The 115,343-nt window shown below is 71.2% G+C and carries 102 protein-coding genes, 2 pseudogenes and 2 riboswitches; of the genes and pseudogenes, 77 read left to right on the top strand and 27 right to left on the bottom strand.

From position 1 onward, the window contains the following. The first annotated feature begins 28 nt into the window (after positions 1–28). The 9 genes from LMU33_RS36135 to LMU33_RS36095 all read left to right on the top strand — a co-directional run bounded on the left by LMU33_RS36135 (position 29) and on the right by LMU33_RS36095 (position 8,534). Positions 29–1,198, top strand: coding sequence for a L,D-transpeptidase (locus LMU33_RS36135; RefSeq protein WP_228625481.1), 1,170 nt, complete (start codon positions 29–31; stop codon positions 1,196–1,198). 155 nt (positions 1,199–1,353) lie between these two features. Then, on the top strand, positions 1,354–2,580 hold the full coding sequence (locus tag LMU33_RS36130; protein WP_249814717.1) for a L,D-transpeptidase: 1,227 nt from the start codon (positions 1,354–1,356) through the stop codon (positions 2,578–2,580). Positions 2,581–2,695: 115 nt separating this feature from the next. After that, the gene (locus tag LMU33_RS36125; protein ID WP_228625447.1) at positions 2,696–3,463 is read left to right on the top strand and encodes an enoyl-CoA hydratase/isomerase family protein; all 768 of its coding nucleotides are present in this window, start codon (positions 2,696–2,698) and stop codon (positions 3,461–3,463) included. A 299-nt stretch (positions 3,464–3,762) separates the two neighbouring features. After that, a complete protein-coding gene (locus tag LMU33_RS36120; RefSeq protein ID WP_228625445.1) occupies positions 3,763–4,266 on the top strand; it encodes an ATP-binding protein in 504 nt (167 codons plus the stop codon). Positions 4,267–4,351: 85 nt separating this feature from the next. Further along, positions 4,352–5,167: a polysaccharide deacetylase family protein gene (locus LMU33_RS36115; protein WP_228625443.1), complete on the top strand. Its 816-nt coding sequence runs from the start codon at positions 4,352–4,354 to the stop codon at positions 5,165–5,167. Then, the gene (locus LMU33_RS36110) at positions 5,167–6,354 is read left to right on the top strand and encodes a YVTN family beta-propeller repeat protein (protein WP_228625441.1); all 1,188 of its coding nucleotides are present in this window, start codon (positions 5,167–5,169) and stop codon (positions 6,352–6,354) included. Before LMU33_RS36115 ends, LMU33_RS36110 begins: the two co-directional genes overlap by 1 nt. A gap of 47 nt (positions 6,355–6,401) precedes the next feature. Then, positions 6,402–7,313, top strand: coding sequence for a helix-turn-helix domain-containing protein (locus tag LMU33_RS36105; protein WP_228625439.1), 912 nt, complete (start codon positions 6,402–6,404; stop codon positions 7,311–7,313). 59 nt (positions 7,314–7,372) lie between these two features. Then, a complete protein-coding gene (locus LMU33_RS36100) occupies positions 7,373–7,585 on the top strand; it encodes an EF-hand domain-containing protein (protein WP_228625437.1) in 213 nt (70 codons plus the stop codon). A gap of 286 nt (positions 7,586–7,871) precedes the next feature. Beyond that, entirely contained in the window at positions 7,872–8,534 is a 663-nt protein-coding gene (locus tag LMU33_RS36095; RefSeq protein WP_228625435.1) for an NADPH-dependent F420 reductase, read from the top strand. Positions 8,535–8,540: 6 nt separating this feature from the next. Here LMU33_RS36095 and LMU33_RS36090 read toward each other — a convergent pair whose 3' ends face one another. Together LMU33_RS36090 and LMU33_RS36085 are read right to left on the bottom strand one after the other, a co-directional pair. Further along, a complete protein-coding gene (locus LMU33_RS36090; protein ID WP_228625433.1) occupies positions 8,541–9,095 on the bottom strand; it encodes a glycoside hydrolase family 25 protein in 555 nt (184 codons plus the stop codon). Positions 9,096–9,189: 94 nt separating this feature from the next. Next, positions 9,190–10,227 carry a phosphatidylinositol-specific phospholipase C domain-containing protein gene (locus tag LMU33_RS36085; RefSeq protein WP_228625431.1) on the bottom strand — a complete coding sequence of 346 codons (1,038 nt, stop codon included), beginning with the start codon at positions 10,225–10,227 and terminating at the stop codon, positions 9,190–9,192. 154 nt (positions 10,228–10,381) lie between these two features. On the opposite strand from LMU33_RS36085, the gene LMU33_RS36080 reads away from it, so the two are divergent. From LMU33_RS36080 to LMU33_RS36060, 5 genes are all read left to right on the top strand, one after another. Further along, positions 10,382–10,561, top strand: coding sequence for a ribbon-helix-helix domain-containing protein (locus LMU33_RS36080; RefSeq protein WP_228625429.1), 180 nt, complete (start codon positions 10,382–10,384; stop codon positions 10,559–10,561). Between the two features lies 1 nt (position 10,562). Further along, entirely contained in the window at positions 10,563–10,907 is a 345-nt protein-coding gene (locus tag LMU33_RS36075) for a VOC family protein (protein ID WP_228625427.1), read from the top strand. A 20-nt stretch (positions 10,908–10,927) separates the two neighbouring features. Further along, positions 10,928–11,833, top strand: coding sequence for a class I SAM-dependent methyltransferase (locus LMU33_RS36070; protein ID WP_228625425.1), 906 nt, complete (start codon positions 10,928–10,930; stop codon positions 11,831–11,833). 281 nt (positions 11,834–12,114) lie between these two features. Beyond that, positions 12,115–13,599 carry an AbeC-like domain-containing protein gene (locus LMU33_RS36065; RefSeq protein WP_228625423.1) on the top strand — a complete coding sequence of 495 codons (1,485 nt, stop codon included), beginning with the start codon at positions 12,115–12,117 and terminating at the stop codon, positions 13,597–13,599. Positions 13,600–13,645: 46 nt separating this feature from the next. After that, positions 13,646–14,017: a hypothetical protein gene (locus LMU33_RS36060; RefSeq protein ID WP_228625421.1), complete on the top strand. Its 372-nt coding sequence runs from the start codon at positions 13,646–13,648 to the stop codon at positions 14,015–14,017. A 153-nt stretch (positions 14,018–14,170) separates the two neighbouring features. On the opposite strand, the gene LMU33_RS36055 is transcribed toward LMU33_RS36060, so the two are convergent. From LMU33_RS36055 to LMU33_RS36045, 3 genes are all read right to left on the bottom strand, one after another. Beyond that, the gene (locus LMU33_RS36055; protein WP_228625419.1) at positions 14,171–15,907 is read right to left on the bottom strand and encodes a protein kinase family protein; all 1,737 of its coding nucleotides are present in this window, start codon (positions 15,905–15,907) and stop codon (positions 14,171–14,173) included. Further along, positions 15,904–16,764 (bottom strand): protein phosphatase 2C domain-containing protein, encoded by an 861-nt coding sequence (locus LMU33_RS36050; protein WP_228625479.1) that lies wholly within the window; start codon positions 16,762–16,764, stop codon positions 15,904–15,906. The genes LMU33_RS36055 and LMU33_RS36050 overlap by 4 nt, the downstream gene beginning before the upstream one ends. An 83-nt stretch (positions 16,765–16,847) precedes the next feature. Beyond that, entirely contained in the window at positions 16,848–17,531 is a 684-nt protein-coding gene (locus LMU33_RS36045) for a vWA domain-containing protein (protein ID WP_228625417.1), read from the bottom strand. 491 nt (positions 17,532–18,022) lie between these two features. On the opposite strand from LMU33_RS36045, the gene LMU33_RS36040 reads away from it, so the two are divergent. Both LMU33_RS36040 and LMU33_RS36035 read left to right on the top strand, forming a co-directional pair. Then, complete coding sequence (locus LMU33_RS36040) at positions 18,023–19,900, top strand: DNA/RNA non-specific endonuclease (protein ID WP_228625415.1); 1,878 nt, start codon at positions 18,023–18,025, stop codon at positions 19,898–19,900. Between the two features lie 236 nt (positions 19,901–20,136). Further along, positions 20,137–20,649 (top strand): hypothetical protein, encoded by a 513-nt coding sequence (locus LMU33_RS36035; protein ID WP_228625414.1) that lies wholly within the window; start codon positions 20,137–20,139, stop codon positions 20,647–20,649. Positions 20,650–20,730: 81 nt separating this feature from the next. Here the strand turns inward: LMU33_RS36035 and LMU33_RS36030 are convergent, their stop codons facing one another. The 5 genes from LMU33_RS36030 to gcvT form a co-directional block, all read right to left on the bottom strand. After that, positions 20,731–20,871 carry a hypothetical protein gene (locus LMU33_RS36030; protein WP_228625412.1) on the bottom strand — a complete coding sequence of 47 codons (141 nt, stop codon included), beginning with the start codon at positions 20,869–20,871 and terminating at the stop codon, positions 20,731–20,733. A 98-nt stretch (positions 20,872–20,969) separates the two neighbouring features. Then, on the bottom strand, positions 20,970–22,337 hold the full coding sequence (locus tag LMU33_RS36025; protein WP_228625410.1) for an L-serine ammonia-lyase: 1,368 nt from the start codon (positions 22,335–22,337) through the stop codon (positions 20,970–20,972). A gap of 104 nt (positions 22,338–22,441) precedes the next feature. After that, positions 22,442–23,710 carry a serine hydroxymethyltransferase gene (glyA, locus tag LMU33_RS36020; protein WP_228625408.1) on the bottom strand — a complete coding sequence of 423 codons (1,269 nt, stop codon included), beginning with the start codon at positions 23,708–23,710 and terminating at the stop codon, positions 22,442–22,444. Between the two features lie 14 nt (positions 23,711–23,724). After that, complete coding sequence (gene gcvH, locus LMU33_RS36015; RefSeq protein ID WP_228625406.1) at positions 23,725–24,102, bottom strand: glycine cleavage system protein GcvH; 378 nt, start codon at positions 24,100–24,102, stop codon at positions 23,725–23,727. Positions 24,103–24,210: 108 nt separating this feature from the next. Further along, a complete protein-coding gene (gene gcvT, locus LMU33_RS36010; protein WP_228625404.1) occupies positions 24,211–25,338 on the bottom strand; it encodes a glycine cleavage system aminomethyltransferase GcvT in 1,128 nt (375 codons plus the stop codon). Between the two features lie 43 nt (positions 25,339–25,381). Beyond that, a riboswitch (glycine riboswitch) is annotated at positions 25,382–25,494 on the bottom strand. Further along, positions 25,495–25,592, bottom strand: a riboswitch (glycine riboswitch). Positions 25,593–25,770: 178 nt separating this feature from the next. Between gcvT and LMU33_RS36005 the strand changes: the two genes are divergently transcribed. The 10 genes from LMU33_RS36005 to LMU33_RS35960 all read left to right on the top strand — a co-directional run bounded on the left by LMU33_RS36005 (position 25,771) and on the right by LMU33_RS35960 (position 37,200). After that, positions 25,771–26,415 (top strand): AAA family ATPase, encoded by a 645-nt coding sequence (locus LMU33_RS36005; protein ID WP_228625402.1) that lies wholly within the window; start codon positions 25,771–25,773, stop codon positions 26,413–26,415. A 66-nt stretch (positions 26,416–26,481) separates the two neighbouring features. Continuing rightward, positions 26,482–27,273, top strand: a complete 792-nt coding sequence (locus LMU33_RS36000; RefSeq protein WP_228625400.1) for an enhanced serine sensitivity protein SseB — start codon at positions 26,482–26,484, stop codon at positions 27,271–27,273. Between the two features lie 177 nt (positions 27,274–27,450). Beyond that, positions 27,451–28,269, top strand: a complete 819-nt coding sequence (locus LMU33_RS35995; protein ID WP_228625398.1) for an enhanced serine sensitivity protein SseB C-terminal domain-containing protein — start codon at positions 27,451–27,453, stop codon at positions 28,267–28,269. A gap of 269 nt (positions 28,270–28,538) precedes the next feature. Next, positions 28,539–29,546 (top strand): ABC transporter permease, encoded by a 1,008-nt coding sequence (locus LMU33_RS35990; RefSeq protein ID WP_228625396.1) that lies wholly within the window; start codon positions 28,539–28,541, stop codon positions 29,544–29,546. Positions 29,547–29,616: 70 nt separating this feature from the next. Further along, positions 29,617–31,404, top strand: coding sequence for an ABC transporter substrate-binding protein (locus LMU33_RS35985; protein WP_228625394.1), 1,788 nt, complete (start codon positions 29,617–29,619; stop codon positions 31,402–31,404). A 111-nt stretch (positions 31,405–31,515) separates the two neighbouring features. Then, positions 31,516–32,514, top strand: a complete 999-nt coding sequence (locus LMU33_RS35980; protein ID WP_228625392.1) for an ABC transporter permease — start codon at positions 31,516–31,518, stop codon at positions 32,512–32,514. Further along, entirely contained in the window at positions 32,511–33,608 is a 1,098-nt protein-coding gene (locus LMU33_RS35975) for an ABC transporter ATP-binding protein (RefSeq protein ID WP_228625390.1), read from the top strand. Before LMU33_RS35980 ends, LMU33_RS35975 begins: the two co-directional genes overlap by 4 nt. Positions 33,609–33,631: 23 nt before the next feature. After that, positions 33,632–35,002, top strand: coding sequence for an ABC transporter ATP-binding protein (locus LMU33_RS35970; RefSeq protein ID WP_228625388.1), 1,371 nt, complete (start codon positions 33,632–33,634; stop codon positions 35,000–35,002). A gap of 100 nt (positions 35,003–35,102) precedes the next feature. Further along, a complete protein-coding gene (locus tag LMU33_RS35965) occupies positions 35,103–36,494 on the top strand; it encodes a M1 family metallopeptidase (protein WP_228625386.1) in 1,392 nt (463 codons plus the stop codon). A 46-nt stretch (positions 36,495–36,540) separates the two neighbouring features. Continuing rightward, positions 36,541–37,200, top strand: coding sequence for a trimeric intracellular cation channel family protein (locus LMU33_RS35960; RefSeq protein WP_228625384.1), 660 nt, complete (start codon positions 36,541–36,543; stop codon positions 37,198–37,200). Here the strand turns inward: LMU33_RS35960 and LMU33_RS35955 are convergent. Continuing rightward, entirely contained in the window at positions 37,109–38,443 is a 1,335-nt protein-coding gene (locus LMU33_RS35955; RefSeq protein WP_228625383.1) for an alpha/beta hydrolase, read from the bottom strand. The genes LMU33_RS35960 and LMU33_RS35955 overlap by 92 nt on opposite strands. Before the next feature lie 172 nt (positions 38,444–38,615). Between LMU33_RS35955 and LMU33_RS35950 the strand changes: the two genes are divergently transcribed. Further along, the gene (locus LMU33_RS35950) at positions 38,616–39,479 is read left to right on the top strand and encodes a thioesterase family protein (protein ID WP_228625381.1); all 864 of its coding nucleotides are present in this window, start codon (positions 38,616–38,618) and stop codon (positions 39,477–39,479) included. Between the two features lie 95 nt (positions 39,480–39,574). Here LMU33_RS35950 and LMU33_RS35945 read toward each other — a convergent pair whose 3' ends face one another. Continuing rightward, complete coding sequence (locus tag LMU33_RS35945) at positions 39,575–40,177, bottom strand: TIGR03086 family metal-binding protein (RefSeq protein WP_228625379.1); 603 nt, start codon at positions 40,175–40,177, stop codon at positions 39,575–39,577. A 152-nt stretch (positions 40,178–40,329) separates the two neighbouring features. Here LMU33_RS35945 and LMU33_RS35940 point away from each other — a divergent pair, with 152 nt between their 5' ends. Then, positions 40,330–41,295 (top strand): helix-turn-helix transcriptional regulator, encoded by a 966-nt coding sequence (locus LMU33_RS35940; protein ID WP_228625377.1) that lies wholly within the window; start codon positions 40,330–40,332, stop codon positions 41,293–41,295. A 105-nt stretch (positions 41,296–41,400) separates the two neighbouring features. Then, entirely contained in the window at positions 41,401–41,751 is a 351-nt protein-coding gene (locus tag LMU33_RS35935; RefSeq protein ID WP_228625375.1) for a hypothetical protein, read from the top strand. A gap of 37 nt (positions 41,752–41,788) precedes the next feature. Here the strand turns inward: LMU33_RS35935 and LMU33_RS35930 are convergent, their stop codons facing one another. Further along, positions 41,789–42,415, bottom strand: a complete 627-nt coding sequence (locus tag LMU33_RS35930) for a TetR family transcriptional regulator (RefSeq protein WP_228625373.1) — start codon at positions 42,413–42,415, stop codon at positions 41,789–41,791. A gap of 145 nt (positions 42,416–42,560) precedes the next feature. Here LMU33_RS35930 and LMU33_RS35925 point away from each other — a divergent pair, with 145 nt between their 5' ends. From LMU33_RS35925 to LMU33_RS35915, 3 genes are all read left to right on the top strand, one after another. Further along, the gene (locus LMU33_RS35925; protein ID WP_228625372.1) at positions 42,561–42,728 is read left to right on the top strand and encodes a hypothetical protein; all 168 of its coding nucleotides are present in this window, start codon (positions 42,561–42,563) and stop codon (positions 42,726–42,728) included. A gap of 32 nt (positions 42,729–42,760) precedes the next feature. After that, positions 42,761–43,039, top strand: coding sequence for a DUF4190 domain-containing protein (locus LMU33_RS35920; protein ID WP_228625371.1), 279 nt, complete (start codon positions 42,761–42,763; stop codon positions 43,037–43,039). A 267-nt stretch (positions 43,040–43,306) separates the two neighbouring features. Beyond that, positions 43,307–44,476 carry a cysteine desulfurase family protein gene (locus tag LMU33_RS35915; RefSeq protein ID WP_228625369.1) on the top strand — a complete coding sequence of 390 codons (1,170 nt, stop codon included), beginning with the start codon at positions 43,307–43,309 and terminating at the stop codon, positions 44,474–44,476. A 262-nt stretch (positions 44,477–44,738) separates the two neighbouring features. On the opposite strand, the gene LMU33_RS35910 is transcribed toward LMU33_RS35915, so the two are convergent. After that, entirely contained in the window at positions 44,739–45,368 is a 630-nt protein-coding gene (locus tag LMU33_RS35910; RefSeq protein WP_228625367.1) for an N-acetylmuramoyl-L-alanine amidase, read from the bottom strand. A 557-nt stretch (positions 45,369–45,925) separates the two neighbouring features. On the opposite strand from LMU33_RS35910, the gene mnmA reads away from it, so the two are divergent. Beyond that, the gene (gene mnmA, locus LMU33_RS35905; RefSeq protein WP_228625365.1) at positions 45,926–47,050 is read left to right on the top strand and encodes a tRNA 2-thiouridine(34) synthase MnmA; all 1,125 of its coding nucleotides are present in this window, start codon (positions 45,926–45,928) and stop codon (positions 47,048–47,050) included. 26 nt (positions 47,051–47,076) lie between these two features. On the opposite strand, the gene LMU33_RS35900 is transcribed toward mnmA, so the two are convergent. Next, complete coding sequence (locus LMU33_RS35900) at positions 47,077–47,859, bottom strand: alpha/beta fold hydrolase (protein ID WP_228625364.1); 783 nt, start codon at positions 47,857–47,859, stop codon at positions 47,077–47,079. A 37-nt stretch (positions 47,860–47,896) separates the two neighbouring features. After that, complete coding sequence (locus LMU33_RS35895; protein WP_228625363.1) at positions 47,897–48,220, bottom strand: DUF427 domain-containing protein; 324 nt, start codon at positions 48,218–48,220, stop codon at positions 47,897–47,899. 76 nt (positions 48,221–48,296) lie between these two features. Here LMU33_RS35895 and LMU33_RS35890 point away from each other — a divergent pair, with 76 nt between their 5' ends. From LMU33_RS35890 to LMU33_RS35870, 5 genes are all read left to right on the top strand, one after another. Further along, complete coding sequence (locus LMU33_RS35890; protein WP_228625361.1) at positions 48,297–48,836, top strand: LOG family protein; 540 nt, start codon at positions 48,297–48,299, stop codon at positions 48,834–48,836. Positions 48,837–48,843: 7 nt separating this feature from the next. Beyond that, positions 48,844–49,542, top strand: coding sequence for an SDR family oxidoreductase (locus tag LMU33_RS35885; RefSeq protein WP_228625359.1), 699 nt, complete (start codon positions 48,844–48,846; stop codon positions 49,540–49,542). A gap of 151 nt (positions 49,543–49,693) precedes the next feature. Beyond that, a complete protein-coding gene (locus LMU33_RS35880) occupies positions 49,694–50,701 on the top strand; it encodes a methionine synthase (RefSeq protein ID WP_228625357.1) in 1,008 nt (335 codons plus the stop codon). A gap of 15 nt (positions 50,702–50,716) precedes the next feature. After that, complete coding sequence (gene ligA, locus LMU33_RS35875) at positions 50,717–52,909, top strand: NAD-dependent DNA ligase LigA (protein ID WP_228625356.1); 2,193 nt, start codon at positions 50,717–50,719, stop codon at positions 52,907–52,909. A gap of 262 nt (positions 52,910–53,171) precedes the next feature. After that, positions 53,172–55,418, top strand: a complete 2,247-nt coding sequence (locus LMU33_RS35870) for a putative bifunctional diguanylate cyclase/phosphodiesterase (RefSeq protein WP_228625354.1) — start codon at positions 53,172–53,174, stop codon at positions 55,416–55,418. Positions 55,419–55,519: 101 nt separating this feature from the next. Here the strand turns inward: LMU33_RS35870 and LMU33_RS35865 are convergent. After that, positions 55,520–56,097: pseudogene (locus tag LMU33_RS35865) on the bottom strand (TetR/AcrR family transcriptional regulator). Between the two features lie 100 nt (positions 56,098–56,197). On the opposite strand from LMU33_RS35865, the pseudogene LMU33_RS35860 reads away from it, so the two are divergent. The 12 genes and pseudogenes from LMU33_RS35860 to LMU33_RS35805 form a co-directional block, all read left to right on the top strand. Continuing rightward, a pseudogene (locus LMU33_RS35860) lies at positions 56,198–56,428 on the top strand (DUF4267 domain-containing protein); the annotation flags it as partial. Positions 56,429–56,448: 20 nt separating this feature from the next. Next, positions 56,449–56,943, top strand: coding sequence for a cupin domain-containing protein (locus LMU33_RS35855; RefSeq protein WP_228625352.1), 495 nt, complete (start codon positions 56,449–56,451; stop codon positions 56,941–56,943). Positions 56,944–57,037: 94 nt separating this feature from the next. After that, a complete protein-coding gene (gatC, locus tag LMU33_RS35850; RefSeq protein ID WP_004925108.1) occupies positions 57,038–57,334 on the top strand; it encodes an Asp-tRNA(Asn)/Glu-tRNA(Gln) amidotransferase subunit GatC in 297 nt (98 codons plus the stop codon). Between the two features lie 5 nt (positions 57,335–57,339). Then, positions 57,340–58,839, top strand: coding sequence for an Asp-tRNA(Asn)/Glu-tRNA(Gln) amidotransferase subunit GatA (gatA, locus tag LMU33_RS35845; RefSeq protein WP_228625350.1), 1,500 nt, complete (start codon positions 57,340–57,342; stop codon positions 58,837–58,839). Beyond that, positions 58,836–59,075, top strand: a complete 240-nt coding sequence (locus LMU33_RS35840) for a hypothetical protein (protein WP_228625348.1) — start codon at positions 58,836–58,838, stop codon at positions 59,073–59,075. Before gatA ends, LMU33_RS35840 begins: the two co-directional genes overlap by 4 nt. A 16-nt stretch (positions 59,076–59,091) precedes the next feature. After that, complete coding sequence (gatB, locus tag LMU33_RS35835) at positions 59,092–60,606, top strand: Asp-tRNA(Asn)/Glu-tRNA(Gln) amidotransferase subunit GatB (RefSeq protein ID WP_228625347.1); 1,515 nt, start codon at positions 59,092–59,094, stop codon at positions 60,604–60,606. Positions 60,607–60,875: 269 nt separating this feature from the next. Continuing rightward, a complete protein-coding gene (locus tag LMU33_RS35830) occupies positions 60,876–63,107 on the top strand; it encodes an MMPL family transporter (RefSeq protein WP_228625345.1) in 2,232 nt (743 codons plus the stop codon). Continuing rightward, a complete protein-coding gene (locus LMU33_RS35825; RefSeq protein ID WP_228625343.1) occupies positions 63,085–63,660 on the top strand; it encodes a GNAT family N-acetyltransferase in 576 nt (191 codons plus the stop codon). The genes LMU33_RS35830 and LMU33_RS35825 overlap by 23 nt, the downstream gene beginning before the upstream one ends. A 52-nt stretch (positions 63,661–63,712) precedes the next feature. Next, positions 63,713–64,285, top strand: a complete 573-nt coding sequence (locus LMU33_RS35820; protein ID WP_228625341.1) for a hypothetical protein — start codon at positions 63,713–63,715, stop codon at positions 64,283–64,285. A 197-nt stretch (positions 64,286–64,482) separates the two neighbouring features. Further along, entirely contained in the window at positions 64,483–64,671 is a 189-nt protein-coding gene (locus LMU33_RS35815; protein ID WP_228625339.1) for a hypothetical protein, read from the top strand. Between the two features lie 203 nt (positions 64,672–64,874). Continuing rightward, the gene (locus tag LMU33_RS35810; protein ID WP_228625337.1) at positions 64,875–67,928 is read left to right on the top strand and encodes a helix-turn-helix transcriptional regulator; all 3,054 of its coding nucleotides are present in this window, start codon (positions 64,875–64,877) and stop codon (positions 67,926–67,928) included. A 37-nt stretch (positions 67,929–67,965) separates the two neighbouring features. After that, positions 67,966–68,148, top strand: a complete 183-nt coding sequence (locus LMU33_RS35805) for a DUF6191 domain-containing protein (RefSeq protein ID WP_228625335.1) — start codon at positions 67,966–67,968, stop codon at positions 68,146–68,148. Positions 68,149–68,157: 9 nt separating this feature from the next. On the opposite strand, the gene LMU33_RS35800 is transcribed toward LMU33_RS35805, so the two are convergent. Continuing rightward, positions 68,158–69,324, bottom strand: coding sequence for a PQQ-dependent sugar dehydrogenase (locus LMU33_RS35800; protein WP_228625478.1), 1,167 nt, complete (start codon positions 69,322–69,324; stop codon positions 68,158–68,160). Positions 69,325–69,446: 122 nt separating this feature from the next. Then, entirely contained in the window at positions 69,447–70,445 is a 999-nt protein-coding gene (locus tag LMU33_RS35795) for an aldo/keto reductase (RefSeq protein ID WP_228625333.1), read from the bottom strand. A 76-nt stretch (positions 70,446–70,521) separates the two neighbouring features. Here LMU33_RS35795 and LMU33_RS35790 point away from each other — a divergent pair, with 76 nt between their 5' ends. From LMU33_RS35790 to serA, 6 genes are all read left to right on the top strand, one after another. Further along, entirely contained in the window at positions 70,522–71,463 is a 942-nt protein-coding gene (locus LMU33_RS35790; protein ID WP_228625331.1) for a 2-hydroxyacid dehydrogenase, read from the top strand. Positions 71,464–71,839: 376 nt separating this feature from the next. Next, positions 71,840–74,905 carry a putative bifunctional diguanylate cyclase/phosphodiesterase gene (locus tag LMU33_RS35785; protein ID WP_228625329.1) on the top strand — a complete coding sequence of 1,022 codons (3,066 nt, stop codon included), beginning with the start codon at positions 71,840–71,842 and terminating at the stop codon, positions 74,903–74,905. Between the two features lie 243 nt (positions 74,906–75,148). Further along, positions 75,149–76,996: an acetolactate synthase large subunit gene (locus tag LMU33_RS35780; RefSeq protein ID WP_228625327.1), complete on the top strand. Its 1,848-nt coding sequence runs from the start codon at positions 75,149–75,151 to the stop codon at positions 76,994–76,996. A gap of 21 nt (positions 76,997–77,017) precedes the next feature. Then, positions 77,018–77,542, top strand: a complete 525-nt coding sequence (gene ilvN / locus LMU33_RS35775) for an acetolactate synthase small subunit (RefSeq protein ID WP_055708145.1) — start codon at positions 77,018–77,020, stop codon at positions 77,540–77,542. Between the two features lie 131 nt (positions 77,543–77,673). Next, positions 77,674–78,672 (top strand): ketol-acid reductoisomerase, encoded by a 999-nt coding sequence (gene ilvC, locus LMU33_RS35770; RefSeq protein WP_228625325.1) that lies wholly within the window; start codon positions 77,674–77,676, stop codon positions 78,670–78,672. Positions 78,673–78,915: 243 nt separating this feature from the next. After that, entirely contained in the window at positions 78,916–80,505 is a 1,590-nt protein-coding gene (gene serA, locus LMU33_RS35765) for a phosphoglycerate dehydrogenase (RefSeq protein WP_228625323.1), read from the top strand. 60 nt (positions 80,506–80,565) lie between these two features. Here serA and LMU33_RS35760 read toward each other — a convergent pair whose 3' ends face one another. Beyond that, positions 80,566–82,101 carry an MFS transporter gene (locus tag LMU33_RS35760; protein WP_228625321.1) on the bottom strand — a complete coding sequence of 512 codons (1,536 nt, stop codon included), beginning with the start codon at positions 82,099–82,101 and terminating at the stop codon, positions 80,566–80,568. A 97-nt stretch (positions 82,102–82,198) separates the two neighbouring features. Here LMU33_RS35760 and LMU33_RS35755 point away from each other — a divergent pair, with 97 nt between their 5' ends. Together LMU33_RS35755 and LMU33_RS35750 are read left to right on the top strand one after the other, a co-directional pair. Then, complete coding sequence (locus tag LMU33_RS35755; RefSeq protein ID WP_228625320.1) at positions 82,199–82,786, top strand: TetR/AcrR family transcriptional regulator; 588 nt, start codon at positions 82,199–82,201, stop codon at positions 82,784–82,786. Between the two features lie 86 nt (positions 82,787–82,872). Then, the gene (locus LMU33_RS35750) at positions 82,873–84,462 is read left to right on the top strand and encodes an FAD-dependent monooxygenase (protein WP_228625318.1); all 1,590 of its coding nucleotides are present in this window, start codon (positions 82,873–82,875) and stop codon (positions 84,460–84,462) included. Between the two features lie 21 nt (positions 84,463–84,483). Here LMU33_RS35750 and LMU33_RS35745 read toward each other — a convergent pair whose 3' ends face one another. Next, on the bottom strand, positions 84,484–86,133 hold the full coding sequence (locus tag LMU33_RS35745) for a PucR family transcriptional regulator (RefSeq protein WP_228625316.1): 1,650 nt from the start codon (positions 86,131–86,133) through the stop codon (positions 84,484–84,486). Positions 86,134–86,297: 164 nt separating this feature from the next. Here LMU33_RS35745 and LMU33_RS35740 point away from each other — a divergent pair, with 164 nt between their 5' ends. The 3 genes from LMU33_RS35740 to LMU33_RS35730 all read left to right on the top strand — a co-directional run bounded on the left by LMU33_RS35740 (position 86,298) and on the right by LMU33_RS35730 (position 89,560). Continuing rightward, a complete protein-coding gene (locus tag LMU33_RS35740; protein ID WP_228625314.1) occupies positions 86,298–87,224 on the top strand; it encodes a proline dehydrogenase family protein in 927 nt (308 codons plus the stop codon). A gap of 39 nt (positions 87,225–87,263) precedes the next feature. Next, entirely contained in the window at positions 87,264–88,895 is a 1,632-nt protein-coding gene (gene pruA, locus LMU33_RS35735; protein ID WP_228625312.1) for an L-glutamate gamma-semialdehyde dehydrogenase, read from the top strand. 125 nt (positions 88,896–89,020) lie between these two features. Continuing rightward, entirely contained in the window at positions 89,021–89,560 is a 540-nt protein-coding gene (locus LMU33_RS35730; RefSeq protein WP_228625310.1) for a GNAT family N-acetyltransferase, read from the top strand. A 7-nt stretch (positions 89,561–89,567) separates the two neighbouring features. Here the strand turns inward: LMU33_RS35730 and LMU33_RS35725 are convergent, their stop codons facing one another. Then, positions 89,568–90,563, bottom strand: a complete 996-nt coding sequence (locus LMU33_RS35725) for an MDR family NADP-dependent oxidoreductase (RefSeq protein ID WP_228625308.1) — start codon at positions 90,561–90,563, stop codon at positions 89,568–89,570. Between the two features lie 103 nt (positions 90,564–90,666). On the opposite strand from LMU33_RS35725, the gene LMU33_RS35720 reads away from it, so the two are divergent. The 7 genes from LMU33_RS35720 (at position 90,667) to LMU33_RS35695 (ending at position 97,212) form a co-directional block, all read left to right on the top strand. Then, the gene (locus LMU33_RS35720; protein ID WP_228625306.1) at positions 90,667–91,575 is read left to right on the top strand and encodes a LysR family transcriptional regulator; all 909 of its coding nucleotides are present in this window, start codon (positions 90,667–90,669) and stop codon (positions 91,573–91,575) included. Between the two features lie 226 nt (positions 91,576–91,801). Beyond that, on the top strand, positions 91,802–91,933 hold the full coding sequence (locus LMU33_RS41535) for a hypothetical protein (protein ID WP_283844273.1): 132 nt from the start codon (positions 91,802–91,804) through the stop codon (positions 91,931–91,933). 89 nt (positions 91,934–92,022) lie between these two features. Then, the gene (locus tag LMU33_RS35715) at positions 92,023–93,066 is read left to right on the top strand and encodes a 3-isopropylmalate dehydrogenase (RefSeq protein WP_228625303.1); all 1,044 of its coding nucleotides are present in this window, start codon (positions 92,023–92,025) and stop codon (positions 93,064–93,066) included. 247 nt (positions 93,067–93,313) lie between these two features. After that, complete coding sequence (locus LMU33_RS35710) at positions 93,314–94,402, top strand: branched-chain amino acid aminotransferase (RefSeq protein WP_228625301.1); 1,089 nt, start codon at positions 93,314–93,316, stop codon at positions 94,400–94,402. A gap of 170 nt (positions 94,403–94,572) precedes the next feature. Continuing rightward, the gene (locus LMU33_RS35705; protein WP_228625299.1) at positions 94,573–95,643 is read left to right on the top strand and encodes a hypothetical protein; all 1,071 of its coding nucleotides are present in this window, start codon (positions 94,573–94,575) and stop codon (positions 95,641–95,643) included. Positions 95,644–95,676: 33 nt separating this feature from the next. Continuing rightward, complete coding sequence (locus LMU33_RS35700) at positions 95,677–96,996, top strand: KamA family radical SAM protein (protein ID WP_228625297.1); 1,320 nt, start codon at positions 95,677–95,679, stop codon at positions 96,994–96,996. Continuing rightward, positions 96,997–97,212 (top strand): hypothetical protein, encoded by a 216-nt coding sequence (locus LMU33_RS35695; RefSeq protein ID WP_228625295.1) that lies wholly within the window; start codon positions 96,997–96,999, stop codon positions 97,210–97,212. It abuts the gene before it with no gap. Here LMU33_RS35695 and LMU33_RS35690 read toward each other — a convergent pair. Then, a complete protein-coding gene (locus LMU33_RS35690; RefSeq protein ID WP_228625293.1) occupies positions 97,209–98,645 on the bottom strand; it encodes a cytosine permease in 1,437 nt (478 codons plus the stop codon). The two genes, LMU33_RS35695 and LMU33_RS35690, sit on opposite strands and share 4 nt — an antisense overlap. 144 nt (positions 98,646–98,789) lie before the next feature. Here LMU33_RS35690 and ureA point away from each other — a divergent pair, with 144 nt between their 5' ends. From ureA to cimA, 6 genes are all read left to right on the top strand, one after another. Continuing rightward, positions 98,790–99,473: an urease subunit gamma gene (ureA, locus tag LMU33_RS35685; RefSeq protein ID WP_228625291.1), complete on the top strand. Its 684-nt coding sequence runs from the start codon at positions 98,790–98,792 to the stop codon at positions 99,471–99,473. Continuing rightward, entirely contained in the window at positions 99,470–101,152 is a 1,683-nt protein-coding gene (locus tag LMU33_RS35680; RefSeq protein WP_228625289.1) for an urease subunit alpha, read from the top strand. Before ureA ends, LMU33_RS35680 begins: the two co-directional genes overlap by 4 nt. A 16-nt stretch (positions 101,153–101,168) precedes the next feature. Continuing rightward, positions 101,169–102,209, top strand: coding sequence for an agmatine deiminase family protein (locus tag LMU33_RS35675; protein WP_228625288.1), 1,041 nt, complete (start codon positions 101,169–101,171; stop codon positions 102,207–102,209). A 16-nt stretch (positions 102,210–102,225) separates the two neighbouring features. Beyond that, entirely contained in the window at positions 102,226–102,837 is a 612-nt protein-coding gene (locus LMU33_RS35670) for a TetR/AcrR family transcriptional regulator (RefSeq protein WP_228625286.1), read from the top strand. Between the two features lie 38 nt (positions 102,838–102,875). Next, positions 102,876–104,177, top strand: coding sequence for an MFS transporter (locus tag LMU33_RS35665; RefSeq protein WP_228625284.1), 1,302 nt, complete (start codon positions 102,876–102,878; stop codon positions 104,175–104,177). A 288-nt stretch (positions 104,178–104,465) separates the two neighbouring features. Next, positions 104,466–106,076: a citramalate synthase gene (cimA, locus tag LMU33_RS35660; RefSeq protein ID WP_228625282.1), complete on the top strand. Its 1,611-nt coding sequence runs from the start codon at positions 104,466–104,468 to the stop codon at positions 106,074–106,076. Positions 106,077–106,128: 52 nt separating this feature from the next. Here the strand turns inward: cimA and LMU33_RS35655 are convergent, their stop codons facing one another. Beyond that, on the bottom strand, positions 106,129–106,728 hold the full coding sequence (locus tag LMU33_RS35655) for a GOLPH3/VPS74 family protein (protein WP_228625281.1): 600 nt from the start codon (positions 106,726–106,728) through the stop codon (positions 106,129–106,131). A gap of 91 nt (positions 106,729–106,819) precedes the next feature. After that, positions 106,820–108,685, bottom strand: a complete 1,866-nt coding sequence (locus LMU33_RS35650; protein ID WP_228625279.1) for a ricin-type beta-trefoil lectin domain protein — start codon at positions 108,683–108,685, stop codon at positions 106,820–106,822. Between the two features lie 108 nt (positions 108,686–108,793). On the opposite strand from LMU33_RS35650, the gene LMU33_RS35645 reads away from it, so the two are divergent. Together LMU33_RS35645 and LMU33_RS35640 are read left to right on the top strand one after the other, a co-directional pair. Then, positions 108,794–111,808 carry a glycoside hydrolase family 3 protein gene (locus LMU33_RS35645; RefSeq protein ID WP_228625277.1) on the top strand — a complete coding sequence of 1,005 codons (3,015 nt, stop codon included), beginning with the start codon at positions 108,794–108,796 and terminating at the stop codon, positions 111,806–111,808. A gap of 48 nt (positions 111,809–111,856) precedes the next feature. Next, on the top strand, positions 111,857–113,233 hold the full coding sequence (locus LMU33_RS35640; protein WP_228625275.1) for a hypothetical protein: 1,377 nt from the start codon (positions 111,857–111,859) through the stop codon (positions 113,231–113,233). On the opposite strand, the gene LMU33_RS35635 is transcribed toward LMU33_RS35640, so the two are convergent. Then, positions 113,230–113,427: a hypothetical protein gene (locus tag LMU33_RS35635; protein ID WP_228625273.1), complete on the bottom strand. Its 198-nt coding sequence runs from the start codon at positions 113,425–113,427 to the stop codon at positions 113,230–113,232. The genes LMU33_RS35640 and LMU33_RS35635 overlap by 4 nt on opposite strands. A 68-nt stretch (positions 113,428–113,495) precedes the next feature. After that, positions 113,496–114,104 carry a YceI family protein gene (locus LMU33_RS35630; protein ID WP_228625271.1) on the bottom strand — a complete coding sequence of 203 codons (609 nt, stop codon included), beginning with the start codon at positions 114,102–114,104 and terminating at the stop codon, positions 113,496–113,498. Positions 114,105–114,362: 258 nt separating this feature from the next. On the opposite strand from LMU33_RS35630, the gene LMU33_RS35625 reads away from it, so the two are divergent. Continuing rightward, the gene (locus tag LMU33_RS35625; RefSeq protein WP_228625269.1) at positions 114,363–114,878 is read left to right on the top strand and encodes a hypothetical protein; all 516 of its coding nucleotides are present in this window, start codon (positions 114,363–114,365) and stop codon (positions 114,876–114,878) included. Positions 114,879–115,343 lie beyond the last annotated feature (465 nt).

The following is a 115,343-nucleotide window of genomic DNA, read 5'->3' as shown; positions in this document are numbered from 1 at the left end:
GCGCTCGGGGGTCGCACTGGCCGCCGTAATGACCTGGGTGGCACTGCTGGGAGGGTGCTCCTCCGGGGGCTTCGGACCGCTCGGGCTGGACGGGGTGCCCGGCAGACCCCCGGCACCCGAGGACGTCATCCACGTCACCCCCGACGCCGACAGCAAGGCCGTCCGCCCCGACCGGCGGCTGCGGGTCCGGGTGCCCGACGGACGCCTGCAGCAGGTCACCGTCGTCGAGTCGCAGGACGCGCAGGACTCCCCGGTGCCCGGGCACATCAGCGCCGACGGCCGGACCTGGCGGCCGGACGAGGACCGGCTGGCGCTCGCCGCCACGTACACCGTCGACGCCGTGGCGCTCGACGCGGACGGCCGCCGCTCGGCCCGGCACACCACCTTCACCACGTTCGTCCCCGACGAGCGGTTCATCGGCTACGTCACCCCCGAGAACCGCGCCGTCGTCGGCACCGGCATGATCGTCTCCCTGAGCTTCAGCCGGGGGATCACCGACCGGGCCGCCGTGGAACGCGCCGTGCGGGTCAGCGCCCGGCCCCCCGTCGAGATCCGCCCGCACTGGTTCGGCCGCAGCCGTCTCGACTTCCGTCCCGAGCAGTACTGGAAGCCCGGCACCGAGGTCACCGTCGACCTGAACCTGCGGGACGTCCAGGGAGCGCCCGGTGTCTACGGGTTGCAGGACAAGACCTTCTCCTTCACCGTCGGCCGCAGTCAGGTCTCGCTGGTCGACGCCGTCCGGCACACCATGCAGGTACGCCGGGACGGCCGGCTGCTCGCCACCGTGCCGATCACCGCGGGCGCCCCGCAGAACCCCACGTACAACGGCAAGATGGTGGTGATGGACATGCTGGACGTCACCCGGATGGACAGCCGCACGGTCGGCTTCGGCGGCGAGTACGACATCCCGGACGTCCCGCACGCCATGAAGCTCACCGACTCCGGCACCTTCGTGCACGGCAACTACTGGTCGCCGAACGCCCCGGGGCGGGCCAACGTCAGCCATGGCTGTGTGGGGCTCAGGGACGTCAAGGGCGGCAGCTCGGCCACCCCGGCCGGCTGGTTCTTCGACCGCAGTCTCGTCGGTGACGTCATCGAGGTCGTGGGCAGCCGGGAGAGGACCGTCGCCCCGGACAACGGCCTCGGCGGGTGGAACATGACCTGGCAGGAGTGGAAAGCGGGCAGCGCGGTGAAGTAACCCGGTGAGGGCCGGGGGTCGGGCGGGGGTGCGGGCGGAAGTTGCGACGGAACGGTGACATTCGCCTGACACCCCGCTCAAAACCAGGCGGTTAATATGCGCGCACCAATGTGGTGGGGAGCGGGCCTGACCAGGCCCGGCGAGGGGAGAACAACTTGAACGTGCGGCCTATAGCGGGGGCGTCGGTGGTGGGGCGGCGAGGCCGTAAGGGGCTGGCGCTCATATCCGGCGCCCTGGTGCTCACCCTCGCGGCGTGCGGCGGGGGCGGGGGCAAGGGTGCCGGCGACGGCAAGGGCAAGGAGACCCAACAGGGCAAGCAGCAGTCCACCGCCGCCGTCACCATAGCGCCGAAGTCCGGTGCCACCGGCGTCGACACCAGCGGCGCGCTCAAGGTGGGCGTCGCCAAGGGCAAGCTGACCGAGGTCACCGTCAAGGACGCCAAGGGCGCCGCGGTCGCCGGCACCATAACCGGCGGCGGCACCTCCTGGGCGCCGTCGACCCATCTGGCCGCCTCCACCAAGTACACGGTGCACGCGGTCGCCAAGGACTCCGAGGGCCGCGAGGCGGCCGAGGACTCCACTTTCACGACCCTGACCCCGAAGAACACCTTCCTCGGCTACTTCACCCCCGAGGACGGCTCCACCGTCGGCGTCGGGATGCCGTTCTCCGTCAACTTCACCCGGGGCATCACGCACCCGCAGGCCGTCGAGAAGGCCATCAAGATCAGGACCGAGCCGGCCGTCGACGTCGAGGGCCACTGGTTCGGCAACGACCGCCTGGACTTCCGTCCCGAGCAGTACTGGAAGGAAGGCACCAAGGTCACCGTCGACCTCGACCTCGACGGGGTCGCGGGCCGCGACGGCGTCTACGGCAAGCAGCACAAGACCATCAAGTTCACCATCGGCCGCAACCAGGTCTCCGTCGTGGACGCCAAGAAGCACACGATGAAGATCACCCAGGACGGCAAGGTCATCAAGACCCTCCCGGTCACCACCGGCAAGCCCGGCTACGACACCTGGAACGGCCAGATGGTCATCAGCGAGAAGCTCGCCGTCACCCGGATGAACGGCGAGACGGTCGGCTACGGCGGCGAGTACGACATCAAGGACGTCCCGCACGCCATGCGCCTGACCACCTCCGGCACCTTCCTGCACGGCAACTACTGGGGCGGCGACGCCTTCGGCAACTACAACGCCAGCCACGGCTGCGTCGGCCTGCGCGACGTGCGCGGCGGCTACGACAGCTCCACCCCGGCAGCCTGGATGTTCAACCACTCGATCATCGGCGACGTGGTGATCGTGAAGAACTCCCACGACCGGACGGTGGACCCGGCGAACGGGTTCAACGGCTGGAACATGTCGTGGGCGGACTGGACGAAATAGGGGCGCTCCGCGCCCCGTAAGGGGCGCGGGGAACTGTGCGGGCAACCCACCCCGGCCCGGAGCCGACGACGTACCGGTGGTCCCTTCCACGTGAACGCCCGCTAACCTGCGGGGCATGACCGTGAATCTCGAAGTCGCCGAAGGCGTCGGAACCCTGCGCCTGGACCGCCCGCCGATGAACGCGCTGGACGTCGCCACCCAGGACCGGCTGAAGGAGCTCGCCGAGGAGGCCACGCGCCGCGACGACGTGCGCGCCGTGGTCATCTACGGCGGCGAGCGGGTGTTCGCGGCGGGCGCGGACATCAAGGAGATGCAGAACATGGACCACACCGCGATGGTCCTGCGCTCCCGCGCCCTGCAGGACTCCTTCACGGCCGTCGCCCGCATCCCCAAGCCCGTCGTCGCCGCCATCACCGGCTACGCCCTCGGCGGCGGCTGCGAACTGGCCCTGTGCGCCGACTACCGCATCGCCGCCGAGAACGCCAAGCTCGGCCAGCCCGAGATCCTGCTCGGCCTGATCCCGGGCGCCGGCGGCACCCAGCGGCTGTCCCGGCTGGTCGGCCCCTCCAAGGCCAAGGACCTCATCTTCACGGGCCGTCAGGTCAGGGCCGACGAGGCCCTCGCGATCGGCCTGGTGGACCGGGTCGTCCCGGCCGCCGAGGTGTACGAGCAGGCGCACGCCTGGGCCGCGAGGCTCGCCCAGGGCCCGGCCATCGCCCTGCGGGCGGCGAAGGAGTCCGTCGACACCGGCCTGGAGACCGACATCGACACCGGTCTCGCCGTCGAACGGAACTGGTTCGCGGGCCTGTTCGCCACCGAGGACCGCGAGACCGGCATGCGCAGCTTCGTGGAGGAGGGTCCGGGCAAGGCCAAGTTCCGCTGAGCGTCAGCGGTGTGAACTTCCCCGTAACTCCCGTGGAGCATCTTGCAATTGACGTCTCGTCTCCTCCGGGTCCCTCGATGGGGCGGTTTATGGGAGCCTTAAGGCAGCCTTAAGCCCGCTCGGTCGAGGGAGCCTGACGATTGCCCGACAGTGAGCCGTCTTCGCAGCTCAACCGGGCCCTACTCGCCAGTGACATGCCTTCGGCATATGCCGGTCGCTCGGCGGAGAGCGGGGGCGTGCAGGGGGCGTATTCCTCCGGAACGGCCCCCAAGACGGCTCCGGGCCGCCATCATGGGGGCATGGCGGGGCTGGAGGGCATCGAACAGCCGCGGGGACACAGCCGTGCGGCCGCGGCGCGCTGGTCGCCCGCGGTGGAGGACGAACAGGCGCTCAAGGCGCTCGAACTGTACGGTGACCCGGCGGTGACAGAGGTGCCGCTGCCGTCCCGCCCGGAGTCCGCGGCCGCCGCACGCCGGCTCGCCCAGGTCGTCGTCCTGCGCACCTGGCACCTCACCCCCAAGCTCACCGAGGACGCCGTCTTACTCGTCTCCGAACTCGTCGGCAACGCCGTACGGCACACCGGCGCCCGGGTCTTCGGCCTGCGGATGCGCCGCCGCCCCGGCTGGATCCGGGTGGAGGTCCGCGATCCCTCGCGCGGCCTGCCCTGTCTGATGCCGGTTCAGGAGATGGACGTCAGCGGCCGCGGGCTGTTCCTCGTGGACAAGCTCTCCGACCGCTGGGGCGTGGACCTCCTGCCGCGCGGCAAGACGACCTGGTTCGAGATGCGGGTGGCCGACCGGTAGCGAGGGGATGGCATCCTCCTTACGGCGACCCGAAATCGTCCCACATTCGGGCCAATCGGCGGTTTTCTTACCTATCGCCCCTTAAATGGTGCGGGTGACCACCACCAACCGACGCGGGGTGCTGCGCGCGGGCGCCGGAATCGTCGCCGGCGGCGCGCTCGCCGCCGGTTGCGACGCAGGCCGGGACACCCCGCCCAACGCCCAGGACTCCGCGCCTCCTTCCACGTCCCCGGCCGCCACCTCCTCGGGCCACCACGCGGCCGGCGCCAAGGCGGCCCCCGCTCCCCGGGCCTACCCCGGACAGCCCGCCCAGATCACCCACGGCCCGCGCACCCGCGCCCAGGTCGCTCTCACCTTCCACGGCCAGGGCGACCCCGCCATCGCCCACTCCCTGCTCGGTACGGCCGAGCAGCACGGCGCCCGGCTCACCGTGCTCGCCGTCGGCACCTGGCTGGACGAACACCCGGACATCGCCCGCCGGATCCTCGACGGCGGCCACGACCTCGGCAACCACACCCAGCACCACATCGCCGTCAACGCGCTCGCCGAGGCGGACGCCCGCAAGGAGATCGCCGACTGCGCGGGCCGGCTGAAGCGGCTCACCGGTTCCATCGGCACCTGGTTCCGCCCCTCCCGCTCGCCGACCGCCTCCCCGCTGGTGGCCCGTCTCGCCCGTACCGCCGGCTACCCGCACGTGCTGTCGTACGACGTCGACTCGCTCGACTACACCCGCCCCGGCTCCGCCGCCGTCACCCGCAAGGTTCTCGCCGACGTGCGCGGCGGGTCGGTGGTGAGCCTGCACTTCGGGTACCCGGACACGGTCGCCGCCCTGCCCGACCTCCTCCACGAACTCGAACGCCGCGGACTGCGCGCGGTCACCACCACGGAGTTGCTGAGCTGATGCGAACCAACAAAGCCGCCCGCCTGCTGGCCGTCGGTGCCGCCCTCACCGCCCTGACGCTGCTGCCCGCGTGCACTTCGGGCTCTCAGCACCACGCGAACGAGGCCTTGGCCAGCAGGGCGCCGGCCCAGCCGGGGAACGGCAAGCGGCAGGTGAACGTGCTGCCCGGGATGCCGCCCGTCCAGAACCCGAAGGACCTCTACTCCGCCGACCGCCCCAACCAGCTCTCGCCGGTCGTCAGGGACTTCCCGTCCCGGGTGTACGTCCCCAACACCAACTCGGACACGGTCACCGTCATCGACCCGGCGACCTACAAGGTCATCGACACGATCCCGGTCGGCCGCCAGCCCCAGCACGTCGTGCCGTCCTGGGACCTGAAGACCCTCTGGGTCAACAACGACCTCGGCGACAGCCTCACCCCCATCGACCCGAAGACCGGCAAGGCCGGCAAGCCGGTGGCCGTGCACGACCCGTACAACCTGTACTTCACGCCCGACGGCAAGTACGCCGTCGTCATGGCCTCCAGGGACCGCCAGCTGGTCTTCCGCGACGCGCACACCATGAAGGTCGTCAAGGCCGTGCCGGTCAGCTGCTACGGCGTCAACCACGCCGACTTCTCCCCGGACGGCCGCTACTTCATCGTCTCCTGCGAGTTCAGCGGCGAGATCCTCAAGGTCGACACCGCGAAGATGAAGGTCGTCCGCCAGGAGCGGCTGCCGTACGAGGGCGCGATGCCGCAGGACGTCAAGATCGCCCCGGACGGCAAGCTGTTCTACATCGCCGACATGGCCGCGAACGGTCTGTGGATCCTCGACGGGGACAAGTTCACCAGGCCCCGCTTCCTCTACACCGGCAAGGGCGCCCACGGCCTCTACATCAGCCGCGACTCCCGCGTGATGTACATCTCCAACCGGGGCGAGGGCACCATCTCCCTGTTCGACTTCGGCAAGAACCGGCTCACCGTGAAGTGGCACCTGCCCGGCGGCGGCAGCCCCGACATGGGCGGCGTCTCCGCCGACGGCACGGTGCTGTGGCTGTCCGGCCGCTACAACGCCGTGGTGTACGCCATCGACACACGGACCGGCAAGGAACTGGCCCGCATCAAGGTCGGCAGCGGCCCGCACGGCCTCGCCGTCTACCCGCAGCCGGGCCGCTACTCGCTCGGACACACCGGCATCTTCCGCTGAACCCGCTGTTTGAGTCTCCACCCGCTGGAAGGCCCAGACTCGCCGACATGACCGAAGACGGCACCGGACTTCTCACCATCGGCGAGCTGGCCCGGGCCACCGGGCTGAGCGTGCGCACCATCCGCTACTGGTCGGACGAGGGCGTCCTCACCCCGGTGACCCGGTCCACGGGCGGCTACCGGCTCTACGACGGTGCCGCCGTGGCCCGCCTGGAGCTGATCCGCACCCTGCGCGAGCTGGGTCTCGGCCTGGGCGACGTCCGCAGGGTGCTGGCGGGGGAGCGGACGGTCGCCGAGGTCGCGGCCACGCACGTCGCCGCCCTGGACGCACAGATCCGGTCGCTGAAGGTGACCCGTGCGGTGCTGTCGACGGTCGCCCGACGAGGCTCGACCGCCGAGGAGACGACCCTGATGAACAAACTGGCGCGACTGTCGGCCGCAGAGCGGCAGCGGATCGTGGACGACTTCGTGGAGGAGGTCTTCCACGGGCTGGACACGGCTGACCCCTGGATCCGGGAGCGGACCCGGACCCTCGGCGTGGCCCTGCCGGACGACCCCACACCGGAGCAGGTCGACGCCTGGGTGGAGCTGGCGGAACTGCTGCGGAACCCGGACTTCCGGGCCGCGATGCGCCGCATGGTCGAGTACAACGCGGCCGACCGCACCCCGGACACCCCGGCCGGCGCCTCGGCGATGTTCTTCAAGCGGCTCGTCGAGCTCGTCGGCGCCGCCCGGGAACGCGGGGTGACCCCGCAGTCGCCCGAGGCGGACACCGTCCTGACCGAACTGCTCGGCGCGGACACCGACCGCGCGGCCGTGCTCCGCCGTATCGACCTGGGCAACGAGGTCGTCCGCTACCGGGAGTTGGCCGCCGCGATCAAGGGCGAGCAGGAGCCGCCGAGGTTCCAGGAGGAGTTCGGCTGGGTGGTCGCGGCACTGAAGGCCTGGCCGGGCCGTTAATCTGACCAGCGTCAGTACGCCAGCACGGCATGAGAAACACAAACAAAAGGGGCGGATCGGTGGCGGACATCGAGGAAGCACGCAAGCAGTTCCAGCGGATCGACGCGGACGGTGACGGATTCATCACCGCCGCGGAGTTCAAGGCCGCCCTGGCTCAGGAGGGCGACTGGAACGTCACGGAGACTGTCGCCGAAGCCATCATCAAGCAGCGGGACCTCAACGGCGACAAGGTCCTGTCGTTCGACGAGTTCTGGGCCTACCTGAACAAGTGACGTGCTGAGAGGGGGCCCTCACCGCAGTGAGGGCCCCTTCGTCATGCCCGCCGGTCAGCACCTCCTCGGGCCGCCCCTGCGCGCTCCGCGAGCACGACCCCAGCACCCGGCACCGGCCCGGCGCCACGCCGCCTGATGGCGTCCAGTCGCCGCACCGGCAAGATCGTCGTACGGCTGTGAGGGCGTTCACCCGATCGCCGCAGGGACGGAATAGCACCCGGCTCCACGGGGTTGTCGCCCACGACAGACGCATGCACATGCATACAAGGATCCCGGAGGGCCTGTCATGAAGATCGGCATCATCGGCGCGGGCAACATCGGCGGCAATCTCACCCGGCGGCTCACCGCCCTCGGCCACGACGTCTCCGTGGCCAACTCCCGCGGCCCCGAGACGCTCAAGGGGCTGGCCGAGGAGACCGGAGCGACCCCGGTCCGCGCCGAGGAGGCGGCCAGGGGCGCCGAGGTGGTGGTCGTCACCGTCCCGCTGAAGGCCGTCCCGGGCCTCCCCTCGGGCCTGCTGGACGGCGCCGCCGAGGGGGTGGCGGTGATCGACACCGGCAACTACTACCCACGGGAGCGCGACGGCCGGATCGCGGCCATCGAGGACGAGGGCCTGACCGAGAGCCGCTGGACCGAGCAGCACCTCGGCCACCCGGTGATCAAGGCCTTCAACGGCACCTACGCCCAGGACATCCTGGACCGCCCCCGCCCCGCGGGCGACCCCGAGCGCATCGCCGTCCCGGTCGCCGGCGACGACGAGGCGGCCAAGGCGAAGGTCCGCGCCCTGATCGACGAACTCGGCTTCGACACGGTCGACGCGGGCGGCATCGACGACTCCTGGCGCCAGCAGCCCGCCACCCCTGTCTACGGCCTGCGCGCGGACGTGGAAGGAGTGAAGAAGGCCCTCACGGCGGCCTCCCCGGAGCGCCCGGCGGACTTCCGGGGCTGATCGGCGCTACGGCGTGGCCCACTCCTTCAGCGCGGCCTTGCTGGAGAAGTTGGCCACGTCCTTGTCGTGCGGCGTGCTGGAGTACTGGTGGAAGCGCCAGTGCGCCTTGATCCGGGGGTGGCCGGCGGTGACGTAGTCGGCGATCCACAGGCCGTCGCCGGCGTAGGACGTGGAGTCGATGTTCAGCCAGAAGTCGCGGTTGCAGTAGAGGATGACCCGGTGGGTGGGCCGCAGGGCCTTCACCTTCTTGAGGAAGGTGTCCTTCTCGGAGTTGCTCGCGTGGGTGCCGTCGCCGGTGGTCTCCCAGTCGACGGCGAGGATGTCGCCCGCCTTCGACGGGGCGGCGGTCACGAAGTGCTCCGCCTGGGCGGTGAGGTTGCCCGGCCACAGGAAGTGGTAGAAGCCCACGACCAGGCCGGCGTCGCGCGCGGTCTTCGCCTGGGCGGCGGCGTGGGGGTTGACATAGGAGCGGCCCTCCGTCGCCTTGATGAAGGCGAAGGAGAGGCCGCTCGTGTCGTACGAGGACGACTGGTACGCGCTGACGTCGATGCCGCGGAGCATGTGGGGACTCCTCGATGTGCCGGTGAGGGAAAGGAGTTGCTGGTTGAGTGATGCCCCAACATGGCACGCCCGATCCGCCGCGGGCGGGGGAACGTCAGCTCCGGGTGACCACCGAACTGAGTACCGAGGCGGGCTTGGCCGACCAGTCGGAGGTGATGACGCTGGCGTGGTCCTTGGCCAGCAGGGCCAGCCGGGCGGCGACTTCGGCGTCCGTCGGGTTGGTCGAGGAGATGGCCGGAGAGACGTTGTAGGCGTCGGTCATGATCGAGATGTAGTGGTTCGTGGAGTAGAACGACGTGTCGTAGCCGTTGTTGACGTACGTCGCCGCGTCACCGTCGAAGAACACGAACCAGGGGCGGATCGAGGTGTCGGAGGTCCAGCGGGTCGCCCGCGGGTCGCCGTTCGCCGCGCCCAGCACCGCGGGGAAGGCCTCGGCCCGTGAGATGTTCCCGGCCGCGTACAGGTCGCGCAGATGGTCGCCGTACTCCTGGTCCGTCCAGTAGTGGTCGAAGGGGTTGTTCATCTCCACGGTGCCGGGGATCACCTCGAAGACGAACTTGCCCTTGAGGGAGTCGCGCGACGGCCAGGCGTTGGCCTTGGCGGCCGCATCCAGCGTGCTGTACGTGCCGCCCAGCAGGTCGGCCGGTTTGTAGACGCTGCCGCCGAGCTTCTGGTCGACGAGGGTGTCGAACTCGTCGGGGCCGAGCCCGATGTTGTTGTTGAAACCGACCTTCATCTCGATCTTGAAGACGATCGGCGGGTGGTCGGGGTGGAGCTGGTTCCAGGCCGCGATGTTGTCCAGGCAGCTGCCGAAGTCCTGGTCGCGGTTCTTGCTGTACAGCTCGCTCGGGGTCTTCGCGGCCTCGCAGTTGTTGTTGTCGCCGAACGGGTTGCTGTGGCTCACCCGCCAGCGCCTGCTCAGGCTGTCCGCGTAGATGTCGATCTCGAGCAGCGAGGCGCCCGAGTCCAACGCCTGGGCGAAGTACGTGTACTTGGACTTGTCGTACGCGTTGTGCGTGCCGATCGCCGTCGTCTCGGAGAACTTCGGCGCCGCCGCGTGGGCGTTGCCCGGCCCCGCCATCAGCAGAGCGGCGGCCCCCGCGAGTGCCGCCAGTCGTCTCACCACACCCATTGCTCAACTCCCCTTCGCTGTCGCCGAGTTGGCGGCAGCGTAGGAGCAAGCGGTTACTGCACGGTAGCCCCTGGCGGAACATCGGCCACTTTCCGGCCGTCGCGCGGGTCGTCTTCGGTGGCGGCTAGATTGCTAGCATGCTAGCCTCGTAAGCGTGGGTGATGAGGAAGTCAAGCAGTTCAACGTGTACCTGCCGATCGGACTGATCAAGCAGGTCAAGTACCGCGCCATCGAGTCGGGCATGTCGTTGTCGGCGCTGGTCGCAGAAGCACTGCGCGCCTACCTCGACGACGCCCGTGGGCAGGAACAGCAGTCGACCCAGAAGGAGAGCTGACATGGCGACCGAAGGCATCGAGGCCGTTTTCCTGGAGACCCACAACTGGGGAAAGGCGGCGAAGTTCTTCCAGGCGCTGGGCTACGACCTGGAGTTCGCGACCGACCACAACTCCGGCCTGCTCCGCAACGGCGACGGCCCGTACGTGTTCATCGCCGAGGTCCCCGAGGACCGGGACCCGCAGACGCAGATCGTGCTGAAGGTGCCGGACGCGGACGCGTTCCGCGCCGATCCCGCCGTCGAGGTCGTCTCGCCGTTCGAGGACACCCACTTCGGCACCCGGATGATGACGGTCCGCGACCCCGACGGGCGGCTGTGGAGCCTCCAGGCCCCCGCGGCGAAGTGACGGGCACGGGAGGCGCTGCCATGACCGACAACGCTACGGGCGACAGCGCTACGGGCGACAGCGCTCCGGCCGGCGAGCGGACCGGGGCGCCGGACAACACGGCGGTGCGGTGCGCCCTGTGGCGGGCGATGCACGTCCAGGTCGACCCGCCGCCCCACGTGCTCGAGGACGAGATCGGCCTGCGGATCGCGGACCCCGGTGACGGCTGGCGCGACCGCCCGGACATGGACCAGGAGGCCACCCGCGGATTCCGGGCCGCCATGGTGGCCCGCGCCCGCTTCGTCGAGGACCTGGTCGCCGAGCAGGCGGACCGGGGCGTCGACCAGTACGTCCTCCTCGGCGCCGGCCTGGACACCTTCGCCCAGCGCGCCCCGGCCACCGCCTCCCGGCTGCGGGTCTTCGAGGTCGACCGGCCGGGCCCGCAGGCCTTCAAACGCCGCCGCCTGGCCGAGCTGGGCCTCGGCCTCCCGGACCGGCTGCACCTGGTGCCGGTGGACTTCGAAGCGGACGGCGGGTCCTGGCTGGAGCGGCTCACCGCGGCCGGGTTCGACCCCGGCCGCCCGGCGGTCGTCGCCTCCTCCGGCGTCACGATGTACCTCACCAAGGAGGCCACCGCGGCCACCCTGCGCCAGATCGCCGCGCTGGCCCCCGGCTCGACCCTCGCCATGACCTTCCTGCTGCCGGAGGACCTCGTGGCCGAGGCCGACCGCCCGGGCCTGCGCACCAGCAAGGCCGGCGCGCAGGGCGCGGGCACGCCGTTCGTCAGCTTCTACACCCCCGCCGAGATGCTGCGCCGGGCCCGTGAGGCCGGTTTCAAGGACGTACAGCACGTCCCGGGCACCTCACTCGCCGACCGCTACTTCACCGCCCGCACCGACGGCCTGCGCCCCTCGACCGGAGAGGACCTGCTGCTGGCCACCACCTGAGGTGCGGCTCGGCCGGCTTGACCTGATGCTGCCTTGCATCCTGCGGCGGTTCGGCCCAGGTCGAGCGCGAACCCAACGCACCGTCCGTGTAACGGAATTGCTCCAGGTGGCGTTGGTGACGCCTCCCTGCGGTATGTGTGGTGCACCGTAATCCTGCGGGTTCGCTTACGAACGGGGGAGCAATGACGACGGCATGCCCCGGATGTGGCCGGGGCGCGGCCACGTGGTCCACGCTGTGCGGCTCGTGCGGTACACCCCTGAACGCCCCGAAGCCGGCCGCTGTGCAGCCCACGTCCCCTGCTGCCACGCCCCTCACGGTCAACGGGCCCACCACGTGGAGCGGCGGACGACGCCAAACCTCCGCGATCCGATGGGGCGGCGGCCTTGATGTCACCAGATATCTGTGCGCGGCCGCGTACCTGGATCGTGCGTACGCCGAGTTGCTCATCAAGCAGATCGCCGCGGAACCCCACCTGGGTGTGGGGGCGGCCCCGGCATGCGATGTGCCCGTGGTGCTCCGCCACGCCTATCTGGCCAATGCGCGCCGCCACCAGCGGGACCTCCTGCTCGCCCCGCTGCTCGTGCTGTTACTGCTCTTCGTGTTATGGGCTCACGACTCCGGGGTTGCCCTGCTGGTGCTGTTCCTGGCCTGGCTGACCGTGTTGGCCTTCGAGGTCTCGACCCGGTACGGGGGGCACCTGCAGAGCCTGCGCCCGAACCAGTTCGACCCCGCGGCCGCGCCTCCTCCGCGCAACGGTGACATCGCGACGCGGCTCAGCCAGATCAGCGCCTACGCTGACGGAAACACCACCGTCTACAGCGGATACTCCCCCTTCGTCGGGTATGGAGACCCACTCGACTCATGGTCCTTGACGTTCGACGTCAGTGCCCCGGGCCCGCTCGGGGGTACTCCGCAGGACTTCGACGTGACGGAGCTCTACGACCACGTCGCCGCGCGCCTCGGCACCCTGTCTCTGCCCTGCCTGGAGATCGAGGAACGGCTGTTCGTCGAAGGAACGACCCTCCTGGGGGACGCCCGCTTCCTTGCCGACCCACTCGGCCGGCCCGTCCCCCGGATCGGCCAGGACCAGATGGACAAGCTGAAGCGTGCACCCGAAGAAGGTGCCCGCCCCTATCTTTCCGTGCACTCCACTGGCTGGGGCGGTGAACTGGTCACCTCGCTCTTCCTGCGCTTCGTCCGGTCCGACTCCAACCTGTGCGTGGAAGCGACTCAGACGGTGTTGTTCCCCCTCGCCGACCGCTACCGGGTCATCGACACTCTCATGCCCCGGCCATCTCTGCGCCAGGTGGCCGAGCTGATGTCGGAGACCTTGGCCAGCACCCCGTTCGTCCTGCTGGCCTCGCCCGTACGCGCGGTCACGGGATTCTCCCCCGACTACCGGATCACGCGGCGCGTACGGCTGCAGAACAAGCTGATCACCTCGCTGCGCCGGTTCGACTACGGCGCGCGGTGGGGCGTACGTCAGCAGGCCGCCGAGACGAGTCACCAACGCCACTTCCACAAGGCCGACAGCGGCCTTGCTCTGAAGATGATCGAAAGACGTGCCCTGGACGCGCTCATCGAATTCGCCGAGGCACGTGGCATCGACGTGAGCGAGCTGATCCAGCGCCAGCAGTTGATCGTCAACAACGGCATCATCGCGACGGGCGGGGCGCAGGTGGCGTCCAGCTCGATCGCCTCCGGAACGCAGTCACGGGTCTACATGCGCTTGCTCAACAAGATCCCCCTGGTGAACACGGATTGACGTCCAGAAGGTTCGCACGGTTCGAGGAAGAGGTAGGGAGGACAGAATGAACAGCAATCACGGGATCATCGCGACGGGCGGTTCACAGGTCGTCGGGAACGCTGTTGCCAGCGGCAGGAACGCGAAGGCCGACGTCCGGGACAGCGGTCTGGTCCAGTCCGGCGAGGTCAGGCAACGCACGCCCCAGGAGATCGGCGACCTGCTCGGCCGGCTGATCGACGAGCTGGGCCGGTCCGGGCATCCCGAGCGCGCCGACCTGATCGAGGCCGCGCAGGACGCGCGGGACGAACTCGGCTCCGTGGCACCGCGCGTGGGCAAGCTGAAGCTGTTCTCGCGAGCACTCGTGGACGCGGTGCCGGGGGTCACGGCGATGGCCTCCCTGGCTGCGACGATCGAAGAGGCGATCCACAGGCTGTAGCCGGGCCGACAGGGGACCCCGGCGCCGGCGCGGATCAGGAGGACCGGGTGAGCTCCCGTGACGGCCCGCCGGCGAGCCTGGGGCGGACCCGGCGCGTTCGCCACCATCGCGAGGCCGCTGCCGGACGGGCCGATCGTGGGTGGTCTCGGAGGGCTACATGTCGGGAAGGCCGTGACGCTTCCAGATGCCCTTCCCGCACAGGACGGCGCCGTTGCCGGGCTTCCACAGGCGGTCGCTCCCGCAGGCGTCGTCAGGAGCGCCGCCGGGGTACACCCTCGTGAGCTGGACGGTGTACTGGTAGTTGTCGGGGATGCCGGCTTCGCACGGCGTGACGGCGTTGAAGTACATCGAGAGCGTCTGTCCGCTGGCTTTGGCGAACATGCACTGGCCGCTCACGTAGTTGCGGTCCAGGCAGAGATTGGTCTCGGAGTAGTCGCTGTTGTTGTGGTACCAGGTCATGTCGTCGGAGGAGCAGGTCCCGTGCTCGACCGACGCCACACGGAAGTAGGCGTCGGTGTCGGAGCAACTGGTCGTCGTCGGCGTGGACGAGCTCCATTCCGCGTCTTTGTAGTAGTCGCTCAGGCAGTCGTCGGCGGAGACGTCGCTGAATGCCTGGTCCTCCGCGCTGGGCGCAGTGGTGCTGGGGTCGGTGGTCGTCGCTCCACCACTGTCGCTGCTGCTTCCACTGCCGCCGCTGTCGTCGGCGGAGCCGTCGCTCGCGTCCGCGGAGGTCCCGCTGGTGTAGTCCTGGGAGAAAGTGGGCTGCGGTGAGTCGTCCGACGCGGAGCTGGAACCGCTGTGCGAGTGCGTGGCCACGAACGCGACGACGATCACGATCAGGGCGACCACAGCAGCGACTCCATTGAGAACGGACCAGTTGACACCGGGTTGCGTGCCGGCCGGACCGTGCGAGACCCCCGCCGCGCTCCCTCCGCCGGGTCGGCCGGCCGATGCGGCGTTGGACCGGCGGGACGTGCGCTGCGCGGTGGGCGCTGTGGCGGGGGCGGTCGATGCGGTGGTGCTCGCCGCGCTGAGCTGCTCGGCCCACGCGGCCGGGGCCGGCCTGCGGGCAGTGTCGGGGTTGAGGCTGGCGCGGGCGAGGTCACCGAGTCCCGGGCTGAGCGCGGTGAGCGCGGTGGGGTCGGTGGCGGACTGATCGCGGGCGAAGAGCCGGATGGCGAGCAGCGCCAGCTTGTGGACATCGCTGGCGCGTGTGGCCTTCTCCTCGCCTGCGGGGACCTGCCAGTCGGGTGTCTCGGCCTGGGGCAGCACGGTGGCGCCCCGCACCCGCATGGCATCACAGTCGATGAGGAAACACTCGGGCCGCGGGGCTGTGGTGAAGAGCAGGTTCTTGGGGGAGAGGTCGCCGACCGTGATGCCGATGCGGTGCAGCCGGGCGAGGGTGGTCGCCAAGTCGGTCAGAATGTCGAGCCGGTCGCGTTCGCTGATGGTCAGACCGACCCCCGCGACGTAGGCGTCGTCGTTCAGCAGGTACTCCAGATTCGCCAGGCGCCTTGTTCCCGTGGACGTGCCGGCCAGGCTCTGGAAGCTGAAGCGGAACCGGTCGGGAACGGCACGCATGAGGAACCCGCAGGCACGGCCGTGGCGTTCGACAACGGCCGCGGGCCAGGCGGTCTTGTCGCACAGCCACCGGCCGTCCTCGGCGCTCAACTCGCCGAGCAGGCCCACCTGCGCTGCCAGTGCGGCCGCGTCGAGGTCGGGCAGCACGGCGGTGGCGTACTCCTTGTAGGCCACGTCCCAGCCGCCGCCCTCGGCCTCGTTGATCTTCTTGTTGGCGACCTGGTACACCGTGCCCTGGCCGCCTTGGCCCAGCTGGGGGCCCAGGGTGAGCGTGCTGTGTTCGACAACCGGTAATGGCCTGGGGCTCATCGTGACTCTGCCGTGGAGTGGGGCCAGACGGCCAGCAGAGTGCGGTCGTCGTCGAAGGTCTCCCGGGAGAAGTCCAGCAGATGCGCCAACCACAGCGCGGGCGGCGGGGCGGCGAGGTGGCGGGCGAACAGGGAGCCGACCTGGCCGTCGCCGTCCCCGAGCGGATCCTCGAACCCGTCGGTGCCGATCAGCAGCACCTGGCCGGAGTCCAGACGGGCGCTGGTGTGTTCCAGCGGATCGGGGACGTGGGGAAGCGGTGTCACCTCGTTCGACACCACCAGGGCCTCCGAGTCGGTCTTCGGACCGAACAGCGGCTGATACCGCCCGCTCGGCGAGTCCAGTACCCAGGCGCCGGAGTCCCCGATACGGCAGATCTCGGCCACGGGCCCCGACGGGTGGACGTGTACGGCGCCGGCGACGAGCGTCGTCGCATAGAGGCCCGCCACCTCGCTCGGCTGGGGCTCTTTGCCGTTCAAGCGCCACCGGGCCAGCTCCCGCAGTCGCTCGGCGGCATGCCGGGCCACTTCCGGAAAGACCAACTTGTCTTGATCTCCGGAGAGTTGATGCAACATCATCTCGATGGAGGCCCGGCACGCTTCGACAGCGCCCAACTCGGAATTGGCGGCGCTTGAGACACCATCGGCCACGGCGAAGACGACGCTGCCCGTGGATTCGTGTACCGCGGCACGTGCGGCGTCCTGGCGCGGCTGGCGGTAGTACCGGTGTTTGGCACCGCGTACCGAAGCGAAGCGCAGGGACAGCGAAGGTGTCGACCAGCCGTCACACTCGGTGTCGGGAAAGTCGAAGTCGTACTGGCCCGGCGGCCGGGCCTCGAACTCGGGGCCCGGAACGCCCACCGTGACCCGTTGCCAGGGCGCAGGCCCATGCGCGCCCACGGGGGCGGTCGGCGCTGCCGCGGGACCGTCGCCCCTCGGGAACTTCACTCGCCGACCTCATCGATCGCCATGGTGAACTGGTCCGGCCGGTTCACCACCAGCTGCGGGCTGGCCGAGTTCAGCGCCTGCCCCGAGGCGACCAGGCTCGCGGTGAGCGCATGGAAGAACTCGGCGACCGCCCGGCCGATGTCGGTGCCCGGCTTGGCGACGAAGGCGAACTCCTTGCGCGTGGCGACCTCGACCATCGTGTGAGCCTGGGCATCACCGATCCCGCAGGCCACGATGTTCGGGGCAGTCGGTGTCGTCGCCTTGTCGGTCAGCTTGGCATGGGGCTGACGCCAGGCCCCGCCGTCGGTGGGCTGCCCGTCGCTGAGGAAGAACACCACCGGACGGTGAACCTTGTACCCCTCACCGCGCAGCCACTGCACGTCGGAGGGAATACGGGCCAGCAGATCGTCGAACACGGCCTCGTAGTTGGTCAGGCCCCGGATGCTGACCTGGGGCAGGCTGGTCTCGGTACGCATGTCGGCCACCGCGAGACGCACCTGCACGTCGTCGGAGAAGCCGAGCACGGCCAGCCGTAGCTTGGCCGCGACCATCGGCTCGGCCCGAAGGCCCTCACACAACGACACAAGGCCATTCGACAAGTCCTGCCGGTACGGTCCCATCGACTGCGACTCGTCCGCCAGCACATAGGCCGGCAGCAGTACGCCCCTGGTCTCCGCCATTGAGTCGGTCTCCCCCGTTGTCTGGTCCGGCCTGCCGTGTCGGAAGTGTGCAGGGCTGGGTGAACTCCTATGACTGCCCTGGGAGTTGAAGTATGTTCCCCCGATGGGTGTAGAGGCTAGCGATACGGGGTGGAGCTTCGGTGGGGAATCGCTCCTGGAGTAACGAATCCGACGAGCCGAAGTTGCCGACTTGGCAGCAGACCCCCCGTGCCGTGCCACCGCCCCAGGGACAGCCCGCGCCCCTGCCACCCACCCGGTCCGGCGCGGGCGGAGCTGCCGCTCAGGGCGCATCGACCTGGACCGCCACGGGTGCGAAGCCTCCCGCAGGCACGGCTGGCTCGCCTCCCGCCGGTGCGAGGGCATCGACGTGGGCCGCTCCGGCGGCACCGCGGTCCGCACCGCCGCTGTCCCCGGGCCCCGGACCGGCTCCGGGACCGGACCCCGGGCCACCGCACCAGCCGAGGCGCCGGACCGGCGCCGCCGCAGCCGTCATGTCCACGCACCGCGCCGGCCGCTGGGTGGCGCTCGTGGCGTTCGGTGTGATCACCGCCCTCGCCGCCGTACTGCTGACCAGGCACGGCTCCACGACACCGACACCGACACCGCAAACCGATCGCCGGGCGCCGTTCGCCGCCGCCCTGGTGGATCTGGCTCTGCAGCCCGGCGTGCGGTACTCCTCGACGACGGACGGCTCCGGCTGGACACAGTCACAGGTCACCGCCACCGGTGAGGCGCTCGGCGAGGCGCCGTACGCCGGCGCGCGCGTCAAGACGCTGACCGTGGGCGGCACCACCTACGTCAAGATGCCCGACCCGCTGCCCGCCGGGCTCGGTGGCTCGGACGGCCGGACGGATCTCGCGGGCAAGTGGGTGGCCGGGGTCGCGGAGTCCGATGCGGCGAACGACGCGACACCCCGCGCCGGGCTGAGTCCCGCGGTGCTCGCGAACCTGCTGCTCAAAGCGGTCAACAGCGGAAGTACGACCCTGCCGGACTCCGACGCCGCGACCGTGAGCGCGGACGGTGTGCCCGCGCTCAGGGCGAGGACCGCCCAGGGCGACCTGTACATATCGAAGGCACGCCCGCACCGGTTCCTGGAATTCGTGCCGCGTGCCTCCTCGCGGAGCGGGCAGCGCCGTACGGGAACCGGCACGCAGCAGGCCGACGCGCGCGAGCCGGCCGTCGCGAACCGTCTCGCCGCCTTCACCACATGGGCGAGCGCGCCCGCCACCGGTGCCTTCACGACATCCGCACTGTCCGGACCGGAGAGCAGCGCTCTGCTCGGCGAGATCCACGACGACACCGCGCAGCTGTCCGGCGCGCTGGACAGCGGCGTCACGGCGCGTGCCGAGGAAAAGCCGCACATGAGCTGCTCTGCCACCGGATGCGTGGTGGGCAGTCACATCACCGGCGTCGTCCCCAGCGGTGAGGCCAGGAAGCGGATCACCAGCGGACGGGTGACGGTCGAGCTGACGGCGACCGTGACGATCGAGGGCCGGCCGGCCGGCACCTGCACCGCCACCGAGGAACTGCCGCTGGACAGCCCCGGCGACATCACGTGCAGCGACGCGGACGCCGGCCCGGTCTTCGCCGAACAGGAGGCCGACAGGAGGCAGGAGGCGGAATCCGAATCCCGGGCCCAGGGCGGGGCGTCGGTTCCCTACGGCATCCACTACGCCGCCGACATCGACGTCCGTGTCCTGGCACAGGTGGACGTGGCGGCCCTGCAGCAGGCGCTGCAGCAGGAAGAACAGCTGACCCGGGAAGCACCGGCACCGGCCGATCTGGTCGAACGGGCGGCGCCTGCCCGGGACGACGAGGCCCGGGACTGCACCCGTTCCCGCCCGGACCGAGCGGTCGACAACGGCGCCGGCTGGATGCTCAACACCCTCGGTGCCAACGGCCGCAGCGAAACCGGTCAGGCCTGCCTGAAGAACCCGCCCAACAACAGCAGCGACGAAACCAAGGCCGATCCGTTCGGCTACCAGCAGGCCCGCGCCGAGGTGCGCAGCCTCGGCCGTGACCCCAAGGACGATCTGGCGCGCTGCCACATCATCGCGGCACGCTTCGGCGGCTCCAACACACTGGCGGCCAATCTCAGCCCGTGCGGCCAGCGGATCACGAACAACGGCCCCCTGGGCATGTCGGCGTTCGAGAACGAGGTGGCCGGGGAAATCGCACTCCAGCCGTCCGGCAGCGTCCGCTACCTGGTCGAGCCGTTCTACGCATCCCCTCGGAGCAGCATCCCCAGGGGGTACGTGATGATCGCCATCGCCTACACCCCGGCCGGAGTCCCGAACGACGTCATCTCGCGGTCGGTCCTGAACGTGGTGGAGCCGGCCGGCGGCGGCCTGACGAACATCGGCAACTGAGACCGCCCGCCCCCGCGATCTTGGGACTTCTTGTCGACGGCTGCCTGGAAGGTATCCGATGCCGTGTGACAGCCCGCGAGGGCCGGCGCGCATCTCAGGCAGCGCCATCTGGCACGTGCCGGTCGTCATGCTTATCGACGCGATCATCACCTGGCCGTAAGCGTGGCGCCGACGGCCAGCGCAAGACTCTCGGCCTCATCGACACCAGGCCGGACAGCTCCGCCAGCGCGGTCTGGATGAAGGCCAATCCCGAAGAAGTGAGCAACTCCGTGCAATTCCGTATGACCGTTTCTCCGCCCACGTCCGACACCCCGGTGACACATGACCTCGACCTCGCCGAGGACTACGAATCGCTGGTCATGGATGCCTGTGAGCTCCTGGGCGAGACGGACTGCCGCTTCCATGTGGCAGGTTTCGGCCAGGATCCGTGGCCCGTGGACATCTCCTACGACCTGTCATCGGTCATCGAGCAACTCCCGCAGGCATGGACGGCCCTCCGCCGGAAGGAACGAGCGCAGATCGACTTTTACGGACAGGGAGTCGAACGTGCCATCACGTTCGCCCCGGCCGGCGAACAGATCATCATGACCTGCACGACGCAGACCAATTGGATTCCCGACCCGGCGACCGAAATAGCCTCCCTTTCGGACGTCGAGGGCAGGCTGGCGGCACTGGCCCATGACTTCCGGCGCGCACTCGACCGGGCTTGCCCGGACATCGCGGCAAGGGAGCCATTTGCGCAATGGTGAACGGGCAGCCGGTCCGAGGCCGGTGGACGTATCGACCAGCACGAGCGTGCTGCTCACGCCGCGTCCACCGAGCCTGCACTGTCACCGCCGCAAGACGGCTCTCCTCACCTCGACCGCTGCCTGGTCCACCGGGCCGTGTTCGGCTTCCGCGTCTTCGATGAGTTCGCGCAGCCGGTCGCGCTCCAGCTGGCGCCGGATGCGGGCTTCGACGTAGGCGGACATGCCTCCCCTGCGGGTGCGTCCCCGGGTCAGCGGCCGATCCTCCAGCGTTTCCCGGGGACTTTTCGGGGACTCGAACGCGCCGGCCAGGGTCAGTCCCCTCAGCACTCGATGATGTTCACCGCCAGCCCGCCCCGGGCCGTCTCCTTGTACTTCACGCTCATGTCCGCGCCGGTTTCCTTCATGGTCTTGATGACCTTGTCCAGGGACACCTTGTGGGAGCCGTCGCCGCGCATGGCCATCTTCGCCGCGGTGACCGCCTTCACCGCGGCCATGCCGTTGCGCTCGATGCACGGGATCTGGACCAGGCCGCCGACCGGGTCGCAGGTCAGGCCCAGGTTGTGCTCCATGCCGATCTCGGCGGCGTTCTCGACCTGCTCCGGGGAGCCGCCGAGGACCTCGGCGAGGGCGCCCGCGGCCATCGAGCAGGCGGAGCCGACCTCGCCCTGGCAGCCGACCTCGGCGCCGGAGATGGAGGCGTTCTCCTTGAAGAGCATGCCGATCGCGCCCGCGGCCAGCAGGAAGCGCACCACGCCGTCCTCGTCGGCGCCCGGCACGAAGTTCATGTAGTAGTGCAGAACCGCCGGGATGATGCCGGCCGCGCCGTTCGTGGGCGCGGTGACGACCCGGCCGCCCGCCGCGTTCTCCTCGTTCACGGCCATGGCGTAGAGCGTGATCCACTCCATGGCGTGGGCCGGCGCATCGCCCTCGGCGCGCAGCTGGCGGGCGGAGACGGACGCGCGGCGGCGCACCTTCAGGCCGCCGGGCAGGATGCCCTCGCGGGACATGCCGCGCTGGACGCACTCGCGCATCACCCGCCAGATCTCCAGCAGGCCCGTGCGGATCTCCTCCTCGGTGCGCCAGGCCCGCTCGTTCTCCAGCATCAGCGAGGAGATCGACAGGCCGGTCTCCTTCGTCAGGCGCAGGAGCTCGTCGCCGGTGCGGAAGGAGTACTTCAGGACCGTGTCGTCCAGCTTGATCCGGTCCGCGCCGACCGCGTCCTCGTCCACGACGAAGCCGCCGCCGACCGAGTAGTACGTCTTCGACAGCAGCTCCGCGCCGGAGGCGTCGTACGCCCACAGCGTCATGCCGTTGGCGTGGTACGGCAGGGCCTTGCGGCGGTGCAGCACGAGATCCCTGTCGAAGTCGAAGGCGATCTCGTGTTCGCCCAGGAGACGTATCCGGCCCTCGGCCTTGATCGCCTCCACGCGCGCGTCCGCCGTCTCCACGTCCACCGTGCGCGGGGAGTCGCCGGTCAGGCCGAGCAGGACGGCCTTCGGGGTGCCGTGGCCGTGCCCGGTCGCGCCCAGGGAGCCGTACAGCTCCGTCCGGACGGTCGCTGCCTTTTCCAGCAGCCCTTCGTTGCGCAGGCGGCGGGCGAACATCCGTGCCGCGCGCATCGGGCCGACCGTGTGGGAGCTGGACGGGCCGATGCCGATCGAGAACAGGTCGAAGACCGAGATGGCCACGGTCACTCCTCAAGACAGCAAAAACAGGGGGGTGGTGGGGCGCCCGCCAGGACCTTCCGGCACTGTCCTGACGAGTGCCCCACCGTGGATCTACTTGTCCGGGCCTACTTGTTCAGGCCCGGGTACAGCGGGTGCTTGTCGGCGAGCGTCTTCACGCGCGCCTTGAGCGCCTCCGCGTCGTAGGACGGCTTCAGCGCCTCGGCGATCACGTCCGCGACCTCGGCGAAGTCCTCGGCGGTGAAGCCGCGGGTCGCGAGGGCGGGCGTGCCGATCCGCAGGCCCGACGTCACCATCGGGGGACGCGGGTCGTTCGGGACCGCGTTGCGGTTGACCGTGATGCCGACCTCGTGGAGGCGGTCCTCGGCCTGCTGGCCGTCGAGCTCGGACTCGCGCAGGTCGACGAGGATCAGGTGCACGTCCGTACCGCCGGACAGGACGTTCACGCCGGCCTCGCGCGCGTCCGCCGCCGTCAGGCGCTCGGCGAGGATGCGGGCACCCTCCACGGTACGACGCTGGCGCTCCTTGAACTCCTCCGAGGCCGCGACCTTGAAGGAGACCGCCTTCGCCGCGATCACGTGCTCCAGGGGACCGCCCTGGAAGCCCGGGAAGACGGACGAGTTCAGCTTCTTCGCGAAGTCCTTGCCGCGCGCGAGGATGATGCCGCCGCGCGGACCGCCCAGCGTCTTGTGCGTGGTGGAGGTGACCACGTCGGCGTAGGGCACCGGGTTGGCGTGCAGACCGGCCGCGACCAGGCCCGCGAAGTGCGCCATGTCGACCCACAGGTACGCCTCGACCTCGTCGGCGATCCGGCGGAAGGCGGCGAAGTCCAGCTCGCGCGGGTACGCCGACCAGCCCGCGATGATCACCTTCGGGCGGTGCTCCTTGGCGAGGCGCTCGACCTCGGCCATGTCGACCAGGCCGGTCCCGGCGTCCACGTGGTAGGCGACCACGTTGAACTGCTTGCCGGAGAAGTTCAGGCGCATGCCGTGGGTCAGGTGGCCGCCGTGCGCGAGGTCCAGCCCGAGGATGGTGTCCCCGGGCTGGGCGAGGGCGAACAGGGCCGCCTGGTTGGCGGAGGCGCCGGAGTGGGGCTGGACGTTGGCGTACTCGGCGCCGAACAGCTCCTTGATCCGGTCGATGGCGATCTGCTCGGCGACGTCGACGTGCTCGCAGCCGCCGTAGTAGCGGCGGCCCGGGTAGCCCTCGGCGTACTTGTTGGTGAGTACGGAACCCTGCGCCTCCATCACCGCGAGCGGCGCGAAGTTCTCGGAGGCGATCATCTCCAGCGTGGACTGCTGGCGGCCGAGCTCGGCGTCGACCGCGGCGGCGATCTCCGGGTCCAGCTCGTGCAGGGGCGTGTTCAGGACGGTCATACGGCTACGACTCCTCAGCCGGCGTTCTGGGCGGTGTACTCGTCGGCGGAGAGCAGGTCGGCCGGCTCCTCCGCGACGCGCACCTTGAACAGCCAGCCGCCCTCGAAGGGGGCCGAGTTGACCAGCGACGGGTCGTTGACGACGTCCTCGTTGATCTCGGTGACCTCACCGGTGACCGGCGAGTACAGGTCGGAGACCGACTTGGTGGACTCCAGCTCGCCGCAGGTCTCGCCCGCGGTCACCGTGGAGCCGACCTCGGGGAGCTGGGCGTAGACGACATCGCCGAGCGCGTTGGCCGCGAACTCGGTGATGCCGACCGTCGACACGCCGTCCTCGGCGGCCGACAGCCACTCGTGCTCCTTGCTGTAGCGCAGCTGCTGGGGGTTGCTCATGGCCTGAATTCTCCTGTACGCGCGGGAGTGCTGTTGAAGGGGGGACTGCTGAGACCGCTGGTGAGCAGCGGAAAGTGCGCGGCGTCACACGGTGACCGCGTCCAGTGTCTACTTCTGGCGCTTGTAGAACGGCAGAGCCACGACCTCGTACGGCTCGTGGCTGCCCCGGATGTCCACGCCGACGCCCTCGGTTCCCGGCGCCGCGTGCGCCGCGTCGACGTAGGCCATGGCGATCGGCTTGCCCAGGGTGGGGGAGGGGGCGCCGGAGGTGACCTCGCCGATCACCTCGCCGCCGGCGACGACGGCGTACCCGGCGCGCGGCACCCGGCGGCCCTCGGCGACCAGGCCGACCAGGACCCGCGGCGGGTTCTGCTCGGCGCGGGCGGCGGCCTCGGCGAGCGCCTCGCGCCCCACGAAGTCGCCCTCCTTCTCGAACTTCACCACCCGGCCGAGACCGGCGTCGAAGGGGGTGAGCGAGGTGGTCAGCTCATGCCCGTACAGCGGCATGCCCGCCTCCAGGCGCAGGGTGTCCCGGCAGGACAGGCCGCAGGGGACCAGGCCGACGCCCTCGCCGGCCTTGGTCAGCGCCTGCCACAGCTCGACCGCGTGCTCGGGCCGCACGAACAGCTCGAAGCCGTCCTCGCCGGTGTATCCGGTGCGGGCGATCAGGGCCGGGACGCCGGCGACCGTGCCGGGCAGGCCTGCGTAGTACTTCAGGCCGTCGAGGTCGGCGTCGGTGAGGGACTTCAGGATGCCGGGGGACTCCGGCCCCTGGACGGCGATCAGCGCGTAGGCGTCCCGGTCGTCGCGCACCTCGGCGTCGAAGCCGGCGGAACGCTCGACGAGGGCGTCCAGCACCACCTGGGCGTTGGAGGCGTTGGCCACGACCATGTACTCGGTCTCGGCCAGCCGGTAGACGATCAGGTCGTCCAGGATGCCGCCGTCGGCCCGGCAGATCATGGTGTAGCGGGCGCGGCCCACGCCGACGGAGGCGATGTTGCCGACCAGGGCGTGGTTCAGGAGGGCGGCCGCCCCGGCGCCGGTGACGGTGATCTCGCCCATGTGGGAGAGGTCGAACAGGCCCGCCTTCGTCCGCACGGCGATGTGCTCGTCGCGCTCGGAGCCGTAGCGCAGCGGCATGTCCCAGCCGGCGAAGTCGGTCATCGTCGCACCGAGCGAGCGATGCAGGGCATCGAGCGCGGTGTGGCGCAGCTCGGAGGGTTCGGTACTGCTCATCGGTCGGTCGTCTCCCAGGGAAGGCAGGACGGGCGAGGATCGTTCCTCCCCATCTGTCATCGGAACCTGAGAGGTTCGCCAGGACCGCCACAGGGACGATCACGGCTTGCACCTTGGGTGGAGCCACTGTCGAAGCGGCCCGCTTTTCAGATGTGCCTCGCCCGCGCGGTAACGGGGCCTGAGAGATTCAAGGGAGGGACTTGCTCCTTCGGCGTCCCAGCGAAGACTGCTGGGAACTCTCCCGCGCGGATTCAAACGGCCGGTATGCAGTTGGCGGCCACATCATTGCACGCCGCACCCCCGCCCGTCAGGGCCGCATCCGTAACCGAGCTGTGGCAGGACGCGCACGAAACCGCCGCGCCCCGTGCATTACCTTCCCTTTAGATTTGCCGGGCATGAATATTGCCAAGCCCATGGGGGAGGACGATCACGGTGAACAGGACCCCGTTGTACGCCACCGCCGCCACCGGCATCGCGGTACCGAGGCAACGCACCGCCGCGGACCGGAGCGTCCGTGACCTGCGCGACCGCACCGGCCGCGGCCCCGGCGCCCTGGCCTTCGGCCCCCACGACCTGGTCGTGATGGCCGGCCTGCCCGGCAGCGGCAAGTCCACCCTGATGCGCCGCGCGGTCGCCGGCCGCCGCATCGACTCCCAGGACACCCGCGACCGCTTCGCGGCCCGCCTGCCCCGCGCCCTCCCGTACGCCCTCTACCGCCCCCTGGTCCGCCTCGCCCACTACGCCGGCCTGCGCCGCGCCCTGCGCACCGGCGAGGGCGTCGTCGTGCACGACTGCGGCACCCAGCCCTGGGTGCGCGCCTGGCTCGCCCGCGAGGCCCGCCGCCGTGGCGGCACCCTCCATCTGCTCCTGCTCGACGTCAGCCCCGAGACCGCGCGAGAGGGCCAGCGCGAGCGCGGCCGGGGCGTCTCCGCCTACGCCTTCCGCCGCCACCGCCGTACGACCGCCCGGCTGCTCGCCGCGGTCGAGCGCGGTGAGCTGCCCGCGGGCTGCGGCGCGGCCGTGCTGCTGGACCGCCCGGCGGCGGACGCCCTGCGGCGGATCACGTTCAGGAGGTGAGGCACTGTCACGGTCACCCGATAGCCTTCATGGTCACAGCAGTGGTTACCAGCAGGCGGTAGGCAGATGGACTTCCCGGCGGACATTCCCGCGGACTTCCCGGCACAGGCGCACCCCCAGCCGCACGGCGGCTGGCCCGGCAACGAGCTGGAGGAGGTGCTCTCGGCCTCCCTCGGCATACCCGCCGCGGCCGGCCGGATCATCGAGGTGCTGGGCCGGAGCCTGCTCTGGATCCCGCTGCCCAGCGGCGGCGGCCCGGACAGCACCGCCCTCGACCTGCCCACGCTGGACATCGGGGGCCAGGCCTACGTCCCGGTGTTCAGCTCCGAGGAGCAGCTGCGCCAGGCGGCCGGCTCCCACATGGCGTACACCATCGCCCCCGCCGTGGAGTTCGCCCGCGGCCTGCCCCCGCAGGTCGGCCTCGCGGTCAACCCCGACGCGCTGGTCGGCATCCCGCTCCCGCCCGCGGCGGTGGCCGAGCTGTGCCGAGCCGGCCGTACCCCGCTGGACGGCCCGAACACCGGCGCCCGGGTCCGCCTCTTCGAGCCCGACTGGCAGGACGACCCGGTCGACTTCCTCTCCGCCGCGTCCGCCGAGTTCGCCGGGACCGGCGTGGTCCTCACCGCCCGCCGCTGCCTGGCCGCCATAGAGACGGACGAGCCGGTGATGTTCGTGGGCGTCGAGCTGTCCCAGTGGGAGGGCGACCTGCGCACCCTGCCCCTGCAGGCCCTGGGCAGAGCCCTCGGCAAAGTCCCGGTCAAGTGGCCGGTCAACCTGGTCCTCATGGACGTGACGGACGACCCGGTGTCCGAATGGCTGAGGTCGAACGTCCGTCCCTTCTACCAGCACGGCCACTAGAAGCCGACGCAAGGGGCAGCCAACCTGAGGGGCGCGGGGCTGTGCCCGACATGCGGCTCCGCCGCGTGGGCGCGACCAGCCGCACACAACCGCACCCGTGCACGCACCCAGGGCCCCGGGCCAGTAGGCGCATAAGCTGTCTCCAGACACCGGGGCACGACAAGAAGGGCACGACAGGTGAGCGCGAGCCACAGCGGCAGCGTCGGCGTGGAACACACGCTGCGCCAGGTCACCCCCGGCCGCTACGACGCCTACGAGGCCCTGCTCCGCGCCCTCGCCACCCCGTCCTCCGGCCAGATCTGGATGCTCCTGTGGCACGGCCAGGCCGGCTCCCCGGACGCCCAGTACGGGAACATGGAGGTCGACGGCTTCCAGTACGCCCCCTGCGTCACCTCCGCCCAGGAACTCTCGGCCAGCGGCTGGAACCGGTCGTACGAGGTCGTCGAGGGACTCGACGTGGCCCGCACCCTCTACCCCGACCACTACGGCCTCTGGCTCAACCCGCACGCCCCCGGCGGCGGTGTCGGCATCCCCTGGCTGGACCTGCGCCGCATCGCCACGGGTCTGGACCGCCAGCCCGCGGGCCCCCTCCGGCTGACCGAGCCCGGCATCGAGATCGCGCAGTTCTACGCCCTCCTCGCGCAGAACGCCCACCGCACCCCGGCCCTGCGCTCCCTGCGCCGCGCCTGGGTGCAGCCGGCGCTCGGCGCGCCGTACCTCGCCATCGGCCTGGACGTGTACGACACCTCCCCGGCCGCGGTCGACTCGGTGCGCGCGATGATGCAGCAGTCCGTCGGTGCGGTCCCGGAGGGCCTGCCGGTGTCGACGGTCGCCATGACCGACGACCACGACCCGGTCGTGATGTGGATGCGGGTCAACGCCCGGCCGTTCTACGACCGCGAGGCCCACGCGGCCCCGCCCCAGCCGCAGCTCCAGGCCTCCCCCCAGGCCCCGGCCGCCGGCTACGGCTATCCACCGGTGCACGGCGGCTACTGACCTGGGCATATCGCCCGTAAAGACCTTCGCCGCACCCCTATCTCCCGCCCGGCGCCGTCCGGTCGCCGCGATTTCCTGTCCGCATAACAGGAAACGCCAGCTTGCATCACGGTTGCGCATCCATTCCCCGTCAAGGCTGGCGGCTGATCGCGCCAGCGTTGAAGACTCCCCCTTCAAGGGGTTCGCCCCTGTGTACGACGGACTGTTTGATGCCGCTACCAGCGGCAAGCGCGGGCCGGCTACCGCCGGTTGAGAGGGGTCCCAGCCTAATGACGGCACCATTGCACGAGCCGACCGCGGAAGCGGCCCCGGGTGCGGCCGAGGAAGCGGCGGTCGCGGCCGGCGACGCGAAGGCCGTCCAGGGCCGGTCCCTGGGACGGATCGCCTGGGAACGCCTCAAGCGGGACAAGCTCGCCCTCACGGGCGGCATAGTCGTGCTTCTCCTGATCGTGATCGCGCTGCTCGCACCGGTGATCACGAGCCTCGTGGGCCAGGACCCGGACCTGTACCACCAGAGCCTGATCGACCCGCTCTTCAGCACGCCCAAGGGGTCCCTGGGCGGCCTGAGCGGCGACCACCTGCTCGGTGTGGAACCGGTCAACGGCCGCGACATCTTCGCCCGCATCCTCTACGGCGCCCGGATCTCGCTGCTCGTCGGCTTCCTGTCGGCCGTGGTGGCCGTCATCCTGGGCACCGTCCTCGGTATCCTGGCGGGCTTCTTCGGCGGCTGGGTCGACTCGCTCATCAGCCGGGTCATGGACGGCCTGCTCGCCTTCCCGCAGCTGCTGTTCATCATCGCGCTGGTCTCCGTCATGCCCAACCAGATGCTGGGCCTCACCGGCACGGGTGTGCGCGTCTTCGTGATGATCCTGGTCATCGGCTTCTTCGGCTGGCCGTACATCGGACGTGTCGTGCGCGGTCAGACGCTCTCGCTGCGCGAACGCGAGTACGTCGAGGCGGCCCGCTCGCTCGGCGCCGGGCGGTTCTACATCCTCTTCAAGGAGCTGCTGCCCAACCTCGTCGCGCCCATCATCGTGTACACGACGATGATGATCCCCACCAACATCCTCACCGAGGCGGCCCTCAGCTTCCTGGGTGTGGGCGTCAAGCCGCCCACCTCCTCCTGGGGACAGATGCTCTCGAGCGCGATCGACTACTACGACTCGGACCCCATGTACATGGTCATCCCGGGCGTGGCGATCTTCATCACGGTGCTGGCGTTCAACCTGTTCGGCGACGGCGTGCGAGACGCGCTCGACCCGAAGGCCTCCCGCTGACGTGCCGTATCCCAAGCGTCCCGTGAGCTCCGCCACGGGGTCTCTCATCAAATCCGGAGGATCCGAGATCGTGAACACCCAACGCACCTCAGGGCGGCGCAAGCAGGCCCTTGCCGCTGCCGCAGTGGTCGCCGGCCTGCTGACCACGGCGGCGTGCGGCGGTGGCAACGGCGGCGGCTCGAAGAACGGCGCGGCCGGCTTCAACGCCGCGGTCAACAAGGTCGCCCAGGCCGACCAGGTCAAAAAGGGCGGCACGCTGAAGTTCGTGAGCACGCAGGACGCCGACTCGTGGGACACCACGCGCGGCTACTACGGCTTCATGTGGGACTTCTCCCGCTACTACAGCCGCCAGCTGGTCACCTACAAGACGGCGCCGGGTGCCGAGGGCGCCACGCTCACCCCGGACCTCGCCACCGACATGGGCAAGGTCTCGGACGGCGGCAAGACCTACACCTTCACGCTGCGCGACGGCGTCACGTGGGAGGACGGCAAGCCGATCACCTCCCAGGACATCAAGTACGGCATCGAGCGCGTCTGGGCGCAGGACGTCCTGTCCGGCGGTCCGATCTACCTGCAGCAGATGCTCGACCCGAAGAACACCTACAAGGGTCCGTACAAGGACTCCGCGAAGGACCACCTGGGTCTGAAGGCGATCTCGACGCCGGACGCGAAGACGGTCGTCTTCCACCTGCCGACGCCCAACTCGGACTTCCTGCAGGTGCTGGCGATGGTCACGGCCTCCCCGGTCCGCCAGGACATGGACACCAAGTCCAAGTACGGCCTGCACCCGTTCTCCTCGGGTCCGTACAAGTTCCAGTCGTACAGCCCGGGCAAGAACCTGGTCCTGGTCCGCAACTCCAACTGGAAGGCCTCCTCGGACCCGGTCCGCAAGGCCTACCCGGACAAGATCACCCTGGACATCTCCACCAACCAGGTGAACTCGGACCAGCAGCTGATCAACGGCGACTACGACGTGGACGCCTCCCAGACCGGCCTGGGCCCGCAGGGCCGCCAGATCGCCCTGAAGCAGCACAAGGACAACCTGGACAACCCGGTCTCCGGCTTCATCCGCTACGCGGTCTTCCCGCAGAGCGTCAAGCCGTTCGACAACCTCCACTGCCGCAAGGCCGTGATCTACGCCGCCGACCACGTGTCGCTGCAGACCGCCCGCGGTGGCCCGGTCGCCGGTGGTGACATCGGCACCAACATGCTTCCGCCGACTCTCGCCGGTGGCGAGGGCCAGAAGTACGACCCGTACCAGATCTCCGGTGCCAACAAGAACGGCAACGTCGACCTGGCCAAGCAGGAGCTCAAGGCCTGCGGCAAGCCGAACGGCTTCTCCACCACCATCGCCGTCCGCAACAACAAGTCGCAGGAAGTGGCCACCGCCGAGTCCCTGCAGGCCGCGCTGAAGAAGGTCGGCATCAACGCCGACATCTACCAGTACGACGGCTCGCAGAGCCCGGGCATCATCGGTTCGCCCTCGAACGTGGCGAAGAAGAAGCTCGGCATCATCATCATGGGCTGGGGTCCGGACTTCCCGACCGTCCAGGGCTACGGCATCCCGCTGTGGAGCAGCCACTACATCCTGCAGAGCGGTAACAACAACTACGCTCTGATCAAGGACAAGACGATCGACGGTCTCTTTGACCAGTACACCACCACGCTGGACGAGTCGAAGAAGACCCAGCTCTCCACCGAGATCAACCACAAGGTCATGGAGGGCGCGTACTACCTGCCCTTCACCTTCGAGCGGCTGCTCAACATCCGCTCCTCGCGTCTGGCCAACGTGTACACGACGAACGCGTACAGCGGTTACTACGACTTCGTCAACCTCGGCCTGAAGTCCACGAAGTAAACCCGGCACACCCGCCGTACGGCACGAAAGGCAGGTGAAGGCCGGCGCGGCGAGCCGCGGGCCCCTCGGACGACCTCCGAAGGGCCCGCGGTCCGCGGCGGGCCGTTAGCTGTGCTCGCTTACCTCATCAGGCGGCTGTTCGCCGCCGCAGTGATGCTGGTCGTCATCATCCTGGTGGTCTTCAGCATCTTCTTCCTCGTCCCCAAGTGGGCGGGCGTGGACATCGCCACGAGCTTCGTGGGCAAGCAGGCAGACCCGCACGCCGTCGAGGCGGTGCGCGAGAAGCTGGGTCTGAGCGACCCGATCTACGCTCAGGTCTGGCACTTCTTCAAGGGCATCTTCGTGGGCCGCACCTACGCGGCCGGCGGCGATGTCACCCACTGCGCCGCGCCGTGCTTCGGCTACTCCTTCCGCAGCGAGCAGGCCGTCTGGCCGGTGCTGACCGACCGCTTCCCGGTGACCCTGGGTCTCGCGCTCGGCGCCGCCGTGCTGTGGCTGGTCTTCGGTGTCGCGGCGGGTGTGCTCTCCGCCCTCAAGCGGGGCAGCCTCTGGGACCGCGGCGCGATGGTCGTCGCCCTCAGCGGCGTCTCCCTGCCGATCTACTTCACGGGCCTGCTCGCCTCTGCGATCTTCGTCTTCGGACTGAAGTGGGGCAGCGGCAATTACGTCGCGCTCGGCGACAGCGTCACCGGCTGGTTCGGAAGCATGATCCTGCCCTGGATCACCCTCGCCTTCCTGTACGCGGCGATGTACGCCCGGATCACCCGGGCCACGATGCTGGAGATCCTCGGCGAGGACTACATCCGCACCGCCCGCGCCAAGGGCCTCACGGAGCCTGTCGTCATCGGCAAGCACGCCATGCGCTCGACGATGACCCCGATCCTGACCATGCTCGGCATGGACCTCGGCGCCCTCATCGGCGGCGCGATCCTCACCGAGACCACGTTCAGCATCCCCGGCCTCGGCCAGGCCGTGCTGACCGCCATCAAGAACCAGGACCTGCCCATCATCCTGGGCGTGACCCTGATCACCTCCCTCGCGGTGCTCATCGCCAACCTCGCGGTGGACATCCTGTACGCCGTGATCGACCCCCGAGTGAGGCTCGCATGACCGAACTCAGCAAGACCGGAGCGGCCGTGGGCGAGCCCACGGACTCCTCGCCCGCGCCGTCCTCCTTCCTGGAAGTGCGCGACCTGAAGGTGCACTTCCCGACCGACGACGGCCTGGTGAAGTCCGTCGACGGGCTCAGCTTCCAGCTGGAGAAGGGCAAGACCCTCGGCATCGTGGGCGAGTCGGGTTCCGGCAAGTCCGTGACCTCGCTCGGCATCATGGGCCTGCACACCGCCGGCCAGTACGGCAAGCGCAAGGCGCAGATCTCCGGCGAGATCTGGCTGAACGGCACCGAGCTGCTGTCCGCCGACCCCGACCACGTGCGCAAGCTGCGCGGCCGCGACATGGCGATGATCTTCCAGGACCCGCTGTCGGCGCTGCACCCGTACTACACGATCGGCGCGCAGATCGTGGAGGCCTACCGGACCCACCACGACGTCGACAAGAAGACCGCCAAGCGCCGTGCGGTCGAGATGCTCGACCGTGTGGGCATCCCGCAGCCGGACAAGCGGGTCGACAGCTACCCGCACGAGTTCTCCGGCGGTATGCGCCAGCGCGCCATGATCGCCATGTCGCTGGTGAACAACCCCGAGCTGCTGATCGCGGACGAGCCGACCACCGCGCTCGACGTGACGGTCCAGGCGCAGATCCTCGACCTCATCCGCGACCTGCAGAAGGAGTTCGGCTCCGCGGTCATCATCATCACCCACGACCTGGGCGTCGTCGCCGAACTGGCCGACGACATCCTGGTGATGTACGGCGGCCGCTGCGTCGAGCGCGGCCCGGCCGAGAAGGTGTTCTACGAGCCCCGCCACCCCTACACCTGGGGTCTGCTCGGCTCGATGCCGCGCCTCGACCGCGACCAGCAGGAGCGCCTGATCCCGGTCAAGGGATCGCCGCCCTCGCTGATCAACATCCCGTCCGGCTGCGCCTTCAACCCGCGCTGCCCGTACGCGGACATCCCGAAGGACAACCTGACCCGCACGGTCCGCCCCGAGCTGACCGAGGTCGGGAGCAAGCACTGGGCCGCCTGCCACATGTCCCAGGAGCAGCGGGAACGGATCTGGACCGAAGAGATTGCGCCGAAGCTGTGAGTGAGAACGCAGAGGACAAGGCAGTGAGGATCCCTGCACAGAGCGACGGCACGGAAGAGAAGTCCGCCGGTACGGCCACGCTGAACAAGGACGCCGCTCCCGGCGAGGTCCTGCTGAAGGTGACGGGGCTGCAGAAGCACTTCCCCATCAAGAAGGGCCTCTTGCAGCGGCAGGTCGGCGCGGTCCGCGCGGTCGACGGGCTCGACTTCGAGGTCCGCTCCGGTGAAACCCTCGGCGTCGTGGGCGAGTCCGGCTGCGGCAAGTCGACGATGGGCCGGCTGATCACCCGGCTGCTCGAACCGACCGCCGGCACCATCGAGTTCGAGGGCAAGGACATCACGCACCTCGGCGTGGGCGGCATGCGTCCCATGCGCCGCGACGTGCAGATGATCTTCCAGGACCCGTACTCGTCGCTGAACCCGCGCCACACCATCGGCACGATCGTCGGAGCCCCCTTCCGGCTCCAGGGCGTCGAGCCGGAGGGCGGCATCAAGAAGGAAGTGCAGCGACTGCTGTCGGTGGTCGGTCTCAACCCCGAGCACTACAACCGCTATCCGCACGAGTTCTCCGGCGGTCAGCGCCAGCGCATCGGCATCGCCCGCGCGCTCGCCCTGAAGCCGAAGCTGGTCGTCGCGGACGAGCCGGTCTCCGCGCTGGACGTGTCGATCCAGGCGCAGGTCGTGAACCTCATGGACGACCTCCAGGAGGAGCTCGGCCTGACGTACGTGATCATCGCGCACGACCTCTCGGTCGTCCGGCACGTCTCGGACCGCATCGCCGTGATGTACCTCGGCAAGATCGTGGAGCTGGCGGACCGGGACTCGCTGTACAAGGCGCCGATGCACCCGTACACCAAGGCGCTGATGTCGGCGGTGCCGATCCCGGACCCGAAGCGGAAGAACGCCAAGAGCGAGCGCATCCTGCTCAAGGGCGACGTGCCCTCGCCGATCTCGCCGCCCTCGGGCTGCCGCTTCCACACCCGGTGCTGGAAGGCCACGGAGATCTGCCGGTCCACCGAGCCGCAGCTGCTGGAGCTGAAGCCCGGTCAGCGGGTCGCCTGCCACCACCCGGAGAACTTCGAGGACCAGGCCCCGCAGGACACGGTTCTGCTGACCGCCGCGAAGGAGGCGGCCGAGCTGGTCGCCGACGAGGTCCTCGCCGAGTCGGCGGAGACGTCGGCGGCGGTGGCGGCGGAGCTGGCCGAGGAGACGGCCGAGCCGGCCGCCGAGGAGGCCGCCGTAGCGTCTGCCGAGGAGGCCGGGACCGAGGCGGAGGCCGCCGAGGAGCCCGCTGAGGAGCCCTCCGTGGAGACCACCGAGGCGTCCGCCGAGGAGACCTCTGAAGCCTCCGCCGAGGCCTCCGAGACCGAGTCCCAGGAGTCAACCGACAAGTAGCACATGACAACTGGGCAAAGTCATGCACATGCCCGAACGGGAGAGCGCACAGTCGTTCGTGTCCGACCACTGATCGGTACACGCTCGAAAGGGACGACTGATGGCACTCTCCCGTTCGGCACGTCTGGGGACTCTCGCGACCGCGGCGGTCTCCTTCCTCGTCATCGCCGCCGCGCCCGCCCCCACCCACGGCGCCCCCGGCATCGACGACCCCTACTTCCCGAACCTCGGCAACGGCGGCTTCGACGCCCTCCACTACGACCTCGACGTCGCCTACGCCCCCGACACCGGCCGACTGGACGGCCGTACGACCCTCACCGCGCGCGCCACCCAGAACCTCTCCTCCTTCGACCTGGACCTGCAGCAGCTGGACGTCATCCGCGTCGAAGTCGACGGCAGACGCGCCGAGTTCACGCGCACCGGGGACGAACTCGTCGTCACCCCGCGCCACAGCCTCGCCCGGGGCCGCACCTTCCGGGTGTCCGTCACCTACGGCGGTACCCCCCAGCCCCTCGGCGGCCCCATCGTGTTCGGCTCCAAGTACGGCTGGATGAAGACGGCCGACGGGGTCTTCGTGGCCTGCGAGCCCAACGCCGCCTCCACCTGGTTCCCGTCCAGCGACCACCCCGCCGACAAGGCCACCTACGACATCCGGATCAAGGCGCCGAAGGGCCTGACCGGCGTCTCCAACGGCCGGCTGGTGTCGACGTACGACAAGGGCGGCTCGACGTACACCCACTGGCGCGAGTCGAGGCCGATGGCGACCTACCTCGCGACCGCCACCATCGGGAAGTTCGACGTGCGCACCGGGCGCACCCCCGGCGGCATCCCGGTCTACGTCGCGATCGACCCGGTGCTGAAGAACAGCAACAACGTCGACGTGTACGCCGTCACCGCCGCCGCCACCGACTACTGGTCGAAGATCTTCGGGCCGTACCCGTTCGAGGAGACCGGTGCGATCGTGGACGACATGCCCGAGGCCGGGTTCTCGCTGGAGGTGCAGAGCAAGCCCGCCTACTCGGCCGTGCGCAACGAGACGACCATCGTGCACGAACTGGCCCACCAGTGGTTCGGCGACTCGGTGAGCGTGGCCCAGTGGAAGGACATCTGGCTCAACGAGGGCTTCGCCACCTACGCCCAGTGGCTGTGGGCGGAGCACCAGGGGACCAGGTCGGCGCACGACTCCTTCCGCGCCGCCTACGACGCCCGGCCCGCCGACTCGTCGTTCTGGCAGACCGAGGTCGCCGACCCGCAGCGCGACACGATGTTCGCCTCCGCCGTCTACCAGCGCGGCGCGATGACGCTCCAGATGCTCCGGGAGCGGATCGGCGACCGGGCCTTCTTCCGGCTGCTGCCCGCCTGGACCAGGCTCCACCGGTACGGCAACGCGGACACCGCCGACTTCATCCGCCTCGCCGAGCGGGTCAGCGGGCAGCAGCTGGACGATCTCTTCCGGACCTGGCTGTTCACCACAGGGAAACCCGCCCTCTGACCTGGCTTTGTAAGGTTCACCCCCTTCGGCAGGTGAGAATGTAGGGGTGCAGCTCCAGCAGATCTTCAGTCCCTCCGTCCAGCACACGCTCGATGTCATCGGCATCTTCGTGTTCGCGATCTCCGGCGCGCTGCTGGCCGTCCGGAAGAACTTCGACATCTTCGGCATCGCCGTGCTCGCCGAGGTCACCGCGCTGGGCGGGGGACTGTTCCGCGACGTGGTCATCGGGGCCGTACCCCCGGCCGCCTTCACCGACCTCGGGTACTTCCTGACCCCGCTGCTCGCCGCGCTCGTGGTCTTCTTCCTGCACCCGCACGTGGAACGCATCCAGGCGGCGGTGCTGGTCTTCGACGCGGCCGGCCTCGGCCTGTTCTGCGTCAGCGGTACGACGAAGGCGTACAGCTACGGCCTCAACCTGACCGCGTCGGCGACGCTGGGCCTCGCCACCGCGGTCGGCGGCGGCGTACTGCGGGACGTGCTGGCCAACGAGGTGCCCTCACTGCTGCGCTGGGACCGCGATCTGTACGCGGTCCCAGCGATCGTCGGCGCCACGATGGTGGTGCTGTGCATCCACTACGACGTCCTGAGCCCCCTCACCAGTGGGCTCGCGGTCGTCACCGCCTTTGTGCTGCGCCTGCTCGCGATGCGGTTCCACTGGCGAGCTCCGCGTGCGTGGAACCGCCGGTCAACGGTGACTGAGGACTAGTCCCGGTGGTTCCGGCTCCGGTGGTTCCCGTGTTGCCGGCGGCGGTCCCGGTGCTTCCGGCGGCGGCCCCGGTAAGAGAACCGGTGGTTCCGGTAAGAGACCGGTCATGGCCCCGGGCGTGGTTCTGGCCCATCTGGAGGGTGAGCCAGCGGAACACCGTGGCGACCTGGGGCCGCCACAGCGCCATGTTGTGACCGCCCGCACTGCGCGGGAGGAACACCACATGCACGGTGGTGGGTGCCTTGGCGATGGCCTCGAGCGCCACGCCCGCCTGATAGCCGTCGCCGGACTCGCCGGAGATGTACAGCGCGATCGGCGGCGGCACCGCGGCCTTCTTCAGCAGCAGGTAGGGGTTGTTCTCGTTGCGCACGGTCGGGTTCTGCGAGGCGAGGGAGTTGCGCTCGCCGATCGGGTCGTTGTAGCCGGACAGGCTCACGGCGGCCCGGTAGCGGTCCGGGTGGGCCACGGCCAGCTTGACCGCGCAGTGCGCGCCCGCCGAGTACCCGGCCACGGCCCAGCCCTGCGGTGCCGGCTCGGCCCGGAAGTTGTCCATGACCATCTTCGGCACGTCGATGCTGAGCCAGGTGTCCGCGTTGACCTGGCCGGGGATGTTCGCGCAGCCGGTGTCGACGCCCGCCAGCAGGTTGGTGCGCGGGGCGACCAGGATGAAGGGCGCCACCTGGCCGCTCTTCATCAGCGGCAGCAGCTGCTCGTGCGCCTTCATGGAGCCGAACCAGGCCTTCGCCGACCCGGGATAGCCCGGCAGCACCTCGACCACCGGGAACTTCTTGTTGCGGTAGGCCGGGTCGTTGTACTGCGGCGGCAGCCAGACGTAGACCTCGGCGTTCACCCCGGAGACCCGGCCCTTGAGCTGGGTGACCCGCACCCCGCCGGCCGCGTGCATACCGGGCCCCTCGGCCGCCGTGAAGGTCTGCTTGACCTTGGGCAACCGTTTCACCGCTATGCCGCCGGTACCGTCGCGGCCCAGGTCCTGGGCCTGCTGGACGTGGTTGCCGGTGCCGAGCAGGTCGGCCCAGTTGTCGTAAAGGTTGTTCTGGTTGTTGACCAGGACGAAGATCAGCGTGACGGCGGTGCCCTGGGCGAACAGCAGCATCACCAGCCTGGCCGCGGTGCGCAGGGGCTTGGGCCCGCGCACCCGCGACCACAGGACGAGTGGCAGTATCAGTGCGACCACGGCCAGCACGATGGTCGTGTAGAGGAACGGAGTCCCGGTGAGGCTCATGTCCCCATAGAGGGGAAACAGGGGCTCGAGGTTGTGGACGTGTCTGGACACTTACTTAGAAATTGCCGGAACCTCACCCGGGAGGCGGATCCCGCTCGGCGGACGCCGCGGGGAACAGGCTCCGATGCCAGGAAAGCTACCGCTTAGTAGTTTGCTGTTGTACCGTTCATCCATGCCAGAAGCAGCTTCCGCACCCTCCCCGTCGCGGGCCGTGATCGGCGACAGCGAGTTCGACCGCGACACCGCGGTCACCCGGCGCGAGCCCGGCGTCTACGACATCGGCCTCTCGGCCGGCTGGACCATCTTCAACGCCGTCAACGGCGGCTATCTGCTGGCCGTGCTGGGCCGGGCCCTCGCGGACGCGCTCCCGCACCAGGACCCGTTCACCATCTCCGCGCACTACCTCACCGCGTCCCGCCCCGGCCCGGCGGTCGTCCGCACGGACATGGTCCGCACCGGCCGCACCCTCTCCACCGGCCAGGCCTCCCTCTTCCAGTACGACGACAAGGGCAACGAGGTCGAACGCATCCGCGTCCTCGCCTCCTACGGCGACCTCACCGCCCTCCCCGACGACGTCCGTACGACCGCGACGCCGCCCGCGATCCCGCCGCTGGAGGAGTGCTTCGGCCCGGAAGACGGCCCCGCCCCGGTCGAGGGCGGCTCGGCGATCGCCGACCGCCTGATGCTCAAGCTGGACCCGGCGACCCTCGGCTGGGCCCTCGGCGCGCCCTCCGGCAAGGGCGAGATGCGGGCCTGGTTCGGCCTGGCCGACGGCCGCGACGCCGACCCGCTGTCTTTGTTGCTCGCGGTGGACGCCCTGCCGCCCACGGCCTTCGAGCTCGGCCTGAAGGGCTGGGTCCCCACCGTGGAACTCACCGTCCACGTCCGCCGCCGCCCGGCCCCCGGCCCGCTGCGGGTGTCCATCACCACCCGTAACCTGGCCGGCGGCTTCCTGGAGGAGGACGCGGAGGTCTGGGACACCGGCAACCACCTGGTCGCGCAGTCGCGCCAGCTGGCCCGGGTCAGGCTGGGCTGACCCAGGTCTTTGGCGGTTCGGCCGGATCGGGCCTGGCCGGACGAGGCCCTCGGCGGCCGTTCCGGTCGCGTGCCGGCTCGGCCGGGCGGTGTGCGTCAGGCCCGGCCGAGCGGGGCGCGGCCCAGCCAGGCCGCCAGCTCCCCGTAGACGTCGGCGCCCTCGGGAGCCTCGCGACGGCCGTCGAAGGGCGTCCCGGCGTCCCGCGGCCGGGAGTCCGGCAGGACCCTGCGCGCGGTGGCGAGGGCGAACTCGGCGAGTTCCGGGTCGAGTTCGAGCGGGTGACCGACCGCCTCGGCGAGGTCCCAGGTGTGGGTCACGATCTCCATGACATAGCCGGAGAGCGCCGCGTGACCGGGCACCTCGCCCCACGGCACCCGCACCGGCGACGTCATCCGCTCGTCGCTCGCCCAGGCCTTCAGAACGCGGGCGCGCACCTCGTCGTAGGCCGCCGGCCAGCCGTCGTCCGCCACCCCGTGCGTGGTCGGCTCCACCGCCATTCCGTCCCCGCCCTCGCCGACCACCGCGATCCGCCGGGTCGCCCCGACGATGTGGCCCAGCAGGGCCCGTACGTCGAACTCGGAACAGGGGGTCGGGGCGCCGAGGTGCTCGGGGCGCACGGTCTTGACGAGGGCCGCCGCCTGCTCGGTGGCGCGGGCGTAGACGGGGCGGGGGTCGGTGAAACCGGTGGTGGTGGTCATGATGTGCCTCTCTGTTTCCCCATGAATCGGCAGGGCCGTCTCCGTGAGCCGGTGGGCCGTCTCCGTGAGCCGGTAGGACGAGCATCGCGGGATAACCTGACATCTTCCGTCAACATTTGCGGAAAGCTCGCCGAGGGCGGGATTCTGGGCGCGTGAAGTCCGACCGGCTGCTGTCGATCCTGCTGCTCCTGCAGACCCGGGGCCGCGTCCCCGCGCACGAACTCGCCGACCGGCTGGAGGTGTCGGTCCGCACCGTCTACCGGGACATCGAGGCGCTGTCGGCCTCCGGCGTCCCGGTGTACGCCGAGCGCGGCCGGCACGGCGGCATCGAACTCCTCGCCGGCTTCCGCACCGACGTCACCGGACTGACCGCCGACGAGTCCCGCGCCCTGTTCATCCTGGCCGCCCAGGGCGCCCACGCCGCGCTCGGCCTGGACGCCGCCCTCGGCTCGGCCCTGCGCAAGGTGATGGCCGCGCTGCCCGCGCCGCACCGGCCCGCCGCCGAGGTGACCAGCCGCCGCATCCTGGTGGACGCCACCCGCTGGAAGAGCGGCCCCCAGCAGGCCGTCGACCTGGAGGTGCTGCAGGACGCCGTCTTCGCCGACCTGCGCCTGCGGCTGCGCTACCGGCACAGCGGGGACCGGGAGCCGCGGACGTACACCGTGGACCCGTACGGCCTGGTCGCCAAGGCCGGGGTCTGGTACCTGGTCGCCGACCGGCGCGGAGCGCCACGACTGTTCCGGGCCGACCGGATCCGCACGGCCCGGCCGCTGGACGAACCGGTGCGCCGCCGTCCCGGCGTCGAACTCGCCGACGCCTGGGAGGTGTTGCGCCGCCAGGTGGAGGACCGGCCGGGCGGGATCGGGGTCACCGTGCGGGTACGGCGCGAGCGGCTCGACATGTTCCAGCGGATGGCCGCCGCCCAGCTGACGGCACCGCCCGACGACGACGGCGAGAGCGACTGGGTCACCGCCCGGCTCACCTACCCGGCGCTGCGTGCGGTCCGCCAACTCCTGGCGTTCTCGGACCAGGTGGAGCTGCTGGACCCGCCCGAGGCCCGCGCGGAACTGCTGGCGGCGGCCCGTTCTGTCACGGCCATGTACCAGGAGGGGCCCTGACCCCGATTGACAGCCGGCGGACAGGACGAGCTCAAGTGCCGCCAAGGCGGCGTTGGTTGAGTGCGGTTCCTCAGGACTTCCTCATCCTCACCGGAGCTGACTCTCATGAAGCGTGCTCGTCTCGTCCCCGCTGTCGCCCTGCTGGCGCTGTCCCTGCTGCTGACCGCGTGCGGCTCGGGCGACTCCTCCTCGTCCAGCGGTGACTCCGGCAGGCAGCAGGCCTGTCAGGTGCCGTCCGGCATGCCCGCGGGCGGCACCGGCCGCCGGCCGAGCGGGATGCCGAGCCGGATGCCGTCCGGCACGCCTTCGGGCGCGCCGTCGGGCGGGTCGTCCGTGAAGCCCACCGGCACACCCGGCGGTGCGCCCTCGGGCATGCCGAGCGGCGCTCCCGGCGGCCAGGGCGGTCCTGGCGGCGGCTGCGGCGGTCCGGGCGGCGGGCAGGGTCAGCAGGGCTGAGCGAGGGACGGGCCTGCGCCGCTGTCCGCGGGGCGGCTCAGTCCAGCCAGTGGCCGCGGCCGATGGAGATGAGCCGCAGCTGCCGGGTGGCGAGCTGGGTGACGCGCTCCCGTTCCTCCGGCGGCGCCTCCAGGGCCTCCAGGAACAGCGAGGCGGTGATGAGCATCTGGTCGACGTAGAGGTGCGCGAGCATCAGCAGGTCGTCGTCGCTCCAGCCAGCGGCCTCGGGGTCCTTGGCCAGCTCGGCCTTCACCTCCTCTGCGAAGCGCACCAGTTGGGCGCGGATGGCCTCCCGTACGGGCTGCACCCCGCCGTGCCGTTCCCGGGCGATGAACCGGACATGTGCGGGGTACGCGTCCACGTGGCGGGCGATCAACTCGATGGCGCGCGTGATGCGCTCCTCGCTGTCGCCCGCCGTGGACACCGTCGTCCGCACCATCGGATGAAGGCTGCCCAGCGCCTCGTCGACCAGCGCCACGCCGAGGTCGGCGGTCGACCGGAAGTGCCGGTAGAACGCGGTCGGTGCGACGCCGACGGCCCGGGTGACCTCGCGCAGACCCAGGCTGCTCAGGCTCTGCTCCTCCAGCAGCGCGAGCGCGGCGTCGAGGAGCGCCTGCCGGGTCTTCTGTTTCTGCGCCTGCCGGATGCCGAGGGTGTGACTCATGTCATCCAGTTAACAACTGTTCTCTGGAATTGGGAAGCCGGGAAGCGCGTTAGCATAGAAGTCAGTGAACAACTGTTACTACAACTGTTCACCGAAACTTCACACCGGCCCTGTACGAGGTATCCCGGAGGGGGGATCTGATCCCATGTTGTTCCTCGTCGCCGCACTCATGCTGCTCGGTGTCGTGCTGGGCACCGTCGCTCACGCGCCGCTGACCGTCACCGTCGCCGTCGCCGCAGGCATCGCCGTCTGGCTCGGCGTCTTCGCGATCCGCGAGCGCCTCGGCCGCCGGCGCCGTACGCCGGCCAACTGACCGTCCGCCACGACTTCCAGGAGCTGAGCACCATGCAACTCACCGCACCGGTCACGAGCGGCAGCGAGACCCGCCCGGCCGCACGCGACGCCGACGGCATGGCCGTCGCGTCCTTCATCCTCGGCCTTCTCGGCCTGCTCGTCCTCAACATCTTCCTCGGCCCGATCGCCATCGTCCTGGCCGCCGTCTCCCTCTGGCGCGGCACCGCCCGCCGCGGCCGAGCCCTGCTGGGTCTGGCCCTGGGCGTCGCCGACCTGGCCGTCCTCGCGATCGCGATGGAGGTCTCCCACACGCTGTCGTGGAGCCTGTGAGCCGGGACGGCACCGTCGGCCCGTGCCGGCCCCCGAGGACGACGGGGCACCGGCTCGGACCTCACCGCCGTGGGCAGTCGTTCCGCCGGGGCGGAACGGGTGGGCACGGCCGACAGTGCCGGGCGCCACGCCACCGGGTCCGGGCGCAACCCGGCGAGGCGTACGGCGGGCCAGGCCGGCCCGCGCAGGTGCGCCGTACCCCGGGCTCGGCCATCCCCGTGGCCGGAGCCAACCGCAGGGCCCCGGCGCCGTAGAATCGGCCGCACCATGGCTTACCTCGACCACGCCGCGACAACCCCGATGCTCCCGGAGGCGGCAGAGGCACTGACCGCCCGGTTGAGCATCACGGGCAACGCCTCCTCGCTCCACGCATCCGGCCGGCAGGCACGCCGCACGGTCGAGGAATCCCGCGAGACCCTCGCCGAAGCGCTCGGCGCCCGCCCCAGCGAGGTCGTCTTCACCTCCGGCGGCACCGAGGCCGACAACCTCGCGGTGAAGGGCCTGTACTGGTCCCGCCGCGCCGCCGACCCGGCCCGCACCCGCGTCCTGGCCAGCCCCGTCGAGCACCACGCCGTCCTCGACGCCGTCCACTGGCTCGGCGAGCGCGAGGGCGCGACGGTCGAGTACCTCCCCGTCGACTCCTACGGCCGCGTCCACCCCGACGCCCTGCGCGAGGCCATCGCCCGCGACCCCGACGACGTCGCCCTCGTCACCGTGATGTGGGCCAACAACGAGATCGGCACGATCCTGCCGGTCCGTGAACTCGCCGAGGTGGCCGCCGAGTTCGGCATCCCGATGCACGCCGACGCGGTCCAGGCCTTCGGTCAGCTCCCGGTCGACTTCGCCGCCTCCGGCCTCGCCGCGATGACCGTCTCGGGCCACAAGATCGGCGGCCCGTACGGCATCGGCGCGCTGCTGCTGGGCCGCGACCAGACCCCCGAGCCCGTCCTGCACGGCGGCGGCCAGGAGCGGCACGTCCGCTCCGGCACCCTCGACGTCCCCGCCATCGCGTCCTTCGCCGTCGCCGGCCGGCTCGCCGCCGAGCGGCGGGAGTGGTTCGCCCGGGAGATCGGCGCTCTGCGCGACCAGCTGATCGCGGCGGTCCGCAGCGCCGTCCCGGACGCGATCCTCGGCGGCGACCCGGCATCCGAGGGCCGCCTGCCGGCCAACGCGCACTTCACCTTCCCCGGCTGCGAGGGCGACTCCCTGCTGCTTCTGCTGGACGCCCAGGGCATCGAGTGCTCGACCGGCTCCGCCTGCACCGCCGGCGTCGCCCAGCCCAGCCACGTCCTGCTCGCCACCGGCACCGATCCGGACCTGGCCCGCGGCACCCTGCGCTTCTCCCTCGGCCACACCTCCACGCGCGCGGACGTCGAGGCGGTCGCCAAGGCGATCGGCCCGGCGGTGGAGCGCGCCCGGGCGGCAGGGCTCAGCTGAGGACACGAAAGCGACCTACGAGGCGGGTTCCCTTCGCCGGCATTGTCCGGATCAGGTTATGGGGGTCGCCTTCCGGTCCAGTCCTTGCGACCTTCCGGCCTCTCAGCCCGAGCGTCGATGTCGGCACCAGCGGAGATGGTGTACCTCTCCTTGAAGAGAACAGATATCTCGCGCTGAAGTCGGCTACTCCGCTTGGGCTCCCTCACTCGTCTCGTAGGTCTTGTAAACAGGATAGAACCACACCTACCGGACGAAAAAGGGCCTAGGCCTTGATTTTTTTCAGGTATCGCTCCCAGTCCCAGTGCGGCCCCGGATCGGTGTGGTCCGTCCCCGGCACCTCCACGTGCCCGATGATGTGCCGACGGTCCACGGGTATGCCGTACCGCACGCATATCGCCGCCGTCAGCCGGGCCGAGGACGCGTACATGGCCTCCGTGAAGGAGGAGGCGTCCGCCACGAAGCCCTCGTGCTCGATGCCGACACTGCGCTCGTTGTACTCCCGGTTGCCCGCGTGGAACGCCACGTCCAGCTCCCGTATCAGCTGGGTGATCCGGCCGTCCCTGCGCACGATGTAGTGTGCCGCCGCGCCGTGCGCCGGGTCCTGGAAGACCTTCACCGCGCTCGCGTAGCCGCCCTGCGTGACATGGATGACGACCCGGTCGATCGCGTAGTCGTCCGGCCGGTCCGCCCGCCGGTAGTTGGCCGGGGAGGCCGGCACCCAGCGCGCGCCCCGGAAGTCCACGGCCCCCGCCACCCGGGGCTTCTCCACTCCGGGCAGCCGCCACCACAGATGCGTCAGCTCCGCACGGGCCAGCGCGGCCGTACCCACGGCGGTCGCCGCACCACCGACGAGCAGCGCCCGCCGCCCCAGCCGCCGATCCCCGTCACCCATGCCCCACCACTCCGTCACGCTCACGCCCGCCCCCGCCCCCGGCCCGCCCTCGCCCCGGCCCGCCCTCGCCCCGGCCCGCCCTCGTCCGCGCCCGCCCCTGTCCGTGCGGGCGCCCCGCCCACGCCTGGCTCCGCCCACGCCCGGCTCCATGCGCGCCTGCCGGGTCCGGCCTTGCCCGTGCCCAGCCTCATCCGTGCCCGCCCCGTCCGGCCTTGTCCGCGCCCGGCCCTGCCCGTGGCTGGGGCCTTGTCGGTGTCCGCCCTCGTCCGTGCGGGCGCCCCGCCCACGCCCGGCTCCGCCCGGGCCTGCCCCGTCCGGCCTTGTCCGTCCCGGCCCTGTCCGTGCCGGGCCTCGTCCATGCCCGCCCCGGCCGGCCCTGTTGCGCCGCTGTCGTCCATGTCCGCCCCCGTCCGGTGCCGCCCCGCCTGCGCCCGGCCCCGTCCGTGCTCGGCACCACCGTCCGCGCCCTGGCCGCCCCGTCCGCCGTACTGCCCCTTGTGATCGTCAACGGATATCCGGCGGACCCGGTTCCCGCGGCCCCGTACCCTGGAAGAGTTATGACTGAGACCCCGCAGCGCCCCCTCCGCGTCCTCGCCGCCATGTCCGGTGGAGTCGACTCCGCCGTCGCCGCCGCGCGCGCCGCGGAAGCCGGCCATGACGTCACCGGCGTCCACCTCGCGCTCTCCGCGAACCCGCAGTCGTTCCGGACCGGCGCGCGGGGCTGTTGCACCATCGAGGACTCGCGTGACGCCCGCCGCGCGGCCGACGTCATCGGCATCCCCTTCTACGTCTGGGACCTCGCCGACCGCTTCCGCGAGGACGTGGTCGAGGACTTCGTCGCCGAGTACGAGGCGGGCCGCACCCCCAACCCCTGCCTGCGCTGCAACGAGAAGATCAAGTTCGCCGCGCTGCTCGACAAGGCGCTGGCGCTGGGCTTCGACGCGGTCTGCACCGGTCACTACGCCAAGGTGGTCGAGCGCGAGGACGGCTCCCGCGAGCTGCACCGCGCCTCCGACATGGCGAAGGACCAGTCGTACGTCCTCGGTGTGCTGGACGAGAAGCAGCTCGCCCACGCCATGTTCCCGCTCGGCGACACGGTCACCACCAAGGAGGAGATCCGTGCCGAGGCCGAGCGCCGCGGTCTCGCCGTCGCCAAGAAGCCCGACTCGCACGACATCTGTTTCATCGCCGACGGCGACACCCAGGGCTTCCTGGCCCAGCGGCTCGGCAAGGCAGAGGGCGACATCGTCGACGAGTCCGGCACCAGGCTGGGCACGCACGAGGGCGCGTACGGCTTCACCATCGGCCAGCGCAAGGGCCTCAGGATCGGCACCCCGGCCCCCGACGGCAAGCCCCGCTACGTCCTCGACATCTCGCCGGTCACCAACACGGTCACCGTCGGCCCCGCCGACGCCCTGGACGTCACCGCCCTCACTGCGATCAAGCCCCGCTGGTGCGGCACCGCCCCCGCCGGCCCCGGCACCTACACCGCCCAGCTGCGCGCCCACGGCGGCGAGACCGAGGTCACCGCGGAGCCGGTCGACGGCGAGCTGCGCGTGACCTTCGCCGAACCGGTCCGCGGCGTCGCCCCCGGCCAGGCGATCGTCCTGTACGACGGCACGCGCGTGGTCGGCTCGGCGACGATCGCGTCGACCACGCGCGCGACGGCCGCCGCGGTGTAGGCACCCCTAGCCGGTCACGAAATCCGCTAGCCGGTCACGAAATCCGCGAGCACCGGCCCCAGCACCTCCGGCTCCACCATGTGGGTCTGCCCCGGAAGCAGCCGGTAGGTGCCCTGGGGCACCGCTTCCGCAACGGCCTGGCCCGCCCTGTGCATCCACTCCGGGCTCGCGCCGCCCGCGACCGCCAGCACGGGCACGGAGATCGCGGCGAGCCGGTCGCGGGGGAGCAGACCGTCGCCCATGACCGTGTCGTCGTGGGCGAGACTCGGCGCGACGGCCTCCATGCCGGCCCACATCGGTGACTGGCGGGCACGCTGGATCATCACCTCGGCCAGACCCGTCAGCCGCAGGAACAGCTCGACCGCGTCCCCGCGCCGGTCCTCCGAGAGCGCCTTGTTCAGCTGTTCCTTGTACGTGGCCTCCCGCTCGGCGCCCCCCTGCAGGAAGTCGGCGTACGGCACCTCGTACACGGCGGCCCGGCCGGCCGGCAGCCCGCTCGCCACCGCCTCGAGCACCAGCGCGCCGCCCGAGGAGACCCCGAACAGCGCCGCCTCGCCTCCCACGGCGTCGATCAGCGCCGCCAGGTCCTCGACCTCGCGCTCGACCGCGTAGGGCTTCGTGTCCCCGCTCTCGCCGCGGCCCCGGCGGTCGTAGACGACGGCCGTGCAGCGGTCCGCGAGCCGCTGCGCCAGGGGCGCCAGGGTGCCACCGGTGGACATCGCGCCGCTCACCAGGACCACCGTCGGCCCCTGACCGGTCACTTGGTACGCGAGCGGGGTTCCGTCCCGCGAAGTCGTCTTCTTGTCCATGTCGGTGCAGACTGCCGTACCGGCACGGACTCATCGCTCACGACACGTCGGCGTCGTAGAAGCAGAAGTGATCCTTGATCTCCGCCACCCCCGGTTTCGGGTCCGGGTACGCCCACACCAGGTCCGGCGCGTCCGGCAGCGACCAGTAGGACGCCGTGCCCTTGAAGGGGCACACGGTGTGCGTGTCGGAGGGGGTCAGCAGATCGAGGCGCACGTCCTCGGCGGGGATGTAGTACCGCACCGGACAGCCCGTCTCGCGCAGCGCCAGCGGTCGGTCGGTCTCCGCGAGCACCTGGTCGCCGTGCACCACGCGCACGTGCCGCTCGCTCTTCTCGATGGTGATCGTGTGTCCTTCGCTCATACAGGGACAGCACCGGCGGCCGCGCGCTTCTTCCCGCCTGGTAGCGCCCGTGCGGCGGGGCCGTACGGTAGGGGTCATGAACATCTGCGTCTTCCTGTCCGCCGCCGACCTCGACGAGCGTTACACGCGCCCCGCGCGCGAGTTCGCGGAACTCATCGGCAAGGGCGGTCACACCCTGGTGTGGGGCGGTTCCAACGTCGGTCTGATGAAGGTCGTCGCGGACGGGGTGCACGAGGCGGGCGGCAGGCTGCTGGGCGTGTCCGTGGAGTTCCTCGCCAACAAGGCGTGGCCCGGCGCCGACGAGATGGTCATCGCCGCCGACCTCGCCGAACGCAAGAAGCTGCTGCTGGAAAGGGCCGACGCCGTGGTGATCATGGTGGGCGGCACCGGCACGCTGGACGAGGCCACCGAGATCCTGGAGCTGAAGAAGCACGGCCGCACCGACAAGCCGGTCGTCCTGCTGAACACCGCGGGCTTCTACGACGGCCTCAAGCAGCAGTTCCGCCGCATGGAGGACGAGGGCTTCCTGCCCCGTCCGCTGTCCGAGCTGGTGTTCTTCGCCGAGGAGCCGGTCGGCGCCCTGGCCTACCTGGAGGAGTCGCTGGGCCACCGCTGATGCGAGCATGGCGGGCATGGCTACTCATGTGATCACCGGGGCCGGCTCCGGCATCGGCGCGGCCGTCGCCCGCCGCCTGCACGCGCGCGGGGACGAACTGTGGCTGCACGCGCGCGACGCGGGCCGCGCGAAGGAACTGGCGGCCGAGTTCCCCGGCACCCGCACCCTGGTCGGCGACCTGGCCGACCCGGAGCGGCTCTCCTGGGCCTTCTCCCACCAGACCCTCCCGGACCGGGTGGACTCCTTGCTGCACATCGCGGGCGTCGTCGACCTGGGCGAGGTCGGCGACCTGACCCCCAAGTCCTGGCGCCACCAGCTCAACGTCAACCTGATCGCCCCCGCCGAGCTGACCCGGCACTTCCTGCCCCAGCTGCGTGCGGCCCGCGGCCATGTGATCTTCGTCAACTCCGGTGCCGGCCTGAGCGCACACGCCGGCTGGTCCGCGTACGCCGCCTCCAAGCACGGCCTGAAGGCCCTCGCCGACTCCCTGCGCCACGAGGAGCACGCGAACGGCGTCCGGGTCACCTCGGTCTACCCCGGCCGCACGGCCAGCCCCATGCAGGCCAAGGTCCACCAGCAGGAGGGCAAGGAGTACGACGCGTCGAAGTGGATCGACCCCGAGTCGGTCGCCACGACGATCCTCATGGCCCTGGACCTGCCCGGGGACGCGGAGGTCAACGACCTGACGGTGCGCCCGGGTCGCTGAGCGCGACAAGCGGTACGGAGATCCGGGACCGGCCGGCGAAGGCGGCGTGGTCCCGGCCCGAGGCCTTCTCGGCCGACCGGGTCGGACGGCGGGCGGGCACGGGCCGGGTGCAGGGGGCGGAGACCCTGGGTGTTCGGCATACCCTGCCGAGGTGAGTGACAACAGCGAGTTCAGGTTCCCGGGAGCCACCGGAATCGGGTCCATGCCGGGCGGCGACGCCAGGGAAGCCGCCAAGACCGTCACCGGCAGCTTCGAGGACTTCCCCTTCCTGCCCGAGCTGCCCGCGCGCGGCCCCGGCGCCGACATGATCGGCCGTACCGCCGGGATGCTCGTCGAGCTGTACGCGCGCGTGGAGCCCAGCGGCTGGCGCATCGGGGACCGGCCGGGCCGGGACACCAAGCGGGCGCGGTCCTGGCTGGGGGAGGACCTGGACGCCCTGGAGGAGTTCACCCAGGGCTACGAGGGCGATCTGAAGGTGCAGTCCGTCGGGCCGTGGACGCTCGCCGCCGCGCTGGAGCTGAAGAACGGCGAGGCCGCCCTCTCCGACCCCGGCGCCTGCCGCGACCTCGCCGCCTCCCTCGCCGAGGGGCTGCGGCTGCACCTGGCCGAGGTCCATCGCCGGATCCCGGGCGCGCGGATCGTGCTCCAGCTCGACGAGCCCTCCCTCACCGCCGTCCTGCGCGGACAGGTCCGCAGCGCCAGCGGCTACCGCACCCACCGGGCCGTGGACCGGCAGATCGTGGAGGCCACCCTGCGAGACGTGATCGGGGCCCACGCCGACGGGCCCGTGATCGTCCACTCCTGCGCCCCCGACGTGCCCTTCGCCCTGCTGCGGCGGACCGGCGCGGCCGGTGTCTCCCTCGACTTCTCGCTGCTCACCGAACGTGACGACGACGCGGTCGGCGAGGCCGTCGAGGCCGGTACGCGGCTGTTCGCCGGTGTCGTGCCGGGCACGGACGGCCCATTGTCAGACCCTGCCGGTAGCGTCATGGGTGTCAGGACGTTGTGGCGCAGGCTGGGGCTGCCACCGGGGCTGCTCGCGGAGGCGGTCACGGTCACCCCGGCGTGCGGTCTGGCGGGCGCTTCCCCCGCCTACGCACGCCAGGCGCTCGCCCACTGCGTCCAGGCGGCGAGATCCCTCGCGGACAACCCAGAGTAACGGGAGGACAACACGGTGGCCGGCGACAAGCAGCAGGCGGAGACGGCAGTGCCCGCCGAGGCACGTGACAAGCACGCGCAGCTCGCTGAGCAGATCGAGGAGCACCGCTTCCGGTACTACGTGAAGGACGCTCCCGTCATCAGCGACGCCGAGTTCGACAAGCTCCTGAAGACTCTGGAGGCGCTGGAGGAGCAGTATCCGGAGCTGCGCACGCCGGACTCGCCGACCCAGAAGGTCGCGGGGTCGTACGCGACGGAGTTCACTGCGGTCGAGCACCGCCAGCGGATGCTGTCCCTCGACAACACTTTCAACGACGAGGAGCTGGCCGCCTGGGCCGAGCGCATCGCGCGCGAACTCGGCGACCAGGACTACCACTTCCTGTGCGAGCTGAAGGTGGACGGCCTCGCGGTCAACCTCACCTACGAGAACGGCCGGCTCACCCGCGCGGCCACCCGCGGCGACGGCCGCACCGGCGAGGACATCACCCCCAACGTCCGTACGATCGCGGAGATCCCGGACCGCCTCAAGGGCGACAAGGTGCCCGACCTGGTGGAGATCCGCGGCGAGGTCTACTTCCCGATGGAGAAGTTCCTCGAACTGAACGAACGCCTGGTCGCCGCCGGTGACAAGCCCTTCGCCAACCCCCGCAACGCCGCCGCGGGTTCTCTGCGCCAGAAGGACCCGCGGGTCACCGCGACCCGCCCGCTGCACATGGTCGTCCACGGCATCGGCGCCCTGGAGGGCTTCACGGGCATGACCCGTCTCTCCCAGGCCTACGACCTGCTGAAGACCTGGGGCCTGCCCACCTCCCGGCACAACCGCGTGGTCGACGGCCTCGACGGCGTACGCGAGTTCATCGCCCACTACGGCGAGAACCGCCACTCCGTGGAGCACGAGATCGACGGTGTCGTCGTCAAGCTGGACGAGATCCGCCTCCAGGGCCGCCTCGGCTCCACCGCGCGTGCCCCGCGCTGGGCGATCGCGTACAAGTACGCGCCGGAAGAGGTCAACACCAAGCTCGTCGACATCAAGGTGGGCGTCGGCCGCACCGGCCGGGTCACGCCGTACGCCCAGGTCGAGCCGGTCACGGTCGCGGGCAGCGAGGTCGAGTTCGCCACCCTGCACAACCAGGAGGTCGTCAAGGCCAAGGGCGTCCTCATCGGCGACACGGTCGTCATCCGCAAGGCCGGTGACGTCATCCCGGAGATCCTCGGCCCGGTGGTCGACCTCAGGGACGGCAGCGAGCGGGAGTTCGTGATGCCGGGCGAGTGCCCCGAGTGCGGCACCCCGCTCAGGCCCATGAAGGAGGGCGACATCGACCTCCGCTGCCCCAACGCCCGTACGTGCCCGGCCCAGTTGCGCGAGCGTGTCTCCTATCTCGCCGGCCGCGAGTGCCTGGACATCGAGCACTTCGGCGGGGTGGCCGCCGCCGCGCTCACCCGCCCGCTGGAACCGGCCGACCCGCCACTGGTGGACGAGGGGGACCTGTTCGACCTGACGGTGGAGAAGCTGCTGCCGATCAAGGCCTATGTCCTCGACCCCGACAGCGGTCTGCCGAAGCGGGACCCCAAGACGGGCGAGGAGAAGGTCGTCACGGTCTTCGCCAACCAGAAGGGTGAGCCGAAGAAGAACACCCTCGCGCTGCTGGAGAACATCGAGGCGGCCAAGTCCCGCCCGCTCGCGCGCTTCCTGAACGGGCTGTCCATCCGGCATGTCGGACCGGTCGCCGCGCAGGCCCTCGCCCGCGAGTTCCGCTCCGTCGACCGCATCGAACAGGCCACCGAGGAAGAGCTCGCGACCACCGACGGCGTCGGCCCGATCATCGCCGCCGCGCTCAAGGAGTGGTTCGCCGAGGACTGGCACCGCGAGATCGTCCGCAAGTGGAAGGCGGCCGGAGTCCCGCTGGAGGACGCCTCGACCGGCGAGGTCGAGGGCCCGCGCCCGCTGGAGGGGCTCACGGTCGTCGTCACCGGCACGCTGGAGAACTTCACCCGCGACGGCGCGAAGGAGGCACTGCAGAGCCGGGGCGCGAAGGTGACCGGATCTGTTTCGAAGAAGACCTCGTTCGTCGTCGTGGGTGACAACCCGGGATCGAAGCACGACAAGGCCATGCAATTGAAGGTCCCGGTCCTGAACGAGGACGGTTTCGGTGTCCTCTTGGAGCAGGGCCCCGAAGCGGCGGCCGAAGTCGCGCTTACGACCGAGTAGTAGCGGTTGAAGGCCACCCGATCGGTGCATATCAGTTGCATACGGGTGGCCCGGGCGCTTTCGGGCAACCGTCGACGACCGGTGCCCGTGGAAGCCTTCCGCGGCCTACTGTTGAGATGTGCACCTGCCGTGCCCGGCTGCGGTTGGGGCATCCCCGTGCGCTCCCGGCGTGCGAGGAAGGTTTCTTCAACGCGGAGCTGCTGATGGCTGTCGGACATCGGGCCGCGTGGCGTGGGCACCGCCGGCTGTGAGAGGGACGGGAATGGAACCGACCGAGAGCGTCGCCCCGGACTCACGGCTGCGACTGCGCCGGCGCACGTGCACCTGGCGGGTGACCCGATGGACGGGGCGGGGCCACGGCCGCACGCGCGGCCGGGCCCGCGCGGCCGGACCGGGCGCCGCCGCCGACGCGCGCCCGCCCATACCCGTGGTCATCGAGCCCGTCCCCGGCCTGACCGGCGCCGGCACCGACCCCGAACGGCACCTCACCTGGCCCACCCTGCCCACGGCCGTCGTGGCCGCCGCCGCGCTCGTCCTCGGCGCAGGTTTCTACCACGCCTTCGCCGGCCGACACGCCCTCTTCCCGAGCGGCACCGTCGGCTGGTCGCTGGCCCTGCTCACCGGTGCCATCGTCGGCCACCTCGTCATGCTGGGCCGCGCCCGCTGGTGGGGCGGCACCGGTTCCGGTGCCGCGCTGACCCTCGCGGTCCTGCTGCTCTACGGCTGGGTGCCGGCCGGAATGGTCAGCCTCACCGTCGTCGTCCTGGTCGGCATCGCCCGGCGCCACCGCGGGCGGCAGGGCGTGCTGCACGGCGCGGTGGACCTCCTCGGCATCGGCGCCGGCGCGCTGGTGCTCGGCGCGTTCGGCCGCGTCCCGAGTGTCGAGACGCCCTGGCGACCCGGCAGCTGGAGCTTCGCCGCCGCACCCGAGGTGGTCCTCGCCGCCGTCGCCTACCTCGCGGTCAGCCGCGGCCTGCAGTGGTACCTGCACGCCCCGCGCAGCGGCAAGGTGCCCACCGTGGCCCGTACCGCCCTGGTGCGACAGGGGCTGCTCGCCGTCGCGCTGCTCGGCATCGCGCCGCTGCTGTGCGTCGTCGCCGACGCGGAGCCGATCCTGCTCCCGCTGTTCGCCATCCCGCTCATCGCCCTCGACTCCACCCTGTGGATGGCACGCGCGCGTGCCGAGGAGCAGCTGCGCGACCCGCTGACCGGACTGCCCAACCGGCAGTGGCTGCTGGAGCGGATCTGGACGGCCCTCGACGACGCCGAACGCATCGGCGCCCGTTCCGCCCTCATGCTGATCGACCTCGACCGTTTCCGGTCGGTGAACGACACCCTCGGTCATCTCGCCGGTGACCGGCTGCTGCTCCAGATCGCCGACCGGCTGCGGCTCGCCCTGCCGCGCGGGGCGGAGGCTGCGCGGCTCGGCGGCGACGAGTTCGCGGTGTTACTGCCCGTCGCCGACTCCACCACCTCGGCCACCCGCGTCGCCCGCGGCCTGGTCGCCGCGCTCAGCTCCCCGCTGGACCTCGACGGGCTCACCCTCGTCCTGGAGGCCAGCGCCGGCGTCGCCGTCTTCCCCGACCACGCCCTGGACGCCGAAGGGCTGCTGCGGCGCGCCGATGTGGCGATGTACCAGGCGAAAAGGGACCGTACGGGCGTCGAGGTCTACGAGTCCAAGCGCGACTCCAACACGCCCGACCGGCTCGGCCTGCTGGGCGATCTGCGCCGGGCGCTCGACGCGCACGAGGTGCAGCTGCACTACCAGCCCAAGGTCCGCTTCGACGGTCAGGTCGCCGGCCTGGAGGCGCTGGTGCGCTGGGTGCACCCCGAGCGCGGGAAGGTTCCGCCGGACGAGTTCATAGCGATCGCCGAGTCCTCCGGGCTGATGCCCCATCTGACCGAGTACGTCCTGGAGACCGCGCTCGGGCAGGTCGCCAAGTGGCGCGCGCAGGGGCTGCGGGTCCCGGTCGCGGTCAACGTCTCCCCGCGCGACGTCCACACGCCCGGGTTCGCGGGCTCGGTGGCCGCGCGGCTGGCCCGGCACGGGGTCCCTGCGGGGGCCTTGCAGCTGGAGATCACCGAGCATGTGCTGCTGGAGGACCCGCAGCGGGCCGCGGACACCCTCGCGGGCCTGACCGGGCACGGCGTGAAGATGTCGCTGGACGACTTCGGCACCGGGTATTCGTCCCTGGTGCATCTGCGGCGGCTGCCGGTCAGCGAGCTGAAGATCGACCGGTCGTTCGTGGCGCGGCTGGCCGTTGACACCGAGGACGCGGAGATCGTGCGGTGCACGGTCGATCTCGCGCATTCCCTGGGGCTGCTCGTCGTCGCCGAGGGGGTCGAGGACGACGAGACGTGGGAGCGGCTGCGGGACCTCGGCTGCGACGCCGTTCAGGGGTGGCTCGTCGCCGCGGCGATGCCGCCCGAGGAGACCACGGCGTGGCTGCGGGCGCGCGGTTCCCGGGGGTGGCAGCGGCCGCGGGCGGCTCTGCCGGCCGCCGAGTAGTCCCCCCGCAGTCCCCCCGCTCACCGGCGGGCGCGTCGCGGCTGGTCGCGCCCACGCGGCCAAGCCGCATTCCCGACGCGGCCCCGTGTCCCTTCGGGCGCTCAGGCTCCCGTGAAGTGGGCGATCAGGAGTGCGGCCGGCGCTCGTGCCCCTCCTCCGGCAGCCGCCCGCTCCTCATCGGCGTCGCCAGCCCGTGCGGCCCCGCCCAGAACGTCTCCGTCAGCAGGCCGGGCTCCTCTCCCTCGGCCGTGATCGGCTCCACGACGACCAGCAGCGCACCGAAGGCCTCCCGCAGGGGCGCCGGGGCGTCCTCCGTGGCGAACGGCAGGTCCACCAGGTGGGTGAACATCGCGTCGTAGAGGGCAGGCCGACGCCGTGCGAAGGACGTGTACGTCTGCGCCACCGCCATCAGGGCCTCCCGCGTGCCCGGTGCCGCCGTCCGCGCCCGCCGCAGCTCCGTCGTCAGGTCGGCGCAGCCCTGCACCGCGACCGCCGTCACGATCGCGTCCTTGCCCTTGAAGTGGCTGTGGAGGACCGGCCGGCTGTACTCGATCTCGGCGGCCGGCCGGCGTGTGGTCACCGCGTCCCAGCCCTCGCCCCCGGCCGGCTCCCGCGCGGCCGTCACGATCAGCCGCTCCCGCTCCGCTCGTTCGCGCTCCCGGCGTTTCTGGATCGTCACGCTCGAACTTCTAGCAGCGCTCGCCAAGCTGTCGACGCTCCTCTAGCCTCGCTCTCGTCTCTAGCATTGCTAGAAAGCGGAGGGGTCATGACCGTCACCGCTGTCGATCAAGGGCCTCAGGGACGGCGCCTTCGGGGTGCTGGGCCTGGTCCTGCTGGCCGCCGCCGGTGCCCGTGCCGAGGCGTGGTTCATGGTCTGCGTGGCACTCGTCCCACTCGTCGACACCCTGATAGTCCTGCGACACGACGGGGCGAAGGCGACCGCGTTCGGGATCCACTTCGCCACCGCGATCGTTGTACTGATCAGCGCCGGACTGCTCTTCGCGGTCTGACCACAACACGAGGGAACGCAATGTCGCTGTTCGTACCCGAGTTCGACGATTCCGTGATCGTGCGCGGCGCCGAGGCCGAGGTGGTCGGGGGTGCACCCGTCGGCGTCCAGCTGCTGGCAGACAAGAGTGCGACCGGAGGGGCGCTGTCCACCGTGCGCGTCACCCTGGCCGAGGGCGCCGACGGCGCGCGGCCCCACCTCCACCACAGCGGGGCGGAGATGTTCTACCTGCTCGACGGGTGTGCCGAGATCCTCTCCGGTGACGACATCGTGACCGCGGAGCGCGGCGACCTCGTCATCGTCCCGCCGGAGAAGCCGCACGCCTTCGCCGCCGTACCGGAGACCACGGCGGACATCCTCATCGTCTTCACCCCGGGCATCGAGCGCTTCGAGTACTTCCGCCACCTGCAGCGCATCCGCCTCGGCGAGGCCACCCCGGAGAGCATCCTCGAGGTGCAGGACCGGTACGACAACCACTTCCTCAAGAGCGAGGTCTGGGAGCGTCGCCGGGACTGACGCGCGGGGGGCCGGGAAACCGTTTCACGGCCACCCGGCCCCGCCCCATAGGATTGGCCCCAAACCACACACACTCACCCCAGAGGATCGCTGCATGCCTGGCATCACGCGCGAGGAGGTCGCCCACCTCGCCCGGCTGGCGCGTCTGGAGCTGAAGCCCGAAGAACTCGACCACTTCGCGGGACAGCTCGACGACATCATCGGCGCGGTCGCCCGCGTCAGCGAGGTCGCCGACCAAGACGTACCGCCGACCTCGCACCCGCTCCCGCTGACGAACGTCATGCGGCCGGACGAGGTCCGTCCCTCGCTCACCCCCGAGCAGGCGCTCTCCGGCGCCCCCGCCCAGGAGCAGCAGCGTTTCAAGGTGCCGCAGATCCTGGGGGAGGAGTGACCACCATGACGGACAACAACATCATCAAGCTCACCGCCGCGCAGATCGCCGGGAAGATCGCCTCCGGCGAGCTCACGGCCGTCGAGGTCACCGAAGCCCACCTGGCCCGGATCGAGGCCGTCGACGAGAAGGTGCACGCCTTCCTGTACATCGACCGCGAGGGCGCCCTCGCCCAGGCCCGTGCCGTGGACGAGAAGCGGGCCCGCGGTGAGAAGCTCGGCCCGCTGGCCGGCGTCCCGCTCGCGCTCAAGGACATCTTCACCACCGAGGGCGTGCCCACGACCGTCGGTTCGAAGATCCTCGAGGGCTGGATCCCGCCGTACGACGCGACGCTCACCAAGCGGCTGAAGGCCGCCGACGTGATCATCCTCGGCAAGACCAACATGGACGAGTTCGCCATGGGGTCCTCGACCGAGAACAGCGCCTACGGCCCGACCGGCAACCCGTGGGACCTCACCAAGATCCCCGGCGGCTCCGGCGGCGGTTCCTCCGCCGCCCTCGCCTCCTTCCAGGCGCCGCTCGCCATCGGCACCGACACCGGCGGCTCCATCCGCCAGCCGGCCGCGGTCACCGGCACGGTCGGCGTGAAGCCGACGTACGGCGCGGTGTCCCGCTTCGGCATGGTCGCCTTCTCCTCGTCCCTCGACCAGGGCGGCCCCTGCGCCCGTACGGTCCTGGACGCCGCCCTGCTGCACGAGGTCATCGCCGGGCACGACCCGATGGACTCCACCTCCATCGACGCCCCGGTCCCGCCGGTCGTCGAGGCCGCGAAGAACGGCTCCGTGCAGGGCATGCGCGTCGGCGTGGTCAAGCAGTTCCGCGGCGAGGGCTACCAGGCCGGCGTCATCCAGCGCTTCGACGAGTCGGTCGAGCTGCTGAAGGAGCTGGGCGCCGAGATCGTCGAGCTGGACTGCCCGTCCTTCGACCTCGCGCTGTCGGCGTACTACCTGATCGCGCCGTCCGAGTGCTCCTCCAACCTCGCCCGCTTCGACGGCCTGCGCTACGGCCTGCGGACCGGCGACGACGGCAGCCACTCGGCCGAGGAGGTCACCTCCCTCACCCGCGAGGCGGGCTTCGGCCCGGAGGTCAAGCGCCGCATCATGCTCGGCACGTACGCCCTGTCGAGCGGCTACTACGACGCCTACTACGGCTCCGCGCAGAAGGTCCGCACGCTCATCACGCGGGACTTCGAGAAGGCCTTCGAGCAGGTCGACGTCATCGTCTCGCCGACGACCCCGACCACCGCCTTCGCGATCGGCGAGCGCGCCGACGACCCGATGGCGATGTACCTCGCGGACCTGTGCACCATCCCGACCAACCTGGCGGGCAACGCGGCCATGTCCCTGCCCTGCGGCCTCGCCCCGGAGGACAACCTCCCGGTGGGCCTGCAGATCATCGCCCCCGCGATGAAGGACGACCGCCTGTACAAGGTGGGCGCCGCCGTCGAGGCCGCCTTCGTGGAAAAGTGGGGTCACCCGCTGCTGGAGGAGGCTCCGTCGCTGTGAGCAAGCTGTCCAAGGCCAAGGACTTCAAGAAGTCCAAGTCCGGTACGTACCTGTCGATGGCCACCACCGCGTTCGGCGCGTTCGGTGTCGCCAAGCAGATCAAGAAGGCCCGCGCCGAGCACGACACGCTGCGGCTGGTCGACGCCACGGTCTCCGCCGTGGCCATCGTGACCGGCCTCGCGATCCTCTACCGCGAGCTGAAGCGGCTGGGCGACGACGACGTCCTGCTGGGCTGAGAGGGAAGTTTTCACCGTGACCACCACGACCGACCTGGTGTCGTACGAGGACGCGCTGGCGTCGTACGACCCCGTCATGGGCCTCGAGGTCCATGTCGAACTCGGCACCAAGACCAAGATGTTCTGCGGCTGTTCGACGGCGCTCGGCGCCGACCCGAACACCCAGACCTGCCCCGTCTGCCTCGGCCTGCCCGGCGCGCTCCCGGTCGTCAACGCGACCGGAGTCGAGTCGGCGATCAGGATCGGTCTCGCGCTGAACTGCGAGATCGCCGAGTGGTGCCGCTTCGCCCGGAAGAACTACTTCTATCCGGACATGCCGAAGAACTTCCAGACCTCCCAGTACGACGAGCCGATCGCCTTCAACGGCTACCTCGACGTGCAGCTGGAGGACGGCGAGACCTTCCGCGTGGAGATCGAGCGCGCCCACATGGAGGAGGACACCGGCAAGTCCACCCACGTGGGCGGCGCGACCGGCCGGATCCACGGCGCGCAGCACTCGCTGCTGGACTACAACCGCGCCGGCATCCCGCTGATCGAGATCGTCACCAAGCCGATCGTCGGCGCCGGCGAGCGTGCCCCCGAGGTCGCGAAGGCGTATGTCCGTGAGCTGCGCGAGCTCATCCGTGCCCTCGGTGTGTCCGAGGCCCGCATGGAGATGGGCCAGATGCGCTGCGACGTCAACCTGTCGCTGATGCCCAAGGGCGCGGACAGGTTCGGTACCCGCAGCGAGACCAAGAACGTCAACTCGCTGCGTTCGGTGGAGCGCGCGGTCCGCTTCGAGGTCATGCGTCACGCCGCGGTGCTGAACGACGGCGGCAAGGTCGTCCAGGAGACCCGCCACTTCCACGAGGACACGGGCTCCACCACCTCCGGCCGTACGAAGGAGGAGGCCGAGGACTACCGGTACTTCCCGGAGCCCGACCTCGTCCCGGTCGCCCCGTCCCGCGAGTGGGTCGAGGAGATCCGTGCGGCGCTGCCCGAGCTGCCGCTGGTCCGCCGCACCCGGCTGCTCGCCGAGTGGGGCATCTCCGCCACCGACATGCAGGCGATCCTCAACGCCGGCGCGCTGGAGGCGATCGTCGCCACGATCGACGCCGGTGCCGACGCCGCCTCCGCCCGCAAGTGGTGGATGGGTGAACTGGCGCGCAGCGCCAACGAGTCCGGCAAGGCGCTGGACGAGCTGGCGATCACGCCCGCGCAGGTCGCCCGGGTCACCGAACTCGTGGCGAAGGGTGACCTGAACGACAAGCTGGCCCGTCAGGTCATCGAGGGCGTCCTCGCGGGCGAGGGCACCCCGGACGAGGTCGTCGACAAGCGCGGCCTGAAGGTCGTCTCCGACGAGGGCGCGCTGACCGCCGCCGTCGACGAGGCCATCGCCGGCAACCCGGGCGTCGCGGACAAGATCCGCGGCGGCAAGGTGGCCGCGGCCGGCGCCCTGGTCGGCGCGGTCATGAAGGCGACCCGGGGTCAGGCCGACGCGGCCCGCGTCAAGGAGCTGATCCTTCAGAAGCTGGGCGTCAGCGAGGGCTGAGAGACACCGCGAACGATTCCGAGGGGCAGTACACCGAACCTGGTGTACTGTCCCTCGCTCGCTTACAAGAACCTTATGAGGCGACAGAGTTCGCCGGAGTGTCCTGTGATGTCCCTCGCACTCCTGTGAATAAGCCCATGATCACGGCAAACGATCACTTTCGCCTGCAAGAGTGTCCTGCGATTGCTCATGCGTTCTTTGCGGGTTGTTCAGTTCATGGACCACTGTTCCCGGCCAAAGATCCACAAATAGTCCCTGGGAGCACGTCCGTGGCAGACCTCGCCCGTTGGTGCGTCCGGCATCGGCTGATCGCCGTGCTGCTGTGGCTCCTCGCCTTCGGCGGGGTCACCACGGCCGCCGCCGTGGCGGGTTCGTCGTACTCGAACTCCTACGACGTCCCCGGCACCGAGGCGGGCCGCGCCGCGCAGCTCCTCAAGGAGGGCTTCCCGGGCCTGGGCGGGGACAGTGACACCGTCGTCTGGCACACCACCACCGGCACCGTCCGCGCCGCAGGCGTCGAGCGGACCATGACCCGCACCCTGGACCGCATCGCCTCGCTGCCCGGCGTCGCCTCGGTGAGCGGCCCGTACGGCCGCCAGGGCGCGCACCGGATCAGCCCCGACGGCCGTACGGCGTACGCCACCGTCACCTTCGCGCAGGAGGCCGAGCACATCGGCAAGGCCGAGGCACAGGCCGTGGTCGGCACCGCCAAGGCCGCCGAGGGCCACGGGCTCCGGGTGGAACTGGGCGGCAGCGCCATCGGACTCACCGCGACCCCGCGCGAGCACACCGCCGAGCTGGTCGGCGTGCTCGTCGCGGCCGTCGTGCTGTTCCTCGCCTTCGGCTCGCTCGCCGCCTCGGCCCTGCCCATCGCCACCGCCCTGGTCGGCGTCGGCACCGCCTACTCCGGCATCGGCCTGCTCGGACACGCCATGACCGTCGCCGACTTCGCGCCCATGCTCGGCATGCTCATCGGCCTCGGCGTCGGCATCGACTACGCGCTGTTCATCGTCACCCGGCACCGGCGCGGACTGAAACGCGGGCTGAGCGTCACCGAGTCCGCCGTGAGCGCCGTGGCCACCACCGGACGCGCCGTCGTCTTCGCGGGTGCGACGGTGTGCATAGCCCTGCTGGGGATGCTCATACTGCGGCTGGGCTTCCTCAACGGGGTCGCCGTCGCCGCCTCGTTGACGGTCGTGCTCACCGTCGCGGCCTCCGTCACCCTGCTGCCCGCCCTGCTGTCGTACATCGGCCCCCGGGCCCTCAGCCGCCGCGAGCGGCGCCGGCTCGCCGAGCACGGGCCGCGCCCCGAGCTGCCCACCGGTCTCGCCGCCCGCTGGTCCGCGCTCGTCGAACGCCGCCCCAAGCTGCTCGGCTCGCTCGCCCTGGCCGTCGTCGCCCTGCTCGCCCTGCCGACCCTCTCCCTCCACCTCGGCACCTCCGACCAGGGCAACGACCCGCGCACCTCCACCACCCGCAAGGCCTACGACCTGCTCGCCGAGGGCTTCGGACCCGGCGTCAACGGGCCGCTCACACTGGTGACGCGCATAGACGGCGCCGCGGACGAGCTCGCCCTGGACAACCTCGACACGACCCTGCGCGCCACCCGGGGCGTCGCCTCCGTCACCCCGGCCACCTACGCCTCCGGCGGCGGCACCGCCTACCTCACGGTCGTCCCCGACTCCGCCCCGCAGTCCCAGGACACCAGCGACCTGGTGAACCGGCTGCGCACGAAGGTGCTGCCGCGCGCGGAGACCGGCACCTCCCTCGACATCCAGGTCGGCGGGGTCACCGCCGGCTACGACGACTTCGCGGATGTGATCATCGGCAAACTGCCGCTGTTCGTCGGCGCGGTCATCGGGCTCGGCTGTCTTCTGCTGCTCGTCGCGTTCCGCTCGCTCGGGATCCCGCTGAAGGCCGCGGTGATGAACATCGCCGCCGTGGCCGCCGCCTTCGGTGTCGTCGTCGTGGTCTTCCAGTGGGGCTGGGGCAGCGAACTGCTAGGCCTCGGCCGGGCCGGCCCGATCGAGCCCTTCCTCCCCGTGATCATGGTGTCCGTCCTCTTCGGCCTCTCCATGGACTACCAGGTCTTCCTGGTGGGCCGGATGTACGAGGAGTGGCTGGAGACCGGCGACAACCGGCGCGCCGTCCGCGTGGGCCTGGCCGAGACCAGCCGGGTCATCAACTCCGCCGCGGTCATCATGATCTCGGTCTTCCTCGCCTTCGTGCTCAGCGGCGACCGCGTGATCGCCATGTTCGGCATCGCCCTCGCCTCCGCTGTCGCCCTGGACGCCTTCGTCCTGCGCACCCTCCTCGTGCCTGCGCTGATGCATCTGCTCGGCGCCGCCAACTGGTGGCTTCCCGCCTGGCTGGAGCGCCGCCTGCCCCGCGTCAGCATCGAGCCGCCCGAGTGCCGCGCGGCGCATGAGAGGCTCGGCAAGGTCTCGGTGGCGGAACTGGGGAAGGAAGAGCAGCGCGATGTACGCGATATCCCTGGGTGACGACGGCGCCGAGCTGCGGCCCCTGGAGGTCTGGCACGCCGAGGAACTCCTCGCCGACATCGACCGGGGGCGGGAGTTCATCGGCCGTCACATCGGGCTGCCGGACGTCATCACCGACCTGGACTCCGCCCGCGCCTATCTGAAGGCCTACGCCGACAAGCGCGGCGCCGACGCCGGCGGCCTGCATGGCATCTGGCTGGACGGCAGGCTGGTCGGCGGCCTGCTGTTCCGGGTGTGGGACACCCCGAGCGGGGTCTGCGAGGCCGGCTGCTGGCTGGAGCCGGCGGCGGCTGGGCGCGGTCTGGTCACGCGGGGCATGCGGGTGCTGCTGGAGTGGGCCTTCGAGGAGCGCGGCATGCACCGGGTGGAGTGGCAGGTCTCCTCCGCCAACGAGCCCAGCATCAACGTGGCCCGCCGGCTCGGCATGACCCGCGAGGGCGTGCTCCGGGAGAACTACCCGCACCGGGGCGTACGCACCAGCACCGAGATCTGGTCGGTGCTCGCCCCCGAATGGCGTGCGGCACGCGCGCGTGGCACGCACGACGGTCATTGATGATCGACGATCATTAAGAGACCTCTCAGACAGGGTCCGTACGGTGCCGGGCATGGCTACGAAGACAGAGGAAGGCGCCGAGGCGCGCAACGACGAGGAGACGGCGGTGGAGGCCGCCACCACTGAGGAGGAATCCGCCCAGGCGGAGGCTCTTGAGGATGGCCCCGGGCAGGCGGACGCCGCCGACGAGGAGGCCGCCGGGGAGCGGGAACCCGCAGAGGAGAAGGTGCCCTCCGGAGTCGGTCAGGGTGCCGGTGCCGTCGTCTCGGCCGCGCTGGGCCTCGTCTCGCTCAGCGGCGGCTGGATCGGCACCGTCGCGGGCGCCCGCGAGCAGCTCGTCGGTCAGCTGCGGACCTCCTCCACCGCGAGCGTCGCCACCCAGATCAAGGCCGTCTACGGCAACGCCTGGCACAGCACCGCCCTGTGGGCCGGCCTGTTCGCGCTGGCCGCGCTGCTCACCGGCGTGGTCGTGCTCGCCCGGCCCGCCTTCGGCGCTCCCGGCCGTCCGCAGGCGCACTGGATCAAGTCGGTCGCCTGGGCGGGCGTCTCGCTCGGGGCCATCGGCCTGCTGCTGGCCGTGCTGAAGTACTCCGACGCGTTGCTCGCGCTGCCCTCGGCCGGCTGAGAACCCGCAGGTCCCAGGGGGCCTTAGGGAGTCCATAAGCACCTTAGGGACTCGCTGAGGCCCCTTACGCGCGCGTGCGGCCCGCATGCCGCCCGAAGATGCGGAACTCTCCCGATGTGGCGCACCCCCCTGGGAGACGAAGGTGGAGCCATCGCAGAAAGCGATGCACGACACCGGCTCTCCTCGAAGGACACGTCATGATCGAGATCGAGTACCACAAGATGCGCTCCGCCCAGCTGATCCACGAGGCCGAGCAGACGCGCCTGGCCCGCGAGGCCGCCCGGGCCCGCCGCGCCGCCCACCGCGACTCCGCCGGCCAGGACGGCGCGGTCGCCGAGTCCCATACCGACCGGCCCCGCCGGCACCGGATCCCGCGCACCGCGTGACCACCGGACCGACGGACGGGGCCGGAACGGAGGGTGGCCGTACGGGGGTCGGCCGCCTTCCGGACCTCCCGGACCGGGGTCGTACGACTGCCCGCCCCAGTCGTACGACCCTTCCGTCCGTTGCTACGACCCTTCCGGCCACCGGTGCGACAATCGCACCGGGCCTGTGGAAAACCGCTGCCCTGCCGTGCGGGCCTCATGCGATGCTCGGGCCCGTGGAGACCAGGTCCGTCAGTCCCGTGTTCGTCGGCCGCGCCGACGAGTTGGACACCTTGAACGACGCGCTCGCCCGCGCCCGCGCCGGCGAGCCCCAGGCGCTGCTGCTCGGCGGCGAGGCCGGGGTCGGCAAGACCCGCCTCGTCGAGGAGTTCGCCACGGCCGCCGGCCGGCACGCGGTCGTCGCCGTCGGCGGCTGTGTGGAGATCGGCGCCGACGGGCTGCCGTTCGCGCCCTTCTCCACCGCGCTGCGCGCCCTGCGCGACGCCCTGCCCGCGGAGTTCGCCGCAGCCGCCCAGGGGCAGGAGGAGGAACTGGCCCGCCTCCTGCCCGACCTGGGCGAGGCCGGCGCCGGCCGTCACGACGAGCAGGGCATGGCCCGCCTGTTCGAACTCACCGCCCGGCTGCTGGAACGCGTCGCCGCCGAACACGCGGTCGTGCTCGTCCTGGAGGACCTGCACTGGGCCGACGCCTCCACCCGCCACCTCCTCGCCTACCTCTTCCGCACCCTGCGCGCAGGCAAGCTCCTCGTCCTCGCCAGCTACCGCTCCGACGACATCCACCGCCGCCACCCGCTGCGCCCCCTGCTCGCCGAACTCGACCGGCTGCGCACCGTCCGCCGCATCGAACTCGCCCGCTTCACCCGCGAGGAGGTGGGCCGACAGATCGCCGGCATCCTCGCCGCCGAACCCGCCCCCGCACAGGTGGACGAGATCTTCGAACGCTCCGACGGCAACGCCTTCTTCGTCGAGGAACTCGCCGTCGCCACCTGCGACGGCTGCTGCACCGGCCTCACCGACTCCCTGCGCGACCTGCTCCTGGTCCGGGTCGAGACGCTGCCCGAGAGCGCCCAGCGGGTCGCCAGGGTCGTCGCCGAGGGCGGCTCCACCGTGGAGTACCGGCTGATCGCCGCCGTCGCCCAGCTCGGCGAGGACGACCTCATCGAGGCGCTGCGGGCCGCCGTCGGCGCCAACATCCTCACCGTCACCCCGGCCGGCGACGGCTACCGCTTCCGGCACTCCCTGGTCCGCGAGGCCGTCGCCGACGACCTGCTGCCAGGAGAACGCTCCCGGCTCAACCGCCGCTACGCCGAAGCCCTGGAGGCCGACCCCACGCTCGTCCCCGCCGACGCCCGCGTGATGCGCCTGGCCAGTTACTGGTACCACGCCCACGACGCCGCCAAGGCCCTGCCCGCCGTCCTGGACGCCTCCGTCGTGGCCCGCCGCCGGCACGCCTACACCGAGCAACTCGGGCTCCTGGAGCGGGCGATGGAGCTGTGGGACAGCGTCCCGGAGGAGGTGCGCTCCGCCCTGCGCCCGGTCGACTACACCGAGGTCTACCCTCCGTGCGGCTGCGACCCGGCCACCGCACCGCTGCGCTATCTCGACCTGATGGCCGAGGCGGCGGTCGCGGGCCGCTTCGGCGGGGAACGCGAACGCGCCCTGAAGATCACCAAGCGGGCGCTGCGCCTGCTGGAGGACGAGCCGGACCCCCTGCGCGCCGCCTGGTTCTGGGTGCAGCGCTCCCGGCTCGTCCAGGCCCTGGCCCGCGGCGACGGCTGGCAGGAACTGGCCACCGCCCAGGACCTGGTGCGCGGCCTGCCGCCCTCCGAGGTGCACGCCGAGGTGCTGGCCCTCGCCGCCGGCTGGTCCATGCTGCACCGGCCCGGCCGCGAGGCCTTCGCCGCCGCCGAGCGGGCCGTGGAGTACGCGCGCATGGTCGGCGCCCGCGACATCGAACTGCACGCCCGCCTCACCCTCGGCGGCCTCAGGGTGGACGCGGGCGACACCGAGACCGGCCTGGCGGAGATGCGGCAGGTGCTGCGGGACAGCCTCGCGGAGGGTGTGCACTATGTCGCCGGCCGCGCCTATGTGAACCTGCCGTCCGAGCTGCAGAGCATCGGCCGTGACCGGGAGGCCGTCCCCCTCCTGCGCGAGGGCATCGCCTTCGCCCGCGCCCACGGACAGATGGACTCCGAATCCTGGATACGGGGCAACCTGTCCGAGGCGCTCTACTCGCTCGGCGACTGGGCCGAGGCCGCCGAGACCGCCACCCACGCCACCCGGGTCGGCCACAGCGTCAAGCCCCGCGGCCAGGGCGCCCTGCGCCTGGCGCACCTCGCCCTGGCCCGCGGCGACCTCGCCGAGGCGAGCCGCCAACTCGCCGCCGCCCGCGCCCACTACGGCACCCACGACCCCATGCCCCAGCACGCCCTGCCCCTGGCCCGGGTCGCCCTCGGTGTCGCCGCCGAGGAAGGCCGTATCGCCGACGCCCGCGCCGAACTGCTCCGGGCCCTGGACGACGGGTTCCCGCCCGGCACCCACCGCTACGGCTGGCCGCTGCTGCGGGCGGCCGCCACCGCGGAGGCCGAGGCCCGCGCCCTGCCCGCCGCCGAGCCGGGCCGCGCCGGGATCCTCGACCGCCTGCGCGAAGCCGCACGCGGCCTCACCACCGGCGCCCCGCTCTGGCAGGCCTACGACCAGTGGACCCGCGCCGAGCTGCGCCGCGTGGAGGGCAAGGACACCGCCGACGACTGGTCACAGGTCGTCACCGCCTTCGAGTGCCTGGACCGCCCCTACGAACTCGCCCGGGTCCGCCACCGCCTGGCCGGAGCACTCCTGGCCGACGGCGGCGACGACGACCGCGACCGCGCGGTGGAACTGCTCCGGCTGGCCGCCGCCGTCGCCGCCCACCTCGACGCCCGCTCCCTCGCCGGCACCGTCGCCCGGCTCGCCCAGCGCGCCCGCCTCACCCTGACCCGCGCGCCCGGGCAGCCCCTCGCCTGCGCCGACCCGGCCGCGGCCCTCGGCCTCACCAGCCGGGAGCGGGACGTCCTGCGGCTGGTCTCGGCCGGCCGCACCAACCGCCAGATCGCAGAGGAGCTGTTCATCTCCCCGAAGACCGCGAGCGTCCACGTCTCCAACATCCTCAGCAAGCTCGGCGTCTCCGGCCGGGGCGAGGCGGCGGCGCTGGCGCACCGGCTGGGGCTGTTCCCGGCAGAGACGCTCACTGCCGGAACGGCGGGCTGGGACCTACGCTGAAGAAAAGCCGCAAGGGGGAGAAAGCGGGGGAGGGGCCGTGTTCAACGCCTTCGAGGAACTGTTCGCACCGGGCCGCAAACACACCCGGGACGAACAGAACCGCCTGGAGCTGACCCGCGAGGACGTCGGCGACAACGATCCGGGCCGGGGCCCGATAGACCTGACCTCAGGGAAGGCGGTCATACGCCTGCCCGAGCCACCGCCGGCCGACGACGAGTGACGGCGCCGCTCACCGCACCTCCGCCTCCAGCACCCGGTCGTCGCCCTTGCCCGGCCGGCCCCGGCCGTCCGTGTTGCTCGTCACCAGCCACACCTTGTCGCCGCCCGCCGCGACCACCGTGCGCAGCCTGCCGTACGTGCCGGTGAGGAAGGCCTGCGGCGGCGCCGAGGCCTCCGTGCCCTTGAGCGGGATGCGCCACAGGCGCTGCCCCTTCAGGCCCGCCATCCAGATCACGCCCTTCACATACGCGATGCCGCTGGGGGAGGCGTCGTCGGTGTGCCACTGGGCGATCGGGTTCTGGAAGGCGGTGTCGGAGGACCTGCCCTCGGCCTTCGGCCAGCCGTAGTTCGCGCCCGGCTTGATCGCGTTCAGCTCGTCCCAGGTGTCCTGGCCGAACTCCGAGGCGAACAGGCGCTGCCTGCCGTCCCAGGCCAGGCCCTGGACGTTGCGGTGGCCGTACGAATACACCGGGGAGCCGGGGAACGGGTTGCCCGGCGCGGGTTCCCCCTCCGGGGTCAGGCGCAGGATCTTGCCGCCCAGGGACGTCCTGTCCTGGGACAGGCCCCGCTCCCCGCTCTCACCGGTGCCCGCGTACAGCATGCCGTCCGGGCCGAACGCGATCCGGCCGCCGTTGTGGACCTGGCCCTTGGGAATGCCCTTGAACACCGTGTCCGGAGCGCCCAGTTGCTCACCGGGCGGCTTCCGCTCGTCGTACAGCACGCGGACGATGCGGTTGTCCGAGGCCGAGGTGAAGTAGGCGTAGATCATGTGGTCCGAGGCGAAGCCGGGGGACAGGGCGATGCCCAGCAGACCGCCCTCGCCGGCCGGGGACACCCCCGAGACCGTGCCCAGCACGGTCTTGCGGCCCGTCCTGTCGTCGATCCGGATGATCGTGCCGTCGTCGCGGGAGGAGACCAGCAGTCCGCCGCCGGGCAGCGGGGCCAGCCCCCACGGCGTCCGCAGGCCCTCGGCCACGGTGCGCAGCACCTTCACCGAGCCCTTGGCCGGCGGTGCCGGCTCGGTGGCGTCACCGGAGGGGGCCGTGCCCGGCGCCGTGCCCGTGGCCGTCCTGCCGAGGCCGCCAGGGGGCCCTGCGCCGTCGGAGGAGCAGCCGGCCGTCAGCAGGAGGGCGGCCGCGGCCAACACGGCCGACACAGCTCGTCGTTGCACGATCAGGGTCCCTTCGAGGCGGTCGTCCAGCGTCAGGTGCTACTTCTCATACACCGCCGAGCCCCATCCGGGTTCCCGCTCCACCGCGCCCGGTCCCGCGAACCCCTCTGCCCCGCGCCCCTCGGCGCTCAGTCCCACGACCCCTGAGCCGCCGGCAGCCGCGACACCTCCGCGAGGTCCTCCCCGGTCAGCCGCAGGTCGCCCGCCGCCGCGTTCTCCACGGCCCACCGCTCCTGCTTGGCGCCCGGAAGGGCGATCACATGGCGGCCCTGCGCCAGGACCCAGGCCAGGGCCACCTGGGCCGGGGTGACGTTCTCGCCGTGGCGGCGCGCGATGCGGCGCAGGCCCGCGACGATCGGCTGGTTGGCGGCCATCATCTCGGCCGTGAAACGGGGATGGCGGGCCCGGACGTCGTCCGGTTCGAAACCCTCGCCGGGGGTCAGCGTGCCGGTCAGGAAGCCGTTGCCCAGCGGCATCGCCGCGAGGAACCCCACGCCCCGCGCCTCGCACCACGGCAGCAGCGCCTGGAGCGCCTCCGGCGACCACACCGACAGCTCCGCCTCCACCGCGGCCACCGGGAACACCTGCTGCACCCGCTGCAACTGGCGCACCGTACCGTCGTGCAGCCCCGCCCCCGAGCGGCGGCCGCCGCGCGCGCCCACCGCGCACAGGCCCAGTGCCCGCACCTTGCCGGCCCGCACCAGCTCGGCCATCGCGCCCCACGTCTCCTCGACGGGGACCTCGGGGTCGGCTCGGTGCAGCTGGTAGAGGTCGATCACGTCCGTCTGGAGGCGGCGCAGGGAGGCGTCGCAGGCCCGCTTCACATACCCGGGGCGGCCGTTGGCCACGATGTGCTGCTCGCCCACCAGCAGCCCCACCTTCGTGGACACGAAGGCCTCCGCGCGCCGCTCCTTCAGCACCCGGCCCAGCAGCAGCTCATTGGTGAACGGGCCGTACATGTCCGCCGTGTCCAGGAGGGTCGAGCCCAGGTCCAGCGCCCGGTGCACGGTCCTGAGCGATTCGTCGCCCCGCTGCCGCGACCCGCTGTACGCCCAGCTCATCGGCATGCACCCGAGTCCGACGGCCCCCATCGCGAGCGCCCCCGCGCCGATCGTCCTGCGCTCCACCTGCTCGTGAACCTCCCTCTGCCCGGACCCCAACCTAACCTCTGCACGCGCGCGTGCCTGACATAGCCTCCATGGCATGACTGCTGAGGTGTGGCTTCCCATAGCGCCGGAGGAGATCGAGGGGCTTCCCGAGGGGCCCCGGTACCTGTTCTGGGACGGCGCAGAGGAGTTCCCGGCCGACCCGGCCGACTGCTCCTTCTACGTCGTGCCCTACATGAAGCCCGCCGGGATCGGTGTGCGCCCGCTGCCGGAGATGACCTCCGTCGAGGTCGTACAGACGCTGTCGGCCGGAACCGACCATGTGCAGCCGGGCCTGCGCCACCTGCGCCCGGGCGTGCGGCTGTGCAACGCGCGCGGGGTGCACGAGGCGAGCACCGCCGAGCTGACGCTCACCCTGGTCCTCGCCTCCCTGCGCGGCATCCCGGACTTCGTACGGGCCCAGGACCGCGGCCAGTGGCTCGGCGGGTTCCGGCCGGCCCTCGCCGACAAGTCCGTTCTCATCGTCGGCTACGGCTCCATCGGCGCCGCCATCGAAGACCGGCTCGCGCCGTTTGAGCTCGCGCGGGTGGCGCGCGTCGCGCGCTCTGAGCGCACCACGGCGCGCGGTCCGGTGCATCCGCTCACCGAATTGCCTTCTCTGCTTCCACACGCCGATGTCGTGATCCTTTCCACGCCCTTGACGCAGGAGACGCGGGGCCTGGCGGACGCCGAATTCCTGGCGCGGATGAAGGACGGGGCCCTGCTCGTGAACGTGGCCCGCGGCCCCGTCGTGGACACCAAGGCGCTGCTCGCGGAGCTGGAGAGCGGCCGCATCACCGCGGCCCTGGACGTCACCGATCCCGAGCCGCTGCCGCCCGGACACCCGCTCTGGCAGGCCCCCGGCGTGCTCATCAGCCCCCATGTGGGCGGGCCCACCTCCGCCTTCCTGCCGCGCGCCAAGAGCCTTCTCGCCGACCAGCTGACCCGTTTTGTGAACCACGAGCCCCTGCGGAACGTGGTCCTGACGACAGGGGCGTAATCCGGTTCCGGCACCCTGCGCAACCCTCCGGACGCGCCCCGTACCCGCATCGCCGCTGGTCGTCACGGAGCGTAGAGAAGCTATGTCCCTGAGTGACGATCCTGGTGTATCGTCCCGACAGGGGCTGCGCCGCCTACCGTTCGGCGCCGGGGATGGACATTTCAGATCTGTGAGGGGGGCGACGGGCGATGCACGGCCTATGGACGAACGATCCGACGCGGCGGAGCCGCCGACGGCGACCCTGGCGCACGGCCGCGCGCAGACGCGGCCACCACACCAGCCACCAGCAGCGCAGGCCCAACGGCCGCAGGAGGCATGCGCACCCGGCGCACCGGGACCGTCGGGACCCGGGAGCGGCGCTGACCGGGAGGCCCCGGTGAGCGCGCCGCCCTCGGTGAGGACCGCCCTGGACGCGGCGGTGCGCGCACCGCATCCGCAGCAGGCGGCGCCGTCCCGCCGGACGGCCGCCGCTGAACGCACCCGCACGAGGGAGCAACTCGTTCTCGCCCTGGTCTGCGCGGCCTACGCCGTCGGGGCCGCCTTCGACTGGGGCACGGACGAACTGGCGCTGATCATGGGCGACTTCGGGCTGGCCGCCGCGGCGGGCACCGCGGCCGTCTCCTGCTTCCTGTACGCCCGCAATCCGCGCGTCCGCTTCCGCTCGGCCTGGCTGCTGTTCGCCCTCTCCTCGGCGATGGCGGCCCTCGGCAACGCGGTCTGGGGGTGGTACGAGGTCGTCCTCGGCCGGCCGGTGCCCAGCCCCTCCTACGCGGACCTGTTCTTCCTGTGCTTCGCGCCGCCGGCCATCGTGGGCCTGCTGGTGCTCGCCAAGCGGCCGGTGACCAAGGCCGGCTGGATCTGCCTGGCGCTGGACGCCTGGCTGATCGGCGGCTCGCTGCTCACGCTCTCCTGGAGCCTGGCGCTCGCCCAGGCGGCCCGGTTCGACGGACCGAGCGTGGCGCACACCGCGCTGTCGCTGGCGTACCCGCTGCTCGACATCGCGCTCGTCAGCATGGTCCTCGCGCTGCACTTCCGCCGTACCCCGGGCAACCGCACAGCCGTGAACACGGCGATCGGAGCGCTCGCGCTGACCGTGATGTGCGACGCGCTGTTCACCTCGCCGCTGCTGCACAGCAGCTACCACTCCGGTCAGCTGCTGGACGCCGGCTGGTTCGCCGGTTCGCTGCTGCTCGCCTACGCCCCCTGGGCCGCGCCCCGCCGCAAGGGAGCCCGGGAGGCGCACGTACCGGACGGGCACACGCGCGTGGTCCACGAACACGTGCCCGGACAGCGCGGCACGAGCCACCACCATGTGTCCGCACCCGCCCCCGGAGGTGATCACAGCCGGTATCCGGCCGGCCGGCCGCTCACCGGCTCCCTGGCCGCCCTCACCCCGTACCTCGCCGCCGCCGTGTGCACCCTGGGCATCCTGTACAACGTCCTCAACGGGCGCCGACCCGACCATGTCGTGCTGATCACCGCGGGCGCCGTCGTGCTCGCGCTCGTCATCCGGCAGGGCATCATGCTGCTGGACAACATCACCCTGACCCAGGAACTGGCGCAGAAGGAGAACCACTTCCGCTCACTGGTGCAGGGGTCCAGCGACGTGATCATGATCGCCGCGCCCAACGGCATCCTGCGGTACGTCTCCCCGGCCGCCGCCGGGGTCTACGGCCGCCCGGCCGAGGACCTGGTGGGCACGGAACTGGCCGCCCTCATCCACCCGGAGGACCTGGGCTGCGTGGTGCACGAGGTGCGCCGCTTCCTCGCCGCCGACCCCCTGGAGGAACCCACCACCCGCATCGAGTGCCGCTTCCGGTCCGGCGGTGGGGGCACCTCCCGCTCGAGCGCAGCCGAGAGCGGGGGAGGCTGGCTCAACGTCGAGTCGACCGTCAACCGCCACCACGGCGGCCTGATCTTCAACAGCCGGGACGTGACCGAGCGCGTCCGCCTGCAGGCGCAGCTGCAGCACAACGCCGAGCACGACCCGCTGACCGACCTGCCCAACCGCGCGCTGTTCACCCGGCGCGTCCAGCAGGCCCTGTCCGGCCGCCGCGCCACCGACCGGGGCGCCGCCCTGCTGGGCACGGCCGTGCTCTTCATCGACCTGGACGGCTTCAAGGCCGTCAACGACACGATCGGGCACCAGGCCGGGGACGAACTGCTCGTCCAGGCCGCCCGCAGGCTCCAGGACGCGGTCCGGCAGGGGGACACCGCGGCCCGGCTGGGCGGCGACGAGTTCGCGGCCCTGATCGCCGGGGACGGAGCCCGTGAGCGTGCCGCCCGGGAGCGGAACATCCTGGAGCTCGCCGACCGCCTCAGGGTGACCCTCTCCCAGCCGTACGCCATCGACGGCAGCGACGTGCGGGTCAACGCCTCCATCGGCGTCGCCTTCGCCGAACAGGGCCTCGGCGCGGGTGAGTTGCTGCGCAACGCCGATCTCGCGATGTACCGCGCGAAGGCGGCCGGAAAGGGCCGGGTCGAGCTGTACAAGCCGCAGATGCAGCAGGACGTCGTACGCAAGGCGGAGCTGGCCACCCGGCTGCGTGCCGCGCTGCACGACGGCGAGTTCGCCCTGCTGCACCAGCCGGTGGTGTGCCTTTCGGGCGGCCGGATCACGGCGGTCTCGGCGCAGGCGCGCTGGCGCTCCTCCCAGGGGGTGCTGTTCACCCCGGCCGAGTTCCTGCGGGTGGCCGAGGACGGCGACAAGACCGCCGAGCTGGACCGCTGGATCCTGCAGGAGGCCGTCGAGCAGGCCGCCGAGCGGGCCGCCGCCGGCATCGTCGTCCCGGTGACCGTACGGGCGAGCGCCCGGCGACTGCTGGACCGCTCGATGCCGGTCGGTTCCGTGGAGGCGCTGCTGACCCGGCACGGGCTGCCGCCCGGCGCACTGGTTCTGGAGCTGTCCGACACCGATCCGCGGGTCTCGCTGGACGAGCTGGAGCGGCGGCTGAGCGCGCTCAGCCGGCTCGGGGTGCGGATCGCACTGGACGGCTTCGGCAGCGGCTACGCGGCCATCACCGCTCTCAGAAGGCTGCCCGTGGACATCCTGAAGCTCGACCGCAGCCTGGTCGAGGGCGTCGTGGAGTCCACGCGGCTGCACAAGATCACCAGCGGTCTGCTGCGGATCGCCGGCGATCTCGGGCTGCAGTCGGTGGCCGAGGGCGTGGACCTGCCGGAGCAGGTCGTCGCACTGCGCGCGATGGGCTGCACGCACGGGCAGGGCATGGCCTTCGCGGGGCCGCTGGACGAGTACCGGCTGCGCCGGGCACTCGGATCCGGCCACTACCCGGTGCCGCACGCACCGGCCGAACCGGCGTTCGCCGGGAGTGTGAGCGAGCCGAAGGGGCGCTCAGGGGTGTACACAGGGGGTGTTACGGCTGTCTTCGGAGGTGGCAGTGTCCATCGCTCACATTCTGAGACTCCCGTCCCACCCACTTGACACGTGGTGCGCGTCGGGGGGAGGGTCAGTGCCATGCGCACCCGAATTCTCGTACTTGGACAGCGCGTCGGCTGAGCTGGGACCCACCGGAGGACGATCCGGAAACCCCAGCGACCTCACCGGCGCGCTCCCCTCGCTTGCCTCGCGGCACGAGGGGTTTTTTGTTGCACGAGTGCCTTTCGTGCACCGCGTGAACTCCGTACAAACCTCGCAAAAACCCTCAGCATCGAGAAGAGAATGCCGATGACCGAGCAGGCCACCGGGGCCCATCCGCAGCCGCGGCCCCGATCCGGAGGACAGCAGTCCGCCCCCGTCGAGCACGTCACGGGTGCGCAGTCCCTCATCCGCTCCCTCGAGGAGGTCGGCGCTGACACGGTATTCGGCATTCCCGGCGGCGCGATCCTGCCGGCGTACGACCCCCTGATGGACTCGACGCGGGTCCGTCACGTGCTGGTCCGCCACGAGCAGGGCGCCGGCCACGCGGCCACCGGCTACGCACAGGCCACCGGCAAGGTCGGCGTCTGCATGGCCACGAGCGGCCCCGGTGCCACCAACCTGGTCACGCCGATCGCCGACGCCCACATGGACTCCGTCCCGCTCGTCGCGATCACCGGCCAGGTGGCATCCAAGGCGATCGGCACCGACGCCTTCCAGGAGGCGGACATCGTCGGCATCACCATGCCGATCACCAAGCACAACTTCCTCGTCACCAAGGCCGAGGACATCCCGCGGATCATCGCGCAGGCGTTCCACATCGCCTCCACCGGCCGCCCCGGCCCGGTCCTGGTCGACATCGCCAAGGACGCCCTCCAGGCGAAGACCACCTTCACCTGGCCCCCCACCATGGACCTGCCCGGCTACCGCCCGGTGACCAAGCCGCACGCCAAGCAGATCCGCGAGGCCGCCAAGCTGATCACCTCCGCCAGGCGGCCCGTCCTCTACGTCGGCGGCGGCGTCATCAAGGCGCACGCCACCGCCGAGCTGAAGGTTCTCGCCGAACTCACCGGAGCGCCCGTCACCACCACCCTGATGGCGCTCGGCGCGTTCCCCGACAGCCACCCGCTGCACGTGGGAATGCCGGGCATGCACGGTGCGGTCACCGCCGTCACCGCGCTGCAGAAGGCCGACCTGATCGTCGCCCTCGGTGCCCGCTTCGACGACCGGGTCACCGGCAAGCTGGACAGCTTCGCCCCGTACGCCAAGATCGTCCACGCCGACATCGACCCGGCCGAGATCGGCAAGAACCGCGCCGCGGACGTGCCGATCGTCGGTGACGCCCGCGAGGTCATCGCCGACCTGGTCCAGGCCGTGCAGAAGGAGCACAGCGAGGGCCACAAGGGCGACTACACCGCCTGGTGGAGCGACCTGAGCCGCTGGCGCGACACCTACCCGCTCGGCTACGACCAGCCCGACGACGGCTCGCTCTCCCCGCAGCAGGTCATCGAGCGCATCGGCCAACTCGCGCCCGAGGGCACGATCTTCGCCGCGGGCGTCGGCCAGCACCAGATGTGGGCCGCGCACTTCATCCAGTACGACAAGCCCGCCACCTGGCTGAACTCCGGGGGCGCCGGAACCATGGGCTACGCGGTCCCGGCCGCCATGGGCGCCAAGGCCGGGCAGCCGGACCGCGCGGTCTGGGCGATCGACGGCGACGGCTGCTTCCAGATGACCAATCAGGAACTGACCACCTGCGCCCTGAACAACATCCCGATCAAGGTCGCCATCATCAACAACGGCGCCCTCGGAATGGTCCGCCAGTGGCAGACCCTGTTCTACAACCAGCGCTACTCCAACACCGTGCTGCACAGCGGCCCCGACGACATCAACCCGGAGGCCAAGGGCACGCGCGTGCCGGACTTCGTGAAGCTGTCCGAGGCGATGGGCTGTGTGGGTCTGCGCTGTGAGCGCCCGGAGGACCTGGACAAGGTCATCGAAGAGGCGAACTCCATCAACGACCGCCCGGTCGTCATCGACTTCATCGTCCACGAGGACGCGATGGTCTGGCCGATGGTCGCCGCCGGCACCTCCAACGACGAGATCATGGCCGCCCGGGACGTCCGCCCCGACTTCGGCGACAACGAAGACGACTGAGCGAGAGAGACGAAGAAGACCATGTCCAAGCACACGCTCTCCGTCCTGGTGGAGAACACGCCGGGCATCCTCGCCCGGATCGCCGCCCTGTTCTCCCGCCGCGGCTTCAACATCGACTCGCTCGCGGTCGGCGTCACCGAACACCCCGACATCTCCCGCATCACCATCGTGGTCGGTGTCGAGGACCTGCCCCTGGAGCAGGTGACCAAGCAGCTCAACAAGCTCGTCAACGTGCTGAAGATCGTCGAGCTGGAGCCCGGTCAGGCCGTGCAGCGCGAACTCGTCCTGGTGAAGGTCCGCGCCGACAACGAGACCCGCTCCCAGATCGTCGAGATCGTCCAGCTGTTCCGCGCCAAGACCGTCGACGTCTCCCCGGAGGCCGTCACCATCGAGGCCACCGGATCCAGCGAGAAGCTGTCCGCCATGCTCAAGATGCTGGAGCCGTTCGGCATCAAGGAGCTGGTGCAGTCCGGCACGATCGCGATCGGCCGCGGCGCCCGTTCGATCACGGACCGCTCGCTGCGCGCCCTCGACCGATCCGCGTAAAGCTGAAGTACGGCTGAAACCGGGCGGTCGGCGACACGCCGTCCGCCCGGATGCCGAGACCCCGAGACTTCCCTTCCCCTCACCGTCATACGGTGGGACGCACAACCTGCACACCAAGGAGAGAACCCAAAGTGGCCGAGCTGTTCTACGACGCTGACGCCGACCTGTCCATCATCCAGGGCCGCAAGGTCGCGGTCATCGGCTACGGCAGCCAGGGCCACGCCCACGCGCTGTCGCTGCGTGACTCCGGTGTCGACGTGCGTGTCGGTCTGCACGAGGGCTCCAAGTCCAAGGCCAAGGCCGAGGAGCAGGGCCTGCGCGTGGTGACGCCGTCCGAGGCCGCCGCCGAGGCCGACGTCATCATGATCCTGGTGCCGGACCCGATCCAGGCCCAGGTCTACGAGGAGTCCATCGCCCCGAACCTGAAGGACGGCGACGCGCTGTTCTTCGGCCACGGCTTCAACATCCGCTTCGGCTTCATCAAGCCCCCGGCCGGCGTGGACGTCTGCATGGTCGCCCCGAAGGGCCCGGGCCACCTGGTGCGCCGTCAGTACGAGGAGGGCCGCGGCGTTCCGTGCATCGCCGCCGTCGAGCAGGACGCCTCCGGCAACGCCTTCTCGCTGGCCCTGTCGTACGCCAAGGGCATCGGCGGCACCCGCGCCGGCGTCATCAAGACGACCTTCACCGAGGAGACCGAGACCGACCTGTTCGGTGAGCAGGCCGTCCTCTGCGGTGGTACGGCCGCGCTGGTCAAGGCGGGCTTCGAGACCCTGACCGAGGCCGGCTACCAGCCGGAGATCGCCTACTTCGAGTGCCTGCACGAGCTGAAGCTGATCGTGGACCTCATGTACGAGGGCGGCCTGGAGAAGATGCGCTGGTCCATCTCCGAGACCGCCGAGTGGGGCGACTACGTCACCGGCCCGCGGATCATCACCGACGCCACCAAGGCCGAGATGAAGAAGGTCCTCGCCGAGATCCAGGACGGCTCCTTCGCCCAGAACTGGATGGACGAGTACCACGGCGGTCTGAAGAAGTACAACGAGTACAAGAAGCAGGACTCCGAGCACCTGCTGGAGACCACGGGCAAGCAGCTGCGCAAGCTGATGAGCTGGGTGAACGAGGAGGCGTAAGCCTCACGCCAGGGGGCCGGGGCAGACTGCTCCGGCCCCCTCTTCCCTCTGTTGTCCACCCCGTCCAGCCCCGGACGGGTGATCCTTCCGTGGAGGCGCAAGATGCCCTGCGCCACGCCACTAGACTGCTGCACAACACGCGTCAGGCCCACAGCGTCGTGCGTCTTCCGCGGCTAGCCCCCCTCCTCCGCCTGCGGCCGTCGGGACGGCCGTCCGCATGCTCTGGACTTGTGAGGACCTCACGTGAGCTCGAAACCCGTCGTACTCATCGCTGAAGAGCTGTCGCCCGCGACCGTGGACGCACTCGGCCCGGACTTCGAGATCCGGCACGCCAACGGAGCCGACCGAGCCGAACTGCTCCCGGCCATCGCCGACGTCGACGCGATCCTGATCCGTTCCGCCACCAAGGTCGACGCCGAGGCCATCGCCGCGGCGAAGAAGCTCAAGGTCGTCGCCCGCGCCGGCGTCGGCCTGGACAACGTCGACGTCTCCGCCGCCACCAAGGCCGGCGTGATGGTCGTCAACGCCCCGACCTCCAACATCGTGACCGCCGCCGAGCTGGCCTGCGGTCTGATCCTCGCCTCCGCCCGCAACATCCCGCAGGCCAACGCCGCGCTGAAGAACGGCGAGTGGAAGCGCAGCAAGTACACGGGCGTCGAGCTGGCCGAGAAGACCCTCGGTGTCGTCGGCCTCGGCCGCATCGGCGCCCTGGTCGCCCAGCGCATGTCCGCCTTCGGCATGAAGGTCGTCGCCTACGACCCCTACGTCCAGCCCGCGCGGGCCGCGCAGATGGGCGTGAAGGTCCTCTCCCTGGACGAGCTGCTGGAGGTCTCCGACTTCATCACCGTCCACCTGCCCAAGACCCCCGAGACCCTCGGCCTCATCGGCGACGAGGCGCTGCGCAAGGTCAAGCCGAGCGTGCGCATCGTCAACGCCGCGCGCGGCGGCATCGTGGACGAGACGGCCCTGTACTCGGCGCTGAAGGAGGGCCGCGTCGCCGGCGCCGGCCTCGACGTGTACGCCAAGGAGCCCTGCACCGACTCCCCGCTGTTCGAGCTGGACCAGGTCGTCTGCACCCCGCACCTCGGCGCCTCCACCGACGAGGCCCAGGAGAAGGCGGGCATCGCGGTCGCCAAGTCCGTCCGTCTCGCCCTCGCCGGCGAGCTGGTGCCGGACGCGGTGAACGTCCAGGGCGGTGTCATCGCCGAGGACGTCAAGCCGGGTCTGCCGCTCGCCGAGCGCCTCGGCCGGATCTTCACCGCGCTCGCCGGTGAGGTCGCGCACCGCCTCGACGTCGAGGTCTACGGCGAGATCACCCAGCACGACGTGAAGGTGCTGGAGCTGTCCGCGCTCAAGGGCGTCTTCGAGGACGTCGTCGACGAGACGGTGAGTTACGTCAACGCGCCGCTGTTCGCGCAGGAGCGCGGCGTCGAGGTCCGGCTGACCACCAGCTCCGAGTCGCCCGAGCACCGCAACGTCGTCACCGTGCGCGGCACGCTCGCGGACGGTGAGGAGGTGTCGGTCTCCGGCACGCTGGCCGGTCCGAAGCACGTCCAGAAGATCGTCGCGGTCGGCGACTACGACGTCGACCTCGCCCTCGCCGACCACATGCTCGTCCTGCGCTACGAGGACCGCCCCGGTGTCGTCGGCACCGTCGGCCGCATCCTCGGCGAGGCGGGCATCAACATCGCCGGCATGCAGGTCGCCCGCGCGGCCGCCGGCGGTGAGGCGCTGGCCGTGCTCACCGTCGACGACACGGTGTCCGCCGGTGTGCTGGCCGAGGTGGCCTCGGAGATCGGTGCGACGTCCGCCCGCTCGGTGAACCTCGTCTGACACATGCGCGAACGCCGGACGGGCTGACGAAGAGTCAGCCCGTCCGGCGTTTTCCTTTTCCTAGTCGTCGCCGACCTCGATCTTCCGCAGGCTCACCGCCGCCCCCACCGCCGCCAGCGCCACCAGCACCGCGCCGGCGATCGCCGCGCCCTGCATCCCGCTGGTGAAGGCCTCGCGGGCCGTGGTGAGCAGGGACTGACCGGCCGCGCCGGGCAGCCGGGCGGCCGTGGCGAGGGCGTCGCCCAGGGTCTCGCGGGCCGCGGCCGGGGCGGTGGCCGGCATCTCGTGGCGGTAGACCGCCGTACCGATCGAGCCCAGGACCGCCATGCCGAGCGCGCCGCCGAACTCCGCGCTGGTCTCCAGCAGGGAGGAGGCCGTACCCGCCCGCTCCACCGGGGCGCCGCTCATGGCCAGGTCGGTCAGCTGGGAGACGATCGCGACCATCCCGCAGGCGAGGACGCCGGCCCCGGCGAGCGCCAGCCACAGCGAGTCGGTGCCGACGAGGGCGAGCATCGAGTAACCGGCCGCCATGGCCGCGAAGCCGCCGGCGACGACGTACCCCCGGTTGACGCCCCGCTGGACGAGCTGTGCGGTGACCGGACCGGCGACGCCGATGAACACCGAGGGCAGCAGGCTCCACAGGGCCGCCGACAGCGGGCTCTTGCCGAGGACCGACTGCAGGTACTGCGTGGTGAAGATGGCCGAGCCCATCATGGCGAGGGCGGCGACGAGGTTCAGGACGAGCGCCGGGGTGAAGCCGCGGCCCTTCAGCAGGGCCGGCGGGATCAGCGGGGAGGCGCTGGTGCGCTGGCGGTGGACGAACAGGGCCGCGAAGAGCAGGCCGACGGCGATCGAGACGACGTAGAGCGGGTGCCAGCCCTCGGAGGGGATCTCCTTCAGGCCGTAGATCACGGGGAGCACGGCGGCCATCGACAGCGGCACGCTCAGCCAGTCGAAACGGCCGGGGTTCGGGTCCCTGGACTCCGGCAGCAGCACCGGGCCGAGGAGCAGGAGCAGGGCCATCGCGGGCAGGTTGACCAGGAAGACCGAGCCCCACCAGAAGTGCTCGACCAGGATGCCGCTCATCACCGAGCCCAGCGCGATGCCGCCGGTCATGACGCCGGACCACATTCCGATCGCCTTCGCGCGCTGAGCGGGGTCGGTGAACATCGTGCGCAGCAGCGCCATCGTGGACGGCATCAGGGTCGCACCGCCGAGACCGAGGACCGCGCGGGCCGCGATCAGGGTCTCGGCGCTGTCCGCGTAGGCCGCGAGCAGTGAGGCTGCGCCGAAGGCCGCGGCGCCCGTCAGGAGGAGCCTGCGGCGGCCGATGCGGTCGCCGAGGGAGCCCATGGTCATCAGCAGGCCGGCCAGGACGAAGCCGTAGACGTCGAAGATCCACAGCTGCTGGGTGCCGCTCGGGTGCAGGTCGGCGCTGATCGCGGGGGTCGCGAAGTACAGGACCGAGACGTCCATCGAGACCAGCAGCAGCGGCAGCATCAGCACGCCGAGAGCGGTCCACTCACGGCGCCCGGCGCGGGCGGGGACGGCGCTTCCGGCGCCTGCGGAGGTGGTTGTGCCCGTCGAGTTCGTCATGCCGATGACTGTACGGGCGTCTTAAACGCTTGTCTAGAACGATTGTATAAGTCATCTGTCTAGGACGTCCGTATGGACCGGCGGTAGGGTGGCGGGCATGGGACACCGTGAGGATCTGCTCGAAGGCGCCAAGCGCTGCCTGCTGGAGAAGGGGTTCCTGCGTACGACCGCGCGGGACGTCGTCAAGGAGTCGGGGACCAACCTGGCGTCCATCGGCTACCACTACGGGTCGAAGGACGCGCTGCTGGTGCAGGCGTACATCTCGCTGATCGAGGGCGTGGGGGAGCGCTTCGATCCCAGCCTCGGCGGGAAGGTGACACAGCCCCCCGGGTCCCTGGAGCGCTTCCAGGAGGTGTGGACGAGCATCATCCGTACGGTGCCCGAGTCACGGGCGATCTGGCTGCTGAGCTTCGAGCTCATGTTCCAGGACGACGACCGGATCACGGAGGTGCGCAAGCTGCTGGCCGAGGCGCAGAAGGAGGGGCGCTCGGGGCTGGTGTCCCTGTTCAGCGGCATCCCGGAGGCCGACCTCGGCGAGGAGGCCACCGAAACCGAGGGCCGCTTCTACCTGACCCTCCTCAACGGCCTCATGGTCCAGTGGCTCTTCGACCCGGACTCGGCCACCTCCGCGGAGCAGCTCACCGAGGGTCTCCGGCGGATCGTCGCGGGGACCAGGGCGGGCTGATCCGGCCCTCCCGTATGTGCGCAACCGCCGACCGCTGCGCCGGCGCGCGGATTGCGGCCGCCCGACGGGCAGGAGAGATTGGCCGCATGCGTGACGCCGAGGTGGCGGTGCTGATCGTCGGCGCCGGACCGGTGGGGCTCACCGCGCGGGCGCTGCTGGAGCGCTGGGGCGTGTCCGCCCTGCTGGTCGAGCGGCACCCCGAGCTGTCGCCGTTTCCCCGGTCCCGGCTCGTCAACGTGCGCTCGATGGAGATCTTCCGCGGGCTCGGGCTCGCCGGCCGGATCACGGCCCGCGCCTTCGCGCCGCGTTACGGGCGGGTCCGCTTCCGTGACACCCTGAGCGGCGCCGACTTCGCCTCGGCGGCGATGGCCGGGGTGCACGCGCCGGTGCCGGAGAGCCCCGCGCTCGGCGTGTGCACCTCGCAGGACCGGCTGGAACCGGTGCTGCTCGCCGCGGCGGACGCACCGGTGCGGTTCGGTGTCGAACTCGTCGGCCTGACCGAGGGGTTCGGAGGTGTCGTAGCCCGGCTCGCCGATCGCCGCACCGGAGCCGAGGAGCGGATCCGGGCCCGGTACGTGCTCGCCGCCGACGGCGCGCACTCCACCGTCCGGGACCTGCTGGGCATCGGCACCGCCGGCCCCGGTGCGCTGGGCGGCGTCACCACCGTCGTCTTCGACGCCGACCTCGACCGCTGGTGCGCCGACCGGCCCGCCGGGGTCTACTTCACCGCGCACGGGTCCTTCATGCCGCTCTATCCCGAAGAGGGCTGGGCCTGGTTCGGCACCACGCCGGAGGACGCCGACGGCACCGACTGGGGCGGCCTCGTCGCGGCGGCCTTCGGTCCCGGCACCGACGTACGGCCCGAGGTGCTGCGCGTCCAGCACTGGGTGATGGAGGCAGGCGTCGCCGAACGCCTCCGGCACGGCCGGGTCCTGCTGGCCGGCGATGCCGCGCACGCCGTCCCCGTCGTCGGTGGCCTGGGCATGAACGCCGGCGTGGCCGACGCGCACAACCTCGCCTGGAAACTGGCGGGCGTGCTCCAGGGCTGGGCCGGACCCGGCCTGCTCGACACCTACGAGGCCGAACGGCACCCCGTCGCCCGCGAGACCCTCCGCCAGGCGGTGGCCAACGCCCGGCTGCTGCGCGAGGTGCAGGACCGCCGGCGCGCACAGCTGCGGGCGGGGGACGTGGTGCCGGGCCAGGTCCAACTGCCCTGGACGGACCGGTACTTCGCACAACTGGGCCTGGTGCTCGGCGTCGCCTACCGCTCAGCCGCCGTCCTCGCGGCCCCCGACGCCCTGCCCGAGCCACCGGAGCCCGGCACGGACTACACGCCCACCGTGCGGCCGGGCCACCGCATGCCCCACCTCCGGCTCACCGGCGACCGCTCGACCCTCGACACCCTCGGCACCTGGTTCACCCTGCTCACCCCGGACCCCACGGCCTGGGCGGCCCCCACCGCCGTACCCGTGCCGCTGCACATCGAGCCCCTGGCCCGCGAGCACACCGAGTCGTACGCGCTCGGCTCGCACGGCGCGCTCCTCGTCCGCCCGGACGGCCACATCGCCGCCCACTGGCCCGACGGCCCGCACACTCCGGGCACCCTCACGGAGGCCCTCACCGCGCTCACGGGTGCGCGTGACCGTGCCGCGAGGTTCGAGACGGAGGACGAGTAAGGCGCTCGGTACGGCCCGGCGCTACAGCCGCGCCCGCTTCAGCGCCATGTGCAGCAGCAGCCGGTCCTCGCCGTCGTCCAGGTCCAGGCCGGTCAGCTGCTCGACCCGGGAGAGGCGGTAGTACAGGGTCTGCCGGTGGATGCCCAGTTCGGCGGCCGTACGGCCGGCCTGGCCCGCGCAGTCGAGGTAGACCTCGGCGGTGCGGGCCAGTTCCCGGTGGGCGGGGAAGAGGAGCGGGCCGACCACGGGATCGTGCGCGGCCTGCGGCGGCAGCGCGGTCAGCAGCCGGTACGGCCCGATCCGCGCCCACTGCGCGACCGGCCCGAACCGCGGCTCGGCCAGCGCGGCGCGCGTGGCGGCGACGGCCTCCTGCCAGACCGCGCCCAGCTCGGCGAGGCCGCTCCGTGGATCACCGACCCCGGCGGCGCATCCGGCGCCCCCGGCCGCTCCGGAGGGTCCCGCGGCCGCCGCAGCCGCCCGCGCCCCGGCCCCCCGCGCCACGCCACCCACCGCCGCCACCCCGGCTCCCGTCCCGGTCCCGGCCCCGCGTGTCCCTCGTCCCGCCGCCAGCCCCGCCTCTCTCCCCGCCCCGGACCCGGCGCCCCGCGCCGTTCCTCCCGCAGCACCGGTCCCCTGCCCTGCTCCTCCTGCTGTCCCGGACCCGCGCCCCGTTCCGGTCCCGGTGCGCTCCGCACCTCCTGCCCCGCCGGCAACACCTGCCCCGCGGCCCGTTCCTCCCGCAGCACCGGTCCCCTGCCCTGCTCCTCCTGCTGTCCCGGACCCGCGTCCCGCTCCGGTCCCGGTGCGGTCCGCACCTCCTGACCCGCGCGCCGTTCCTCCCGCGGTCCCGGCTCCCCGAGCCGCTCCCTCCGGAGCACCGCGACCGCCCTCGGCGTCCTTCAGCAACCGTGTGGCCGCCGTCAGTGCAGGGGTGGTCACCTCGGTGGTCCGCAGGCGTACCAGTAGCGCGAGGGTCTGCTGCGACGTGCCCCAGGGGAGGGTGCACAGGGCGAGGGCGTGGGGGATCGTGCGGGCGGCGGGGGCGTCGTCGGGGTCGGCCGAGGGCCAGGGGGCCACGCAGACGAGGGTGAGCGGGCCGTCGGCGCGGGGGCCGAGCGCGGTGCGCAGTTCCGCCACGGCCATGTCCTGCTGCCAGCCGCGCTCGGCGGTGAGCACCGCCCGCAGCTCCCGGCTCAGCCCGGCCCCGGCCTCCGCCTCGTCCGCGAGCAGCGCGCCGATCCGGCCCGCCACCGCCATCGCGGCGGTCAGCTGGGCGTCCGTCGGCCCGGGATCGCCGTCCAGGAGCCAGACGTAGCCGAGGACGACGCCCCGATGGCGTACCGGGAGGCAGATGCGGCCGCGGTACACGCCCGCCTCCGGACTCGGCGGGATCCGTACCGGGCCGGTCGCGCGGGTGATGCCGAAGCCCTCGAACCACGACCGGACCGTGGCCGTGGAGCGCCGGGTCAGGATCGAGCGGGTGCGCACCGGGTCGAGCGCGGAGGGATCCAGGTCGCCCTCGCTGTCGTACGCCCCGAAGGCGATCAGCTCGAAGTCGCGGTTCTCCAGGGTCGCCGGGACCCCGAGCAGCTCCGAGATCTCGTCCACCAGCTCCTGGTAGTCGCCCTTGAACGCCTTGAAATCCGCCGCCACTCGGGCATTCTCCCTCATTTTCCGGCGGCCTTCATACACTTGTCTGAGATCCCGTGCACGGATGCGTGACAGCTGTCGATGGCCCACGATCGGAGAGATCCTTAGGTTTCACGGTGGTTCTCCGTGCCGTACCCGAATCGTTGGGTCATGGCCGATTTGATGCTTGTCTGTGGAGGTGCCCCGTGCTGGGTCCCGTGATTCTCGCCGCGTCGCGCAGCGACCGGATGCGACGCCTGATCTCGGCGGCCCCGGTGACCAAGCAGGTCGTCGACCGCTTCATCCCCGGCGAGACCGTGGCCGACATCGTGCCGATCATCAAGTACCTGACGGCCAGGGGCCTGGAGCTGACGATGGACGTCGTCGGCGAGGACATCACCACCCCCGAGCAGGCCACCGCCGCCCGGGACGCCTACCTGCTGCTGATCGATCACCTCAAGGACCTGCAGCTCGGCGAGCGGGTCGAGATGTCGGTCAAGCTGTCCATGTTCGGCCAGGCGCTCCCCGGTGGCCACGAGCTGGCCCTGGCGAACGTCCGCCCGGTCGTCGAGGCCGCCGCCGCCATCGGTACGACCGTCACGCTGGACGCCGAGGACCACACCACCCTCGACTCGATGTTCGCCATCCACGAGGAGCTGCGGAAGGACTTCCCGCAGACCGGCTGTGTCATCCAGGCCTACCTCTTCCGCACCGAGGCCGACGCCCGCCGCCTCGCCGCCGCCGGCAGCCGTGTCCGCCTGGTGAAGGGCGCCTACAAGGAGCCCGCCGAGGTCGCCTACCAGCAGAAGCACGAGATCGACAAGGCGTACGTCCGCATCCTGCGGATCCTGATGGAGGGCGAGGGGTACCCGATGATCGGGTCGCACGACCCGCGCCTGATCGCCATCGCCCAGGAGCTGGCCCACAAGGCCGGCCGCAAGCTGGACGAGTACGAGTTCCAGATGCTGTACGGCATCCGCGGCGACGAGCACCTGCGCCTGGCCGCCGAGGGCCACCGCATGCGCGTCTACACCGCGTACGGCACAGACTGGTACGGCTACTTCATGCGCCGTCTGGCGGAGAAGCCCGCGAACCTGCGCTTCTTCCTCCGCTCGATGGTCAGCAAGGGCTGAGTCCGAACACCCGCTCACGTACAAGGAGTCAAGGAACCTATGGACGCTGTGACCCAGGTCCCCACCCCGGTCAACGAGCCGGTGCACGGCTACGCCCCCGGCTCGCCCGAGCGTGTCCGGCTGGAGGCCAAGCTCAAGGAGCTGGCCGAGAACCCGATCGACCTGCCCATGACCATCGGCGGCGAGAGGCGGATGGGCGGCGGCGAGCCGTTCCAGGTGGTCCAGCCGCACAACCACAAGGCCGTCATCGGCACCGGCCGCCACGCCACCCAGCAGGACGCGAAGGACGCCATCGACGCGGCCCTCGCCGCCGCGCCGGCCTGGCGCGCCATGTCCTTCGACGACCGCGCCGCGATCATCCTGCGCGCCGCCGAGCTGCTGGCCGGCCCCTGGCGCGAGACGATCGCCGCCTCCACCATGCTCGGCCAGTCGAAGACCGCGCAGCAGGCGGAGATCGACAGCCCCTGTGAGCTGGTCGACTTCTGGCGGTTCAACGTCCACTACGCCCGCCAGATCCTCGCCGAGCAGCCCCCGGCGAACTCCCCGGGCGTGTGGAACCGTCTCGACCACCGTCCGCTGGAGGGCTTCGTCTACGCGATCACGCCCTTCAACTTCAGCGCCATCGCGGGCAACCTGCCGACGGCCCCCGCCCTCATGGGCAACGTCGTCGTCTGGAAGCCGTCCCCGACGCAGACCCACGCGGCCGTGCTGCTGATGCAGCTCCTGGAGGAGGCGGGCCTTCCCAAGGGCGTCATCAACCTGGTCACGGGTGACGGCATCGAGGTCTCCAAGGTCGCCCTGGTCCACCGTGACCTGGCCGGCATCCACTTCACCGGTTCGACCAAGACCTTCCAGTACCTGTGGAAGACGGTCGGCAACAACATCGAGAAGTACCGCTCGTACCCGCGTCTGGTCGGCGAGACCGGCGGCAAGGACTTCCTGGTCGCCCACCCGAGCGCGGACCGCGCGGTGCTGAAGACCGCCCTGACCCGCGGTGCCTTCGAGTACCAGGGCCAGAAGTGCAGCGCCACCTCCCGCGCCTACATCCCGGCGTCCATCTGGAACGCGGGCTTCAAGGAGGAGTTCGCCGCCGAGGTCGACTACCTCACCATGGGTGACGTCACCGACCTGTCGAACTTCATCGGCGCGGTGATCGACGAGCGTGCCTTCGCCAAGAACAAGGCCGCGATCGACCGTGCCAAGCAGGACCCGGCCTGCACCATCGTCGCGGGCGGCAGCTACGACGACTCGGTCGGCTACTTCGTCCGCCCGACCGTCGTCGAGTGCTCCGACCCGGAGAACGAGGTCTTCCGCACCGAGTACTTCGGCCCGTTCCTCGCCGTGCACGTCTACGAGGACGACAAGTACGACGAGATGCTGACCCAGATGGAGTCGGTGTCCGACTACGCCCTCACCGGTTCGGTCATCGCGGGCGACCGTGCCGCGGCGGCGTACACGATGGAGAAGCTCCGCTACGCGGCGGGCAACTTCTACATCAACGACAAGTCGACCGGCGCCGTCGTCGGCCAGCAGCCCTTCGGCGGCGGCCGTGCCTCCGGCACCAACGACAAGGCCGGCGCCCCGCAGAACCTGCTGCGCTGGACCCTGACCCGCGCCATCAAGGAGACCCTGGTGCCGCCGACCGACTACTCCTACCCGCACATGGGCTGATCCCCAGCCCCCCCTGAACACGGGCCGGCAAGCCTGACTCTGAGCAGGCTTGCCGGCCCGTTCCCATCCACGGACGGTCCTTCTCCACGGCACCCGTTCCAGCGGTCGGGTGAGACGATGGCGCCATGGTCATCCGAGTGCGTCTCGCCCACACCGCCGACCTCGAACCCGCCGAACTCGACGCCGCCCGCACCCTGTTGGACGAGGCGTTCGACGGTGGCTTCTCCGACGAGGACTGGAATCACGGGCTCGGCGGGATGCATGTGCTCGTCCAGGACGGGAGCGGGCTCGCCGCGCACGGGTCGGTGGTGATGCGGCGGATCCGGCACCGGGGGCGCTGGCTGCGCACCGGGTACGTCGAGGCCGTCGCCGTACGGCCGGACGCGCGGCGCACCGGGCTCGGCGGGCGGGTCATGGCCGAGGTGGAGCGGGTGATCGAACGGGCCTACGACCTCGGCGCGCTCTCCGCGAGCGAGGAGGGGGCCCCGCTGTACGCCGCCCGGGGCTGGCAGCAGTGGAGGGGGCGGGTGCACGCCCTCTCGCCGGACGGGATCGTGCGGCTGCCGGAGGAGGAGGGGGGCGTCTACGTACGGCCCGCGCTCGCCGGACCGCTGGACCCCGGCCGGGAGCTGGTCTTCGACTGGCGGGACGGGGACGTCACCTGACGCTGCGTCAGCCCGCCGCGCGCACCAGGACCTTGCCCGTGTTCCCGCCGCGCAGCATCAGCAGGAACGCCTCCACGATCCGCCCGAACCCGTCGACGACCGTCTCGTCCGCCGCCAGCGTCCCGCTGCGCAGATGCGGTACGGCGAAGTCGTACAGCTCCTCCTGTGCGTCCCGGTGGTCCTTCACCAGGAAGCCCTCGATCCGCAGGCTCTTCTCCACCACGTCCGCGTGGTCGAAGAGGACGGGCGGGGTATCGGGGGTGTTGTACTGGCTGATCGTGCCGACCCGCACCACCCGGCCCCGCCGGCGCAGCGCGCCGATCGCCGCGCCGAGCTGCTCGCCGCCGACGTTGTCCACGAAGACGTCGATGCCGGTGGGGGCGGCCCGGGCCAGCAGGCCGGCGGCCGGGGCCGTGCGGTAGTCGAAGGCGGCGTCGTAACCGACCTGTTCCGTCAGGTACTTCACCTTCTCCTCGGTGCCCGCGCTGCCGATCACCCGGCCGGCGCCGAGCAGCCGGGCGAAACGGCCGGCCGCCGTGCCGACCCCGCCCGCCGCGCCGGAGACGAACACGTCCTCGCCCTCGCGCAGCCGGGCGATCCGGGTCAGGGCGACGTACGCCGTCAGGCCCGTGCCGCCCAGCACGCTCAGATACGCCGACAGCGGCACGCCCGGGTGGTGCGGGAGCCGGCGGACCTCCTCGGGGCGCACCACCGAGTGCGTGCGCCAGCCCAGGCGGTGGAAGACGATCTCGCCCTCCGGCAGCTCCGGGGTGCGGGAGGCGGTGACCCGGCCCAGCGTGCGGCCCTCCAGCGGGGCGTGCAGCGCGAAGTCCCCGTCCATCATCTCGCGGTGGTACGGGTCCACGGACCACAGCAGGTTCTCCACCAGGGCGGTGCCGGGGGCCGGCTCGGGCACCGGGGACTCGGCGAAGCGGAAGTGGTCGGCCGTGGGGAAGCCGGTGGGGCGGGCGGTCTGCTGCACGGTGAGTGCGGTCTCGGTCATGGCAGGGGACGCTAGGCAGGAATGCGGGGCGCGGGCAGGGGGTTGGGCTCATGGAATGCGCCGATCCATGAAGCGGTCTCATGAACGCAGGTGGGAGCCCCGAATGACAGCGGTCGACCTTGCTCCGCAGGAGCTGAGGATCCTGGTCGCGGTGGCCGACGAGGGCGGGTTCTCCGCCGCGGCCGCCCGGCTCGGGGCCACCCAGTCCGCCGTCTCGCATGCCATGCGCGGCATCGAGCGGAAGCTCGGGGCCGTCCTCTTCGAGCGCGGGCGGTTCGGTGCCCGGCCGACGCCCGCGGGGGAGCGGGCGGCGGCCCATGCGCGGCGGGTGCTGCGCATGCTAAAGGCGCTGGCCGCCGACGTCCGCGGGGCGGACACCGGCGAACTCTCCGGGCCGCTGCGGATCGCCGCCTTCCGCAGCGCCGCCCTGCATCTGCTGCCGTCCGCCCTGGAACGGCTCGCCGCCCGGCACCCGGGCATCGAGGTGACCGTCACCGTGGTACGGGAACTGGGCGCCGGCACCGCGGGCGAGGTCGCCGCCGGGCGGGCCGACCTCGGGATCGCCACCCTGAGCGGGCCGCCGCCCGCCGGACTGGTCGGCGGGGCGCTGCTCGAGGAGCCGTACTCCCTGGTGCATCCGGCCGGGCACCCCGACCCGCGCACCCTGCCGCTCGTCGACTGGGCCGAGAACTGCGGTTCCTACACCCGCGCCTGGTGGGCCGCCCAGGACTGGATCCCGGCGGCGAGGGTCAACGCCGAGGACGACGGGGCGGTGCTGTCGATGGTGGGCAGCGGGCTCGGCATGGCGATCATGCCCGCGCTGTCCCTCACCGGGGCGCCGCCCGCCGTCGCGATCACCGACCTCGGGCCCGAACGGCCGTACCGCTCCGTCGGTTACGTCACCACCCCGGAGCTCGCCGCCACCGCCGCCGTACGAGCCATGATCCGCAGCCTGCGCTCCCTGGACGCACCCTCACCCGAACGCACGAAAGCCCAGCTCAGAGCGGTGTGAGGCGGTCCGCCGTCTCAGATAGTAGGAAGTCCGAGTAATTGTGCAGACAGAACCGGGCCGCTCCCTTAGCTTTGTAGGAGCCGAACGTCTCGCTCGATCAAGCGAACGGCGGTCGTGAGCCGGGCCCGGTGCAGGCAACCCCTGCGGCCCTGCGGCTCCCCGCCCCTTCCGGCGTCTCGCAATCTCTCATTGCCGTGCTCCGTGTTTGCCGAAGGAGTCGATTCCCATGGCCGAGACGACCGTCCGCCGCCGCGTCCGCCACGTGACCCGCGCGAGCGAGTCCGACCGCAAGAACGCCGCCGCCGCCCTCCAGCGCGCCCTCGACCGCCGCGACAACGGCGGCGAGACCGGCCACTGAGCTCTCGTCCGACGTCGTCCGGGCCGTTTCCGCCGTCCAAATGACGGACGGGCCGTGTCATCACCTGGGACGAGGAGTAGGGTGCCCGCATGTCTCGCAGCATCGATCTCGCAGTGATCCCCGGAGACGGCATCGGACAGGAAGTCGTGTCCGAGGGTCTCAAGGTCCTCTCCGCCGTCCTGCCCGAGGACGTGAAGCTGGAGACCAAGGAGTACGACTTCGGCGCCAAGCGCTACCACGCCACCGGTGAGACCCTCACCGACGCCGACCTCGACGCGCTGAAGCAGCACGACGCCATCCTGCTCGGCGCCATCGGCGACCCGTCGGTGCCGTCCGGTGTCCTGGAGCGCGGCTTCCTCCTCAAGCTCCGCTTCGCCTTCGACCACCACGTCAACCTGCGCCCGTCGAAACTCCTCCCGGGCGTCGCCACCCCGCTCGCCGGCCAGCCGGAGATCGACTTCGTCGTCGTCCGCGAGGGCACCGAGGGCCCGTACACGGGCAACGGCGGCACCATCCGCAAGGGCACCGAGCACGAGGTCGCCACCGAGGTCTCCGTCAACACCGCCTTCGGTGTCGAGCGCGTGGTCCGCGACGCCTTCGCCCGCGCCCAGGCCCGCCCGCGCAAGAAGCTCGCGCTGATCCACAAGAACAACGTGCTGACGTTCGCGGGTCACCTGTGGACCAACGTCTTCAACAAGGTGGCCGCGGAGTTCCCCGAGGTCACCACCGAGTACATGCACGTCGACGCGGCCACCATCTACCTGGTCACCCAGCCCGAGCGGTTCGACGTGATCGTCACCGACAACCTCTTCGGCGACATCATCACCGACCTCGCCGCGGCCGTCTCCGGCGGCATCGGCGTGGCCGCGAGCGGGAACATCAACCCCTCCCGCGAGTTCCCCTCGATGTTCGAGCCGGTCCACGGTTCCGCGCCCGACATCGCCGGGCAGGGCAAGGCCGACCCCACCGCCACGGTCCTGTCCGTCGCCCTGCTGCTGCGTCACCTCGGCTACGACAGCGAGGCCGACCGCATCGACGCGGCGGTCGCCGCGGACCTGACCGAGCGCGCCGCACTGGGTACCCGCAGCACTTCGCAGATCGGCGACGCGCTCGCCGCCCGAGTAGCCGGCTGACCCGGCGCTCACCCACGAGAAGCCGCCGGGTCGGACGACCACCCGGCGGCTTTCCCATGTCCCCGCCGGGTGCCACCATCGACCCCTGGGCCGCTTTCACCCCCATTCCTTCCGCCGCGGGCCCCGCGCGATAATCGGACGCGGAGCCGCGGCATGAGGGAAAGCTCGGACGTCCTAACACTGGCAGGTCACAGTGACGGGGCGTGAGCGCGGCCCGTCACGACAACCGGTGAAGGACACATCACTCATGACGACGCCCACGATCGAGCTCAAGCCCTCCGCCAGCCCCCTCGCCGCCGCAGAGCGCGAGGCGATCCTGGCCAACCCGGGGTTCGGCCGCCACTTCACCGACCACATGGTGACGATCAAGTGGACCGAGGGCCGCGGCTGGCACGACGCCCAGCTCGTCCCGTACGGCCCGATCTCCCTCGACCCCTCCACCCACGTCCTGCACTACGGCCAGGAGATCTTCGAGGGGCTGAAGGCCTACCGCCAGTCCGACGACTCGATCGCGCTGTTCCGCCCCGAGGCGAACGCCCGCCGCTTCCGCAACTCCGCGCGCCGCATGGCCATGGCCGAGCTGCCCGAGGAACTGTTCATCGCCGCGCTGGACGCGCTGCTCGCCCAGGACGCCGACTGGGTCCCGCCGCACGGCGGCGAGCAGTCGCTGTACCTGCGTCCGTTCATGTTCGCCACGGAGGCGGCGCTCGGCGTGCACCCGGCGAACGAGTACCTGTTCATGCTCATCGCCTCCCCGTCCGGCGCCTACTTCGCCGGTGGCGTCAAGCCGGTCACCATCTGGGTCTCGGAGGACCACGTCCGCGCCGTCCCCGGCGGCACCGGCGACGCCAAGACCGGCGGCAACTACGCCGCCTCGCTGCTGCCGCAGGCCGAGGCCGCCGCGCACGGCTGCGACCAGGTCGTCTACCTCGACGCGGTCACCCGCACCAAGGTCGAGGAGAGCGGCAGCATGAACGTCGCCTTCGTCTACGGCGACCGGATCGTCACCCCCGCCCTGACCGGCTCGATCCTGGAGGGCATCACCCGCGACTCCCTGCTCCAGGTCGCCCGTGACCTCGGCTACACCGCCGAGGAGGGCGTGGTCACCCTGGAGCAGTGGCGTGCGGACGCGGCCTCCGGTGCGCTCACCGAGGTCTTCGCCTGCGGCACCGCCGCCGTGGTCACGCCCATCGGTCACGTCAAGACCAGGACGGACGCCTGGACCCACGGCGACGGCACCCCCGGCCAGGTCACCCTCCGCCTGCGCGAGGCCCTCCTCGGCATCCAGCGCGGTGTGGCGGAGGACAAGCACGGCTGGATGCACAGGATCGGCTGAGGTCCGCTTCACCGGCCGTCCGACGCTTCACCGGCCGTCCGACGGGAGTGAATGGTGCGCGCGTTCGAGGCGTACCACCACTCCCGTCCGGGTATCCACCCCTTCCGCGGGGGAGCGTGCCCCCGCGCTCACGCATCCGGGGTGACACCCGACACGGGGGAGGGGCGCACGTGAACGCTTGGTCGCCGGTGCCACGGCTGCGCTGGTTACTGCGTGCGTTACGGACCCCGCGCCGCCCGCAGAGCCTCACCGCGCTGGCGGCTCTCACCGGCTGCGCCGGCCTGCTGCTGTGGACCGCGCACGGCATGGACGCCTACCAGCAGAACCTCGCCCTCAACCTCGGCACCGACCTCGTCGGCGTGGTCATCACCGTGTTCGTGATCGGCCCGCTGATCTCTCGCGCCCAGGAGGGCCGGGTGCGGGAGCACACCCGGCTGGACTACGAGTGGTTCGCCTCCCAGGTGCACGGCGCCACGGCCTGCGTGAAGGTGCTGGACACCTTCTCCAACCTGTTCGGGCCGCAGTTCTCCGAGCGTCTCTTCCGGGGGATCAAGGCGGCCACCGCGCACGGGGCGCGGGTGCAGATCCTGCTGCTGGACCCCGACTCGCTCGCCGTCATCCTGCGCGGCCGTGAACTGGGCGAGCAGAGCGATGACATCCGCCGCGACATCATGCGCAACCTGCGCACCCTGGACCACTTCGCGCGCCGCCTGGACGGCACCTCCCGCGCCCTGCTCGAGGTCCGCCTGTGCCAGACGTCCCCCGGTGTGACGCTCTACCGCTGGGACGAGCGCTGTCTCGTCTCCTTCCTCACGGTGGGCCGGCTCTCCGGCGAGGGCGTCCAGCTGGAGGTCGCCGTCCGCTCCCCGCTCGGCACCTTCGTGGAGCAGCGCTTCGACGAGCTGTGGGGGCAGAGCAAGCCGATGGAGCACTTCACCCGGCTGCCGCTCACCCTGGTCGACGCCTCCGACGGCCGCCGGGAGTTCCGCTGCCCGTTCGTGTCCGTCGAGGACCGCCTGTACGTCGCCGGGCCCGACCTGGTGTCGTACATGGCCCGGCACCGCCTCGACCAACTCTCCGCCTTCAGCGAGGTCTTGACCGTGCCGGGCGGGCACGAGCTGATCGTGGTCGACGACGAAAGTCCGCTGCACGCGCTCCTCATCCAGCACTTCGCGGAGAAGTACGATGCGTCGGCGGCCGCCTTCGTAGAGCTGCGACCGCCGGTCCTGGTCACGGAATAGCGGACCCGGCACAGAATAGAGGCCCTGGCACAGATGAGTTCAGCGCTCCACCCCGCTTTGCAGACGAGACCCCGGTATCGCGCCTTCACCCCTCGTGACCTGGACGGACTGCTGGACCGGGTGTCCCTGCCGCCCGCCGAGCGGCTCGCCCTGCGGGCCGTGTCGGCGGTCCTGCCCTTCCGCACGAACTCCTACGTGGTGGACGAACTGATCGACTGGTCGGTCGTCCCCGACGACCCCGTCTTCCGGCTGACCTTCCCGCAGAGCGGCATGCTTCCCGCGCACGACCTGCGCCGGATGGCGGACCTGCTCGCGCAGGACGCGGCCGCCGCCGAGGTCCGGCACGCCGCGCACGAGATCCGGATGCGGCTCAACCCGCACCCCTCCGGCCAGCTCGACGCGAACGTCCCCGTGCACGAGGGCCGCCGCCTGACGGGGCTTCAGCACAAGTACTCCGAGACGGTGCTGATCTTCCCGCGGCAGGGCCAGACCTGCCACGCCTACTGCACCTACTGCTTCCGCTGGCCGCAGTTCGTCGGCGAGTCCGAGCTGCGCATCGCCACCGACGACATCGCCGCCACCAGCGCCTACCTGCGTGCCCACCCCGAGGTGACCAGCACGCTCATCACCGGCGGCGACCCGCTGGTGATGAGCACCGAGGTGCTGCGCCGCTATGTGGAGCCGCTGCTCGCCATCGACACCGTCCGTTCGGTCCGGATCGGGACCAAGGCGCTCGCCTTCTGGCCGTACCGCTTCCTGACCGACCGGGACGCCGACGACCTGCTCCGGCTCTTCGAGAAGGTCGTCGCGAGCGGCCGCCACCTGGCGCTCATGGCCCACTTCACCCACCCGCGGGAACTGCGCCCGCCGGTGGTGCGGGAGGCGATGCGCCGGGTGCGGGACACCGGCGCCGTGATCCGCTGCCAGGGGCCGCTGGTCGCCGGGATCAACGACAGCGCCGAGGCGTGGGCGGAGCTGTGGGAGGAGACGACCGCGCTGGGGGCGGTGCCGTACTACCAGTTCGTGGAGCGGGACACCGGCCCGCAGGGCTACTTCGGGGTGCCTCTGGCCCGCGGCCACGCGATCTTCCGGGACGCCTACGCCCGGGTCTCGGGGCTCGCCCGCACGGTGCGCGGGCCGGTGATGTCGGCGATGCCGGGCAAGGTCTGCGTGGACGGCATCGCCGAGGTGGCGGGCGAGAAGGTCTTCGTCCTGCACCTCATCCAGGCCCGCGACCCCGAACTGGTGGACCGCCCGTTCTTCGCCGCGTACGACGAGGGCGCGACCTGGTTCACCGACCTGAAGCCGGCGTTCGGCGCCGAGCGGTTCCTGCCGGGTCTGGAGGTGGGGTGAATGTCCTCCTCGGCGCAGCCGACGGCCGCGGTGGCCGGTCTGGCGTTGACCGTGGCGGTTCTGCTGTCCCTCGTCGCCGCCCTGCTCGCCGTGATCGTCCGGACGAGCACGGCCGGCCGGCTCACCGACGCGCTTCCGGCTGCCGCGGTGGCCTTCTCCGCGACCATGGGGCTGAGCCTGGCCGGCCTTGCGGGTGTCGGGCTGCTGCGGAGCTAGGGCCGGCTCTCCGCGCCGACCGGCTCCTGCGCGGCCTCGACGCGGGCCGAGGCCTGCTGCCGGGGCGCCAGGACCAGGTAGATCAGGCCGCCGGCCGCGCCCGACAGCAGGAAGCTGCAGTCCACGCCGCCGGTGAGGTGCAGCAGCGGGCCCTGGTACGACGGCAGGGACACCGCCAGCAGACCGACCCCGGCGCCCAGGGCCCAGGAGACGGTCGCCCGGATGTTCCAGCCGGCCCGGTACCAGTAGATCCCGCCCTGCGAACGGCGGTTGAAGACCTGCAGGGCGTCGGCGTCGTAGACACCCCGGCAGCGGGCGAAGCCGATGAGGGTGATCACGGCCCACGGGGTGCCGATGGCGGTGAGGAGCAGGACGAAGGACGTCATCGCGGACTGCGCGTTCCAGGCGTAGTGGCCGACGAAGACGCAGGCCGTGGCGACGACCGCGACCGTGCAGGTGGCGCGGGCGCGGGAGGCCCGGGGCAGGATGGCGTCCAGGTCCAGGCCCATCGAGTACAGCATCAGACCGGCGTTGCCCACCGAGCCGGCCGAGGCGGACAGCAGCAGCGGGACCAGGTACCAGGTGGGCGAGGCCGCCACCAGCGGACCGGCGTAGTCGAGCGCCGCGTGGGCGCCGTACGCCGTGAACGTGCCGAACAGCTGCGGCACCAGCAGGCCCAGGGTCAGGCCCAGCCAGGTGGCCTTCAGGACGCGGCGACCGGAGTGCCGGGCGGGGGAGATGTAGCGGGTGTAGTCGCCGAGCAGGGTGATGAAGGCGATGGGACCGGACAGGCCGGCGGCCACGGCCGACAGCAACCAGGTCGGCCAGAAGGAGCCGAGCAGATAGCCGCCCGTCCCGGGCATGGCCGCGGTGGTGAAGTGCGGGGCGTAGGCGAGGACGCCGAGCAGCAGCAGGACCGTCATGCCGACGGACAGGACCTTGGACATCTTCAGCAGCACCCGGTAGCCGTACACCGCGCCCGCGACCGTGGCGCCGGCCAGCAGCGCGTAGACGACGGCGTACGACGCCCCGTCCGCGGGCAGCCCGAACATCCGGCCGAGCACGCCGATCATCACGTCGCCGCCGATCCACACCGTCAGCGCGGTGTACCCGAGGGCGAGCAGCAGGCCGACGACCGAGCCGACCAGACGGCCCCGGACGCCGAACTGGGCGCCGGAGGAGGTGGAGAGGTTGGTCGCGGTGCGCAGGGAGATCAGGGCCAGCGGCGCCGTCACCGCCGTACCGACGATCGTGCCCGCGACGATCGAGCTGACCGACGCCCACCAGCCGAGCCCGAACGACGGCGGCAGCCAGCCGAAGATGATCACCCCGAGACAGAGGTTGGAGCCGAGCAGGATCGAGACGAGGTCGCGCGGACCGCTGGTCCGCTCCTCGTCCGGGATGGTGTCGACTCCGCGCTGTTCTATCGGCATGGCTGGTCTCCTTCGACTCCCGCCGGTTCGGTTTGAGCGACGTTCAATGTCTGTGAAACAAAGCCAGCAGTCAATGCTTCAGTTTCATGAATTCTGTGTTTAGAGTGATGTTCTAAAGTGTGGAAGGCAAGGAGGTGCCGCGTCGTGAGACTGACCCCCACGGAACGTGACCGGCTGCTGCTCTTCGGAGCCGCCGAGCTGGCCCGGGCCCGCCGGGCGCGCGGCCTCAGGCTCAACGTGCCGGAGGCGACCGCGCTGATCGCGGACACCGTGTGCGAGGCGGCCCGGGACGGTCGGCGGCTCGCCGAGGCCATCGAGGCGGCCCGCAGCGTGCTCGGCCCGGAGGACGTCCTGCCGGGTGTCGGCGACGTCGTCACCGAGGTGATGGTCGAGGCGGTCTTCGACGACGGCTCCCGGCTCGCGGTGGTCTCCGACCCCATCGGCGGCGGCCTCGGCGACCGGGCACCGGGCGCGCTGCTCCCGGCGCCCGAGCACGTCGAACCGGAGGCGGTGGTACGGCTCACGGTCACCAACACGGCGACCGTGCCGGTCTCCGTCACCTCCCACTTCCACTTCTTCGAGGCCAACCCGCGGCTGGACTTCGCACGGGGGACGGCCTACGGGATGCGCCTCGCCGTCCCCGCGGGCTCCTCGGTGCGCTTCGGCCCCGGCGAGAGCGTCGAGGTGGGACTGGTGCCGATCGGCGGCGACCGGATCGCGATCGGCTTCGCCGGACTGGTCGACGGGCCGCTGGACGCGCCCGGCGCGAAGGAGGAGGCCCTGCGCAGGGCCGAAGCCTGCGGATACCTGGGAGCTGAGAACCGATGAACCCCTACGAGTACGCCGCCACCCACGGCCCCCGCGCCGGCGACCGCATCCGCCTCGGCGACAGCGGGCTCACGATCCGCGTGGAGTCCGACTCCCAGCGCTACGGCGACGAGTTCCTGGCCGGCTTCGGCAAGACCGCCCGCGACGGACTGCACCTGAAGGCCGCCGCCGTCCGCGAGACCTGTGACGTCGTCATCAGCAACGTCGTGGTGATCGACGCCGCCCAGGGCATCCGGAAGGTCTCCATCGGCATCCGGGAGGGCCGGATCTGCTCGATCGGGCGGGCCGGCAACCCGGACACCCTCGACGGCGTGGACGTCGTCGTCGGCACGGGCACGTCGATCGTCTCCGGTGAGGGGCTGATCGCCACCGCGGGGGCCGTCGACACCCATGTCCACCTGCTGTCGCCGCGCATCATGGAGGCCTCCCTCGCCTCCGGCGTGACCACGATCATCGGGCAGGAGTTCGGCCCCGTCTGGGGGGTCGGCGTCAACTCGCCCTGGGCGCTGCGCCACGCCTTCAACGCCTTCGACGCCTGGCCGGTCAACATCGGCTTCCTGGGCCGGGGTTCGTCCTCCCACGGCGCCCCCCTGGTCGAGGCGCTGGCCGAGGGCGGCGCGTCCGGCTTCAAGGTGCACGAGGACATGGGCGCCCACACCCGGGCCCTGGACACCGCCCTGCGGGTCGCCGAGGAGCACGACGTGCAGGTGGCCCTGCACAGCGACGGCCTGAACGAGTGCCTGTCGGTCGAGGACACCCTGAAGGTGTTGGAGGGCCGCACCATCCACGCCTTCCACATCGAGGGCTGCGGCGGCGGACACGTGCCCAACGTGCTGAAGATGGCCGGCGTCCCGAACGTCATCGGCTCCTCCACCAACCCCACGCTGCCCTTCGGCCGGGACGCGGTCGCCGAGCACTACGGCATGATCGTCTCCGTCCACGACCTCAAGCCCGACCTGCCCGGCGACGCCGCCATGGCCCGTGACCGCATCCGCGCCGGCACCATGGGCGCCGAGGACGTGCTGCACGACCTGGGCGCGATCGGCATCACCTCCTCCGACGCCCAGGGCATGGGCCGGGCCGGTGAGACCGTCCGCCGTACCTTCGCCATGGCCGGCAAGATGAAGGCCGAGCTGGGGCCCCTGGAGGGCGACGGCGAGGGCGACGACAACGCCCGCGTGCTGCGCTACATGGCCAAGCTGACCATCAACCCCGCCATCGCGCACGGCCTCTCCCACGAGGTCGGCTCGATCGAGCCCGGCAAGCTCGCCGACATCGTGCTGTGGCGCCCGGAGTACTTCGGCGCCAAGCCGCAGCTCGTCCTCAAGGCCGGCTTCCCGGCGTACGGCGTGGTCGGCGACCCCAACGCGGCCACCGACACCTGCGAACCCCTCGTCCTGGGGCCGCAGTTCGGCTCCTACGGTGCCACGGCCGCCGACATCTCGGTCGCGTTCGTCGCCCGGGCCGCCGTCGACCAGGGCAACGACGCGATGCCCACGCGGCGCAGAAGGGTCGCCGTGCGCGGCACCCGGGGCATCGGCCCGGCCGACCTGCGGCTGAACGCCCGCATCGGCGCGGTCGACGTCGACCAGCGCACCGGTCTGGTCACCCTCGACGGCGACCCGCTGCGCTCCGAGCCCGCCGACTCCGTCTCCCTCAACCGCCTCTACTTCCTCTGAGAATCCGGGAATTCCTATGACGACCCCCGCCGCCGACGGCTTCCGCATGCCCGCCGAGTGGACCCCGCACGAGCGCACCTGGATGGCGTGGCCGGGCCCCAACCCCACCTTCGACGACCCGGACGACCTCGCGGCCTCCCGCGCCGCCTGGGCCTCGGTGGCCCGCGCGATCCGCCGCTTCGAGCCGGTGACGGTCGTCTGCGGTCCCGGTCAGTCGGCGCAGGCGCAGGCGCTGCTCGGCCCGGACGTCGACACCGTCGAGCGCGAGCTGGACGACGCCTGGATGCGGGACATCGGCCCCACCTTCCTGACCAACGGCCGCGGGCAACTGGCCGCCGTGGACTGGACGTTCAACGGCTGGGGCGCCCAGGACTGGGCCCGCTGGGAGCACGACTCCAAGATCGCCGCATACGTCTGCGACCTCGCGGACGCCAGGACGTACGCCTCGAAGCTGGTCAACGAGGGCGGCGCGATCCACGTCGACGGCGAGGGCACCGTGCTGCTCACCGAGACCGTGCAGCTCGGCCCCGAGCGCAACCCGCACTGGTCCAAGGAGGAGGTCGAGGCCGAGATCCACGCCCACCTCGGCACGGAGAAGGCGATCTGGCTGCCGCGCGGCCTGACCGGCGACTACCCCCCCTACGGCTTCGGCACCCTCGGCCACGTCGACATCGTCGCCGCCTTCGCCCGCCCGGGTGTGGTCGTGGCGCACTCCCAGCCGGACCCGGCCCACCCCGACCACGAGGTCACCAAGGAGGTCATCGGCATCCTGCGCTCCCAGACGGACGCCCGGGGCCGCGCCCTGGAGGTCGTGGAGGTCCCCGCGCCGACCGTCCTGGAGGCCGACGGCCACTGGGCCGACTACTCCTACATCAACCACTACATCTGCAACGGCGGCCTGGTGCTGTGCGGCTTCGACGACCCGCGCGACGAGATCGCCGCCGGGATCTTCCGCCGGCTCTTCCCCGAGCGGACCGTGACCCTGGTGGACGCGCGTACGATCTTTGCGGGTGGGGGCGGCATCCACTGCATCACCCAGCAGCAGCCGAAGGTCTGAGATGTAGGAGACAGGGATGGCCGGTGCGGCACGGGCGCGGAGGAACGCGCCGCCGCGCGAGGAGGTGCTCGCCGCCGCCATGGACATGATCGCCGAGCGCGGTCTGGAGAAGCTCACCATGGCGGCGCTCGGCCGCGAGGTCGGGATGAGCAGCGGCCATCTCCTGTACTACTTCCGCTCCAAGGACGAGCTGCTGCTGCAGACCCTGGAGTGGAGCGAGGGGCGGCTCGGCGCGGAGCGGGGCAGGCTGCTCACCGGCCCCGCGACGGCGAGCGAGCGCCTGGCGGCCTACGTCGACCTGTACGTCCCCGACGGCCACCGCGACCCGCACTGGACGCTGTGGCTGGAGGTCTGGAACCGCTCGCAGAACGCCGACGACGAAGCCCGCGCCCGGCAGGTCGCCATCGAGGGCGCGTGGCATCGCGACCTGGTCGCACTGATCGCCGAGGGCGTGTCGCGCGGTGAGTTCCGCCGGGTGGACCCCGACCGCTTCGCCACCAGGCTGCGTGCGCTGCTCGACGGGTTCTCCATCCACGTCGCCATCGGGCTGCGCGGCACCGGGCGCGACCAAGTGCTGGCGCACGTACGGGAGTTCATCGCCGACTCCCTCCAGATGCCGGCCGGGTAAAGGAATCGTCCGCTCCGGTGCCGGGCATGTACCGGCGCATGGGACGACAACACTGGAAGAAGATCTGGGTCGGTTCGGCGGGCAACATGGTCGAGTGGTTCGACTGGTTCGTGTACGCGAGCTTCGCCACCTATTTCGCCGGCGCGTTCTTCCCGAGCGGCAACCCCACCGCCCAGCTCATGAACACCGCCGGCATCTTCGCCGTCGGGTTCTTCATGCGCCCCGTGGGCGGCTGGCTGCTGGGGCGGGTCGGCGACCGCAGGGGCCGCAAGGCGGCGCTGACGCTGACCGTCACGCTGATGTCGGCGTCCGCGATCCTCATCGCCGTCGCCCCGACCTACGCGGTCGCCGGCTACGGCGGCGCGCTCGTGCTGCTCGTCGCCCGACTGCTGCAGGGCCTGTCGGTGGGCGGTGAGTACGCGGCCAGCGCCACCTATCTGACCGAGGCCTCGGACCCGAAGCGGCGCGGGTTCGCCTCCAGCTTCCAGTACGTCTCCATGACCGCCGGCCAGATCGTCGGCCTCGGCCTGCTGATCGTCCTGCAACGCACCATGTCCGACGGCGCGCTGCACAGCTACGGCTGGCGCATCCCGTTCGTCGTGGGCGCGCTCGGCGCCGCGATCGTCTTCTACCTGCGGCGCACCATGCTGGAGACCGAGGTGTACGAGGAGGACGCCTCCCACACCCAGGAGCGCGGCACCCTGCGCGCGCTGTGGCGGCACCGGCGGGAGGCGTTCCTGGTCATCGCCCTCACCATGGGCGGCACGGTCGCGTACTACACGTACACCACCTATCTGACCAAGTACCTGTCCAACTCGGCCGGATTGTCCAAGCAGACGGCGACGCTGGTGTCCTTCACCGCGCTGATCGTCTTCGCCTGCCTCCAGCCGCTCGCCGGCGCCCTGTCGGACCGGATCGGCCGCCGCCCGCTGCTGATCACCTTCGCGGTCGGCTCCACTCTCCTCACCGTGCCGATCATGACCCTGCTCAAACACGCGGGCAGCTTCTGGCCGGCCCTCGGTCTCGCCCTGCTCGCGCTGGTCGTCGTCACCGGCTACACCTCGATCAACGCCTGTGTGAAGGCCGAGCTGTTCCCGACCGGGGTGCGTGCCCTCGGCGTGGCCCTGCCGTACGCCATCGCCAACGCGCTCTTCGGCGGCACGGCGGAATACGTCGCCCTGTGGTTCAAGAACGCCGGTATCGAGTCCGGCTTCTCCTGGTACGTGGCGGGCTGCGCCGCCGTGTCCCTGGTGGTGTACGTCGCCATGCGGGAGACGAAGGACCTGGACCTCGCCCGGGCGGGGGACCGCACGGATTCCAGTCTGACGACCGCATCCTGAGACGGTCGCGGAGCCGGGGACGGGGGTGTGCCAGACTGCCCCCGTGCTCTCGTTCGCCATGATTATTGGCAGCAGGCGCGCCGGTCCGCAGTGACCACCTCGTACGACCAGGTGCGGGTGGCCACCGTCGTCCTCGACCCGCGCGCAGACCTCTCGCACCCGCGAGGGGTTTTTTCGTTTTCCGGCCCACCTTCAGCCGGGGAACGGCAAGCGCGAGGGACCATTGGGGGGACGGTGGAGCCGGTCATTCCGGTAAGACCGAAGATCCACAACAGGAGCCTTGACACCATGACCGAGACGGCAACCAGCGAGCTCGACGACTCGTTCCACGTCTTCGACACCACGCTGCGCGACGGCGCGCAGCGCGAGGGAATCAACCTCACCGTCGCGGACAAGCTCGCCATCGCACGGCACCTGGACGACTTCGGCGTCGGCTTCATCGAGGGCGGCTGGCCCGGCGCGAACCCCCGCGACACCGAGTTCTTCGCCCGCGCGCAGGCGGAGATCGACTTCAGGCACGCCCAGCTGGTCGCCTTCGGCGCCACTCGCCGCGCCGGTGCGAAAGCCGCCGAGGACCCGCAGGTCAGGGCCCTGCTCGAGTCCGGCGCCCCGGTGATCACCCTGGTCGCCAAGTCGCACGACCGGCATGTGGAACTGGCGCTGCGCACCACACTCGACGAGAACCTGGAGATGGTCCGCGACACGGTGTCGTACCTGACGGCTCAGGGCCGCCGGGTCTTCGTCGACTGCGAGCACTTCTTCGACGGCTACCGCGCCAACCCCGAGTACGCCAAGGCCGTCGTCCGTACGGCCGCCGAGGCCGGCGCCGACGTCGTGATCCTGTGCGACACCAACGGCGGCATGCTCCCCGCCCAGGTCCACGCCGTCGTCGCCACCGTCCTCGCCGACACCGGCGCCCGGCTCGGCATCCACGCCCAGGACGACACCGGCTGCGCGGTCGCCAACACCCTCGCCGCCGTCGACGCGGGCGCCACCCACGTGCAGTGCACCGCCAACGGCTACGGCGAGCGCGTCGGCAACGCCAACCTCTTCCCGGTCGTCGCCGCCCTGGAGCTGAAGTACGGCAAGAAGGTCCTGCCCGACGGCAAGCTCCGCGAGACGACCCGGATCTCGCACGCCATCGCCGAGGTCGTCAACCTGACGCCCTCCACCCATCAGCCGTACGTGGGCGTGTCGGCCTTCGCGCACAAGGCCGGCCTGCACGCCTCCGCGATCAAGGTCGACCCGGACCTGTACCAGCACATCGCCCCCGAGCTGGTCGGCAACACCATGCGCATGCTGGTCTCCGACATGGCGGGCCGCGCCTCCGTCGAGCTCAAGGGCAAGGAGCTCGGCATCGACCTCGGCGGCGACCGCGAACTGGTCGGCCGGGTGGTCGAGCGGGTGAAGGAGCGCGAACTCAAGGGCTACACCTACGAGGCGGCGGACGCGAGCTTCGAGCTGTTGCTGCGGACCGAGGTCGAGGGCCGCCCGCTGAAGTACTTCGACGTGGAGTCCTGGCGGGCCATCGTCGAGGACCGCCCCGACGGCACCCACGCCAACGAGGCCACGGTGAAGCTGTGGGCCAAGAGCGAGCGGATCGTCGCCACGGCGGAGGGCAACGGCCCGGTCAACGCCCTCGACCGCGCGCTGCGCGTGGCCCTGGAGAAGATCTACCCGCAGCTCGCCAAGCTGGACCTGGTGGACTACAAGGTCCGCATCCTGGAGGGCGTGCACGGCACCTCCTCCACCACCCGCGTCCTGATCTCCACCTCGGACGGCGCCGGCGAGTGGTCCACGGTCGGCGTGGCGGAGAACGTCATCGCGGCGTCCTGGCAGGCCCTGGAGGACGCGTACACGTACGGCCTGCTGCGGGCGGGAGTGACACCGGCGGAGTAGCTCCGCCGGTTCGGCAGGGGGGCGCCTCCCGGCGAGCAGCGCCCCCGCTCGGCTACGGCGCGCGCCAGATGTTGTCGAACGCCGCGTTCTCGATGCGCCGCCGCTCCCGTACGGCCCCCAGCTCGGTCACCGCGTCGCCGACCGCCAGCAGCACCGTGACGACCGCCTCGTCGCCGGGCTCCTCCTCGGGCGGCCGCTCGCCCTGGATGCCCAGGGTGGCGGCGAGCCCGGTGAGGACCGGCTCGCGGGACCACCAGCGGTCGGCGGCATGGCGCCGGGCCGGGGTGTCGGCGGCCGCCGCCCTGTCGGCGCGGTGCGGCCAGCGGTGCCGCTTCCCGGAGAGCTGCCCCCCGGTGTCCAGGACGTCGCGGTAGGCCGTGGCCAGCCCCTCGCCCCGGCGCCACAGCCAGTCCTCGACCGTCTCGTACGGCTCCTTGCGCACGAGCGCCGCCCCGGCCTCGTCCAGCATCCGGTCGCCCGTGGTCAGCACGGGCCCGGGCACGATGCGCTCACCGTCCAGGGTGAGCGCCCGCGCCCCGAGAAGGTCGATCAGCTCGGCCCCCGCGAGTGCCAGCGACAGGTCGCCCGCCTCGACGGGGTGATCGCCGGGCACGTCGAGGCTGACGAGGAACAGATCCTGCGGTGTGGTCATACCTCATCGTCCCCCAGCAGGCGAGCGGGCGCCGCTCAGCGGCGCCCGCGGGTGAACACGCACCCCGTCGGCGACGGCCTGGCGGGGTGCGCTACTGCAGGTGCCACTTCTGGTTGGCGGCCCCCGTGCACGACCAGATCTGTGCCCGCGCCCCGTTCGCGGAGGAGTTGTCCGTCACGTCGAGGCACTTGTCGGCCGCCAGGTTCACCACGTCACCGGTCGAGGAGTTGTACGACCACTGCTGGGCGCCGGTCCCGTTGCAGTCGTACAACTGCACCTTGGCGCCGTCGGCGGTCGAACCCGACGTCACGTCGAGGCACTTGCCGAGCGCCTGGACCGACCCGTCGGCCGCCACCGTCCACTGCTGGGCGGAGGTGCCGTTGCAGTCGTAGAGCTGCACGGCCGTGCCGTTGGCGCTCGAACCGCCCGCCAGGTCCAGGCACTTGCCGGCCAGGCCGACGAAGGAACCGGTCCGTGCGCCGCCGCCGGACTGGGTGCCGGACCAGGTGAAGGTGGCCGAGGTCCTGCCGGGCAGCGAGTAAGTGGCGTGCTGGGAGCCCCAGTCGATCGTGACGGTCTGTGCCGCGGAGGAACCGTTGTACGCGATCAGCGCCTTGCTGCCGTCGGGGTTGCGCCAGGCCACGTTCGGCACGGTGGTGGACGCCGTGGAGGCGATCCGCTGGGCGCCCGGCCGGACGAACTTGGTCAGGTGGCCCATGTCGTAGTACTCGACGGTGTAGTCCACCGTCCCGCTCGCACCGTCCCCGTCGTGCACGGTGACCAGCCCGGTGCAGGTGCCGCAACCACCGTTGTGGGGACCGCCGTTCTGGTCCACGGCCAGCGACCACTTGGTCACCGACTTCGCCCAGTTGCGGGTGTAGTCGACGATGTTGGACATGTCCTCGTGCTGCTGGTCGGCGATCCAGGTGCCGCCGGAGTGCTCGGTGCCGAAGGCGTCCAGCGAGGGGTACTGGTCGTGCACGGTGGTCTGCTTGGTGACGTCACCGCCGTAGCCGTGCCAGGCGATCCCGCCGAAGTTGGGGTGGTTGCGGATCGCCGGGTCGTCCACGGACTGGGCGGCGTAGGAGTCGTAGGTGTCCCAGTTCCAGTCGTGGGCCAGCACCTTGGTGCTCAGCCCCGCCGACTGCAGCTGCGGCAGCAGGTCGTTCTTGAGGAAGTACTGGATGCCGGAGGCGTTCCAGCTCATCGACGGGTAGCCGGAACAGCAGGTCGGCTCGTTCTGCGGCGTGACGTACGAGACGTTGATCCCCTGGTCCCTGTACGCCTGGAGGTACTTCACGAAGTAGCCGGCGTACGCCCCGTAGTCCTCGGCCTTCAGCCAGCCGCCGTTGAGTGAGCCGCTGTCCTTCATCCAGGCCGGGGCGGTCCACGGCGAGGCCATCACCGTCAGCGACGGATTCAGCTGGAGCGCCTGCCGGGTGAGCGGCACGACGTCCGCGAGGTCGTGCGCGATCGAGAACTTCGCCAGGGACGCGTCCGTCTGGCCGGACGGCACGTCGTCGTACGTGTAGCCGTACCGCGCGAGGTCGGAGGCGCCCATCGGGTTGCGCAGGAACGACAGCCCGATGCCGTCCGTCGGCGAGAACAGCTTGCGCATGGTCGCGTCCCGGGTCGCCTGGGACAGTGCGCCGCTGCTGTTCATCAGCCAGGCCGCGGTGTCCGTGAAGGACGCGCCGCCGCCGGTGAAGGTCTGGTAGCGGGTGTTCTCGTCCACCGTGATGTTCGTGCCGCCGCCGCCCGCGCCGGACTGGAAGGCGAACGGCGTCTGCGGCTGCAGGCCGCGCACGACATGCCGGCCCGCGGAGTCGTCGGTGGTGGTGAGCCAGGCCGTGACCTGCTCGCCGGCCGCGTGCGCGGGGGTTACGGCGGCGGTCAGGCCGGCGGCGGAGAGCAGCCCGGCCAGGAGCAGCCGGACCGTGCGGGGGGTTCTCCTCATGTGCGTCGCCCTTCAACTGACGTGCACTCTTGACGGGTTGGGGTGCCGTTAGTTAACTCACGGCGTGATCTAAGTCATGAGTGAACCATGAGAGCCGAGGGAAGGTCTATGCCGAGAACCGCCCTGCTCGTCTCCGGGGCCCTGCTCGCCGCCCTGTTGCCCCTGTCCGCCGCGGCGCACGCCGCCGACGACCCCGCGCCGGTCCCCGTCGACCGCTTCGAGGGCGAGGTCCCCTTCGCCTCGCAGCCCGCCGACGGCATCTTCACCTGGGGAAGCGACGCCGACGACCCGCCCGCCCTGCACCTCACCGACCGCGCCGACGCCCCCGAGGGCGCCAAGGTCCTCACCGGCACCTACGACATCAGCGGCTACGGCGGCTTCACCCACGACTTCGCCGCCGGCCTGCCCGCCCACGACTGGTCCGCCCACCAGGGCATCCGCTTCTGGTGGGAGGGCCGGGACAACGGCCGGAAGATCGCCTTCGAGATCAAGGACGGCGGCGCCAACGGCGAGGCCTCCGAACTCTGGACGACCTCCTTCACCGACGACTTCACCGGCTGGAAGCAGATCGAGATCCCCTTCACCGACTTCGTCTACCGCACCGACTACCAGCCGGTCGGCGGCATCGACCACGTCCTCGGTCTCACCGGGATGTGGGGTTACGCGGTCACGCTCCCGGCCGGCACCAAGGGCGACTTCGCCATGGACGACGTCGAGCTGTACGGAAAGGCCGACCAGTCGCTGCGCGCCTCCGTCGGCACCGACGCGCCCGTGTACCCGGTCAAGGCGGGCGGCACCGCCGCGGTCAAGGTCACCCTGGCCACGACCGGGGACCGGCCCGTCGACGACCCGGTGACGGTCACGTACGCCACCCAGGGCGGCACCGCCACCGCCGGCCGGGACTACACCCCGACCGAAGGCACCCTCACCTTCCCGGCCGGTACCGCCTCGGGTACGACGCGGACCATCGAGGTGCCCACCCGGAAGACCAGGGGCGCAGCACCCGCCAGGACCATCCCGCTCGAGCTCACGGTCACCGGCGCCAAGGCGCCCGCCGAGACCCCGCAGGTCGTCATCGATGCCCACGGACTGCCGTACCTGAACAGCAGGTTGCCCGTGCAGAAGCGCGTCGCGGACCTGCTGTCCCGCATGTCCCTTCAGGAGAAGGCCGGGCAGATGACCCAGGCCGAGCGCGGGGCCGTCGGGGCCGGGGGCGACATCGCCACGTACGCCCTCGGCTCGCTGCTGTCCGGCGGCGGCTCCACGCCCACGCCCAACACCCCCGGGGCCTGGGCGAAGATGGTCGACGGCTTCCAGCTCCGCGCCCAGGCGACGCGGTTCCAGATTCCGCTGGTCTACGGCGTCGACGCGGTCCACGGCCACAACAACCTGGCCGGCGCCACGATCATGCCGCACAACATCGGCATCGGCGCGAGCCGGGATCCCCGACTGGCCGAGAGGACGGGGGCGGTGACGGCCGCCGAGGTCCGCGCCACCGGCATCCCCTGGGACTTCGCGCCCTGCCTGTGCGTGAGCCGCGACGAACGCTGGGGCCGCTCCTACGAGTCCTTCGGTGAGGATCCCGCCCTCGTGCAGTCGATGGAGACCATCATCCAGGGCCTCCAGGGCCGGGCCGACGGACGGGACCTGAGCCGGAACGACAAGGTGCTCGCCACCGCCAAGCACTTCGTCGGCGACGGCGGCACCGCGTACGGTTCCTCCACCACCGGCACCTACACCATCGACCAGGGCGTCACGACGGTCACGCGGCGGCAACTGGAGGACATCCACCTGGCGCCGTACCAGAGCGCCGTGGAGCGGGGCATCGGCACGGTCATGCCGTCGTACTCCTCCCTCGACATCGTCGGGGACGGCCGGGGCGCGGTGAAGATGCACGCCCGCGGCGACATGATCAACGGTGTGCTCAAAGGCCGGATGGGCTTCGGCGGCTTCGTCATCAGCGACTGGAACGCCATCGACCAGCTCCCCGGGGACTACGCCACCCACGTCCGTACGGCGGTGAACGCGGGCGTCGACATGATGATGGTCCCGTACGGCTACAAGGACTTCAGCGGCACGCTCGCCGACGAGGTGAAGGCGGGCCGGATCAGCGAGAAGCGGATCGACGACGCCGTCTCCCGCATCCTCACCCAGAAGTTCAGGCTGGGGCTGTTCGAGCACCCGTACGCCGACACGTCCGGCGCCGCCGCCATCGGCTCCCCGGCCCACCGGGCGGTCGCCCGCCGGGCCGCCGCCGAGTCGCAGGTGCTGCTGAAGAACAGCGGCGGTCTGCTGCCGCTGAGGAAGAGCGAGAAGGTGTACGTCGCCGGGTCCAACGCCGACGACCTCGGCAACCAGACCGGCGGCTGGACCCTCACCTGGCAGGGCGCGTCCGGCACCCACACCCGGGGCACGACCATCCTCCAGGGGATGCGGGACGCCGGGGGAGACGTCACCTACTCCAAGGACGCCTCGGCCCCGACGGACGGCTACGACGTCGGCGTGGTCGTCGTCGGCGAGACCCCGTACGCCGAGGGCGTCGGCGACGTCGGCAACGGGCACTCGCTGCAGCTGTCGGCGGCCGACCAGACGGCCGTGGACAAGGTGTGCGCGGCCATGAAGTGCGCGGTGCTGATCGTCTCCGGTCGTCCGCAGCTCGTCGGCGACCGGCTCGGCAGGATCGACGCGCTGGTGGCCTCCTGGCTGCCCGGCACCGAGGGCGAGGGCGTCGCCGACGTCCTCTACGGCAGGCGGCCCTTCACCGGACAGCTCCCCGTCACCTGGCCGAGGTCCGAGTCCCAGCTGCCGATCAACGTCGGCGACGCCTCCTACGACCCGCAGTTCCCCTACGGCTGGGGCCTGACCACGCTCACCGGCGTCCCGCGCGGCGGCACGGCCGCTCTGCAGGCGCTGGATGCCGCGGCGACGGCGGCCGAGCGCAGGGGCGACGCCCGGGCCGGCCGTGAGCTGGTCACCAAGGCGCGGCTGCTGGTCCAGCAGAGGATCGGCGACCGGATGACACCGGGGGCGGCGAAACCCTTCGCCGACGCCGACCATCTGCTGCTGACGGGCCGGTACGGAAAGGCGGTGGAGAAGCTGATCGAGGCGTACGGGGCCGCGTAGATCCGGACGGTATGACCGATTGGGGGAGGCTTCGGGTAGCTTCGAAGGATGAAGGCCGTCCTGCGGACCCGAAGCCTCCCAGCCCTGCTGCTGGCCGCCCTCGCCCTGGTCGTCGCGACCCTGTTCGCGCCCGCGGCGAGCGCGGACACGAGCATCTCCGCCGTCGCCCAGGCCCTCCGCAAGAGCCCGGTCTACGTCGACCCGGCCGCCTCGGCCCAGTTGCCCAAGGCGGACGCCGACGCGCTCGCCAAACGCATCAAGGACGCGAACAAACCGCTGTTCGTCGCGGTGCTCCCGGCCGGCTACCCGACCCGGAACCTCTTCTTCGACCTGCGCGCGGCTACCGGCGTCACCGGCCTGTACGGCATCCGCCTCGGCGACCGCTTCGACGCCCGCGCGGACTCCTCCGTCATGTCGGCGACGGCCCGGCGGAACCTGGTGACGAGCGTCCAGGGCGAGCCGGCCAAGGCCCAGCTCAGCGACTTCACCGACCGCGCGCTGGCCACCATGCGCGGCCATGCCCCGTCGAGCTGGGGCGGCTCCGGCGGGGGATCCTCCGGTACGGCCGCCCTGATCGCGGTGGCCGCGGTGCTGGTGGCGGGCGGTGCGGGCGCCTACGTACTGGTGCGCCGCAGCCGCCGGCGGCGCGCGGAGGAGCAGCGGGCCGCCCTCGACCGCCTCCGGGTGGTCGTGGACGAGGACATCACCGCCTTCGGCGAGGAACTGGACCGCCTCGACTTCCAGCCGGGCGGGCCCGGCGCCGACGACGCGATGCGCGCCGACTACGCACACGCCCTCGACGCCTACGAGACGGCCAAACAGCGCATGGCACAGGCGAGCCGCCCGGAGGACGTGCGCACGGTCACCGAGGCCCTGGAGGACGGTCGTTTCTCCCTGGCCCGGCTGGCCGCCCGCCGTGAGGGCCGCCCCCTGCCCGAGCGCCGGCCGCCCTGCTTCTTCGATCCCCGGCACGGCCCCTCCGTGACCGACGCCACCTGGACCCCGCCCGGCGGCGCCCCGCGTCAGGTGCCCGTCTGCGCGGCCGACGGCACCCGGCTGGCCGACGGCCGCGACCCGGTCATCCGCGAGGTCGACACGGACTACGGCCGCCGCCCCTACTGGGACGCGGGCCCCGCCTACGGCCCCTGGGCGGGCGGCTACTTCGGCGGCGGCATCCTGCCCGGCCTGCTCGTCGGCACCCTTCTGGGCAGCATGATGGCCACCCCCTCGTACGCGGCCGACTACGGCACCGGATACGGCGACTTCGGCCCCGGCTACGGCGGCGACTTCGGCGATGACCACCAGGGCGGCGACGTCTCCGGTACCGATTTCGACTCCGGGGACTTCGGGGGAGGGTTCGGTGACGGCGGGGGGTTCGACGGGGGAGGGGGCGACGGCGGCGGGGACTTCGGCGGGGGTTTCTAGGTCTCGGCCCGGCCGTCCGCCTCCAGCCATCCCGATCCCAGCCGCTCCATCAGCCCGGCCGTCAGCGCCGGCACGCCGCGCCCGGTCTCGCCGAGCGACTTCAGTGCCCCGGCCGGCCAGGCATCCCGCCCGGCCATGTCCCGCGCCGGCGTCTGCGCCGCGTTCCCGCAGTCGACGCCCTGCCGGCAGGACACGCGAGCGTCCGCCTCCCGTTTCCGGGGAGCGGGTGCGCTCGCGGTGTTGTCGGCGGGCCGCCGAAGGCTCAGGCCTGCTTGATCGCCGAGATGTCGAAGTGCAGCTTGATCTTGTCGGAGACGAGCATCCCGCCGGTCTCCAGCGCCGCGTTCCAGGTGAGGCCCCACTCGGAGCGCAGGATCTCGGCCTTGCCCTCGAAGCCGACGCGCTCATTGCCGAAGGGGTCCTTCGCGGCGCCGTTGAACTCCAGGTCGATGGTGATGGACTTGGTCACGCCGAGGAGGGAGAGGTCGCCGGTGATGCGGTAGTCGTCGCCGCCCAGGGCCTCCGCCTTGGTGGAGCGGAAGGTCATGACCGGGAACTCGTCGATCTTGAAGAAGTCCGACGACTTCAGGTGACCGTCCCGGTCGGTGTTGCCGGTCTCGATGCTCGCCATCTGGACGTCGATCGTGGCGGTGGACCTGGCGGGGTCCGCCCCGTCCAGGTGGAGCGTGCCGGTGAAGTCGTGGAAGGCGCCCTTGACGTTGGTGACCATCGCGTGGCGCGCCACGAAACCGATCGTGGTGTGCGCCGGGTCGAGCGTGTAGTCACCGGTCAGCGCGGTCAGGTCGGGACCCGTGCCGGTCGGCGCGGCGGTGGTCTCGGGGGTGCTGCCCTTGCGGCCGAAGAAGCCCATGTCGTGCTCCAGGGAGAGATCTGAACGGAACCTGCGAATCTGCCGAACGAAATCGGTTGAACGTTAAACGAACTCGCATCTCCGACGGTAGACCCATTCGGTTCGGTTTTCAACATCATCCGGAAAGTGGTTTCACTGTCACCGAGAGTGATCACGTACGCCCTCTGGCGGACGCGCGTAGAACTCGGGCACCATCTGCGTGCGCCACCTGCACAGCCGTCCCACAGGAAGCTCGGCCCACCGCAGGAGAGGTTCCCCATGAAGCTCGCGAAAGCCATGCGCCTCCGCTCCGTCCTGACCGCGCTCGCTCTCGTCGTCGCCCCCGGTGTCGCCGTCGTCGGCACCGCCACCGACGCGTTCGCCGTCACCAAGATCAGCCAGGCCACCGCCGAGTCGATGTTCCGGCAGGTCGGCATCACCTGGTCGTCCTCCGGCAACTGCACCGACCGGAACAACCCCACCTGTACGTCCTTCGAGCAGCTCAACCTCGCCACCGCCCAGGGCGCCCAGACCCTGAAGCGGGCCAGCGGCTGCGCCCTCAACATCACCGGCGGCACCGAGACCGGCCACGCCTCCGGCACCTACTCGCACTGGAACGGCTACAAGCTCGACTACAGCAAGTACACCTGCGTGACGTCGTACATCAAGAACAACTTCACCTACATCGGCCTGCGCGGCGACGGCTACCCGCAGTGGCGGTCCGCCTCCGGCAACATCTACGCCGACGAGGGCAGCCACTGGGACGCCCTTTACTACAACTGCGGCGGCTGCTGAGCCGGAACGGGCCGGCGGCGGCCCCTTGGGACACCCCGCGCCGCCGCCGGCCCGGCACCGCCCTCGGGGCGGGCTGCGGCCCGGCCGCCGATCCATGGGCGAGCCGCCGTCCGGGGCCCCGTGTCACCCCGGGGATGGCATGCGCCGGCCGCGAATGTGAGGTGGCTCTCCGGTGAGGTCTTTGTGACCCCCTTACAACGCCGACGCCCTGTGAGCAGTCGGAACGGCTGCACGTGGCCATGGTTCTGTTCACTGGTACCAGGAAAACGGGCCGGAGACTGTACGGAGTCAACGGCTCGCTTTCCTTGGTGTCCTTCGTAAGGTCACTACATGACCGTTTTGGAAGAGACGACGGGTGAGCCGACCGGCGAGCCGACGGACGCGCGCGGACGGGTCGCCGAGCTGCACGCGATTCGTGCCCGGGCGGTGGCGGGTCCCAGCGAGAAGGCGACCGAGGCGCAGCAC

This window comes from Streptomyces barringtoniae, assembly GCF_020819595.1.
Classification (GTDB): Bacteria; Actinomycetota; Actinomycetes; order Streptomycetales; family Streptomycetaceae; genus Streptomyces; species Streptomyces barringtoniae.
The sequence above is the reverse complement of the archived record's forward strand: the minus strand, read 5'-3'. Positions and strand labels throughout refer to the sequence as shown.

Excerpts from the sequence above, each read along its gene's own strand:
- LMU33_RS36135 (WP_228625481.1), top strand. The coding sequence starts at position 29 with ATGACCTGGGTGGCACTGCTGGGAGGGTGCTCCTCCGGGGGCTTCGGA.
- LMU33_RS36125 (WP_228625447.1), top strand. The coding sequence starts at position 2,696 with ATGACCGTGAATCTCGAAGTCGCCGAAGGCGTCGGAACCCTGCGCCTG.
- LMU33_RS36120 (WP_228625445.1), top strand. The coding sequence starts at position 3,763 with ATGGCGGGGCTGGAGGGCATCGAACAGCCGCGGGGACACAGCCGTGCG.
- LMU33_RS36115 (WP_228625443.1), top strand. The coding sequence starts at position 4,352 with ATGGTGCGGGTGACCACCACCAACCGACGCGGGGTGCTGCGCGCGGGC.
- LMU33_RS36110 (WP_228625441.1), top strand. The coding sequence starts at position 5,167 with ATGCGAACCAACAAAGCCGCCCGCCTGCTGGCCGTCGGTGCCGCCCTC.
- LMU33_RS36105 (WP_228625439.1), top strand. The coding sequence starts at position 6,402 with ATGACCGAAGACGGCACCGGACTTCTCACCATCGGCGAGCTGGCCCGG.
- LMU33_RS36095 (WP_228625435.1), top strand. The coding sequence starts at position 7,872 with ATGAAGATCGGCATCATCGGCGCGGGCAACATCGGCGGCAATCTCACC.
- LMU33_RS36090 (WP_228625433.1), bottom strand. The coding sequence starts at position 9,095 with ATGCTCCGCGGCATCGACGTCAGCGCGTACCAGTCGTCCTCGTACGAC.
- LMU33_RS36085 (WP_228625431.1), bottom strand. The coding sequence starts at position 10,227 with ATGGGTGTGGTGAGACGACTGGCGGCACTCGCGGGGGCCGCCGCTCTG.
- LMU33_RS36075 (WP_228625427.1), top strand. The coding sequence starts at position 10,563 with ATGGCGACCGAAGGCATCGAGGCCGTTTTCCTGGAGACCCACAACTGG.
- LMU33_RS36070 (WP_228625425.1), top strand. The coding sequence starts at position 10,928 with ATGACCGACAACGCTACGGGCGACAGCGCTACGGGCGACAGCGCTCCG.
- LMU33_RS36060 (WP_228625421.1), top strand. The coding sequence starts at position 13,646 with ATGAACAGCAATCACGGGATCATCGCGACGGGCGGTTCACAGGTCGTC.
- LMU33_RS36055 (WP_228625419.1), bottom strand. The coding sequence starts at position 15,907 with ATGAGCCCCAGGCCATTACCGGTTGTCGAACACAGCACGCTCACCCTG.
- LMU33_RS36045 (WP_228625417.1), bottom strand. The coding sequence starts at position 17,531 with ATGGCGGAGACCAGGGGCGTACTGCTGCCGGCCTATGTGCTGGCGGAC.
- LMU33_RS36040 (WP_228625415.1), top strand. The coding sequence starts at position 18,023 with ATGTCCACGCACCGCGCCGGCCGCTGGGTGGCGCTCGTGGCGTTCGGT.
- LMU33_RS36035 (WP_228625414.1), top strand. The coding sequence starts at position 20,137 with ATGAAGGCCAATCCCGAAGAAGTGAGCAACTCCGTGCAATTCCGTATG.
- LMU33_RS36030 (WP_228625412.1), bottom strand. The coding sequence starts at position 20,871 with ATGTCCGCCTACGTCGAAGCCCGCATCCGGCGCCAGCTGGAGCGCGAC.
- glyA (WP_228625408.1), bottom strand. The coding sequence starts at position 23,710 with ATGACCGTCCTGAACACGCCCCTGCACGAGCTGGACCCGGAGATCGCC.
- gcvH (WP_228625406.1), bottom strand. The coding sequence starts at position 24,102 with ATGAGCAACCCCCAGCAGCTGCGCTACAGCAAGGAGCACGAGTGGCTG.
- gcvT (WP_228625404.1), bottom strand. The coding sequence starts at position 25,338 with ATGAGCAGTACCGAACCCTCCGAGCTGCGCCACACCGCGCTCGATGCC.
- LMU33_RS36000 (WP_228625400.1), top strand. The coding sequence starts at position 26,482 with ATGGACTTCCCGGCGGACATTCCCGCGGACTTCCCGGCACAGGCGCAC.
- LMU33_RS35990 (WP_228625396.1), top strand. The coding sequence starts at position 28,539 with ATGACGGCACCATTGCACGAGCCGACCGCGGAAGCGGCCCCGGGTGCG.
- LMU33_RS35975 (WP_228625390.1), top strand. The coding sequence starts at position 32,511 with ATGACCGAACTCAGCAAGACCGGAGCGGCCGTGGGCGAGCCCACGGAC.
- LMU33_RS35965 (WP_228625386.1), top strand. The coding sequence starts at position 35,103 with ATGGCACTCTCCCGTTCGGCACGTCTGGGGACTCTCGCGACCGCGGCG.
- LMU33_RS35955 (WP_228625383.1), bottom strand. The coding sequence starts at position 38,443 with ATGAGCCTCACCGGGACTCCGTTCCTCTACACGACCATCGTGCTGGCC.
- LMU33_RS35950 (WP_228625381.1), top strand. The coding sequence starts at position 38,616 with ATGCCAGAAGCAGCTTCCGCACCCTCCCCGTCGCGGGCCGTGATCGGC.
- LMU33_RS35945 (WP_228625379.1), bottom strand. The coding sequence starts at position 40,177 with ATGACCACCACCACCGGTTTCACCGACCCCCGCCCCGTCTACGCCCGC.
- LMU33_RS35935 (WP_228625375.1), top strand. The coding sequence starts at position 41,401 with ATGAAGCGTGCTCGTCTCGTCCCCGCTGTCGCCCTGCTGGCGCTGTCC.
- LMU33_RS35930 (WP_228625373.1), bottom strand. The coding sequence starts at position 42,415 with ATGAGTCACACCCTCGGCATCCGGCAGGCGCAGAAACAGAAGACCCGG.
- LMU33_RS35925 (WP_228625372.1), top strand. The coding sequence starts at position 42,561 with ATGTTGTTCCTCGTCGCCGCACTCATGCTGCTCGGTGTCGTGCTGGGC.
- LMU33_RS35920 (WP_228625371.1), top strand. The coding sequence starts at position 42,761 with ATGCAACTCACCGCACCGGTCACGAGCGGCAGCGAGACCCGCCCGGCC.
- LMU33_RS35915 (WP_228625369.1), top strand. The coding sequence starts at position 43,307 with ATGGCTTACCTCGACCACGCCGCGACAACCCCGATGCTCCCGGAGGCG.
- LMU33_RS35910 (WP_228625367.1), bottom strand. The coding sequence starts at position 45,368 with ATGGGTGACGGGGATCGGCGGCTGGGGCGGCGGGCGCTGCTCGTCGGT.
- mnmA (WP_228625365.1), top strand. The coding sequence starts at position 45,926 with ATGACTGAGACCCCGCAGCGCCCCCTCCGCGTCCTCGCCGCCATGTCC.
- LMU33_RS35900 (WP_228625364.1), bottom strand. The coding sequence starts at position 47,859 with ATGGACAAGAAGACGACTTCGCGGGACGGAACCCCGCTCGCGTACCAA.
- LMU33_RS35895 (WP_228625363.1), bottom strand. The coding sequence starts at position 48,220 with ATGAGCGAAGGACACACGATCACCATCGAGAAGAGCGAGCGGCACGTG.
- LMU33_RS35890 (WP_228625361.1), top strand. The coding sequence starts at position 48,297 with ATGAACATCTGCGTCTTCCTGTCCGCCGCCGACCTCGACGAGCGTTAC.
- LMU33_RS35885 (WP_228625359.1), top strand. The coding sequence starts at position 48,844 with ATGGCGGGCATGGCTACTCATGTGATCACCGGGGCCGGCTCCGGCATC.
- LMU33_RS35870 (WP_228625354.1), top strand. The coding sequence starts at position 53,172 with ATGGAACCGACCGAGAGCGTCGCCCCGGACTCACGGCTGCGACTGCGC.
- LMU33_RS35855 (WP_228625352.1), top strand. The coding sequence starts at position 56,449 with ATGTCGCTGTTCGTACCCGAGTTCGACGATTCCGTGATCGTGCGCGGC.
- gatC (WP_004925108.1), top strand. The coding sequence starts at position 57,038 with ATGCCTGGCATCACGCGCGAGGAGGTCGCCCACCTCGCCCGGCTGGCG.
- gatA (WP_228625350.1), top strand. The coding sequence starts at position 57,340 with ATGACGGACAACAACATCATCAAGCTCACCGCCGCGCAGATCGCCGGG.
- LMU33_RS35825 (WP_228625343.1), top strand. The coding sequence starts at position 63,085 with ATGTACGCGATATCCCTGGGTGACGACGGCGCCGAGCTGCGGCCCCTG.
- LMU33_RS35820 (WP_228625341.1), top strand. The coding sequence starts at position 63,713 with ATGGCTACGAAGACAGAGGAAGGCGCCGAGGCGCGCAACGACGAGGAG.
- LMU33_RS35815 (WP_228625339.1), top strand. The coding sequence starts at position 64,483 with ATGATCGAGATCGAGTACCACAAGATGCGCTCCGCCCAGCTGATCCAC.
- LMU33_RS35810 (WP_228625337.1), top strand. The coding sequence starts at position 64,875 with ATGCTCGGGCCCGTGGAGACCAGGTCCGTCAGTCCCGTGTTCGTCGGC.
- LMU33_RS35790 (WP_228625331.1), top strand. The coding sequence starts at position 70,522 with ATGACTGCTGAGGTGTGGCTTCCCATAGCGCCGGAGGAGATCGAGGGG.
- LMU33_RS35780 (WP_228625327.1), top strand. The coding sequence starts at position 75,149 with ATGACCGAGCAGGCCACCGGGGCCCATCCGCAGCCGCGGCCCCGATCC.
- ilvN (WP_055708145.1), top strand. The coding sequence starts at position 77,018 with ATGTCCAAGCACACGCTCTCCGTCCTGGTGGAGAACACGCCGGGCATC.
- LMU33_RS35760 (WP_228625321.1), bottom strand. The coding sequence starts at position 82,101 with ATGACGAACTCGACGGGCACAACCACCTCCGCAGGCGCCGGAAGCGCC.
- LMU33_RS35755 (WP_228625320.1), top strand. The coding sequence starts at position 82,199 with ATGGGACACCGTGAGGATCTGCTCGAAGGCGCCAAGCGCTGCCTGCTG.
- LMU33_RS35750 (WP_228625318.1), top strand. The coding sequence starts at position 82,873 with ATGCGTGACGCCGAGGTGGCGGTGCTGATCGTCGGCGCCGGACCGGTG.
- LMU33_RS35745 (WP_228625316.1), bottom strand. The coding sequence starts at position 86,133 with ATGAGGGAGAATGCCCGAGTGGCGGCGGATTTCAAGGCGTTCAAGGGC.
- pruA (WP_228625312.1), top strand. The coding sequence starts at position 87,264 with ATGGACGCTGTGACCCAGGTCCCCACCCCGGTCAACGAGCCGGTGCAC.
- LMU33_RS35730 (WP_228625310.1), top strand. The coding sequence starts at position 89,021 with ATGGTCATCCGAGTGCGTCTCGCCCACACCGCCGACCTCGAACCCGCC.
- LMU33_RS35725 (WP_228625308.1), bottom strand. The coding sequence starts at position 90,563 with ATGACCGAGACCGCACTCACCGTGCAGCAGACCGCCCGCCCCACCGGC.
- LMU33_RS35720 (WP_228625306.1), top strand. The coding sequence starts at position 90,667 with ATGACAGCGGTCGACCTTGCTCCGCAGGAGCTGAGGATCCTGGTCGCG.
- LMU33_RS41535 (WP_283844273.1), top strand. The coding sequence starts at position 91,802 with ATGGCCGAGACGACCGTCCGCCGCCGCGTCCGCCACGTGACCCGCGCG.
- LMU33_RS35715 (WP_228625303.1), top strand. The coding sequence starts at position 92,023 with ATGTCTCGCAGCATCGATCTCGCAGTGATCCCCGGAGACGGCATCGGA.
- LMU33_RS35710 (WP_228625301.1), top strand. The coding sequence starts at position 93,314 with ATGACGACGCCCACGATCGAGCTCAAGCCCTCCGCCAGCCCCCTCGCC.
- LMU33_RS35700 (WP_228625297.1), top strand. The coding sequence starts at position 95,677 with ATGAGTTCAGCGCTCCACCCCGCTTTGCAGACGAGACCCCGGTATCGC.
- LMU33_RS35695 (WP_228625295.1), top strand. The coding sequence starts at position 96,997 with ATGTCCTCCTCGGCGCAGCCGACGGCCGCGGTGGCCGGTCTGGCGTTG.
- LMU33_RS35690 (WP_228625293.1), bottom strand. The coding sequence starts at position 98,645 with ATGCCGATAGAACAGCGCGGAGTCGACACCATCCCGGACGAGGAGCGG.
- LMU33_RS35680 (WP_228625289.1), top strand. The coding sequence starts at position 99,470 with ATGAACCCCTACGAGTACGCCGCCACCCACGGCCCCCGCGCCGGCGAC.
- LMU33_RS35675 (WP_228625288.1), top strand. The coding sequence starts at position 101,169 with ATGACGACCCCCGCCGCCGACGGCTTCCGCATGCCCGCCGAGTGGACC.
- LMU33_RS35670 (WP_228625286.1), top strand. The coding sequence starts at position 102,226 with ATGGCCGGTGCGGCACGGGCGCGGAGGAACGCGCCGCCGCGCGAGGAG.
- LMU33_RS35665 (WP_228625284.1), top strand. The coding sequence starts at position 102,876 with ATGGGACGACAACACTGGAAGAAGATCTGGGTCGGTTCGGCGGGCAAC.
- cimA (WP_228625282.1), top strand. The coding sequence starts at position 104,466 with ATGACCGAGACGGCAACCAGCGAGCTCGACGACTCGTTCCACGTCTTC.
- LMU33_RS35655 (WP_228625281.1), bottom strand. The coding sequence starts at position 106,728 with ATGACCACACCGCAGGATCTGTTCCTCGTCAGCCTCGACGTGCCCGGC.
- LMU33_RS35650 (WP_228625279.1), bottom strand. The coding sequence starts at position 108,685 with ATGAGGAGAACCCCCCGCACGGTCCGGCTGCTCCTGGCCGGGCTGCTC.
- LMU33_RS35645 (WP_228625277.1), top strand. The coding sequence starts at position 108,794 with ATGCCGAGAACCGCCCTGCTCGTCTCCGGGGCCCTGCTCGCCGCCCTG.
- LMU33_RS35640 (WP_228625275.1), top strand. The coding sequence starts at position 111,857 with ATGAAGGCCGTCCTGCGGACCCGAAGCCTCCCAGCCCTGCTGCTGGCC.
- LMU33_RS35630 (WP_228625271.1), bottom strand. The coding sequence starts at position 114,104 with ATGGGCTTCTTCGGCCGCAAGGGCAGCACCCCCGAGACCACCGCCGCG.
- LMU33_RS35625 (WP_228625269.1), top strand. The coding sequence starts at position 114,363 with ATGAAGCTCGCGAAAGCCATGCGCCTCCGCTCCGTCCTGACCGCGCTC.